The 115,343-nt window shown below is 30.2% G+C and carries 109 protein-coding genes and 2 tRNA genes (1 of these 111 running past the window's edge); 60 read left to right on the top strand and 51 right to left on the bottom strand.

Annotated features, from left to right (window positions below):
- The 9 genes from ACH5TW_RS03865 to ACH5TW_RS03825 all read left to right on the top strand — a co-directional run.
- On the top strand, nucleotides 1-665 hold the 3' end of the coding sequence (locus ACH5TW_RS03865) for a hypothetical protein (protein WP_439335165.1). It extends 826 nt beyond the left edge of the window; only the last 665 of its 1,491 coding nucleotides appear in the window; its start codon lies beyond the left edge, outside the window; its stop codon occupies nucleotides 663-665.
- Between the two features lie 21 nt (nucleotides 666-686).
- On the top strand, nucleotides 687-1,604 hold the full coding sequence (locus tag ACH5TW_RS03860) for a polysaccharide lyase family 7 protein (protein WP_439335164.1): 918 nt from the start codon (nucleotides 687-689) through the stop codon (nucleotides 1,602-1,604).
- 15 nt (nucleotides 1,605-1,619) lie between these two features.
- Entirely contained in the window at nucleotides 1,620-2,555 is a 936-nt protein-coding gene (locus tag ACH5TW_RS03855; protein WP_439335163.1) for a polysaccharide lyase family 7 protein, read from the top strand.
- Nucleotides 2,556-2,656: 101 nt separating this feature from the next.
- On the top strand, nucleotides 2,657-3,358 hold the full coding sequence (locus ACH5TW_RS03850; protein ID WP_439335162.1) for a FadR/GntR family transcriptional regulator: 702 nt from the start codon (nucleotides 2,657-2,659) through the stop codon (nucleotides 3,356-3,358).
- Nucleotides 3,359-3,648: 290 nt separating this feature from the next.
- Nucleotides 3,649-4,929: an MFS transporter gene (locus ACH5TW_RS03845; protein ID WP_439335161.1), complete on the top strand. Its 1,281-nt coding sequence runs from the start codon at nucleotides 3,649-3,651 to the stop codon at nucleotides 4,927-4,929.
- Nucleotides 4,930-4,960: 31 nt separating this feature from the next.
- A complete protein-coding gene (locus tag ACH5TW_RS03840; protein ID WP_439335160.1) occupies nucleotides 4,961-5,725 on the top strand; it encodes an SDR family NAD(P)-dependent oxidoreductase in 765 nt (254 codons plus the stop codon).
- A 178-nt stretch (nucleotides 5,726-5,903) separates the two neighbouring features.
- Complete coding sequence (locus tag ACH5TW_RS03835) at nucleotides 5,904-6,374, top strand: hypothetical protein (protein WP_439335159.1); 471 nt, start codon at nucleotides 5,904-5,906, stop codon at nucleotides 6,372-6,374.
- 6 nt (nucleotides 6,375-6,380) lie between these two features.
- Nucleotides 6,381-6,674, top strand: a complete 294-nt coding sequence (gene trxA, locus ACH5TW_RS03830) for a thioredoxin (RefSeq protein WP_439335158.1) — start codon at nucleotides 6,381-6,383, stop codon at nucleotides 6,672-6,674.
- 225 nt (nucleotides 6,675-6,899) lie between these two features.
- Complete coding sequence (locus tag ACH5TW_RS03825) at nucleotides 6,900-7,088, top strand: YgaP family membrane protein (RefSeq protein WP_415862925.1); 189 nt, start codon at nucleotides 6,900-6,902, stop codon at nucleotides 7,086-7,088.
- Here the strand turns inward: ACH5TW_RS03825 and ACH5TW_RS03820 are convergent.
- The 3 genes from ACH5TW_RS03820 to ACH5TW_RS03810 form a co-directional block, all read right to left on the bottom strand.
- Nucleotides 7,085-7,237, bottom strand: coding sequence for an SsrA-binding protein (locus tag ACH5TW_RS03820; protein WP_439335157.1), 153 nt, complete (start codon nucleotides 7,235-7,237; stop codon nucleotides 7,085-7,087). The genes ACH5TW_RS03825 and ACH5TW_RS03820 overlap by 4 nt on opposite strands.
- A 508-nt stretch (nucleotides 7,238-7,745) precedes the next feature.
- The gene (locus tag ACH5TW_RS03815) at nucleotides 7,746-9,995 is read right to left on the bottom strand and encodes a M56 family metallopeptidase (RefSeq protein WP_439335156.1); all 2,250 of its coding nucleotides are present in this window, start codon (nucleotides 9,993-9,995) and stop codon (nucleotides 7,746-7,748) included.
- Nucleotides 9,996-9,997: 2 nt separating this feature from the next.
- Nucleotides 9,998-10,357, bottom strand: coding sequence for a BlaI/MecI/CopY family transcriptional regulator (locus ACH5TW_RS03810; protein WP_439335155.1), 360 nt, complete (start codon nucleotides 10,355-10,357; stop codon nucleotides 9,998-10,000).
- Nucleotides 10,358-10,545: 188 nt separating this feature from the next.
- Here ACH5TW_RS03810 and ACH5TW_RS03805 point away from each other — a divergent pair, with 188 nt between their 5' ends.
- Nucleotides 10,546-11,496, top strand: a complete 951-nt coding sequence (locus tag ACH5TW_RS03805; RefSeq protein ID WP_439335154.1) for a calcium/sodium antiporter — start codon at nucleotides 10,546-10,548, stop codon at nucleotides 11,494-11,496.
- 393 nt (nucleotides 11,497-11,889) lie between these two features.
- Here the strand turns inward: ACH5TW_RS03805 and ACH5TW_RS03800 are convergent, their stop codons facing one another.
- Nucleotides 11,890-12,912 (bottom strand): glutamine synthetase beta-grasp domain-containing protein, encoded by a 1,023-nt coding sequence (locus tag ACH5TW_RS03800; RefSeq protein ID WP_439335153.1) that lies wholly within the window; start codon nucleotides 12,910-12,912, stop codon nucleotides 11,890-11,892.
- A 280-nt stretch (nucleotides 12,913-13,192) separates the two neighbouring features.
- Between ACH5TW_RS03800 and ACH5TW_RS03795 the strand changes: the two genes are divergently transcribed.
- Nucleotides 13,193-15,379 carry a glutamine synthetase III family protein gene (locus ACH5TW_RS03795; protein ID WP_439335152.1) on the top strand — a complete coding sequence of 729 codons (2,187 nt, stop codon included), beginning with the start codon at nucleotides 13,193-13,195 and terminating at the stop codon, nucleotides 15,377-15,379.
- Between the two features lie 391 nt (nucleotides 15,380-15,770).
- Here ACH5TW_RS03795 and ACH5TW_RS03790 read toward each other — a convergent pair whose 3' ends face one another.
- Nucleotides 15,771-17,792: a WD40/YVTN/BNR-like repeat-containing protein gene (locus ACH5TW_RS03790; protein WP_439335151.1), complete on the bottom strand. Its 2,022-nt coding sequence runs from the start codon at nucleotides 17,790-17,792 to the stop codon at nucleotides 15,771-15,773.
- Nucleotides 17,793-18,106: 314 nt separating this feature from the next.
- On the opposite strand from ACH5TW_RS03790, the gene ACH5TW_RS03785 reads away from it, so the two are divergent.
- The 3 genes from ACH5TW_RS03785 to ACH5TW_RS03775 all read left to right on the top strand — a co-directional run bounded on the left by ACH5TW_RS03785 (nucleotide 18,107) and on the right by ACH5TW_RS03775 (nucleotide 23,063).
- A complete protein-coding gene (locus ACH5TW_RS03785) occupies nucleotides 18,107-19,285 on the top strand; it encodes an AIR synthase related protein (RefSeq protein WP_439335150.1) in 1,179 nt (392 codons plus the stop codon).
- An 80-nt stretch (nucleotides 19,286-19,365) separates the two neighbouring features.
- Nucleotides 19,366-20,331 carry a DUF3078 domain-containing protein gene (locus tag ACH5TW_RS03780; RefSeq protein WP_439335149.1) on the top strand — a complete coding sequence of 322 codons (966 nt, stop codon included), beginning with the start codon at nucleotides 19,366-19,368 and terminating at the stop codon, nucleotides 20,329-20,331.
- A 179-nt stretch (nucleotides 20,332-20,510) separates the two neighbouring features.
- Nucleotides 20,511-23,063, top strand: a complete 2,553-nt coding sequence (locus ACH5TW_RS03775) for an adenosylcobalamin-dependent ribonucleoside-diphosphate reductase (protein ID WP_439335148.1) — start codon at nucleotides 20,511-20,513, stop codon at nucleotides 23,061-23,063.
- A gap of 50 nt (nucleotides 23,064-23,113) precedes the next feature.
- Here ACH5TW_RS03775 and ACH5TW_RS03770 read toward each other — a convergent pair whose 3' ends face one another.
- The gene (locus tag ACH5TW_RS03770) at nucleotides 23,114-23,776 is read right to left on the bottom strand and encodes an ATP-binding cassette domain-containing protein (protein ID WP_439335147.1); all 663 of its coding nucleotides are present in this window, start codon (nucleotides 23,774-23,776) and stop codon (nucleotides 23,114-23,116) included.
- Between the two features lie 403 nt (nucleotides 23,777-24,179).
- On the opposite strand from ACH5TW_RS03770, the gene prfA reads away from it, so the two are divergent.
- The 3 genes from prfA (at nucleotide 24,180) to ACH5TW_RS03755 (ending at nucleotide 27,001) form a co-directional block, all read left to right on the top strand.
- Complete coding sequence (gene prfA, locus ACH5TW_RS03765) at nucleotides 24,180-25,256, top strand: peptide chain release factor 1 (RefSeq protein ID WP_439335146.1); 1,077 nt, start codon at nucleotides 24,180-24,182, stop codon at nucleotides 25,254-25,256.
- An 88-nt stretch (nucleotides 25,257-25,344) separates the two neighbouring features.
- Nucleotides 25,345-26,160: an orotidine-5'-phosphate decarboxylase gene (gene pyrF / locus ACH5TW_RS03760; RefSeq protein ID WP_439335145.1), complete on the top strand. Its 816-nt coding sequence runs from the start codon at nucleotides 25,345-25,347 to the stop codon at nucleotides 26,158-26,160.
- A gap of 31 nt (nucleotides 26,161-26,191) precedes the next feature.
- Nucleotides 26,192-27,001: an ABC transporter substrate-binding protein gene (locus ACH5TW_RS03755; RefSeq protein WP_439335144.1), complete on the top strand. Its 810-nt coding sequence runs from the start codon at nucleotides 26,192-26,194 to the stop codon at nucleotides 26,999-27,001.
- A 180-nt stretch (nucleotides 27,002-27,181) separates the two neighbouring features.
- Here ACH5TW_RS03755 and ACH5TW_RS03750 read toward each other — a convergent pair whose 3' ends face one another.
- Complete coding sequence (locus tag ACH5TW_RS03750) at nucleotides 27,182-27,379, bottom strand: Lacal_2735 family protein (protein ID WP_439335143.1); 198 nt, start codon at nucleotides 27,377-27,379, stop codon at nucleotides 27,182-27,184.
- A 106-nt stretch (nucleotides 27,380-27,485) separates the two neighbouring features.
- Nucleotides 27,486-28,193, bottom strand: a complete 708-nt coding sequence (locus ACH5TW_RS03745) for a DUF4197 domain-containing protein (protein WP_439335142.1) — start codon at nucleotides 28,191-28,193, stop codon at nucleotides 27,486-27,488.
- 336 nt (nucleotides 28,194-28,529) lie between these two features.
- Between ACH5TW_RS03745 and ACH5TW_RS03740 the strand changes: the two genes are divergently transcribed.
- A complete protein-coding gene (locus tag ACH5TW_RS03740) occupies nucleotides 28,530-29,639 on the top strand; it encodes a TlpA family protein disulfide reductase (protein ID WP_439335141.1) in 1,110 nt (369 codons plus the stop codon).
- A gap of 56 nt (nucleotides 29,640-29,695) precedes the next feature.
- Here ACH5TW_RS03740 and ACH5TW_RS03735 read toward each other — a convergent pair whose 3' ends face one another.
- Nucleotides 29,696-30,793, bottom strand: a complete 1,098-nt coding sequence (locus ACH5TW_RS03735; RefSeq protein ID WP_439335140.1) for an OmpA family protein — start codon at nucleotides 30,791-30,793, stop codon at nucleotides 29,696-29,698.
- A gap of 158 nt (nucleotides 30,794-30,951) precedes the next feature.
- Complete coding sequence (gene purU / locus ACH5TW_RS03730) at nucleotides 30,952-31,806, bottom strand: formyltetrahydrofolate deformylase (RefSeq protein WP_439335139.1); 855 nt, start codon at nucleotides 31,804-31,806, stop codon at nucleotides 30,952-30,954.
- 147 nt (nucleotides 31,807-31,953) lie between these two features.
- On the opposite strand from purU, the gene ACH5TW_RS03725 reads away from it, so the two are divergent.
- Both ACH5TW_RS03725 and ACH5TW_RS03720 read left to right on the top strand, forming a co-directional pair.
- Nucleotides 31,954-35,391: a methylmalonyl-CoA mutase family protein gene (locus ACH5TW_RS03725; protein WP_439335138.1), complete on the top strand. Its 3,438-nt coding sequence runs from the start codon at nucleotides 31,954-31,956 to the stop codon at nucleotides 35,389-35,391.
- A 113-nt stretch (nucleotides 35,392-35,504) separates the two neighbouring features.
- Nucleotides 35,505-35,996 (top strand): hypothetical protein, encoded by a 492-nt coding sequence (locus ACH5TW_RS03720; RefSeq protein WP_439335137.1) that lies wholly within the window; start codon nucleotides 35,505-35,507, stop codon nucleotides 35,994-35,996.
- Here ACH5TW_RS03720 and ACH5TW_RS03715 read toward each other — a convergent pair.
- A complete protein-coding gene (locus tag ACH5TW_RS03715) occupies nucleotides 35,993-36,283 on the bottom strand; it encodes a hypothetical protein (RefSeq protein ID WP_439335136.1) in 291 nt (96 codons plus the stop codon). The genes ACH5TW_RS03720 and ACH5TW_RS03715 overlap by 4 nt on opposite strands.
- A gap of 228 nt (nucleotides 36,284-36,511) precedes the next feature.
- Here ACH5TW_RS03715 and ACH5TW_RS03710 point away from each other — a divergent pair, with 228 nt between their 5' ends.
- Entirely contained in the window at nucleotides 36,512-36,955 is a 444-nt protein-coding gene (locus tag ACH5TW_RS03710; protein WP_439335135.1) for an Lrp/AsnC family transcriptional regulator, read from the top strand.
- A 15-nt stretch (nucleotides 36,956-36,970) separates the two neighbouring features.
- Here ACH5TW_RS03710 and ACH5TW_RS03705 read toward each other — a convergent pair whose 3' ends face one another.
- Nucleotides 36,971-37,345 carry a VOC family protein gene (locus tag ACH5TW_RS03705; protein ID WP_439335134.1) on the bottom strand — a complete coding sequence of 125 codons (375 nt, stop codon included), beginning with the start codon at nucleotides 37,343-37,345 and terminating at the stop codon, nucleotides 36,971-36,973.
- On the bottom strand, nucleotides 37,336-38,577 hold the full coding sequence (locus ACH5TW_RS03700; RefSeq protein WP_439335133.1) for an MDR family MFS transporter: 1,242 nt from the start codon (nucleotides 38,575-38,577) through the stop codon (nucleotides 37,336-37,338). The genes ACH5TW_RS03705 and ACH5TW_RS03700 overlap by 10 nt, the downstream gene beginning before the upstream one ends.
- A gap of 283 nt (nucleotides 38,578-38,860) precedes the next feature.
- Between ACH5TW_RS03700 and ACH5TW_RS03695 the strand changes: the two genes are divergently transcribed.
- From ACH5TW_RS03695 to ACH5TW_RS03680, 4 genes are all read left to right on the top strand, one after another.
- Nucleotides 38,861-39,388, top strand: a complete 528-nt coding sequence (locus ACH5TW_RS03695; RefSeq protein ID WP_439335132.1) for a DUF4252 domain-containing protein — start codon at nucleotides 38,861-38,863, stop codon at nucleotides 39,386-39,388.
- Entirely contained in the window at nucleotides 39,388-39,993 is a 606-nt protein-coding gene (locus tag ACH5TW_RS03690) for a DUF1684 domain-containing protein (protein ID WP_439335131.1), read from the top strand. Before ACH5TW_RS03695 ends, ACH5TW_RS03690 begins: the two co-directional genes overlap by 1 nt.
- Before the next feature lie 102 nt (nucleotides 39,994-40,095).
- A complete protein-coding gene (locus ACH5TW_RS03685) occupies nucleotides 40,096-40,275 on the top strand; it encodes a hypothetical protein (RefSeq protein WP_439335130.1) in 180 nt (59 codons plus the stop codon).
- A 28-nt stretch (nucleotides 40,276-40,303) separates the two neighbouring features.
- Nucleotides 40,304-41,254, top strand: a complete 951-nt coding sequence (locus ACH5TW_RS03680; protein ID WP_439335129.1) for a T9SS type A sorting domain-containing protein — start codon at nucleotides 40,304-40,306, stop codon at nucleotides 41,252-41,254.
- 129 nt (nucleotides 41,255-41,383) lie between these two features.
- Here the strand turns inward: ACH5TW_RS03680 and crcB are convergent, their stop codons facing one another.
- Complete coding sequence (gene crcB, locus ACH5TW_RS03675) at nucleotides 41,384-41,749, bottom strand: fluoride efflux transporter CrcB (protein WP_439335128.1); 366 nt, start codon at nucleotides 41,747-41,749, stop codon at nucleotides 41,384-41,386.
- 8 nt (nucleotides 41,750-41,757) lie between these two features.
- Nucleotides 41,758-42,789, bottom strand: coding sequence for an SRPBCC family protein (locus ACH5TW_RS03670; protein ID WP_439335127.1), 1,032 nt, complete (start codon nucleotides 42,787-42,789; stop codon nucleotides 41,758-41,760).
- 186 nt (nucleotides 42,790-42,975) lie between these two features.
- Between ACH5TW_RS03670 and ACH5TW_RS03665 the strand changes: the two genes are divergently transcribed.
- Nucleotides 42,976-45,015: a dipeptidyl-peptidase 3 family protein gene (locus ACH5TW_RS03665; protein ID WP_439335126.1), complete on the top strand. Its 2,040-nt coding sequence runs from the start codon at nucleotides 42,976-42,978 to the stop codon at nucleotides 45,013-45,015.
- Nucleotides 45,016-45,537: 522 nt separating this feature from the next.
- The gene (locus tag ACH5TW_RS03660; protein WP_439335345.1) at nucleotides 45,538-45,924 is read left to right on the top strand and encodes a pyrophosphohydrolase domain-containing protein; all 387 of its coding nucleotides are present in this window, start codon (nucleotides 45,538-45,540) and stop codon (nucleotides 45,922-45,924) included.
- A 50-nt stretch (nucleotides 45,925-45,974) separates the two neighbouring features.
- On the opposite strand, the gene ACH5TW_RS03655 is transcribed toward ACH5TW_RS03660, so the two are convergent.
- Nucleotides 45,975-47,042 (bottom strand): branched-chain amino acid aminotransferase, encoded by a 1,068-nt coding sequence (locus ACH5TW_RS03655; RefSeq protein WP_439335125.1) that lies wholly within the window; start codon nucleotides 47,040-47,042, stop codon nucleotides 45,975-45,977.
- 92 nt (nucleotides 47,043-47,134) lie between these two features.
- On the opposite strand from ACH5TW_RS03655, the gene ACH5TW_RS03650 reads away from it, so the two are divergent.
- The 3 genes from ACH5TW_RS03650 to ACH5TW_RS03640 all read left to right on the top strand — a co-directional run bounded on the left by ACH5TW_RS03650 (nucleotide 47,135) and on the right by ACH5TW_RS03640 (nucleotide 49,344).
- Nucleotides 47,135-47,638 carry a DUF4920 domain-containing protein gene (locus ACH5TW_RS03650; protein ID WP_439335124.1) on the top strand — a complete coding sequence of 168 codons (504 nt, stop codon included), beginning with the start codon at nucleotides 47,135-47,137 and terminating at the stop codon, nucleotides 47,636-47,638.
- 1 nt (nucleotide 47,639) lies between these two features.
- Nucleotides 47,640-48,332 (top strand): tRNA (5-methylaminomethyl-2-thiouridine)(34)-methyltransferase MnmC2, encoded by a 693-nt coding sequence (gene mnmC2 / locus ACH5TW_RS03645; protein WP_439335123.1) that lies wholly within the window; start codon nucleotides 47,640-47,642, stop codon nucleotides 48,330-48,332.
- A gap of 106 nt (nucleotides 48,333-48,438) precedes the next feature.
- On the top strand, nucleotides 48,439-49,344 hold the full coding sequence (locus ACH5TW_RS03640; protein WP_439335122.1) for a TIGR01777 family oxidoreductase: 906 nt from the start codon (nucleotides 48,439-48,441) through the stop codon (nucleotides 49,342-49,344).
- On the opposite strand, the gene ACH5TW_RS03635 is transcribed toward ACH5TW_RS03640, so the two are convergent.
- From ACH5TW_RS03635 to ACH5TW_RS03625, 3 genes are all read right to left on the bottom strand, one after another.
- On the bottom strand, nucleotides 49,336-50,538 hold the full coding sequence (locus tag ACH5TW_RS03635; protein ID WP_439335121.1) for a porin family protein: 1,203 nt from the start codon (nucleotides 50,536-50,538) through the stop codon (nucleotides 49,336-49,338). The two genes, ACH5TW_RS03640 and ACH5TW_RS03635, sit on opposite strands and share 9 nt — an antisense overlap.
- A 189-nt stretch (nucleotides 50,539-50,727) precedes the next feature.
- A complete protein-coding gene (locus ACH5TW_RS03630) occupies nucleotides 50,728-51,855 on the bottom strand; it encodes a Gfo/Idh/MocA family protein (protein ID WP_439335120.1) in 1,128 nt (375 codons plus the stop codon).
- Nucleotides 51,856-52,041: 186 nt separating this feature from the next.
- Nucleotides 52,042-52,701, bottom strand: a complete 660-nt coding sequence (locus ACH5TW_RS03625; RefSeq protein ID WP_439335119.1) for a TonB-dependent receptor plug domain-containing protein — start codon at nucleotides 52,699-52,701, stop codon at nucleotides 52,042-52,044.
- A gap of 165 nt (nucleotides 52,702-52,866) precedes the next feature.
- Between ACH5TW_RS03625 and ACH5TW_RS03620 the strand changes: the two genes are divergently transcribed.
- The 9 genes from ACH5TW_RS03620 to ACH5TW_RS03580 all read left to right on the top strand — a co-directional run bounded on the left by ACH5TW_RS03620 (nucleotide 52,867) and on the right by ACH5TW_RS03580 (nucleotide 61,918).
- Complete coding sequence (locus ACH5TW_RS03620; protein WP_439335118.1) at nucleotides 52,867-53,415, top strand: nucleotide exchange factor GrpE; 549 nt, start codon at nucleotides 52,867-52,869, stop codon at nucleotides 53,413-53,415.
- A 9-nt stretch (nucleotides 53,416-53,424) separates the two neighbouring features.
- Nucleotides 53,425-54,546, top strand: coding sequence for a molecular chaperone DnaJ (dnaJ, locus tag ACH5TW_RS03615; RefSeq protein WP_439335117.1), 1,122 nt, complete (start codon nucleotides 53,425-53,427; stop codon nucleotides 54,544-54,546).
- Between the two features lie 308 nt (nucleotides 54,547-54,854).
- Nucleotides 54,855-55,781: an ABC transporter ATP-binding protein gene (locus tag ACH5TW_RS03610; protein ID WP_439335116.1), complete on the top strand. Its 927-nt coding sequence runs from the start codon at nucleotides 54,855-54,857 to the stop codon at nucleotides 55,779-55,781.
- Nucleotides 55,782-55,787: 6 nt separating this feature from the next.
- Nucleotides 55,788-57,101, top strand: a complete 1,314-nt coding sequence (locus tag ACH5TW_RS03605) for an ABC transporter permease (RefSeq protein ID WP_439335115.1) — start codon at nucleotides 55,788-55,790, stop codon at nucleotides 57,099-57,101.
- Nucleotide 57,102: 1 nt separating this feature from the next.
- Complete coding sequence (locus ACH5TW_RS03600) at nucleotides 57,103-58,026, top strand: mechanosensitive ion channel family protein (RefSeq protein ID WP_439335114.1); 924 nt, start codon at nucleotides 57,103-57,105, stop codon at nucleotides 58,024-58,026.
- A gap of 4 nt (nucleotides 58,027-58,030) precedes the next feature.
- Nucleotides 58,031-59,194 carry a sigma-54-dependent transcriptional regulator gene (locus tag ACH5TW_RS03595; protein WP_439335113.1) on the top strand — a complete coding sequence of 388 codons (1,164 nt, stop codon included), beginning with the start codon at nucleotides 58,031-58,033 and terminating at the stop codon, nucleotides 59,192-59,194.
- 43 nt (nucleotides 59,195-59,237) lie between these two features.
- Nucleotides 59,238-60,089 (top strand): PPK2 family polyphosphate kinase, encoded by an 852-nt coding sequence (locus ACH5TW_RS03590; protein WP_439335112.1) that lies wholly within the window; start codon nucleotides 59,238-59,240, stop codon nucleotides 60,087-60,089.
- A 29-nt stretch (nucleotides 60,090-60,118) separates the two neighbouring features.
- Nucleotides 60,119-60,682, top strand: coding sequence for a hypothetical protein (locus ACH5TW_RS03585; RefSeq protein WP_439335111.1), 564 nt, complete (start codon nucleotides 60,119-60,121; stop codon nucleotides 60,680-60,682).
- Nucleotides 60,683-60,700: 18 nt separating this feature from the next.
- The gene (locus ACH5TW_RS03580; protein ID WP_439335110.1) at nucleotides 60,701-61,918 is read left to right on the top strand and encodes an acyloxyacyl hydrolase; all 1,218 of its coding nucleotides are present in this window, start codon (nucleotides 60,701-60,703) and stop codon (nucleotides 61,916-61,918) included.
- A 49-nt stretch (nucleotides 61,919-61,967) separates the two neighbouring features.
- Here the strand turns inward: ACH5TW_RS03580 and ACH5TW_RS03575 are convergent, their stop codons facing one another.
- The 4 genes from ACH5TW_RS03575 to lysA all read right to left on the bottom strand — a co-directional run bounded on the left by ACH5TW_RS03575 (nucleotide 61,968) and on the right by lysA (nucleotide 66,545).
- Entirely contained in the window at nucleotides 61,968-63,149 is a 1,182-nt protein-coding gene (locus tag ACH5TW_RS03575; protein WP_439335109.1) for an acetyltransferase domain-containing protein, read from the bottom strand.
- An 89-nt stretch (nucleotides 63,150-63,238) separates the two neighbouring features.
- On the bottom strand, nucleotides 63,239-64,165 hold the full coding sequence (locus tag ACH5TW_RS03570; protein WP_439335108.1) for a sterol desaturase family protein: 927 nt from the start codon (nucleotides 64,163-64,165) through the stop codon (nucleotides 63,239-63,241).
- A gap of 141 nt (nucleotides 64,166-64,306) precedes the next feature.
- Nucleotides 64,307-65,251, bottom strand: coding sequence for a TolB-like translocation protein (locus ACH5TW_RS03565; RefSeq protein WP_439335107.1), 945 nt, complete (start codon nucleotides 65,249-65,251; stop codon nucleotides 64,307-64,309).
- A gap of 58 nt (nucleotides 65,252-65,309) precedes the next feature.
- Nucleotides 65,310-66,545 (bottom strand): diaminopimelate decarboxylase, encoded by a 1,236-nt coding sequence (gene lysA / locus ACH5TW_RS03560; protein WP_439335106.1) that lies wholly within the window; start codon nucleotides 66,543-66,545, stop codon nucleotides 65,310-65,312.
- A 199-nt stretch (nucleotides 66,546-66,744) separates the two neighbouring features.
- On the opposite strand from lysA, the gene sucC reads away from it, so the two are divergent.
- Complete coding sequence (gene sucC, locus ACH5TW_RS03555) at nucleotides 66,745-67,935, top strand: ADP-forming succinate--CoA ligase subunit beta (RefSeq protein ID WP_439335105.1); 1,191 nt, start codon at nucleotides 66,745-66,747, stop codon at nucleotides 67,933-67,935.
- Nucleotides 67,936-67,966: 31 nt separating this feature from the next.
- Here sucC and ACH5TW_RS03550 read toward each other — a convergent pair whose 3' ends face one another.
- The gene (locus ACH5TW_RS03550) at nucleotides 67,967-68,227 is read right to left on the bottom strand and encodes a DUF1456 family protein (RefSeq protein WP_439335104.1); all 261 of its coding nucleotides are present in this window, start codon (nucleotides 68,225-68,227) and stop codon (nucleotides 67,967-67,969) included.
- Between the two features lie 370 nt (nucleotides 68,228-68,597).
- Here ACH5TW_RS03550 and ACH5TW_RS03545 point away from each other — a divergent pair, with 370 nt between their 5' ends.
- Nucleotides 68,598-69,011, top strand: coding sequence for a TerB family tellurite resistance protein (locus tag ACH5TW_RS03545; protein ID WP_439335103.1), 414 nt, complete (start codon nucleotides 68,598-68,600; stop codon nucleotides 69,009-69,011).
- A gap of 66 nt (nucleotides 69,012-69,077) precedes the next feature.
- Here ACH5TW_RS03545 and uvrB read toward each other — a convergent pair whose 3' ends face one another.
- From uvrB to ACH5TW_RS03520, 5 genes are all read right to left on the bottom strand, one after another.
- Complete coding sequence (gene uvrB, locus ACH5TW_RS03540) at nucleotides 69,078-71,081, bottom strand: excinuclease ABC subunit UvrB (RefSeq protein WP_439335102.1); 2,004 nt, start codon at nucleotides 71,079-71,081, stop codon at nucleotides 69,078-69,080.
- Nucleotides 71,082-71,108: 27 nt separating this feature from the next.
- On the bottom strand, nucleotides 71,109-75,953 hold the full coding sequence (locus ACH5TW_RS03535) for an FIDD domain-containing protein (protein WP_439335101.1): 4,845 nt from the start codon (nucleotides 75,951-75,953) through the stop codon (nucleotides 71,109-71,111).
- Nucleotides 75,954-76,144: 191 nt separating this feature from the next.
- A complete protein-coding gene (locus tag ACH5TW_RS03530; protein ID WP_439335100.1) occupies nucleotides 76,145-78,877 on the bottom strand; it encodes a T9SS type B sorting domain-containing protein in 2,733 nt (910 codons plus the stop codon).
- Between the two features lie 24 nt (nucleotides 78,878-78,901).
- Nucleotides 78,902-79,738: an ABC transporter permease gene (locus tag ACH5TW_RS03525; protein WP_439335099.1), complete on the bottom strand. Its 837-nt coding sequence runs from the start codon at nucleotides 79,736-79,738 to the stop codon at nucleotides 78,902-78,904.
- Nucleotides 79,739-79,757: 19 nt separating this feature from the next.
- The gene (locus ACH5TW_RS03520; protein WP_439335098.1) at nucleotides 79,758-80,654 is read right to left on the bottom strand and encodes an ABC transporter ATP-binding protein; all 897 of its coding nucleotides are present in this window, start codon (nucleotides 80,652-80,654) and stop codon (nucleotides 79,758-79,760) included.
- Nucleotides 80,655-80,778: 124 nt separating this feature from the next.
- Between ACH5TW_RS03520 and ACH5TW_RS03515 the strand changes: the two genes are divergently transcribed.
- Entirely contained in the window at nucleotides 80,779-81,840 is a 1,062-nt protein-coding gene (locus tag ACH5TW_RS03515; protein WP_439335344.1) for a hypothetical protein, read from the top strand.
- Here the strand turns inward: ACH5TW_RS03515 and ACH5TW_RS03510 are convergent.
- Genes ACH5TW_RS03510 through ACH5TW_RS03495 form a run of 4 tightly spaced genes read right to left on the bottom strand, consistent with a single transcriptional unit; the run spans nucleotide 81,837 to nucleotide 85,391 of the window.
- Nucleotides 81,837-82,352, bottom strand: a complete 516-nt coding sequence (locus tag ACH5TW_RS03510) for an IS1096 element passenger TnpR family protein (RefSeq protein WP_439335097.1) — start codon at nucleotides 82,350-82,352, stop codon at nucleotides 81,837-81,839. The genes ACH5TW_RS03515 and ACH5TW_RS03510 overlap by 4 nt on opposite strands.
- A 36-nt stretch (nucleotides 82,353-82,388) precedes the next feature.
- Nucleotides 82,389-83,405, bottom strand: coding sequence for a COX15/CtaA family protein (locus ACH5TW_RS03505; protein WP_439335096.1), 1,017 nt, complete (start codon nucleotides 83,403-83,405; stop codon nucleotides 82,389-82,391).
- Nucleotides 83,392-84,813 (bottom strand): CCA tRNA nucleotidyltransferase, encoded by a 1,422-nt coding sequence (locus ACH5TW_RS03500; RefSeq protein ID WP_439335095.1) that lies wholly within the window; start codon nucleotides 84,811-84,813, stop codon nucleotides 83,392-83,394. The genes ACH5TW_RS03505 and ACH5TW_RS03500 overlap by 14 nt, the downstream gene beginning before the upstream one ends.
- A 17-nt stretch (nucleotides 84,814-84,830) precedes the next feature.
- Nucleotides 84,831-85,391 carry an L-threonylcarbamoyladenylate synthase gene (locus tag ACH5TW_RS03495; RefSeq protein WP_439335094.1) on the bottom strand — a complete coding sequence of 187 codons (561 nt, stop codon included), beginning with the start codon at nucleotides 85,389-85,391 and terminating at the stop codon, nucleotides 84,831-84,833.
- A gap of 114 nt (nucleotides 85,392-85,505) precedes the next feature.
- Here ACH5TW_RS03495 and ACH5TW_RS03490 point away from each other — a divergent pair, with 114 nt between their 5' ends.
- The gene (locus tag ACH5TW_RS03490) at nucleotides 85,506-86,267 is read left to right on the top strand and encodes a Kdo domain containing protein (protein WP_439335093.1); all 762 of its coding nucleotides are present in this window, start codon (nucleotides 85,506-85,508) and stop codon (nucleotides 86,265-86,267) included.
- On the opposite strand, the gene ACH5TW_RS03485 is transcribed toward ACH5TW_RS03490, so the two are convergent.
- The 4 genes from ACH5TW_RS03485 to ACH5TW_RS03470 form a co-directional block, all read right to left on the bottom strand.
- Nucleotides 86,264-87,028 (bottom strand): glycosyltransferase family 2 protein, encoded by a 765-nt coding sequence (locus ACH5TW_RS03485; RefSeq protein WP_439335092.1) that lies wholly within the window; start codon nucleotides 87,026-87,028, stop codon nucleotides 86,264-86,266. The genes ACH5TW_RS03490 and ACH5TW_RS03485 overlap by 4 nt on opposite strands.
- Nucleotides 87,029-87,048: 20 nt before the next feature.
- A complete protein-coding gene (locus ACH5TW_RS03480; RefSeq protein WP_439335091.1) occupies nucleotides 87,049-88,095 on the bottom strand; it encodes a CDP-glycerol glycerophosphotransferase family protein in 1,047 nt (348 codons plus the stop codon).
- Nucleotides 88,095-88,775 (bottom strand): phosphocholine cytidylyltransferase family protein, encoded by a 681-nt coding sequence (locus ACH5TW_RS03475; protein ID WP_439335090.1) that lies wholly within the window; start codon nucleotides 88,773-88,775, stop codon nucleotides 88,095-88,097. The genes ACH5TW_RS03480 and ACH5TW_RS03475 overlap by 1 nt, the downstream gene beginning before the upstream one ends.
- A gap of 115 nt (nucleotides 88,776-88,890) precedes the next feature.
- Nucleotides 88,891-89,706, bottom strand: coding sequence for a 2,3,4,5-tetrahydropyridine-2,6-dicarboxylate N-succinyltransferase (locus ACH5TW_RS03470; protein ID WP_439335089.1), 816 nt, complete (start codon nucleotides 89,704-89,706; stop codon nucleotides 88,891-88,893).
- A 329-nt stretch (nucleotides 89,707-90,035) separates the two neighbouring features.
- Here ACH5TW_RS03470 and ACH5TW_RS03465 point away from each other — a divergent pair, with 329 nt between their 5' ends.
- The 8 genes from ACH5TW_RS03465 to ACH5TW_RS03430 all read left to right on the top strand — a co-directional run bounded on the left by ACH5TW_RS03465 (nucleotide 90,036) and on the right by ACH5TW_RS03430 (nucleotide 95,419).
- Nucleotides 90,036-90,353, top strand: coding sequence for a hypothetical protein (locus ACH5TW_RS03465; RefSeq protein ID WP_439335088.1), 318 nt, complete (start codon nucleotides 90,036-90,038; stop codon nucleotides 90,351-90,353).
- A gap of 111 nt (nucleotides 90,354-90,464) precedes the next feature.
- Nucleotides 90,465-90,875, top strand: a complete 411-nt coding sequence (gene ruvX / locus ACH5TW_RS03460; RefSeq protein ID WP_439335087.1) for a Holliday junction resolvase RuvX — start codon at nucleotides 90,465-90,467, stop codon at nucleotides 90,873-90,875.
- A gap of 84 nt (nucleotides 90,876-90,959) precedes the next feature.
- Complete coding sequence (gene def / locus ACH5TW_RS03455) at nucleotides 90,960-91,550, top strand: peptide deformylase (RefSeq protein WP_439335086.1); 591 nt, start codon at nucleotides 90,960-90,962, stop codon at nucleotides 91,548-91,550.
- Nucleotides 91,551-91,607: 57 nt separating this feature from the next.
- The gene (locus ACH5TW_RS03450; protein ID WP_439335085.1) at nucleotides 91,608-92,033 is read left to right on the top strand and encodes a DUF5606 family protein; all 426 of its coding nucleotides are present in this window, start codon (nucleotides 91,608-91,610) and stop codon (nucleotides 92,031-92,033) included.
- A gap of 117 nt (nucleotides 92,034-92,150) precedes the next feature.
- The gene (locus tag ACH5TW_RS03445; protein ID WP_439335084.1) at nucleotides 92,151-92,822 is read left to right on the top strand and encodes a Crp/Fnr family transcriptional regulator; all 672 of its coding nucleotides are present in this window, start codon (nucleotides 92,151-92,153) and stop codon (nucleotides 92,820-92,822) included.
- Nucleotides 92,823-92,908: 86 nt separating this feature from the next.
- Nucleotides 92,909-93,769 (top strand): anti-sigma factor, encoded by an 861-nt coding sequence (locus tag ACH5TW_RS03440; RefSeq protein WP_439335083.1) that lies wholly within the window; start codon nucleotides 92,909-92,911, stop codon nucleotides 93,767-93,769.
- 75 nt (nucleotides 93,770-93,844) lie between these two features.
- Complete coding sequence (locus ACH5TW_RS03435; RefSeq protein ID WP_439335082.1) at nucleotides 93,845-94,405, top strand: TlpA family protein disulfide reductase; 561 nt, start codon at nucleotides 93,845-93,847, stop codon at nucleotides 94,403-94,405.
- 48 nt (nucleotides 94,406-94,453) lie between these two features.
- Nucleotides 94,454-95,419, top strand: coding sequence for a D-2-hydroxyacid dehydrogenase (locus ACH5TW_RS03430; protein ID WP_439335081.1), 966 nt, complete (start codon nucleotides 94,454-94,456; stop codon nucleotides 95,417-95,419).
- Here the strand turns inward: ACH5TW_RS03430 and ACH5TW_RS03425 are convergent.
- From ACH5TW_RS03425 to ACH5TW_RS03395, 7 genes are all read right to left on the bottom strand, one after another.
- Complete coding sequence (locus ACH5TW_RS03425; protein WP_439335080.1) at nucleotides 95,416-96,108, bottom strand: lycopene cyclase domain-containing protein; 693 nt, start codon at nucleotides 96,106-96,108, stop codon at nucleotides 95,416-95,418. The genes ACH5TW_RS03430 and ACH5TW_RS03425 overlap by 4 nt on opposite strands.
- Nucleotides 96,109-96,111: 3 nt before the next feature.
- On the bottom strand, nucleotides 96,112-96,561 hold the full coding sequence (locus ACH5TW_RS03420; RefSeq protein ID WP_439335079.1) for a sterol desaturase family protein: 450 nt from the start codon (nucleotides 96,559-96,561) through the stop codon (nucleotides 96,112-96,114).
- 9 nt (nucleotides 96,562-96,570) lie between these two features.
- The gene (locus tag ACH5TW_RS03415; RefSeq protein WP_439335078.1) at nucleotides 96,571-97,410 is read right to left on the bottom strand and encodes a phytoene/squalene synthase family protein; all 840 of its coding nucleotides are present in this window, start codon (nucleotides 97,408-97,410) and stop codon (nucleotides 96,571-96,573) included.
- Nucleotide 97,411: 1 nt separating this feature from the next.
- Nucleotides 97,412-98,875 carry a bifunctional phytoene desaturase/3,4-desaturase gene (gene crtID, locus ACH5TW_RS03410; RefSeq protein WP_439335077.1) on the bottom strand — a complete coding sequence of 488 codons (1,464 nt, stop codon included), beginning with the start codon at nucleotides 98,873-98,875 and terminating at the stop codon, nucleotides 97,412-97,414.
- Between the two features lie 45 nt (nucleotides 98,876-98,920).
- Nucleotides 98,921-99,820 carry a MerR family transcriptional regulator gene (locus tag ACH5TW_RS03405; RefSeq protein WP_439335076.1) on the bottom strand — a complete coding sequence of 300 codons (900 nt, stop codon included), beginning with the start codon at nucleotides 99,818-99,820 and terminating at the stop codon, nucleotides 98,921-98,923.
- A 125-nt stretch (nucleotides 99,821-99,945) separates the two neighbouring features.
- Nucleotides 99,946-100,030, bottom strand: a tRNA-Leu gene (locus ACH5TW_RS03400).
- Nucleotides 100,031-100,087: 57 nt separating this feature from the next.
- Nucleotides 100,088-100,160, bottom strand: a tRNA-Lys gene (locus tag ACH5TW_RS03395).
- A 141-nt stretch (nucleotides 100,161-100,301) separates the two neighbouring features.
- On the opposite strand from ACH5TW_RS03395, the gene ACH5TW_RS03390 reads away from it, so the two are divergent.
- The gene (locus tag ACH5TW_RS03390; protein WP_439335075.1) at nucleotides 100,302-100,823 is read left to right on the top strand and encodes a shikimate kinase; all 522 of its coding nucleotides are present in this window, start codon (nucleotides 100,302-100,304) and stop codon (nucleotides 100,821-100,823) included.
- On the opposite strand, the gene ACH5TW_RS03385 is transcribed toward ACH5TW_RS03390, so the two are convergent.
- Nucleotides 100,815-101,309, bottom strand: a complete 495-nt coding sequence (locus tag ACH5TW_RS03385) for a phosphoribosyltransferase family protein (protein WP_439335074.1) — start codon at nucleotides 101,307-101,309, stop codon at nucleotides 100,815-100,817. The genes ACH5TW_RS03390 and ACH5TW_RS03385 overlap by 9 nt on opposite strands.
- Nucleotides 101,310-101,347: 38 nt before the next feature.
- A complete protein-coding gene (locus tag ACH5TW_RS03380) occupies nucleotides 101,348-101,719 on the bottom strand; it encodes an RNA-binding S4 domain-containing protein (RefSeq protein WP_439335073.1) in 372 nt (123 codons plus the stop codon).
- 177 nt (nucleotides 101,720-101,896) lie between these two features.
- Here ACH5TW_RS03380 and ACH5TW_RS03375 point away from each other — a divergent pair, with 177 nt between their 5' ends.
- The gene (locus ACH5TW_RS03375) at nucleotides 101,897-102,826 is read left to right on the top strand and encodes an FKBP-type peptidyl-prolyl cis-trans isomerase (RefSeq protein WP_439335072.1); all 930 of its coding nucleotides are present in this window, start codon (nucleotides 101,897-101,899) and stop codon (nucleotides 102,824-102,826) included.
- A gap of 74 nt (nucleotides 102,827-102,900) precedes the next feature.
- Here ACH5TW_RS03375 and ACH5TW_RS03370 read toward each other — a convergent pair whose 3' ends face one another.
- A complete protein-coding gene (locus ACH5TW_RS03370) occupies nucleotides 102,901-103,461 on the bottom strand; it encodes an outer membrane beta-barrel protein (RefSeq protein ID WP_439335343.1) in 561 nt (186 codons plus the stop codon).
- Between the two features lie 200 nt (nucleotides 103,462-103,661).
- Here ACH5TW_RS03370 and tgt point away from each other — a divergent pair, with 200 nt between their 5' ends.
- The 7 genes from tgt (at nucleotide 103,662) to ACH5TW_RS03335 (ending at nucleotide 111,303) form a co-directional block, all read left to right on the top strand.
- Nucleotides 103,662-104,792: a tRNA guanosine(34) transglycosylase Tgt gene (gene tgt, locus ACH5TW_RS03365; RefSeq protein WP_439335071.1), complete on the top strand. Its 1,131-nt coding sequence runs from the start codon at nucleotides 103,662-103,664 to the stop codon at nucleotides 104,790-104,792.
- Complete coding sequence (locus tag ACH5TW_RS03360; RefSeq protein ID WP_439335070.1) at nucleotides 104,793-105,869, top strand: LptF/LptG family permease; 1,077 nt, start codon at nucleotides 104,793-104,795, stop codon at nucleotides 105,867-105,869. It abuts the gene before it with no gap.
- Nucleotides 105,856-106,752, top strand: a complete 897-nt coding sequence (locus ACH5TW_RS03355) for a DMT family transporter (RefSeq protein ID WP_439335069.1) — start codon at nucleotides 105,856-105,858, stop codon at nucleotides 106,750-106,752. The genes ACH5TW_RS03360 and ACH5TW_RS03355 overlap by 14 nt, the downstream gene beginning before the upstream one ends.
- A 71-nt stretch (nucleotides 106,753-106,823) precedes the next feature.
- Entirely contained in the window at nucleotides 106,824-107,777 is a 954-nt protein-coding gene (locus ACH5TW_RS03350) for an acetyl-CoA carboxylase carboxyltransferase subunit alpha (RefSeq protein WP_439335068.1), read from the top strand.
- A 169-nt stretch (nucleotides 107,778-107,946) separates the two neighbouring features.
- Nucleotides 107,947-109,488, top strand: coding sequence for a replicative DNA helicase (gene dnaB, locus ACH5TW_RS03345; protein WP_439335067.1), 1,542 nt, complete (start codon nucleotides 107,947-107,949; stop codon nucleotides 109,486-109,488).
- 202 nt (nucleotides 109,489-109,690) lie between these two features.
- A complete protein-coding gene (locus ACH5TW_RS03340; protein ID WP_439335342.1) occupies nucleotides 109,691-110,878 on the top strand; it encodes an asparagine synthetase B in 1,188 nt (395 codons plus the stop codon).
- A gap of 2 nt (nucleotides 110,879-110,880) precedes the next feature.
- On the top strand, nucleotides 110,881-111,303 hold the full coding sequence (locus ACH5TW_RS03335) for a secondary thiamine-phosphate synthase enzyme YjbQ (RefSeq protein WP_439335341.1): 423 nt from the start codon (nucleotides 110,881-110,883) through the stop codon (nucleotides 111,301-111,303).
- Nucleotides 111,304-111,549: 246 nt separating this feature from the next.
- On the opposite strand, the gene rplT is transcribed toward ACH5TW_RS03335, so the two are convergent.
- From rplT to thrS, 4 genes are all read right to left on the bottom strand, one after another.
- Nucleotides 111,550-111,894: a 50S ribosomal protein L20 gene (gene rplT, locus ACH5TW_RS03330; RefSeq protein WP_439335066.1), complete on the bottom strand. Its 345-nt coding sequence runs from the start codon at nucleotides 111,892-111,894 to the stop codon at nucleotides 111,550-111,552.
- A gap of 107 nt (nucleotides 111,895-112,001) precedes the next feature.
- Nucleotides 112,002-112,199 (bottom strand): 50S ribosomal protein L35, encoded by a 198-nt coding sequence (gene rpmI / locus ACH5TW_RS03325; protein WP_415862833.1) that lies wholly within the window; start codon nucleotides 112,197-112,199, stop codon nucleotides 112,002-112,004.
- 85 nt (nucleotides 112,200-112,284) lie between these two features.
- A complete protein-coding gene (infC, locus tag ACH5TW_RS03320) occupies nucleotides 112,285-112,794 on the bottom strand; it encodes a translation initiation factor IF-3 (RefSeq protein WP_439335340.1) in 510 nt (169 codons plus the stop codon).
- A 69-nt stretch (nucleotides 112,795-112,863) separates the two neighbouring features.
- A complete protein-coding gene (gene thrS / locus ACH5TW_RS03315) occupies nucleotides 112,864-114,798 on the bottom strand; it encodes a threonine--tRNA ligase (RefSeq protein ID WP_439335065.1) in 1,935 nt (644 codons plus the stop codon).
- Between the last annotated feature and the right edge of the window lie 545 nt (nucleotides 114,799-115,343).

The raw sequence follows: 115,343 nt of genomic DNA, 5'->3' as shown, positions 1-115,343 counted from the left end.
ACTTTTCATCTCCTGTTATTAAATTTGATGAAATTAAATTAGAGCTAGGAGCAGGCGGTAAAGCAAATGATGCTGCTACACTTAACGTTGATAATGTTTATTTACATAAGCCAATAACATCAATAATTTTAAATGGTGATTTTAATAACAAAACAGATCATTGGAGGTTTACAACTTTTACAGATGGGACTACAACACCATTCGGATCAAGTTCTGATGGTTCTTGGACAAATTATGACGGGACAGATAATGGTAAAAAAACAGCAGGAGCTAAGTGGACCTCAAGTCAATCTGGGGGATATCTTCAGAATTCTGGATCTAGATATGCTTATCAAGCTCTTAAATTAGAACCTAATACTGATTATGTTTTAGAGTATCAATATGCTATAAAAGATGATGTTGCAGACGATCCTATTGGAGGTAGGAGAATTGTTGGACTTGTTTTAGATGGACACTATATTGATGGAGCAGATGCTGTAGATAATATCAATTCTAATTTAGGGAATCATGTTGGAACAATTGCTGAGGGGAAATTCTCAGATTCAAGACGCGAAACAGTATCCATTCCTTTTACTAGTAATGATAATGGAGAAGTAGCGGTCATGTTTTATGCAGTTACAATAAAAGATGCATGGATTGATAATGTTAAGGTCTATTTAGATTAGTTTTATAATTATTCAGTTTAAATGAAAAACTTCCGAAAAGAAATATTGAGTATTTTATTAATAGCATTTCTATCTGCTAGCGCTACTTCTCAAAACAAGAAAAGTAGCGTTACAGAATCGGATATAAAAATTGAAAAAAAACAAAAAAAGAAAAAGAAGAAAAAAGTAAAACTTCCAAATATAGATCTAAGCCATTGGAAAGTAACGCTTCCTGTAGTAAATGAAGAAGGTAAACCAATTGAAATTACCCCGCCAGAGATATTAGATTTTGCAAATATTGAAGTAGCAAAACCTTATATGTACATAGATTCGTTAAAAGGGGCTATAGTATTTCATGCTATGCCAACTAATTCTAAAACCAGAAATACAAAGTATACAAGGTCTGAGTTAAGAGAGCAAATGGTATCTGGTGATAATAATACTAATTGGACTTTTAAGCAAGGTGCTTATATGAAAGGGAAGTTAGCAATGGATGAAACTACCAGAGATTCTGATGGTAAATACCATAGAACTATTATTATGCAAATTCATGGGCGTTTAACTAACGAACAACGTGATTTGATTGGTGAAGATGATAATAATGCACCTCCTATTTTAAAGATATATTGGGATAAAGGAAAAATTAGAGTAAAAACTAAAGTGCTTAAAAATTTAAATGCTTCAGAAACTGAAATACTTCATGAAGATGCTTGGGATGATGATGTAGGCTTTAATTTTGAACAAGAGGTAGGATTCAAAAAATTTATTTTAGAAGTAAAAGTGTCTGAGGGAAAAATGGTAGTTATTTTGAACGGAAATGAATATAAAGTTTATGAAAATATACACATGAGAAGATGGGGTGTTTTTGAAAATTATTTTAAAGCTGGAAATTATTTTCAGTCTAGGGATGAGGGATCGTTTTCTAAAATAAGGTATTACGAATTAGAGGTTAAACACTAAATACAGTTTTAATTAATGATCATAAATAGATACATATTACAATCAGTAAAGAAACTATTAGTAATGGTTGTTTTTATTCTAACGTGTTTTAACTGTCAAAGTAATGAAGATGTTCTAGAGCTTGAAGTTGAAATTGAAGAGGAAGAAGTAATTGATGAGATTGAAGAAGTTGAAAAGGAAGAAGCGGTAACTTATAATTTACCAAATATTGATTTAAATAATTGGAAAGTAACATTGCCAATAGGAAATCCAACAGAAGTGAAGCCACCAGAAATTTTAAGTTATGCAACCAATGAAACGTTAAAGCCATTTTTTTATAATGATTCAATAAATGGCGCCTTAGTATTTTATACGTATCCAGGAGCTTCAACAGCAAATTCGTCGTATTCTAGAACTGAGTTGAGAGAGCAGATGGATCCTGGAAGTAATAATACTAATTGGACTTTTTTACAAGGTGGTAATATGAAAGGAACCTTATCAATGGATGAAATTTCTAAGGATTCTGGAGGTAAATATCATAGAACTATTATCATGCAAATTCATGGTAGGTTAACTAATGAGCAGCGCGATTTAATTGGAGAGGATGATAACAATGCACCTCCAATGTTGAAGATTTATTGGAATTATGGTTATGTGCGGGTCAAGACTAAAGTGTTAAAAGATTTAAATGCTTCTGATATAGATATTTTAAAAACAGATTCTTGGACGGATGATGAGGGATATAATTTCTCAAAATATGTTGGGTTTGATCCTTTTACATTGGAGGTAAAAGTATCAGATGGTAAAATGGAAGTTATTTTAAATGATGAAGAGAAAGTAGTTTATAATAGCGCTCACATAAAAAAATGGAATGTTTTTGAAAATTATTTTAAAGCAGGAAATTATTTAGTGTCAACAGATAAAGATGCATTTGCTAGAGTTAAGTATTACGAATTGAATGTATCTCATTAATAAGTTATTATTAAAAAATAATTTTAAATAAATAGGGTTCGTTATATTTTTTTAAATTTAACAATATTATTTGGTTAACCAATTTTATAAATAGTTAGAAAATGAAATTAGAAGCAGCAACAATAAGTGATAATCAAGAGGTTCAAAATAACATTATAAGTAAGATTAGAGATTTAATAAATTTTAAAAATTTAGAGCCAGGAGATAAGTTACCATCTGAACGTATGCTATCCGAGAAGTTTGAAGTAAGCAGAAGTAATGTTCGTGATGCAATTCAAAGGTTAGAATTTTATGGATTATTAAAATCCATTCCACAAAGTGGAACATTTGTAGCAAACATAGGAGTTATTGCTATGAATGGTATGATTGAAGATATCTTGCGTTTAAAAAAACCAGATTTTAAATCATTAGTTGAAACTAGAATTTTATTAGAATTAAAAACGGTAAAATTAGCAGCATTAAGACGAACAGATGAAGATTTAAAGCATATGGAACAAACGTTGAATGCTTATTCTAAAAAAGTAATAAATAATGAAAATGCAGTTCAAGAAGATTTATTGTTTCATTTAGCCATAGCTAAAGCTAGTGGGAATAGTACAATGAATACATTTATGCTAACTATTACACCCGAGATAATAACCAATTTTGCAAAGTATCATGTATGTGATGATAATCAGGCCTATATTGGGATAAAAGAGCATGAAGATATTTATGAAGCTATTAAGTTGAAAAACCCAAAATTAGCAAAAGAAAAAATGAAAGTTCATTTTAAAGCTCTTTATCAATACTGTTATAATGTATAAAGTTTAATTGAAGTTATGTTGCACGCTATACTTCATTAAAATATAAATAAAAATAGGAGGGAAGTGACTACTTTAAAGTTAAAGTATTTCTTCACAAAAAAAAGTTTAAAATAAAACTTTTAATACTTGCAATCTGCAAGGTTAAAGATATAAGTTGAATTGTTAAGATATTTAATTACAACACTTTGTGTTGTGGTATTAGGTAAGTTGTATTTAATACCAAAAATATTTAAGTCTTTGTTTGAAACAAAATCGAGACGATTAAACTAGAATTAATAAAATTTAAATAGATGAAAATTAAAGGCTTACGTTGGTGGATTATCACATTAATTTTTATAGCTACGGTTATAAATTATATAGATAGAACAGCTTTTGCATTACTATGGCCTGAAATGGGAAAAGACCTCGGTATGGACAATTCCGATTATGCAATAATGTTAAATATTTTTATGGCAACCTACGCAGCAGGTAAATTTTTATCGGGCAAACTATATGATAAAATTGGAACACGCTTAGGTTTTGTAATTTCTATTGTAATCTGGTCTTTAGCATCAGTTTTCCATGCATTTGCGAGAGGTTTAATATCAATGTCGGTAGTACGAGCTCTTTTAGGTTTAGGGGAAGCAGGAAATTGGCCAGGAGCTGTAAAAAGTAACGGTGAATGGTTCCCTATTAGAGAGCGAGCTATAGCTCAAGGTATTTTCAATGCAGGAGCTTCCATAGGAAATGTAATTGCACCAGTGATAATTATATTTTTATATGCTCAGTTCGGATGGAAAACTACATATATAATCTTAGGGTCAGTAGGTATATTATGGGTTATTCCTTGGTTGTTTTTAAATAAATCTACACCAGAAAAACATCCTTGGGTTACAGAAGAGGAGAGAAATTTAATAGTCTCTGATAGAATAGAAAAAGAAGAGCTATTAAGTAATAAAAAGGTAAAAAGTTTAAGCATTGGTAAAATATTAAGCTATAAACAATCCTGGGGCTTACTGTTATGTAGATTCTTTATAGAGCCAATTTGGTGGTTTTTTGTAGGATGGATGCCAATATATTTAAATTCAAAATTCGGATTAAGTATAGAACAAATAGGAGAAACTATTTGGATATCTTATTTAGGTGGTGCAGCAGGAAGTATTGTTGGGGGATGGTTTTCTGGTAAATTAATGGAGACAATGTCTGTAAATAAATCAAGAAAAATTACTATAACATTGGGTAGTATTATGATATTCTTTGGATTGATAGGAATTATATTCTTTGTAAATGAAAATAATTTCATGACTTTCATTTATATCGCCACCTTGGTCTTATTTGGTTTTCAGTTTGCAATAGGTAACATACAAACTATTTCTAGTGATTTATTTAAAGGGCCTTCAGTAGGAACATTAGCAGGATTAGCAGGAACTGTAGCTGCTTTATCTGTAATGATAATGAACTGGTTTATTGGCCAAATAACAACAAACTCTTATACACCAGCATTTATTGTAATAGCTATAACAATACCAATGTCTTTGTTATTTCTATATGTTTTAATAAAAGAGATTGGACCAGTAAAGGAAACAAATTAATAAATAATAATAAAAAATAAAATTTAAAGATATGAGTAATTTAAAGGGAAGAGTTGCTGTAATTACCGGAGCTACTGGAGGTATTGGATTCGAGGTGGCAAAAAGATTGGGTAAAGACGGATATACAATAATATTAAATGGTATTGAAGATGCATCAGGAGCTAAAAGAGTTGAAGAACTTACTGAAGCCGGAATCAATTCAGAGTATTACGGTTTTGATGTTACAAACGAAGAAGCTGTTACTTCAAACATTAATGAAATTGGAGAAAAGTATGGTAGAATAGATGTTCTTATAAACAATGCAGGTGGTTTAGGAGGTAGATCTAGATTTGAAGGAATGACCACAGAGTTTTACAGATTTGTAATGGCATTAAATCTTGATTCGGCATTTTTTGCTTCAAGAGCTGCTATTCCATTTCTTAAAAAGGGTGAAAATCCTTCAATTATTAATTACACATCAATAGCAGGATGGAATGCTGGTGGACCTGGAGCTGGTATTTATGGAACATCTAAAGCTGCAGTTCATGCTTTAACAAGAGCATTAGCAAAGGATCTTGCTGAGTACGGAATTAGAGTGAATGCTGTATCTCCAGGTACTATTGATACACCATTCCATAAAGAAATTAAATCTTCTAAACCAGAAGTGTTTGCCTCTTGGAAGAATAATATTCTATTAGGAAGATTAGGTCAGCCACAAGAAGTTGCTTCTGTAATTTCATTCTTAGTAAGTGATGATGCAGCTTTTTTAACAGCAGAAACAATACAAGTTGGTGGAGGGCAAGGTTTAGGGATTTAGGATTTTTCTAGAATAATAAGATAGTTTAGTTGGTTTGTAAAAGCCTTAATATACTTTGAAATAAAGTTGTTAAGGCTTTTTTGTTTTAAAAAACATCTCAAAATATTTTTTAAAAGTAACATATGTTACCTTTTACCAATTAAAATTCAAGTATTTTTATGCTATAAATTTATAGAGTATGAAATATTTTTTTGTAGGAATACTTTGTTTTTTTACATTATTAAGTTGTAATAATTCAAAAAAAGAAATTAAAAAAGTGACAATTTCTGAGTCTAAATCAGATGAAGTACATCCAGGAAAAAAGTTAATGGAAATTTATTGTTATGCATGTCATAGCCCTTCTGCTAGTCATGATGCCAGATTAGCACCACCAATGATTGCTATTAAAAAAATGTATATTAACAATAATACGTCTAAAGAAGATTTTGTTAATTCTATGCAAGAGTGGATTAAAAATCCAACCAAAGAAAACGCAAAAATGTTTGGAGCTGTTAATCGCTTTGGTGTGATGCCAAAAACACCATATCCAGAACAAACTATTGAAAAAATAGCAGATTATATGTTTGAAAATGATATAGCACAACCAGACTGGTTTGAAGCTCATTTTAAAGAACAAAAAGGAAAAATGAATATTGGTAAAGAACAATAATCAGCAATGAGTAAATTTTCTGAAATATTAAATCAAAACAAACCTGTTTTAGTTGACTTTTTTGCAGAATGGTGTGGGCCATGTAAAATGATGAGTCCTATTTTAAAACAAGTTAAAGATGCTTTAGGTGAACGTGTTTCAATTATTAAAATTGATGTTGATAAAAATCAAGCATTAGCTTCACGTTATCAAGTTAGAGGCGTACCTACATTAATAATTTTTAATGATGGTAAACAAATATGGCGACTGTCTGGAGTAGTAAAAAAAGATGACATTATAAGTGTAATTAAAAACGTTTAATATAGTGTTTGTGGTTTCGTTTTTTCATATATATAATTGCTTTTATTTATATAAAGTAATAATAATAAGTTACAATTAGAAAGAGTGACTAACTCAATTAGTTGTATTTGGTTGATTCATTTGAATTTAAAAGCATTCATTATTTGGGTGCTTTTTTTCTTAGTAACTATTGTTACACTCTTTCGTGTCATCCGAGTATATCTTTACATTAATTAAATAAAACAGATGAAAAATAGAATTGTTAGAGGTATTGCAGGAACATTTATTTTAATAAGTTTACTATTAGCTATCTATGTAAATATAAATTGGCTATGGTTTACAGCATTTGTTGGTGCTAACTTATTACAATCGTCCATTACAAAATGGTGTTTAATGGATACTATTTTAGAGAAAGTTTTTAAGGTAAAAAATTAATCTAAAGCATTTTTAGTAACAAACCACCTCCAGCCAATAATAGCTATTTGTAGTTTGGTTGCTTTTGCTAAATCTAATTGCTTTTTAGAGTAACTAGGTAGTAGTGTTTTATTAACTTTTGCTAAAAATTTGAAGACTTGCTTTTTCATTTTTATAATCCTTGTTATAAAACAAAAATAGTAAAACTTATTCTAGACTAAGTTCTACCATTTGTAAGGATTAAATAATCGATAATATGAAGGTGATTAAATCGACTACAAATTTGGCAAGTGTTATCATATTTTTTTTGGTTTTAAAAGGTTAATATTAGACTCCGTTTATTGATTGTTTTTTCAATATATATAATTGGGAATCTTCCTTCCAAGTGTTTTTAATGAAATCGATGAAATTGAATACGAAAGTGTAAGTAATAAAATCAAATTGGTTTCGATATTCATGTGACTCTCCTTGTGTACGTTTTTAATTGAAACTATTTGTAGTTATTATAGTTTCATATGTAAACTATTCAAGGGGTTTTTGGAAGGGGGTTTTAAAAACCAAGGGGGTTTTTATTAAAAAATGTACTGTTTTTAATGGTTTTATCTTTTTTCAAAATTGAATATATAAAAAAAGACACTCATTTCTGAGTGTCTTTTTTTATGAAGAGTAGTGTGGAGTTTACTTTTTAGTAGTAATTTCTACAACACCGTTTTTACCTTTTTTACCGTATTTCTCTATAGCCTTTTCGTCTTTTAAGACGTCAATTGATTTAATGTTGTCAGGCTTTATCTTTTCTAGTTTTTCATAAGGTAATTCTTTCCCATCAACAATAACTAAAGGCTGTTTACCATTTGCCGTAGATGTAGCTCTTATTCTTATACTCTGGCTATCGTTGATAGAGTCAGATGATTTGCCATATCCAGTTACTAATACTTCAGAAGCTTTTCCTTTTGTGGTAATTACAATAACCCCATTTTCACCTTTTTTACCGTATTTCTCTATAGCTTCTTCGTTTCTAAATATGTTAACAGACTCTACATCAGTATCGTGAATATCTTCTAGTTCTTTTTTTTCTATTTCTTTACCATCAAGAATAATTAAAGTAGATCTGCAATCTATTCCTGTTAAAATTCCTGTATTCTTATTAGAATCAGATGGTTTGCCATATCCAATTACTGTTACCCCAGTAGTTTTTTCTTTTGTGGTAATAATAAGGACACCATTTTTACCTTTTTCACCATATATTTTTTCAGCTTTTTCGTCTTTTAAGACATCAATTGATTTAATGCTTTTAGGGTCTATTTTTTCAAATTCTTCATTAGAAATTTCTTTCCCATCTAATAAAATTAAAGGTACTTTATTGTTTTCTTCGTTAGCATTCACTCCAAATCTAACTTTCCAAGTAGATGTTTTACTTTTTTTATTTTCTGGTTGTAACTGAATATTAAGCTGTGTTTTATTTTCTACTTTAATTTTTTGTGTAGCCATGCCTTCAAAAGTAAAAATTAGCTCATCACCTTTTTGGGACTTAATTTTATATTCCCCCTTGTTATTTGTCATAACTCCAGAATTAGTTCCGTTTATAATCATAACCTTTTCAATAGGGTTTCCTTTAATATCGGTTACAATACCAGATACAATAGATTGACTTTTATTATTATTATTATTATTTGACTTTTTTGTAAAAGCTGTTTTCATAATACTATCAGATATTCTATTATAAACTTTTTTAGAAACCTTTTTTCCGTGTATATAATAAATAGGCTTTTTTGGATTCATAGCATCTATGATTAATCCGCTAACTGTACCAAGTATAATATTTAAATAATCTTTGTTTTTTATTGTAATTTCTTTAGAATGTAAGCCTTTTTTAGAAATGATAATTTTATCGCCAATAGCGGATTTAATTTTAAATTCGCCATTTGAATTTGTTAGAACACCTCTTTGTTTTTTTTCAATTGAGAGGTATACTCCCTTTAATTTAGAGCCTATTCCTTCTAATGAAACCGAGCCTGAGATAATGAATTCTTCAGTCTCAGTCTGTGAATTAGCTATGGTTGGATTGGTTTTAGATTCAGAATTAACATAAACTTCTTCAGTATTAAAACTCATTAAAAACACGGCTAACAGAGGGATAACTAAAGCATACTTAATTTGATTGATTTTCTTTGATTTTGATTTGTGTAACATAATGATTCGTTTTTTGATTAATGAGTTATAAAAATTATTGGTTAAAGCCAGTTGATGAGTTGGCATACTTGTTTTTAATAAGGTGTATTGGTAGCTTTTTTTACAATCGGTTTTTTGTTGTGCATTTTGGTCGGCAATAAATTCTAAGTTTTGTTTTAAATCTTTATTGTATAGCCATATAAAAGGGTTAAACCAAAGTACAATACAAGCGAGTTGTGTTACTATATTATCTATAGAATGGTATTGTTTAACATGCACCATTTCATGCGCTATAATTTGCTTTAATTCTTCTTTGTTAAATAGAGCAGGGTTAAACACAATCCATTTAAAGTAAGAGAAAGGTAAAATATTATTAGTAGTTGTAATAATGGTAAAATGGCTTTGCTTGTCACGCTTGTTTTTTAGGATAACACGAGACAAGGATACTAATTGAATTATAAAACGAATAGAAAATCCAATAACACCCATTATATATATAATAGGAATGAGATCTACTAAATTAAAATGTTCTTCAATGGTTTCAGTTAGTGTGTAAGTATTAGTCGTAAAATTAGATAGGTCTATTGGCGAGTATTCAACGTAAATAGGAATGACAACAAACGGAATAAGAAATCCTGTAATAATACCTAATAATAGAAACACCCTATTAAATTCAAAAAACGTATCACGCTGTAAAAACAGTTTGTAGCACAAATAAAAAATAGTAATAACAGCACTAGCTTTTAAAAGATATTCCATAACTATTTGTTTTTTTCAATTAAAGCAATAATTTCTTTAAGTTCTTCAACGCTTATTTTTTCTTCTTTAGCAAAAAACGATACCATGTTTTTATAGGAACTGTTAAAGTAGTTGTTAATGGCAACATTCATATACCCTTTTCTATACTCTTCCTTACTAACAATAGGGAAGTAGTGGTGTGTTTTACCATAGGCATTATAACTAACATAACCTTTCTCTTCTAAATTTCTAATAATGGTAGAGAGCGTGTTGTAATGTGGTTTGTCCTCTTTTATTTCTGCTAATACATCTTTTACAAAAGCCTTTTCTAACTTCCATAATATGTGCATGATCTCTTCTTCTTTGTTTGTTAGTTTTTCCATTGTGAATTATTGTTTTCATTTCCTCGAAGGAAGAAATATTTATTTCTTGTAAACAAATATACAACTATTTTTATAGTTATACAACTACTTAAATAGTTGTTTAACTATATTTTAAGTTTTAATAAAAAACTTTTCGCTTTTTGCTTTTCACTTTTTACTTTCATTTATCTTCGCAAAAAATATATTTTATGAGTTTGCTTTGGGTTATTCTTGGTTTTATTCTTTTGGTAATAGGAGGCGAGTATTTAGTACGCTCGTCTGTTGCCTTATCTTTTAAGTTTAATATCTCTAAAATGGTTATTGGAATGACGGTGGTATCTTTTGCAACCTCGGCTCCAGAACTATTGGTTAGCTTGCAAGCAGCTCTGTCAGGTTCTCCAGCCATTGCAATTAATAATGTAGTAGGATCAAATATTGCGAATATAGGATTGGTTTTAGGAGTTACGGCTATAGTAGGAGCCATTGCGGTAGATAAATCATTTTACAAGGTTAATTGGCCTGTAATGATGGTGTTTTCTATAGCACTTTACTATTTTCTTAAAAATGATAGTGTACTAAAAGCAATAGAAGGTGGTATTTTATTTGCTGGACTAATAATCTTTTTAATATATCTTATAAGAACAGCCAGAAAAGATACGGTAATTGAAGAGGTTGATGATACCTTAGCTGTGGTTTCTAATTTTAAAATAGGTTTGTGGTTATTAATAGGTGCGGCTGCACTGTATTTTGGGAGTGAATGGTTGGTGAAAGGCGCTAAAGATATAGCGGTTTCTATAGGTGTAAGCGAAGCGGTAATAGGTGTGTCTTTAATTGCTATAGGTACGAGTGTGCCAGAATTAGCGGCATCGGTTATTGCGGTGGCTAAACAAGAAAAAGCTATTTCGTTAGGGAATTTAATAGGCTCTAATATTTTTAATATCGGATCGGTTTTAGGTTTAACGGCTATAGTGAAACCAATTACTGTTTCAGAACCTCAAATATTATCAAGCGATATTTTCTGGATGCTTGGGTTTTCGGCAGTTTTAATTCCTCTTATTTTTATTCCAAAACAAATGCAAATAAGTAGAGTTAAAGGTTTCTTTTTAGTTGTTGGTTATGGACTTTTTATGTTTTTAGTGTTTACGAAAGGAAAGTTTTAGTATAAAACATTATAACCTTTATATAAAGGGTTTGCGTGAAGTGAACCTTTTTTTATTGAATTTATTTAAATTATAGTTTAGCACATTGTGATATGACGTAAGATTGAGATAAGTTATACGTGATTTTGAGTATGTGTTTCCTTCTAGAGCAAAAATGACAAGTATTTACTTTGTATAGTCTATGCGTTTGCTGATACTTGCGGAAGCGATAGTAGTGGTTAGCTTTTGTGAAACTTCCATTTAAGTTTTTACAAAACTAGTAACGGATCGCGGTTTTTATTTTTCTTAAAAACCCGCCAAAAAAATTAAAAAGGTTAATATAATGCAAATAAAAAAGGGTCTACAAAATGTAAACCCTTTTTTATTATGAACAAATCTGTTAATCTAAAATAATTATATTTTAGCAGATTTAACAGTTTTAACAATTACAGCAGCAATCTTATATGGATCACCGTTTGAAGCTGGACGTCTATCTTCTAACCATCCTTTGTAGCCTTTTTCTACAGCAATAATAGGAATACGTATTGAAGCCCCTCTATCTGAAACTCCCCAAGAGAAATCTGTAATAGCAGCAGTTTCGTGTAAACCTGTTAAACGTTGGTCGTTAAACTCACCGTAAACAGCAATGTGCTCGTCTACAACTGGACGGAAAGCTTCACATATTGCAGCGTAAGTTTCTTTAGAACCACAAGTTCTTAATGTTGTATTAGAGAAGTTGGCGTGCATACCAGAACCATTCCAATCCATATCTTTACCTAATGGTTTTGGGTGGTAATCAATGTAGTAACCATACTTTTCAGTTAATCTATCTAATAAATATCTAGCAATCCACATTTCATCACCAGCTAATTTTGCGCTTTTTGCAAATAATTGGAATTCCCATTGTCCACAAGCAACCTCTTGGTTAATACCTTCGAAATTTAAACCTGCATCAATACATAAATCTGCATGCTCTTCAACTAAATCTCTACCGTGAGTGTTTTTTCCACCAACTGAACAGTAGTACATTCCTTGAGGAGCAGGATATCCACCAACAGGGAAACCTAATGGTAATTGCGTTTTAGTATCCATTATAAAATACTCTTGCTCGAAACCAAACCAGAAATCATTATCATCATCATCAATAGTAGCTCTACCGTTAGAAGGGTGAGGAGTTCCATCAGCATTCATAACTTCAGTCATTACTAAATAACCGTTGATTCTGTCAGGATCTGGGTAAATAGCAACAGGAACTAATAAACAATCTGAAGATCCACCTTCAGCTTGTCTAGTTGAAGATCCGTCAAAAGACCAATTTCCTAATTCTTCTAAAGTCCCTTTGAAGTCTTCATGTTCTTCTACTTTAGTTTTACTTCTCAAGTTTTGAGTTGGAAAATAACCGTCCAACCAAAGGTATTCTAATTTAATTTTTGCCATAATAAAAATTTTATAAATAAGATACTAAATGTTAATTACACAAATATATATTATTCTATAGATACTTTAAATTTATAGGGGTGCTTTTAATATAAAGCATGGTTGTTTTTGTTTATACCCCATTTTTTTAAGGATTATTTTAAAAAAAGCATATTATTTTATATAAATACTGAAATATTGTTAACAATAAATTTTCCAGTTTATAGCTGTATTTTGTTTTAGGTACTTATTTTTGTAAAAGGATATAAGAAATTTAAACAAGCCTTAATTTATTATAAAGATGTCGATATTAAGATTCCATGCGATAAAAGAGTCGTTAGCATACAAGCCTGTTCATGTAGAAGAAAATGAGCGTCGTTCAGAAATATTTGGTAAAAATGTGTTTAATGAAAACACCATGCGTCAATATTTAACTAAAGATGCTTTTAAAGGCGTAATGAATGCGGTAAGCCATGGGAAAAAAATAGACAGAAGCATAGCAGACCAAGTATCTTCATCTATGAGAGATTGGGCGTTGTCTAAAGGCGTAACACATTATACACATTGGTTTCAACCATTAACAGGAACCACTGCCGAAAAGCACGATGCTTTTTTTGAAACTATCGAGGGAGGTATGTCTATTGAACGTTTTGGAGGCGACCAATTAGTACAGCAAGAACCAGATGCGTCTAGTTTTCCTAGTGGTGGTATTAGAAACACTTTTGAAGCCAGAGGCTATACAGCTTGGGATCCTACATCGCCCGCATTTATTTACGGAACCACTTTGTGTATTCCAACCATATTTGTGGCTTATACCGGTGATGCTTTAGATTATAAAACACCGCTACTTAGAGCACTTCATGCTGTAGATCATGCAGCTACAGCAGTGTGTAAGTATTTCGATAAAAATGTAAAAAAGGTAAATTCTTCTTTAGGCTGGGAACAAGAATATTTTTTAGTAGATAAAATGTTAGCAGCGAGTCGTCCAGATATTATATTAACAGGAAGAACGTTACTTGGGCACTCATCTGCAAAGGGACAACAATTAGACGATCATTATTTTGGAGCCATTCCTACACGAGCCTTTAATTTTATGCGCGAGTTAGAAACAGAATGTATGCTTTTAGGAATTCCTGTAAAGACACGTCATAACGAAGTAGCACCCAATCAGTTTGAATTAGCACCTATATTTGAAGAAGCAAACTTAGCTGTCGATCACAACTCCTTATTAATGGATATTATGGGGCGTGTGGCTTCGCGTCATAATTTTAAAGTATTATTTCACGAAAAACCATTTGCAGGTATGAATGGTTCTGGTAAGCATAACAATTGGTCGTTATCTACAGATACTGGCGTTAATTTATTAGCACCAGGAAAAACACCTATGAGTAACTTGCAGTTTCTTACCTTTTTTATAAATACGATAAAAGCGGTTAGAGAAAACGAAGCATTGCTTCGAGCAGCAATAGCATCAGCAAGTAACGATCACAGATTAGGAGCTAACGAAGCGCCTCCTGCTATTATTTCTGTATTTATAGGCGAACAATTAACCAAAGTTTTAGAAGAGTTAGAAGGTGTTACCAAAGGAAAACTATCACCTCAAGAAAAAACCGAATTGAAATTAAACGTGGTTGGTAAAATACCAGATGTTTTATTAGATAATACGGATAGAAACAGAACATCGCCTTTCGCTTTTACAGGTAATAAATTCGAATTTAGAGCCGTGGGTTCTAAAGCTAATTGTGGTAACCCGATGACGGTTTTAAATACCATTGTAGCAAAACAATTGAAAGATTTCAAAGTTGAGGTCGATGCATTAATTGACAAAAAAGATTTAAAGAAAGACGAAGCCGTTTTTAATGTATTAAGAGAATATATAAAATCGTCTAGAGATATTCTGTTCGAAGGCAATGGCTATGGAGATGCCTGGGAAGCTGAAGCTAAGAAACGCGGTTTAAGTAATAATAAAACGACACCAGAAGCTTTAAAAGCAAAAATTTCTGAAAAATCCATTGCATTATTCGAAGAAATGCAAGTTATGAGTAAAATAGAATCTGAAGCCCGTTACGAAATAGAAATGGAAGCTTACTGCAAGCATATTCAAATTGAAGGTAGAGTATTAGGCGACATTGCTAGAAACCATATTGTACCTACAGCTGTTAAATATCAAAATATTTTAATTGAAAATGTAAAAGGTTTAAAAGAGATTTTCGAAGAAAAATATAATAGCGTCGCTAAAGAGCAAATTAGTTTAATTGAGGAAATTTCTAGTCATATAGAAGGTATAAATGCTAACGTAACTAAATTAATTAATGCTCGTAAAAAGGCAAATGCTATAGCCGATATTGAAAAGAAAGCTTTATCGTATTGCAATAAAGTAAAACCTTTATTTACCGATATTCGTTACCATTGCGATAAGTTAGAACTTCTAGTTGATGACGAAATTTGGCCACTTACAAAGTACCGTGAATTGTTGTTTACCAGATAGTTTTTTTATTTGGGCGTTATCTTTTATCCTGAATTAATTTCAGGAACAGGTCGGGCTTTCCACTGTATCTTTTGCTTTTGTCATTCCTGCGAAGGCAGAAATCTACTAATTAAATTTATAGATGCCACCAATATTCTATTAATTTTATAAAAAGCAAAAGGATGCCGTTTCAAATGCAACGCATTCATGATTTCATTAATTTAATGTATTAGCCAATGAATAATCCCTAACGCGCTTGTTTGCTAACTTCTGTTTCTGAAGTTAGCAAAGTGATTTTTTGTAGAGGTTCGTTTAACGGTTTTGTGTATGATTAGTGGCGTGTTTAAGCACCTAATTTAGCAAATAAAAACCAGATAGAAAATCCGCGAGGATTTTCGTAAGTAGGCTTGAACTAGTCATTAATTATACACGTTGTTGGCCACAGTTGTTTTTCGTTCAGTTTTTGTTTGTAGAGAAAATCAGCAACCTTGTAAATAGCATATTTTTTTTCTTTTGAAAAATCAGAATACAAATCGCCTTCAGTTAGTTCATTAATCTTTTGTCCTAATGCGAGAGAGTTACTTTTTATAATTAATCCGTTAAAATTAATTATCCAAGGTGTATATAAATAGTTTGGTTTGTCGTCTGAATTTTCTATAGTTAAAACATCACCATTATTAAAATCAATGGTTATTTTTCTCCAAACAGTTGTCGTACTCCAATTTCCATATCCTTTATTAAATACTTCGTTAACTACAGAATTTGGAATTGACTCAAATCGGTCAGCCACATTTTTATAAAAACTGAAATCTGTGTTTTCACCTGGGAACGTGTAGTAATTATTGTAGTCTAAATGGTCGTAACCTTTTTTCTTTATTTTCTGTGCCTCATTATCTATGAAGTCTTTAAAGTTATCCAAGTCTTTTTTTGAAACTTTTAAATCATTTACTGTTAGTTCCTTGAAACGAGAATTATCAATTTCATTAACTATATCATTTAATATTTCAGGACTTATTTCTTTGTCCATTTTGGACAAAAATTGTTTTCCTTTTTTGATTAATTTAAAAGTGTTATTTTTTAGTTGATACTCTTTGTATTGCTTATCATTATGAAAACAACCTTGACTACCAATTTCAATCGAAAACTTTTCTATTTTATTCGCTGATAAATTGAAAAGCGATTTTGGAAGTTCATATTTAGTGGTTTTTTGTTCATCAATGTCTACAACCAACCTTTGGTCTAAATAATTGTCAGCAACTACAATTTGGTTTTTGAAAATAACTGCATTCGAAACATTGATAGGTAATTCCATAAATCGATACCATTCTGTTCTTTTTTTATTAAATCTTAAAACAGTATTTCCATCGAAGCCAATTTCTTCACCTTTGTAATTTACCTTTAAATAAGGCTCACTAATTGGCACTTCATTTGTCATAAGTTTTGAAACAATAAAATCGTTTCTGTTGATTTTATAAATTTCACCGTAAGTAAAAGCGAAAAGACTATTGTTTTTAGTATTAATAGCTATTGGTAGACTTCTCAATTGTTTATTGGATTGCCAAATAGAAACGAAACTTGAATCCCTTAAGTCGATTTTTAAATCTTTGTCAATTAAATAAATAGACTCATCTGATGTAGTTTCAAAGTCAGCTATATTTGGTAATTCTATCCAGTCTATCTTATCACTTTTTGTATAGAAAATGTTTCCTTGTTGATTGATAATGTAATAGTCCCCAAAAATCCTTATCTTTTTTATGTCAGGTCTATGTTCTTTAGAAAGCCTCTTATATTTTTTTAGGTCTAAAGGCGTTGGTAACCTTTCCCAAGTTAAACAGTTGTCAGTCGTTTTGTAAAGTACATTCCAAAAAGAGCCAAACAAGCCTGTTTTTTCATCTTTAGCAAAGTGAATTGTTGCAAATCTTAATGCATTTTCATTTCCTGCCTTATCAAAGCTTTTCCAAGTTTCACCATAATCTTGGGTATAGTAAATAAGTTGAGAATTTCCACTCATCCAAGCTTTTCCCTTATCGTTAATGTAAGCAGCATCAATCCAACTACTTTTACCAAATTTTACTTTATTCCAATTTAATCCACCATCTTCTGACCTATAGACAAAATCTGTATTAGAATTTTCTCCGTGTATGTAGCCAGAAATCATCATTATTTTTTCTGAAAAGAAGTTAACACGCTCAAAAGTTCCTCCGAAGTCCATTGATAAAGGGTCTTTTGTTCCTAAAGGACCAAAACTCCATAATTCGCCAATTTTATCTGTATAGTAGGTATTCCCAGCTTTTGTAGCGAGCCATATTTTTTCGGAAGGTGAAACACCTATTTCTGAAATTCCACCACTAACAGGTAGATTCGCTAAATAGTTATCTTGACTAAATATTGTTAGCGGTAAAATAAATATTAGTAATAAAAGTAATTTTCTCATTGTTTCATTCGTTTCCACGAAGTTAATTCAGGTTTATGAATTTAAAAATTCAGATTGAGTGAACTATATTTTTCAGTTAGTTAACTAGTCGGTTTCTTGTTTTTTAAGGGTTTCGTCTAATTGTGGGCAATGACGTTGATATGAAATCGTTTTAATGATTTATATCATACGTTAAACGAAGTTAGCTATTTTTTTCTGACAAAGTTAAGAGCGTTTTGCCATATAAATTAAACTTAATAACTTTAAAAAATCTCATTATTAAAAAGCATGATTTTTTAATTCAAAAAATTACCTTTGCACCACAATACAATATTATGAGTCAAGAAGTTTCAAAACGTTACGCGCAACGCGGTGTTTCAGCATCAAAAGAAGATGTACACAATGCTATTAAGAATATAGATAAAGGTCTGTTTCCTAAAGCATTTTGTAAAATAGTTCCAGATTATTTAACAAATGATGAAGATTATTGCTTAATCATGCATGCCGATGGAGCAGGAACAAAATCGTCTTTAGCGTATATGTATTGGAAAGAAACTGGCGATATTTCGGTTTGGAAAGGCATTGCTCAAGATGCTTTAATCATGAATATAGACGATTTATTATGTGTTGGTGCAACCGATAATATTATGTTGTCTTCAACTATTGGAAGAAATAAAAATTTAATTTCAGGAGACGTTTTATCTGCTATTATTAACGGAACCGAAGAATTACTTGAAGATTTAAAATCCTTTGGAGTAACTATTCACTCCACAGGAGGCGAAACCGCCGATGTTGGAGATTTAGTAAGAACCATTATTGTAGATTCTACAGTAACAGCACGTATGAACCGTAAAGATGTTATTGATAATGCTAATATTAAAGCAGGCGATGTTATAGTTGGTTTAGAAAGTTTCGGGCAAGCTACTTACGAAAAAGAATATAATGGTGGTATGGGAAGTAACGGACTTACTTCGGCACGTCACGATGTGTTTAGTAAATACTTAGCTGAGAAATATCCTGAAAGTTTTGATGCTTCAGTTCCAGAAGAATTAGTGTATTCTGGAGGTGTTAAATTAACCGATGCTGTTAAAGATGCACCTATTGATGCTGGTAAATTAGTATTGTCGCCAACACGTACCTATGCACCAATTATAAAGAAGATTTTATCAGAGTTTAATAGTGATACTATTCACGGTATGGTACATTGTTCTGGTGGTGCGCAAACTAAAATCCTTCATTTTGTTGATGAGTTTCATATTGTAAAAGATAATATGTTTCCAATTCCGCCTTTATTCAAATTAATACAAGAACAGAGTAAAACCGATTGGAAAGAAATGTATCAAGTATTTAATTGCGGACATAGAATGGAGCTTTATGTAACGCCAGAAATAGCCGAAGATATTATTGCAATATCTAAATCATTTAATGTAGATGCTAAAATTATTGGTCGTGTGGAAGCTTCAAAAACTAAGAAGCTTACAATAAAAAGTGAGTTTGGAGAGTTTAATTATTAATTTTCATCTTTTTTTCATTGAAATGGAACAATTGTTGATGGAAATATAGTTTGTCAAAATCAACCTAACATACCCTTAAAATGAAAAGTGTTTTATTAATAATTTTTTGTTTCTTCTTTCAGTTTATTATTGCCCAACCAGATTCTTTATTCATAAAAAAGCCTAAAGCTGAAAAATATGACGGTCCACAATGGATTCAAAAAAATAAAGCTACTTTAGATTTAAATGAAGTTGCTTTTTCTAATTGGAATTCTGGAGGTACTAATTCTATTTCTGGACTTTTAGGAGTTAAAACTTCTGCAGATTATACTGATAAATTCTTTTCTTGGAAAAATGATGCTATACTCCGATTTGGTATTAATAAGCAAGAAAGTAAAAAATTAAGAAAGACTGATGATTTGTTTGAAATTAATTCAAATATTGGGTATAGACCTGATGGTGTATCAAATTGGTTTTATTCTGCAAAACTTAATTTTAGAACTCAAATGACTAATGGTTATAAATATCCAGATACAGATAATCCTATTTCTAGGTTTTTAGCTCCAGGATATTTGTTTTTTGGAGGCGGTATGGAATATGGAAAAGATATAGATGAATTGTCTTTTTATTTTTCGCCACTAACATTAAAACAAACTTATGTTTTAGATGAAGACTTAGCCAATGCTGGTTCATTTGGAGTAACTCCTGCGGTTTATGATGATGAAGGCAATATTATTAAGGAAGGAGAGCGTACAAGAAAAGAAGTTGGTATTTTAATGACTAATAGTTATGAAATGGAAGTGGCTGAAAATGTTAATATGAAACATAAGGTAAGTTTATATACCGATTACATAAACAATTTTGGTAATGTAGATTTAGATTGGAGTATCGATTTCGATTTTAAAGTGAATAGTTTTATTAGAGCAACTTTAGGATCACATATTAGATATGATGATGATGTAAAAACAACAAAACCATCATTAATAGAAGAAGGAGAACTAGATGAAGCAGGTGCTAAAATACAATGGAAGCAGTTTTTAGGTGTTGGTTTTGCTGTCGATTTTTAAAAAAAGCCTTTTTTTTAAAATAAAAAAATGTTAACTATTCAATGTTGATAAATTCATAATAAATTGATTTTTAGTTGTTTGTAGTTTTTGTGTTGAGCCGGCATGACTTTTATCATGTTTTAAACTTGTAAGGTTTTGTTACTTTATGGTTATAACTATAACCTAAAAATTTAAACTAAATGAGTACAGGTGTTTCCAACAAACCTCCCAAAACATTTACACAAGAAGAGGCTTTTAATGCTTCATTAAAGTATTTTGATAACGACGACTTAGCTGCTCGTGTATGGATAAATAAATATGCTTTAAAAGATTCTCAAGGAAATATTTATGAGAAAACTCCAAATGATATGCATCAACGAATTGCTAAAGAATTAGCAAGAGTTGAACAAAAATATGCAAATCCCTTATCTGCAGAAGATATTTTTAATCTAATAAAAGATTTTAAATATATAGTGCCTCAAGGAAGTCCTATGGCAGGTATTGGTAATCCGTATCAAATAGCATCGCTTTCAAATTGTTTTGTTATTGGTAATTCTGGTGAGTCAGATTCTTACGGAGGCATAATGAAAATAGATCAAGAGCAAGTACAATTAATGAAACGTCGTGGTGGTGTTGGTCACGATTTATCTCATATTCGACCAAAAGGATCAGCAGTGCAAAATTCAGCTTTAACATCTACAGGTATTGTGCCTTTTATGGAGCGTTATTCAAATTCTACTAGAGAGGTTGCACAAGATGGAAGACGTGGCGCATTAATGCTTTCAGTATCTGTTAATCATCCAGATTCAGAAGATTTTATTAACGCTAAGTTGGAGCAGGGAAAAGTTACGGGGGCAAATATATCAGTGAAAATGGATGATGAGTTTATGAAAGCTGTTAAAAATAGCAGTAATTATACTCAGAAATATCCCATTTTTAGTGAGAATCCAAAGGTTTCTAAAACCATTGAAGCAAATGATTTATGGAAGAAAATCGTTCACAATGCATGGAAATCTGCCGAACCAGGTATGTTGTTTTGGGATACTATCATTAATGAGTCTGTACCCGATTGTTATGCCGATTTAGGTTATAAAACAGTATCTACAAATCCTTGTGGAGAAATTCCTTTATGTCCTTATGATTCTTGTAGATTGTTGGCTATTAACTTATTTTCTTATGTAGATAAACCTTTTACAAAAGAAGCAAGTTTTAATTTTAAATTATTTAAAAAACATATTGCAGCTGCTCAGCGTATTATGGATGATATTATTGATTTAGAATTAGAAAAAATTGATAATATTTTACGTAAAATAGATGAAGATCCTGAGTTAGATACTGTAAAAGCATTAGAACGTAATTTATGGATTAATATAAAAACCAAAGCCGAAGAGGGGCGTAGAACAGGTATTGGTATAACAGCTGAAGGTGATATGTTAGCAGCATTAGGTATTCAGTATGGTAGTGAAGCTGGTAATGCGTTTTCTTTAGAAGTACATAAAACTATTGCAATTGAAGCTTATAGAGGTTCTGTACATTTAGCAAAAGAACGTGGTGCATTTGGAATTTTTGATGCCGAACGCGAAAAAAAGAATCCGTTTATAAATCGCTTAAAAGAATCCGATAGTAAGTTGTATTATGAAATGTTAGAATATGGTAGACGAAACATTGCTTTGTTAACTATTGCACCTACAGGAACAACAAGCTTAATGACGCAAACATCGTCTGGAATTGAACCTGTATTTATGCCTGTTTATAAGCGTAGAAGAAAGGTAAACCCTAACGATAAAGAAGCGCGTATAGATTTTGTTGATGATGTTGGTGATTCTTGGGAAGAATATGTTGTGTTTCATCACAGATTCAAACAATGGATGGAAGTAAATGGTATTGATACCACTAAAAACTTCTCACAGACTGAAATTGACGATTTAATTAAAAAATCTCCTTATTATAAAGCAACTTCTAATGATGTAGATTGGTTAAGTAAAGTAAGTATGCAAGGAGCTATTCAAAAATGGGTAGATCATTCTATAAGTGTTACAATTAATTTGCCAAATGATGCTACAGAAGAGTTAGTAGGACAATTATATATAAAAGCTTGGGAAGTTGGTTGTAAAGGTGTTACGGTTTATAGAGATGGGTCGAGATCTGGAGTTTTAATAGCTAATGATGAAAAGGAAGATAAGGATAAAGATTTGCTAACAGCATTTCCAATAAAGCGTCCAGAAGTTTTAGAGGCTGATGTGGTTCGTTTTCAGAATAGTAAAGAGAAATGGATTGCTTTTATAGGTTTGATAGAAGGTAAGCCTTATGAAATTTTTACAGGACTTACAGATGATGAAGTTGGTATTTTACTACCACGATGGGTAAATAAAGGTGTTATTATAAAAAGTAGGGAAGAGAACGGTAGTTCGCGTTACGATTTTCAGTATAAAAATAAAAGAGGTTATAAAACAACTATTGAAGGGTTGTCATATAAATTTAATCCTGAGTTTTGGAATTATGCAAAGTTAATATCTAGTACTTTAAGACATGGGATGCCAATTGATAAAATTGTCGATTTAATTAATAGTTTACAATTAGATAGTGAGTCAATTAATACTTGGAAAAATGGTGTAGGACGAGCATTAAAACATTATGTGGCCGATGGAACAAAAGCTAAAGGACAGGTGTGTGATAGTTGTAAATCTAAAAATTTAATTTACCAAGAAGGTTGTTTAACTTGTAAAGATTGTGGTTCTTCTAAATGTGGTTAATAGCATTATCATTTTAGAGAAAAAGAGGCTGTTTTTTAACAGCCTTTTTTTTATTCTATAGTTCCAAAGCTTAAATAATTATAATCTTCAAGTTCTTTTAAGTCTTTAATAAGTTTCGTGCAACCTTCTTTTATAAGATAAATGGCATCAGAAACATCAACAATATGTTTATACATATGATCCGTAATAATGATAGCTTTGTGTTGTTTTTCTTCAGAAATTAATGCTTTTATTTTTTCAATATGTAAAGGTGCTAAATGCGAAAAAGGCTCGTCTAAAAATATAATTGGTTTATTACTCTTTAAAAGGATATATGTTTCTATCAATCGGCGTTCGCCACCAGATAGTTTATTGAATTTTAAGTTTTTGTATTTGCTAAAACCTTCAAAAGGCACTAAAAAATCTTCCCAAGATACTTTAAAAAGATTAAAAGCTTTATTGATATTTAGAGTATTTGGAATAAAATTAAACTGAGGTAAATAACCAGCTAGTTTTGTTTTATATAATGGTTTTAGTATAGGCTTTTTGTCAATCCTAATAAGTTTATATTTAGGTTTTAAATTACCAAACGCAATATTTAATAAACAGCTTTTTCCACATCCGTTACTTCCTAAAACGCCTGTAACTTTACCTGTTTCAGCTTTTAAATAAACACCATTTAAAATACGTTTTTCTTTAAAATAAAGTTCGACATTATCTATTTCAAAAATCATATAAATTCTTTAAGAATTAAAAGAAATGGAATGTTTAAAAATAAATCGATGATATAAATTGAGGAAAATAATTTGAATGAAGAAACTCCTAAATTTTTATAGAAAACTAATTTTCTTCTAGCATTAGTTTCTTTCGTTATATACCATAAAAAGATGGTTAATAATAATTTGGCAATAAGAATAGGGATTATGCTATTGCTAAATGGAAAAAGAAATATATTAATGCCAAAAGACCATAAAATAAATGGTCTATAAAAAAGAAAAATAGATGATAATTGTTGCATGATACCTTTTATAACGATAAATAATGAATAATATTTTTAGTATTCAATTATTACAGTCTTATATAGATGTTGAGAATTCATAAATTATCGTATTTTTGGTCTTCAATTAAAAAAGGCAGATGTTAGAGAAATTACAAATTATAAAACAACGTTTTGATGAGGTTAGTGATTTAATCATTCAACCAGATATTATTAGCGATCAAAAACGTTATGTTCAGTTAAATAAAGAGTATAAAGACTTGAGACTTCTCATGGATAAAAGAGAAGAATATTTAGAGTTTTCTAATAATTTAGCTGAAGCTGAAGAAATAATTTCTGATGGTAGTGATGCAGAAATGGTTGAAATGGCTAAAATGCAATATGACGAAGCCAAAGCAGGAATTCCAAAACTTGAAGAAGAAATAAAAGTATTATTAATACCAAAAGATCCTGAAGATTCTAAGAATGCCGTGGTAGAGCTACGTGCGGGAACTGGTGGTGATGAAGCAAGTATTTTTGCAGGCGATTTGTTTAGAATGTACTCTAAATATTGTGAAAGTAGAGGTTGGAAAGTTGATACAGTAGATTTTAGTGAAGGTACCAATGGTGGTTTTAAAGAAATTCAGTTTGAAGTTACAGGCGAAGATGTTTACGGAACACTAAAGTTTGAAGCTGGTGTGCACCGTGTACAGCGTGTACCACAAACAGAAACACAAGGACGTGTACATACCAGTGCAGCAACAGTGATGGTATTTCCTGAAGCCGAAGAGTTTGATGTTGAAATTAACCCAAAAGAGGTGCGTATAGATTTTTTCTGTTCTTCTGGACCTGGTGGGCAATCTGTAAATACTACTTATTCTGCGGTGCGTTTAACACACATTCCAACTGGTTTGGTAGCACAATGTCAAGATCAAAAGTCACAACATAAAAATAAAGAAAAAGCATTTAAAGTATTACGTTCGCGTTTATACGAATTAGAATTAGCTAAGAAAAACGAAGCAGATGCTGCTAAACGTGGTAGTATGGTGAGTTCTGGTGATAGAAGTGCTAAAATTAGAACTTATAATTACTCTCAAGGTCGTGTAACCGATCATAGAATAGGGTTAACCCTTTACGATTTGAGTAATATTGTAAATGGCGATATTCAAAAAATATTAGATGAATTGCAATTAGCTGAAAATACTGAGAAGTTGAAAGCTAATGATGATGTGATTTAATTCTCATTCCTGCGAAGGCAGGAATCTCATAAATTGAATTATATTAAAAATTTATTCCTGCTTTCACAGGAATGACAAAACATACATTGTGACAACAAACCAATTAATAGAGCAAATCAACAAAAAGAAATCATTCTTATGTATAGGATTAGATGTTGATTTAAATAAAATACCACAGCACCTTTTAAAAGAAGAAGATCCTATTTTTGCTTTTAACAAAGCCATTATAGATGCCACACACCATTTATGTGTGTCTTATAAACCAAATACAGCATTTTATGAAGCTTATGGTTTAAAAGGTTGGAAAGCATTAGAAAAAACTATTAATTATTTAAACGAAAAGCATCCAGAAATATATACAATTGCTGATGCAAAACGTGGCGATATAGGTAATACAAGTACCATGTATGCGAAAGCCTTTTTTGAAGATTTAGCGTTCGATTCTGTTACCGTAGCACCATATATGGGAAAAGATTCTGTTGAACCTTTTTTAGCTTTTAAAGATAAGCATACCATTATGTTGGCACTAACCTCTAATGCAGGTGCTTTCGATTTTCAAACAAAAACAGTTGAGGGTAAAGAGCTTTACAAACAGGTTTTAGAAACATCAAAAACTTGGGAGAACTCCGAAAACTTAATGTATGTAGTTGGAGCTACTAAAGCAGAGTATTTTGCTGATATACGTAAAATTATTCCTGAAAGTTTTTTATTAGTTCCTGGTGTTGGAGCTCAAGGCGGCAACTTGCAAGAGGTTTGTAAATATGGAATGAATAATAGTGTAGGCTTGCTTATAAATTCTTCAAGAGGTATTATTTATGCTTCTAATGAAACCGATTTTGCACAAGCTGCTGCAAATAAAGCAGAAGAACTTCAAAAAGAAATGGCGCTAATTTTAAATAAATAATTGTCATTGCTAGGTAGTTTCCGATAATTAAATGAAAGTACAAGATCAACTCAATAGAACTATTCATTTAAAAGAAACTCCTAAACGCATTATATCTTTAGTGCCGAGTCAAACAGAATTGCTTTGCGATTTAGGTTTAAAATCAACTTTGGTTGGTGTTACTAAGTTTTGTGTGCATCCACAGGATATAAAAACAGATGTTACTGTTGTAGGAGGGACAAAGCAAATTGATTTAGAAAAGATCAAGTCTTTATCTCCAGATATTATTCTTTGTAATAAAGAAGAAAATACCAAAGCAATTGTTGAAGCTTGTGAATTAGTTTGTCAGGTACATGTATCTGATATTTTTACCATTGAAGATAGTTCGGAATTAATAAAACAATACGGAGATATTTTTGATAGGCTAAAAGAAGCAGAAGAAATTATAGCTAGAATAAATAAAGAAATTGATGATTTTAAGTGTTTTATTAAAGATCAACCAATATTAAAAACGGCTTACTTTATTTGGAAGGAACCTTTTATGGTGGCAGGTAGCAATACCTTTATAGACTATTTACTTAAGCTTAATCATTTAGAAAATGCTTATGAAGATACCGAGCGATATCCTGAAATTAATATAGAGGAGCTTTCTATTAATAAAACGGTGCAAGTTGTTCTATTATCTAGCGAGCCTTTTCCGTTTAAAGAAAAGCATAAAAAAGTCTTTCAAGAAAATTTTCCTAATGCCCAAATTGTTTTAGCAGATGGCGAAATGTTTTCTTGGTATGGTTCTAGGTTGTTAAAAGCATTTAAGTATTTTAAACAGTTGCGTTTAAATCTTCTGAAAAATCAACCTTGTTAACATATTCAACAAAGTTTGCAATTTTTTGTTTAAATTCTTTTAAGCTAATTAATTTGTTTTCGTTTGGTTTAATTTTTCCAACTTTACAATAATGTGTACTCATATCTTCTTTTTTATATAAAGTACGAGATTTTATAATTTTTGGATGTAAGAAAAAAGTTAAAAAAATGCTAATAAACCTTAAATAGCTATTTTTTGTTGTTCTCTGTAAAGGTATTTTAATCTATTAAGTTTATTGAGAAGTTTAATGGCTTTGTATTCTGAAATATCACTTAGAGCAGAATCTGTTTGTCGGAAATTATAAGCTTGCTCAACGAGTTCTTTATAACGAGCGTTAAGTTTTTCTTGATGGGTTTTTATAATCTCATTTTTATTCATTGTCGACTGAATAACAGGTATTTAATATACGAAATTTATTCAGAAATAAAAAAAAATCCGATAATTAAAAAATTATCGGATTCATTATAATAAAATATTGTAGTCTTTAATCTTGTAAAGCAAATACTTTTTTAAGTAAATCGGTAGTTCTAGAAGACACTTTAGTTCTAATATCTTTTTCTTCAACAGCAATCATTGTATACACACCTTTTAATGCTTCTCCAGTAACATAATCTGTTAAATCTGGGTTTACATTATTAGTAAATGGTATGGCGTTGTATTTGTTTATTAGATTACTCCAAATTTCATCGGCACCAACTTTACCAAAAGAATTTTTAATAACAGGATTAAATTTGTCGTATAAAGCTGTTTGAGTTTTAGATGTTAAGTATTGAGTAGCTGCATCATCATTGCCAAGTAAAATATTCTTAGCATCGGCAAACGTAATACCTTTAACAGCATCAACAAATATAGGTGTAGCTTCTTTTACAGCATCTTCAGCGGCTCTATTAAGTACTTTTAAGCCTTCATCTGCTAATTTGTTTAATCCAATATCTCTTAGTGCTTTATCAACTTTTTGTAATTCTTCTGGTAATAAAATTTTAACTAAATCGTTTTTAAAAAAACCATCGGTTTGAGTAAGTTTACTTACTTGTTTGTCTATCCCTAAATCTAAAGCTTGTCTTAAACCAGAAGCAATATCAGCATTACCAATAGTGCCAGTGCCTTGAGGTAATTGATTTATTACTTGTTGAAGTTCTGCACAAGCAGTAAGATTAAAAATTAAAAAAATTGCTAAAAATTTACGAATCATAATGTATTGTGTTTATGTATTAAGCAAAGATATATTCTTATGCGTAAAATAAAGTTAAATATGGGCTAAAGTTTTGCTTAAAATAAAGGCACCCAACCAAAGGTGCCTTATAACCAAACCAACCAAAATGAATGTCTCTTCAATTTTACATTTTAGAGTTATTCTTTCTTTAATGTTTAGACTCATGAAAAATAAAAAAGTCACACTCATAATTAAATAAAAGGCATAAAAAACAGATTTCGATATTCTTTTTTAATTAAATACTATTTTAGCATAATAATTGTTATCTAGCTATATGTTAGCACGTATTGTGTTTTTATACTAAAAAAAATATACATGTATTTAAAAAAACTAGTTGTTTATTCGTTATGTTTTTTATGTCCTACTTTTTTCTTTGGACAAATAAAAATTTCTGAGAATATCCAGTCTTCACAAATAGCAAATCAAACGAATAATAAACTTTATTTTGTCGATTTTTGGGCAACTTGGTGCGTGCCTTGTGTACATGTGTCTAAATATTTAGAATCTTTACAAGCTCAATATCCAGACGATTTTTACATTGTTTCATTAAGTCAAGAGAGTCCTAGAGTGGTAAAAAAGTTTATGACAAAGCATGATATTAAACTAGCAGTAGCTATAGATTTTGATGGGCAAACATTCAAAAAAAATAACATTGTTAGTTTGCCGTATGGTATTTTGTATAATGCTGCTGGTGATAAATTATGGGAAGGACATCCGGCTGAGCTTAAGTCTTATCAAATAGCTAATTTTTTAAGAAGTAATAATAAAAAGAAACATGTAGACCATATGTTTGAAATTGAAACTTATGAGGCTGCAACTATAGAAGAAGCTTATGTGCCAACTAAGAATATAGAGTGTATTGAATTACAGGAAGGTGGTTTTGAAGAGTTAGTAGTAAATAATAAAACATCGTTTACGGAGTTAAAAGGATCGTTACAAGATATTTTAGCGTATTCACTTAAGGTTTATAAGAATCAGGTGAAGATTCCTCATACTCTAAACAAAACATATCAGATTTACTTAAAGAATAACATTGATACGATTGATATTTTAAAAGCTTTAAATTTAGAACAAATTGAAAATGAAATAAAGGGAGACGTTTTGGTTTTTGATGTAAAAGCACCAACCTTTTGGGATGATAAACAGATTGATTGGGGAATTGATTCGCCACATTATTTGATTGGAGATTCTGAAATTATGGGGGATAACGTTACTTTTAATCAGATGCAATATAAGTTGTCAAACGTATTAGAAATGCCTGTTATTGTTAAAAATAAACCTTTAGATACTATACTTCACGATTGGCAAATACATTATAAATATTTTGATTTGATGGCATCAATGTTAAGTGATACTTATGGTGTAGATGTAAAAAAAGAAACTACATATTATCCTCAATATGTTATAACAAAAAAGACACCTTAAAAAAGGTGTCTTTTAAACAATTTACTTGCTGTAATTAATTTCAGTTAGTCACTTAATTAATTGTTTATTACTCTAAATTCAGTACGTCTATTTTTTTGGTGTTCAGCTTCAGAACATTCAACACCATTATCACAACGGTTTACTAATCTAGTTTCTCCGTATCCTTTAGCAGATAAACGGTTTCTAGAAATTCCTTTAGATACTAAATAGTTAACAACAGAGTTTGCACGTTGTTGAGATAAAGACATGTTAAAATCATCATTACCTCTAGAATCTGTATGAGACATTAATTCAATGCTTACAGGTTTACTTTTTAATAATGGTAATAAAGTTTCATCAATAATCTTTTTAGAAGCTGGAGTAATTCTAGCACTTCCTAACTCATAAAATATTGGTAAAACATTAGCATTTAATAAACCACAGTCAACTTCTTCCCAAGTAGTAATACCACCTTTTTTAGCTAACACAGTTCTTGTAACAGTTTTGTGTTTTGCAGGAACAGTAACGCTTTTAGTAGTAGCAGGAGTTTCAAGTACACGTTTAGTTATAGTAGCGTATTCAGCAGGAATAGCAACTTCTTTTGTGTGAGCAGGCGTTTTAACAACTCTTTTTGTGTAAACAGTTGGTATTTCGGCAACAGGAATGTTATTAGTGTTAGCGTCTTTTGCTAAAGTTGTAAAGTTAACATCTTTAAATGTAGCAGGGTATTCAACAAAACAAGCAGATACACAATCTTCTTTGTTAGGAGAATCACATTCAGCTTCTTTATATTCCCATCCAGAAGTTTTTGGATACATTTCAAAAGTTTTTGAGTCTTTTCCAAAAGTAGCAGGATTGATGCTTAAATCTGTTCTACCTTCTTTTTTGATATAAGATACCTCTACAGTTTCATAAACAGCAGGAACATAAATAAATTTCTTTGTAGCTTCTTTTATTAAAACGCGTTCTTCAACAGTTCTGTATGTAGCAGGAACAACTGTTAATTTTGTGTATGCAGGGTATACTTCAATAGTTTCATCTACATCTTTAAATTCATCTTTAGTAATACATTTTACATAACATTTTCCTGGTTCAGGATTGCTAGGTAAATCTTGTGCTTGAGAAAATCCTAGGCCTAATAAAAACGTTAGGCATAATAATAGTTTTGTTTTCATAAAAAATTTAAATTAAGTTATATGGTTGTTTTTTTTCCACTGGTTTTGTGACACTCAGAAAAACAATAAGTCACTATTTAATTTATGAAAGCAATTAAAATAAATAAGGGTTTCGTCTTGAAACCCTTATTTATACTAAGAAAATGATAATTCTTTTATTATGAAAAAATAACTGTTTTATTATTGAAAACCATTACTTTTCTATTTGCATGAAGTTTAACAGCATTGGCTAAAACAATTTTTTCTAGGTCACGTCCTTTAGCAATTAAAGCATCAATTGTGTAGGTGTGAGATACGTGTGCTACATCTTGTTCAATTATTGGGCCAGCATCTAATTCTTCTGTAACATAATGACTTGTTGCTCCAATAATTTTTACACCTCTTTTATAAGCTGAATGATAAGGTTTAGCACCTACAAAGGCAGGTAAAAAGGAGTGATGTATATTAATAATTTTGTTAGGATATTTATTTATTAATTTACCTGATACTATTTGCATATAGCGTGCTAAAACTATAAAATCTATATTATGAGATTCTAATAATTCTAATTGTTTGTCTTCAGCTTCAGCTTTTTTGTCTTTTGTAACAGGAATATGATAAAAAGGAATTTTAAAATTATCAGCAATTGGTTTTAAATCTAAATGATTACTAATAATAAAAGGAATTTCTAAATTTAACTCACCTGAGTTGTAACGTCCTAATAAATCGTATAAACAATGGTCGTATTTAGAAACAAATAAAGCCATTTTGGGTTTCTTTTCAGAAGAATAAATACGCCATTTCATTTCAAATTTATCTGCTAATGTTTCTTTAAAAGTTTCTTTAAAACCTTCTGTTGAAAAATTTGTGTCTATAAATTCACTTTCAAGACGCATGAAGAAAATATTTTGTTCTCTATCAACATGCTGATCTAAGTATATGATGTTTCCTTTTTTTTCTGAAATAAAATTAGTTACAGATGCTACAATACCAGATAAATCGTTGCAGTGAATTAAAATGGTGATTTTGTTCATTACTTTAAATTCGAATTAGAGGTTAAAAATACTTTAAAAATTTACAGAAAACAGATTAAGCTAATAATTTTAGATAATCTATTGGAAATGGTTTAATTTTTTGAATAATCCGTAAATTAGCAACGAAATAAATAAGTTTCTTTAAGAATGATACAGGTAACACCATATAAGCCAATTAATAAAGTACGCATTGTAACAGCAGCATCTCTTTTTGATGGACATGATGCATCTATAAATATTATGCGTCGAATTATTCAAGCAACAGGTGTAGAGGTAATTCATTTAGGACATGATAGAAGTGTTGAAGAGGTTGTAAATACAGCGATTCAAGAAGATGTAAATGCTATTTGTTTAACATCATATCAGGGTGGACACAATGAGTATTTTAAATACATGTATGATTTATTAAAGGAAAAAGGAGCTGACCATATCAAGATTTTTGGTGGTGGAGGTGGTGTTATTTTACCTTCTGAAATTAAAACATTGATGGATTATGGTATTACCCGTATTTATTCGCCAGATGATGGACGTGAAATGGGGCTTCAAGGGATGATTAATGATTTGGTAAAACAATCTGATTTTGCTATTGGAGATGTATTAAAAGTTGATTTAAAAGAGCTTAAAAATAAAAATCCAAAAGCGATTGCACGAGTTGTTTCTTCTGCTGAAAATTTTCCAGAAGTAGCAAAAGTGGTTTTAGATAAAATTCATACTAAAAATAGTAATTCTAAAACACCAGTTCTAGGAATTACAGGAACAGGAGGAGCAGGTAAATCGAGTTTAGTTGATGAACTAGTACGCCGTTTTTTAATTGATTTCCCAGAAAAAACAGTTGGTATTGTTTCTGTCGATCCTTCAAAACGTAAAACAGGCGGTGCACTTTTAGGCGATCGTATACGTATGAATTCTATTAATAATTCACGTGTTTATATGCGTAGTTTAGCAACCCGACAGTCTAATTTAGCATTATCAAAGCATGTTAATGAAGCGGTTGAGGTATTAAAAGCAGCCGAATATGATTTAATTATTTTAGAAACTTCAGGAATTGGGCAATCTGATACCGAAATTATAGAACACAGCGATGTATCACTTTATGTTATGACTCCAGAATTTGGAGCAGCTACGCAGTTGGAAAAAATTGATATGCTTGATTTTGCCGACTTGGTTGCCATTAACAAGTTTGATAAACGCGGATCGCTCGATGCTTTGCGAGATGTAAAGAAACAATACATGCGTAACAATAATCTTTGGGATACACCTCAAGATGATTTACCAGTTTTTGGCACCATTGCTTCTCAATTTAACGATCCGGGAATGAATACGCTTTATAAAGCGATTATGAATAAGTTGGTTGAGAAAACGTATGCCGATTTAAAATCTACTTTTCATATTTCAGATGAAATGAGCGAGAAGATTTTCGTTATTCCACCATCTCGAACACGATATTTATCTGAAATTGCTGAAAGTAATCGAGCATATGATAATAAAGCCAAAGCGCAAGTTGAAGTAGCTCAAAAACTATATGGCATTTATAAAACTATTTGTTCTGTTCTTAATATTAACTCTACTGAAGTCGAAAGGTCTTTTCTTGATAAATACGGATTAAATAATGATGAAATATTTAGGCAAGTTAAAGATGATAACCAAGATTTTATAAAACTCCTTATTTTAGAATTCGATCGTGTTAAGCTAAATTTAGATCCTTATAATTGGGGATTTATCACTGGTTGGCAAGACAAAGTAAATAAATATAAGCAACCTGTTTACACTTTTAAAGTCCGTGATAAAGAAATAAAAATAGACACACACACAGAGTCGTTATCGCATACTCAAATACCAAAAGTAGCTTTACCAAAATACCAAGCTTGGGGCGATATTTTAAATTGGTGTTTACAAGAAAATGTACCAGGTGAGTTTCCGTACACGTCAGGTTTGTATCCGTTTAAACGAATAGGCGAAGATCCTGCAAGAATGTTTGCAGGTGAAGGCGGACCCGAGCGAACCAATAAACGATTTCATTATGTAAGTGCAGGGTTACCAGCAAAGCGATTATCTACAGCTTTTGATAGCGTAACGTTATATGGAAGCGATCCTGATTTAAGGCCAGATATTTATGGTAAAATTGGAAATGCTGGCGTTTCTATTTGTTGTTTAGACGATGCTAAGAAACTATATTCTGGTTTTAATTTAGCCCATGTTATGACCTCGGTAAGTATGACTATAAATGGTCCTGCTCCTATGTTATTAGGCTTTTTTATGAATGCAGCCATCGATCAGCAATGTGAAATTTATATTAAAGAACTTGGTTTAGAAGCAGAAGTGGAAGCAAAAATTGCTGAAATTTATAAAGGTAAAGAGCGTCCGAAATACAATGGCGAATTACCAGAAGGAAATAATGGTTTAGGTTTGATGCTTCTTGGAGTAACGGGCGATCAAGTTTTAGCAAAAGCTATTTACGAAGACATTAAAATTAAAACAATCACACAGGTTCGAGGTACTGTTCAAGCCGATATTTTAAAAGAAGATCAAGCACAAAATACTTGTATTTTTTCAACGGAATTTGCGTTGCGATTAATGGGCGATGTTCAGGAGTATTTCATTGAAAATAATGTACGTAATTTTTATTCGGTGTCTATTTCTGGATATCATATTGCTGAAGCAGGCGCAAATCCTATTACACAATTGGCGTTAACATTATCTAACGGATTTACTTATGTTGAGTATTATTTAAGTCGAGGGATGGATATAAATAAGTTTGGTCCAAATTTGTCTTTTTTCTTTTCAAACGGTATCGATCCTGAATATGCTGTTATTGGTCGTGTGGCTCGAAAAATTTGGGCAAAAGCTATGAAGCATAAATATGGTGCAAATGCCAGAGCACAAATGCTTAAATATCATATTCAAACGTCTGGACGTAGTTTACACGCACAAGAAATTGATTTTAATGATATTCGTACTTCGCTTCAAGCTTTATATGCGATATACGATAATTGCAATTCGTTACATACCAATGCCTACGACGAAGCGATAACAACACCAACAGAAGAATCTGTGCGTCGTGCCATGGCTATTCAACTGATTATTAATAAAGAATTAGGTTTAGCTAAAAACGAAAACCCAATACAAGGTTCGTTTATTATTGAAGAGTTAACCGATTTGGTAGAAGAAGCGGTTCTATTAGAATTTGATAGAATTACCGAACGAGGTGGCGTTCTTGGTGCTATGGAAACCATGTATCAACGTTCTAAAATACAAGAAGAGAGTTTGTATTATGAAACTTTAAAACATAATGGTAAGTTTCCAATAATTGGAGTTAACACCTTTTTAAGTAGTAAAGGCTCACCTACAGTGATTCCTGCAGAAGTAATTAGAGCGACAGAAGAAGAGAAGCAATTTCAAATTAAGACTTTAGATAATCTTCATAAAGCAAATGACACGGATTTATTGTTAAAAGAACTTCAGCATAAAGCCATTAATAATGAAAATATTTTTGAAGCTTTAATGGAAGTTTGTAAAGTATGTTCTTTAGGTGAAATAACTTCTGCATTATTTGAAGTAGGTGGGCAGTATCGTAGGAATATGTAAGTTTTTTGATCTAGTTTTATTATAGTTTGTAATAATGAATAAATTTATTTTCTTTTTAATACGCAACCATTTTTAAATTCCCCATCTTATAATTAGAATTTATTTTTAAAAGGATGAAGAAATATTTACTACTATTATTTTTATTCATGGTTTTGTTTTCATGTACAGATAATTTAAATAAAGAAGTTTATAGATATGAATTTTATGAGAATAGTGATTTATCTGTTTCTCAAGTTGAGGGTTCTTATTTGAAATACGGAATTATATCTGAAGGTGATAAAGTGGTTTTTAAATACAATTACGTAGCAGAAGATGAAGAGCAAATTGCAGATGATGAATATTCAGAGTCTATATTTTTTTATATAGATTCGAATATAGATAGTTTTAATTTTGTAGGTGAAGATTTATTAAATTCTAAAACAACTTTAACTAAATATTGCTTTTGTTATTTTCCAAGTAGTAATGAGAAATCGGTAGATCCAACAGGGGCTATTTCTGGTAAAAAAATAGATAATAATAGGTGGAGCATAGATTTTGACATTACATTTTATGGAGAAGAGAACAGAAAATTTAAAAAAGTATTTATTTTAAATCAAATAAACTAAAGTGTCATCATCCAACTGCGTTGTAGCTGTTTAAACTTTTTTAATTCACTACGAAGAATTGGTAAAAAATCTTTGCCATTACTATTGGAACGTTCTAATCTATATGAATTTTTATATAGCATATTTGTAAGACGTTTTAGAGATGCAACATGCTTGTGTTTTCTTTCTGAAAAACGTTCTAATTCTGCATTTTCAATCTCTGGCGCTAATGATACAGATTGTTGTACAATATCTCCTGAAAAATAAATATTAGTATCTTCTGAACCATCTTCTTTTAGCTCAGACAAATCATGATTTAGGTACAAAGAAATATTTTGCGATAGTGCAAAAATTTCTTGAGCTTTCCTATAAATCGGTAATTCCGATAGGTTTAGTGGGGTATTAGATAACATTTGTATATTTTCTTAGCATTTTTATCAAAATTAGGCACTAGATTTGATATTCGTCTTTAGAATTTGAAGTAAAATTGTATATTTACTTTAATTATTAATTTTTTATAGTTAAATTTCTTTTAAATGAATTTAGATGCACTTAATTGGAAGATTTTGAGGTGTTTACAGCAAAATGCAAGACAATCTAATGCCGAAATTGGCCGACAAGTAGGAATTAGTTCACCTGCAGTGTCAGAACGTATAAAAAAGTTGGAAGATGCTGGTATCATATTAGGATATAAAACTATTGTGTCTCCATTAGATATGGGATATCAATTAAAGGCCATTATTACATTACGTGCTTTTATAGGAAAGTTAAAACCCTTTTTAGATAAAGTTAAAACCTATGATGAGGTGTTAAATTGCTATAGAATAACAGGAAACGAAAATATTGTTATGGAGGTAGTTTTAAAAAACCAAAAACACTTAGAATCGTTTATAGATCAACTTATTATTTATGGTGAAACTAAAACACAAATTGTATTATCTCATGTAATACGCTACAAAGAATTAAAGCCTTCAAAATAAATGAGTGTTTACTAATTAAATTCTCCAAGGCGGATTTTTTCTATCTTTCCCAGCATAATATAAAATAATATGATTACCATCTAAATCTTCTAAACGGGCTTCTCTCCAAAGCCATGTGGTGTCTTCTGGTAATTGTTTAAAAACGATACCTTTTTTTTGAATATTTGAGACTAATGTATCTAAATTATCATCTTCAAAATATATAGAAATACCATTTCCTTCTGGTAATTTATCTACTTTATGAATTGAAAAAGTACTATTTCCGTTAGGACATTCAAACCTTACATATCTTGGGATTGCATCTACAATAAGATGCAATCCCAAAATTTTGTAAAACTCAGTAGCTTTTTTAACATCTAGCGAAGGTATAGTTATTTGATTTAAATCCATAAAATTTCTTTTTCTTCTTCTACTTGTATCTTCTTTTTTCTATTCAAATAAAGCCTTAAGATAAACAATAAAAAAATACAAAACGCAGCAAGAAATGTTACAATGTGCCAAGTGTTATTAAAACCAAATTTATCTGTCATCTGTAACCCTGCATTGTGCCCAAAAATATGAGCAAATGAAAATGCAATAGAATAGAGCGCCATATATTCTCCTTGATTACCTTTTTTAGCACGATCCATGGCAAATGCGTTTGAAAACGGAAAAGCTATCATTTCTCCAAAAGTCATTAACAGCATACCTATAATTATAATACCTGTCCACGATGTGAAATTTAAAACAATAAAACTCAATCCTGTAAGTATCGCACCAAAAAGCATTAAGCCCGATTTGGTAAAAGTGGTATTTTCAAGCCATTTTATTAGAGGCATTTCTAGAGCAAAAATGATAAACCCATTCATCCCTAAAAGAATACCAATATTTAATTCTGTTAAATGATGAACATCTTTGTAATAGAGCGGCATAGTTGAAAAATATTGCAAGAATACTATCCCAAAAAGTACCATGGCAAATAGAAATATTATAAAGGCTTTATCATGATAAGCCGATTTTGGATTTTTATTTATAACATCATCTAACGTTTTTGTTTTTTTCGGATTCAAAACATTAATTAAAACAAAGGTTGCTAAAATACAGGTAATGCCGTCTACCCAAAACAATCCGCCATAGCTTAGTGAGGTAATAATAATACCGCCAATTGCAGGTCCTGCCGAAAACCCAAGGTTTATAGCAAGCCTAATTAAGGTAACAGATCGTGTTTTGTTTTCGGGTTTACTATAAGCACTTAATGCCACAAACATAGCAGGTCTAAACATATCTGCTACCAGCATCACTAAAAATATACCTGAACAAAAGGCAACAAAAGTTGTTAAGAATTGTAAACCAATAAATAAGAGCCCTGAAGTAATTAAACTAAAAGTCATAACTTTATAAAAACCAATTTTATCAGTTAACCTTCCGCCTAACCATGAACCAATTACAGAACCTACACCAAAGGCACTCATAATCCAACCAACATCGCTTAATGTAAATTGTAAGCTCTTTGTTAAATAAAGCGATAGAAATGGAATGACCATGGTACCGGCTCTATTAATAAGTGTTATTAATGCTAGCCACCAAACTTCTTGTGATAAGCCTTTAAAAGTGTTTAAGTAATTGTTGTAAAGTGTTTTCATTAGTTCTGATTGTTCAAGTTTCTTTTATCAATTTTTGAATTTTAATTATTAGCTGATTTTAGTGCAAAAAAAAAGTCCGACTGTGAAGTCGGACTTTTTAAAATACTGTAATATTATATAAACATATCACCACAATATAGAACAAGCCCGACCTTCTCTCATTAAATAAGAGGTCCATTGTTTTCTACAAATTGTGACGTTATGACGCATTTTTATATTTTTATTAGACTACAAACTTATATAAAATTATTGGAAGTTGTATTTTTGATGTAAACTTTTTTAAATGAAGAATGTATTTTTAGCAATAAGTGTCTGTTTTTTAATAGTTTCTTGTAGCAGTAGCTTTCAAGGGTTCTATAATAATCATAAAGCAGATATGGGAACAACGTCTTTTCAGGTGCCTAATTTTTTTAAAGCGGTACTAAGTAATATTTCTCCTGAAGTAAAAAGTGCCATAGGGAATATTACAGATTTTAAATTTATAAAATTCGAAACTATAAATGATTTAAAAAGGCAAACTCTTATTAAAGAGATGAACGATGTTACAAACAGTGGGTATACGGATGTTTTTAGAAAAAATGAATTGAATCAAACGAGAATTATATCGTTTAAAGAAGTTGGGGCTATCGTTACAGATGCTATTATTTTTAATAGTACAGAAACAGAGACAACAGCTTATTATTTTCAAGGCAATTTAAATCCAGATAAAATTAAATCCTTTGAAGATGAATCGATTTTTAATACATTTTCAAATAATTTAATGCAGTCTTATAAAACCAATGTTAATCCATTCTTTAATCCTGGAAACTAATGAAGCACATTGTTTTTTTATTTGTTATTTTAATTTCATTCTTTAATTGTGCACAAAAAAAGCATCCTTTAAAAGGAGAAACAATATTTCAAAAAGAACTAAATGCCGAATATAAAGATGTCACAACATCACCATTAAAAGATAAGGATAGAAAAGTTTTTGAAGGGTTAGATTTTTTTAAATTCGATTCTACTTATGTTGTAAAAGCCAAATTAAAAAGAACACCAAACTCTAAATGGTTTAGTATGAAAACTACAACCAGTAGAGTCTCTAAAGAGCGTGTTTATGGTATTTTATATTTTGAATTAAAAGGAGAACAATTTCAATTAAATATATATCAAGGGAAAGATTTAATGCAAAAAGAAGGTTATGAAGATTATTTGTTTTTACCATTTATTGATGAAACTAACGGGTTAGAAAGTTATGGTGGTGGCCGCTATATTGATGCTAGAATTCCTGAAGGAGATACTTTGATAATTGATTTTAATAAAGCATACAACCCATATTGTGCATATAACGATAAATATTCTTGCCCAATAGTGCCTAGAGTTAATTATTTAAAAACTAGGGTAGAAGCAGGAGTGAAAACTTTTGGGAAGTATTAGAGTTCTTTTTTTGTAATGATCTTTATTATTAATGCATGATGAATATCAGTTTTTAAATGAAAAATAAAAAATAGATTTGTTTTAGTTTAAAAAGTAAATTTTATGAGTCTTTCTAGAGCATGTATTGTTTGTAAAAAAACGTCATTTGAAACAGCAGTAACCAAATTTTATCATAAAGAAAGTGAGTTTTATATCTGTTCCCAGCACATTCCTATTTTAATTCATAAACCAGAAGAATTAGTTGGGTTATTGGATGGAGCTGATGAACTATTGGGAGCTTAAAACTATTTCACATTTAAAACTTAAACCAATGAAAAAAATATACTTATTTCTCATGATTGTTCTTACTTTATCATTTGTGGGGAGTGCACAAATTTATGAAGATGATTTTGAATCCTATATTTCAGGCAACTTAGGACTTCAAAACCCTACTTTGTGGTCTACATGGCTAGGTATACCAGATAATAATCAAAGCATTATAGTTGTTAATGATATTGCAATAGGAGATCAGTCTGGATATATCGGACCTGGAGATATTACAGATGCTATGCTTTTATTGGGTAATCGAACTTCTGGGGATTACCATTTAGTTTTTGATATGTATATCTCAAGTGGTAGTACTGCCTATTTTAATGTGCAAGGTGAAACAGAAGACCCTGGAACTGGTTGTCAAGGAGCAGGTTTTACCAATGGAGTCATTGGAATATTTAACGCAGGTGAAATTTTCTTTAACCAAGATGGAGTAGCTCCTGGTATTGTAATTAATAGTGATGTAGATGGTGGTGTGCTAGGGACGTCTACTTATCCTGAGGATAACTGGTTTCCCGTTGTATTCTATTTTGATCTAGATGCTTTGACATATGTTTTGACTATTAATGGTACAGATTTAAATAGTACACCTATTCCATTTCAATTTGACGCTACTTTAGGTGCTATAGACTTTTTCTCTGTTGGTGATAATAATAGTTATTGGATAGACAATATTGTTTTTGACTCAGGACCATTATTAAGTGCAGATGAACTAACTACTAACAATTTCAGCGTATTTCCTAATCCAGTTAGCGATGTATTGAATATTCGCTCAGCTACTTCTGTAGATAAAATAGAAGTATATAACTTATTAGGGAAATTAGTTTTTTCTACTACTCCTAAAAATATTTCTCCAAATATTGACATGAGTTCTTTGTACTCAGGTATGTACTTGGTTAAGATAATAATTGGTGATACTTCTAAAACTGTTAAAGTAATCAAGTCATTATAAAATCTTACTATATATTGTAGGTGGAGAAGTTTTTCGATATTGTGCATAACAACTTAATTTGAAATCGTTTTAACATTTTATATCTAATAACAAGCTAAGTTGGTTAATATTTTTTATAAATAGAAGACTTTACTTCGCTAAATACATCCCTAAAAATACCGTTAAAAAACCAATAATAAAACTAGCAATTGTGTAAATAGCAAAACTTGTAAAATCACCCGATTTTAAAAACACATGGTTTTCATATGCGAAAGAAGAAAACGTAGTGAAGCCACCACAAAAACCTGTTGCTAAAAATAAGGTTTGACTCTCTGAAAGCGTATTGTTTTTTGCAGCATAGCCTAGTATAAAACCAATAAATAAACTACCTAATATATTGGCAGCAAATGTACCATAAGGAATACCGTTTTCTGGGTTATTTAAAATTTTTTCGGTTAGGTATCTAAGTACACTACCAAATCCACCTCCTAAAAAAACGAGTAATAGTTGTTTCATTTAAATTTTTAGTCTTTTAAAGGAATATAAATTTCGGTTAACCAATTAGCTGGATTTGGAAAGTTTCCAGGGTCGTTTGTATAAATTTCAAAAGGTTTTAAGTTAGATTGTATTAAACTATCTTTAGCAATATGAAGCATTGTAGTTTTCCATGCTTCAGGTAGGTTTGAGTAATTTCCTTTTAAAGATGTTTTAAGTACTCTTGTTTTAGGTATGTATCCGCATAGTATATCATTGTTTTCGGTAAGGTTTGTGAAGTTAATTTTATTCATTACAGGAATGGCATTACTCATAATTATATTTCCGTTTGCAGGATTCATTTCATTATAAATAGTGAAAGGCATACCGTTGGCAACAATATTATTTTGTGTCATATAGCTCATTAATTCGCCATATTGTTTCGCCATAATTTCACTAATGTTTAAACTTGATACAGATGTTGTTTTATAGATATAAAATCCACCGCCATATTCAGTAATACCATCTATTTTTATACTATAGACTTTCATACTATTAACAACAATACTATCTAATTTTTCTAAACCACGATCAAAATCAGGGCCAACTTGGTCTTCCATGCTTCCCATAAATGCTGTATAGGCTTTAAAACCAAACGGTAAATTTTCTCCACTTAACCTCCATGTAACAGTCGTTGTTTCATCTGTATTGGGAGCGAAATCCCATGCTATTTCAGAGACAGGGAATTCTCCAAATTGCATGCTTTGTTTTATAGCTTTATTAGTAGTTGCTTCAGTAATAATCATAGTGCCAGCGCCGTCTTTATCGGTCCAGCTATAAGTGCCGTTTTTGCCTTTTGTTTGTTCGCCAAGTGTAACAACAGTACTGGGTTCTTTTTCGACCCAAGGAGACCATGCTTCCCAATTTTTTAAATCGATAACATTATTGTAAATAACAGAAACAGGAGCTTTTATGGTATGAGTTCTTGAAACCATAAACGAATTAGGTTGGACGGCAACATATATAGCAGCACCTATAAATACTATCAGTAAAAGAAAAAACACATATTTAAAAGCTTTCATTTATTTTATTTTCAGAGAATTATAATAACCAAATATAGCGATTTTTAAGATTGGTTATTAGTTGATTATGGTTGATAGATTGAAAATAATGATTTTATATTAAAAAGTTTAATTTGTCTTTAAATAATAATAAAAATATTCTAATTGTTTGTATTTTTACGAAATAATCAAGAATGTTATTTCATTATGAAACTAAAAAAAGTATTAAGTGTCGCATTATTAGTATCCGTTTTGTTATCCTGTGTAAATGATAACAAAGAAAAGAGTGTTAAAGCAGAAATTTCTAAAGAAAAATCAGTCTTTAACTATAATGTTGAACAATTTTCAGATATTAAAATATTAAGATATCAAATTCCAGGTTGGGAAAAACTAAGCTTAAAAGAACAGAAACTCGTTTATTATTTAACTCAAGCAGGTTTGTCTGGTAGAGATATCATGTGGGATCAGAATTACCGTCATAATCTTAAAATAAGAAAAGCACTTGAGTCTATTTATACTAATTATGGTGGAGATAAAACGTCAAAAGATTGGAATGCATTTGAAACTTATTTAAAACGTTTGTGGTTTAGCAATGGTATACATCATCATTATTCTAATGATAAAATTAAACCTGAGTTTTCTTCAGATTATTTAAAGGAGATATTGGAAGCAACTAATACTGTTTTAGAAGGAGAAGCTTTTGATGTTATTTTTAATGATGAAGATTCTAAAAAAGTAAATAAAGCAAAAGGTGTTGATAATGTGGCGCTTTCTGCTGTAAATTTTTATGGACCGAATGTTACGAATGATGATGTTGCAAGTTTTTATAAAACAAAAATATCTCCAAATCCAGAAAAGCCTTTTTCATTTGGATTAAATTCTCAATTGGTAAAAGAAAATGGTGTTTTAAAAGAACGCGTTTATAAATCGGGAGGACTTTATGGTACTGCAATTGATGAGATAATTAAATGGTTAGAACTTGCTAAAGGTGTAGCCGAAAATGAGGCACAAGGAAATGCTCTAGCACTTTTAATAGATTATTATAAAACAGGAGATTTACAAACTTGGGATGATTATAATGTGGCTTGGACAACTGCAACAGCTGGTAATATAGATTATATAAATAGTTTTATTGAGGTTTATAACGACCCACTTGGTTATAGAGGGTCTTACGAGACAATTGTTCAAATAAATGATTTTGATATGTCTAAAAAAATGAAAGTAGTATCAGATAACGCACAATGGTTTGAAGATAACTCTACTTTAATGGAAGAACACAAAAAGAAAAATGTAGTAGGCGTTTCTTATAAAGTGGTTAATGTCGCAGGAGAAGCTGGCGATTCCTCTCCAAGTACTCCAATTGGTGTTAATTTACCAAATGCAAATTGGATTCGTTCTACAGTTGGAAGTAAATCGGTATCATTAGGAAATATTACCAATGCTTACAGTAATGCTGGAAGTTCTGGGCGTTTAAAAGAATTTGTTAATGATGATGAAGAATTTCAACTAGAAGAAAAATATGGTCGTCTAGCTGATAAGTTACATACTGCATTACATGAGGTTATTGGTCATGCATCTGGTCAAATAAATCCAGGAGTTGGAACTGTAAAGGAAACTCTTAAAAATTACAGATCAACTTTAGAAGAAGGACGAGCAGATTTGGTTGCATTATATTATTTATACGATTCTAAGCTTCAAGATTTAGGTTTAGTAGACGATTGGAAAGCTTTAGGAAAAACTGCTTATGATGGTTATATAAGAAATGGACTAATGGCACAATTAATCAGATTAAATTTAGGAGATGATGTTGAAGAAGCTCACATGAGAAACAGGCAATGGATTTCTGCTTGGGTTTTTGAAAAAGGGCAAAAAGATAATGTCATTGAAAAAATTACAAGAAATGGAAAAACATATTATAATATTAATGATTATGAAAAACTTCATGAACTTTTTGGGCAATTATTACGAGAAACACAGCGTATAAAATCTGAAGGTGATTATGTCGCAGTAGAAGCTTTAGTAGAAGGTTACGGTGTAAAAGTAGATCAAAAACTTCATGCTGAAATTTTAGAACGGAATAAACAATTTACATCGGCACCGTATAGTGGGTTTGTGAATCCAGTATTAGTTGCACATAAAAATGAATCGGGTGAAATTATAAGTGTAAAAGTTACGCAGCCAGAAACATTTTCAGGACAAATGTTAGACTATAGTAAGCGCTATAATTTTCTACCAGAAGTAAATTAAAGAAAGTTTATAGTATTAATTTATAAGAGCAGAATCTTAATCAAGGTTCTGTTTTTTTATTTACACTAAAAACTAATAACAAAATATTAATAACTAAGAGAACGGATATAATTAAGAGAGCATTCATAAATATTTAGCTTGGTTTAGTTATAAACTAGATGCGCTAAAGTTTAATTGGTTGCGTGAAATTTTATATTTATTTATAAAATTATTGTTAATCAACTTGTAAATAGGATGTTAAGTTTTGTTTTTTTTAAGAAAATAATTATTTAAACAAAAACTTAATAGCCACTATAAGTCCAATAAAAGCAATAAAGGCTAAAAGCACCCAATAACTACCTTTGTAAAACTTTTTGTGTAGTTTTAAATCTTTTCGGTAAGTGAAGCCAATTATAATAGCGAAGACAATAAAAAATAAAACACCGAAAATGATTTGACCTTTACTAAACATATAGTTATTTTTATGCAAAAATAATGAAAACAGATTTCCTTCTTCAAGGAAATGATAAAATTATATTATTGATGAAGAATAAAATAGAAGCAGTAAAAGCATTCCACACGGCATTTAAAATTGGACATAAAGAAACACCTATAGCAGATCTTGGTATAGATAAAAATATGTTGCGTTTTAATTTAATGAAAGAAGAAAACGAAGAGTATTTAGAAGCAGCAAATAATAATGATTTAGTTGAAGTTGCTGATGCCTTAGGCGATATGCTTTATATTTTATGTGGAACCATTATAGAACATGGTATGCAACATAAAATTGAAGAAATTTTTGAAGAAATACAAAGAAGTAATATGAGTAAATTAGGGGATGACGGACAGCCAATTTACAGAGAAGATGGAAAAGTATTAAAAGGGCCTAATTATTTTAAGCCAAATATCGATGCTATATTAAAGAAATAAAAAAGAGAAGCTAATTACTTCTCTTTTTTATTTCTAAATATGTTGGTGACTTAATCTAATTTAACGCGCCATCCGTATACATCTTCACTTTTGTTAGTTTGTATATCTGTAATAGTCTTCTTTAAAAAACTAGCATATGTTTTATCCAATTCAGGCAAATCATAATCGATGTCTTTATATCCAAAACCAGCAATTGGAGAAATAACAGCAGCAGTACCTGCTCCAAACATTTCTTTCAAACTACCGTCTTTAGCCGCTTCTACCACTTCACTAACAGTTATTTTCCTAACTTCAACAGGAATACCTTCGTTTTTAGCTATTTCAATAATACTTTTACGTGTAATACCATCTAAAATTCTATCGCTTGTTGGTCCTGTAATAAGTGTGTCGTTTATGCGAACAAAAATATTCATGGCTCCAGCTTCTTCAATATATTCATGGTTGTTGTCATCTGTCCAAATAACTTGTTGGTATCCTTTAGCAACAGCTAATTGTGTTGGGTAAAATTGGCCTGCATAGTTACCTCCAGCTTTAGCAAAACCAACACCGCCATTTGCCGAACGCGAATAGGTTTGTTCAATTAAAACTTTTACTTTTCCAGAAAAATAAGATCCAGAAGGTGCCGTACAAATTATAAATTTATATTCATCTGCAGGCGAAGCATGAAAGCCGTTTCCTGAAGCAAAAATAAATGGCCTTATATATAAAGAACTTCCTTCGTTTTTAGGTATCCAATCTTTATCAACTTCCAATAAGGTTTTTAAGCCATCCATAAAATAGCTTTCTGGCAATTCAGGAATTGCTAATCTTTTTGATGATATATTTAAACGCTTAAAATTGTCTACCGGACGGAATAAAAAGACATTCTCATCAGCATCTTTATAAGCCTTCATACCTTCAAAAACAGATTGTCCATAGTGGAAAATCTTAGCTGAAGGGTCTAAAGTGATTGGTTGGTAAGGGACCACTTTGGGTGCATGCCATTTTCCATCTTTAAAATCACATACTAACATGTGATCTGAAAACGTATTTCCAAATTTTAAATCATTAAAATCAACCTCGTTAATTTTAGTAGTTTTAGATTTTATAATCTCGATGTCCTTGATTATTGCACTCATGTCTTGTTCTTTTATGAGACAAATTTAAGTAAAAAACGTTTTTAAAAAATGGTATATTTACACAAATACTTTAAAATTAAAATATTTATACAATGAAGACAGTTTTCTTAGTGATTCTTTGTGTTTTAATGTTAAATGCTTGTAAAAATAAAAAAGAAGAAATTTCAAAAACAACTCATGAAGTTGAAGTAGTAAATTATAAATCATTTGGCAATAAAATTATTTCTAACGATGCCATAGCAGTTTCGTCTATGGCATATCATTATAAAACCATGGTTGCTGGGGATAGTATAAATTCTAAGATGATAGCAAAAGTAAATAGTGTTTGTCAAGCAAAAGGCTGTTGGATGCGATTAGATTTAGAAGATGGAACCGAAGTTATGGTTAAGTTTAAAGATTACGGATTCTTTATGCCAAAAGACATTACTGGTAAGGAGGTTATTATTAATGGAAAAGCTTTTGTAGAAGAAGTTTCTGTTGATGAACAACGTCATTATGCAGAAGATATAGGAAAAACAAAAGAAGAAATAGCCTTAATTACAAAACCCAAACGAACCTATTCCTTTGAAGCGGATGGTGTTTTATTAAAACAATAATTTGGAAAGAGAAATAGTAGTAACAGGAGATGGTTCGTCAACTATTCATTTACCAGAATGGGACGAACAATACCATTCTAAACATGGTGCTATTCAAGAAGCGTATCATGTGTTTATAAAACATGGTTTACAACATTTTTATAATTTTGAATCTGATAAATCAATATCTATACTAGAAATAGGGTTTGGTACAGGTTTAAATACGTTTATAACGTTATTAGAAGCTGAAAAGTTGAAACTTAATATTCATTATTGCGGTGTTGAAGGTTACCCTGTTTTAATGGAAGAAATTAATCAGCTTAATTATTCAAAAGAATTACAGGTACCAGAAAATGACCCTTTGTTTAAACACCTTCATGAAATTTCTTGGAATGAAAAGAATATAGTAACGCCTAATTTTTCATTAATTAAGCAACATAAATTTTTCAATGAAATTGAAGATATTGACGCGTACAATATTATTTATTTTGATGCTTTTGGAGCACGAGTACAACCAGAATTATGGACAGAAGCTATTTTTAAAAAAATGTATGATGCCTTAAAAAATAGCGGTGTTTTAGTAACCTATTCAGCCAAAGGAAGTGTACGTCGAGCAATGCAAGCAGTAGGTTTTGAAGTAGAACGATTGCCTGGACCACCAGGAAAACGCGAAATGCTTCGTGCAACTAAGCATTCAGTAATTTCAAAGGAATAATTTTTAGTAATGTTGTGACTTCTTAAAAAGAATCTTTTTTTGTTAAAGCTAATACAAATAGTTAGTAAACTACATTTTCATTTTGTAACTTTAAAATAAAAAGACAATGCGTGTTTTAATAACTGGAGCAACGGGACTTATAGGGCAGGAAATTGTAAAACTCTGTCATGAGCAAGATATTGCTGTTAATTATTTAACTACCAGTAAATCTAAAATTCAAATAAAAGAAAACTACCAAGGTTTTTATTGGAATCCTAAATTACAAGAGATAGATGATGTTTGTTTTAAACAAGTGGACGCTATTATTCATTTAGCCGGTGCTACTGTTTCAAAGCGTTGGACACCCATTTATAAAAAGAAAATTTTAAACAGTAGAAAAGAAACCACACAATTGTTAGTAAATGCCTTAAAGGGGGAATCACATTCTATAAAACATGTTGTTTCTGCAAGTGCCATTGGAGCTTATCCAGATTCTTTGATTAATTATTATGATGAATCTTTTAAAATAGAAGACACTTCTTTTTTAAGTAGTGTTGTTGAAGTTTGGGAGCAAGAAGTTGATGCTTTTTCTAAATTAAATATCATGGTTTCTAAAATCAGAATAGGTTTAGTATTGTCAAATAAAGGAGGGGCTTTGCAAGAAATGGTTAAACCAATTAAGTTTGGTTTAGGTGCTGCTTTTGGAAGTGGTAAACAGTGGCAATCATGGATTCATATACACGATTTAGCTCATATGTTTTTATTTGTTTTACAAAATAAATTAAGTGGTGTTTATAATGGCGTAGCTCCAAATCCTGTTAGTAATAAGGAGTTAACTAAAACCTTAGCAAAAGTTTTAAGTAAACCTTTGCTTTTACCTAATATTCCTAAATTTTTAATGCGATTTATTTTAGGTGAAATGCATCTGCTATTATTTGAAAGCCAACGTGTCAGTTCTAAGAAAATAGAGGATAAAGGGTTTTATTTTAAACACCATCATTTAGAGCCTGCTTTGGTAAATTTACTAAAATAAAGCATAGCCTAAAACTATAGATAATGTTTGGTATTTTGAACTCCAACCTTGGTAGCGCCATAATAAATTTCTATTTGTTAAATATCTAGCTTCTAAACTATATTTGTCATTAAATTTAAATCCTGCTCCCAAAGCAAAGTTGAATGTTGTTTGAGCATCTAAATATCCAGGGCTAAAATTAAAATCTATTGATGGATTTAATGGTAAATCTAGTAGTATGGCACCATTAATAAAAATTTTAGATTCGTCATTTAATGAAAAATAATGTCTTATACCTATTGGAATTTCTATAGAAGTATAAGATACATCAATAAAATACTTTTGAGTACTACCTTGCCATTCTAATTTTGATTTGTATGATTGATATGTAGGTTCTATGAAAACAGACCATTTATTATCTTTGATTGAATTAATAATAAATTCTGCTTCTATACCAAATCTAAAACCAGAATCATTTCCAATATCAGTTCTATTTCTTGTTATGGCTTCATAAATTGAAAGAGATGAGCTATTGAAACCAGGTCTCAAGGTAATATTAAATAAGTCTTTTTTTTCAGTATTTTCAAACCTAATATATTTAGATTTTTTACATTCATTATACTTTATAAAAAAATTAATCAGTTCTGTTTTTTTATAATCTAGTTTGTTTACATCATTTATTGAAATACTTTCACATTTTAAGTTATTCCATAATTGTCTTTTGTATTCCTGATTTTTACTAATTATTTCTTCATTTTCTTTTTTATAGCGTTTGTATATAAGTTGTAAGATTTCAGAATTACCTTTATTATAAAAATATCTAATTAAAGATTTAGTTTCAAATAAATATAAATTAGCATTTCCTTCTATTAATACTTTTAAAAAAAGTTCTTCTTTATTTAATGTGGGGTTTTTGTCATTGCTTATCTTACTTAATATATCACTTGAAATATCTATATTAACTGTTTTTCTGATGTATTTTGATGTATTGTAGATACCAAATTCCTTAACAGATTTAATGGTTTGTATTTGTTGTTCAGCATCATTTGAGTTTTTGTAGGTGAATTTGTCAGGATTAAGTCTTGAATTTATTTTAATTAAACAATCATTTTTTTCATTATCATTATTAATAAAATATCCTTTTTTGAAAACTTCTTGTGAAAAAATATTTTGTGCAAAAAGTAAAAGAATTATAAATGTTACTTTTTTTAACATGCTTGATTAAGTTGGTTAATAAATATTATACTACAACAATTATATAAAAAAAAGATTACAAATCATGTGTTTTTGTATAAAAAAATCACTCAATTCTCATAAAGTGATTTTGATATAATTAGTATCCTTTTATTTTCTATAAAGAATAGAAAATACTTGTTTTTATAATTATTGGATAAGGAACTTCTGTTAATTTCTTCTAATATCTAAAACATTAGGGATGTTATCTAATTGTATGACTTTGCTATTATTTGCTGCAGATTCATATATTTTTTCAATAAGGTAATTATCTCGTAATCCCATTTCTCCAGGAACTAAACTTTGCGTGTTTTGTATAATGTTTAGTGCAAAAGCATCCATTTGTACAGCTTGTTGATTCATGGGTTTAAATTTCAAGTCTCCATCAGGGGTTGTTGCTTCAATTCCTCCATAGAAAAATGCCTTATCAAAATTCACATCACCTTTTTGAGTAGTATGCTTTAATTTTGCAACAATAGGTTTCTCATAACTAGTTTTGCAATATGCTTTCCCAGAAGGAAAGGTTAATTCCCATTCTATAGATCCTTCAATATCTTTAAAAAAGTTATTATCTATTGTCGTGTTTTTTGCCCATAGAGAAATTGGTAGTTCGCCAAACGAATATATTGAAGCTTGAAGCGAATAAATACCTAAATCCATTAAAGGTCCGCCGCCAGCTAACGCCTTTTGAGTTCGCCATCTTTTTGGGTCTTTTAATTCAAACGAGAATTCTGAATCTACATCAAAATCTCCATAAATTTTATTTTGACCTATGCGCATTATTTCATTATGATAAGGGTCAAAATGTAAACGGTATCCAATAGAAAGCATTTTATTGTTTTCTTTACAAGCAGCTATCATTTTTTCACAATCTTTAACCGATGTAGCCATAGGTTTTTCGCATATAACATGTTTGCCAGCTTTAGCTGCTCTAATAGTAAATTCTGCATGCATACTGTTTGGCAATACAACATAGACTATGTCAATGTCATCATTTGTTGCAATGGTATCAAAATTGTCATAATTATAGATGTTTTCCTTTTTTATATTGTATGTATCAGCCCAAATAGATTCTTTCTCTTTAGTACCAGTTACTATACCTGCTAAATAACAATGTTCTGTTTCAAGTAAAGCAGGACCTAATTGCCCTTTGGAGTAATTACCTAAGCCAACTAGTGCTATACCTAATTTTTTATTTTTTATTGTAGTATTACAACCATAAAGTAAAGAGGATTGAGATGCTAAATAAAGACCTCCAGTAGTTTGAATTAATTTTTTTATAAATGGTCGTCTTTTCATTTTTAGTTTGTTAGAAAATTTTTTCTAAGTTACTTATATTATATTATAAAATCAAAAAACCGCGCTGTTCTCACAAAGAGACTTAGTTATTTAAATTTTTTTTTCTTTATTAATTTAGATAGACTTATGTTAAAGGGTTAAAATAATTAGTTCTTTAGTATTTATTCATTCTAGTTGTTTATATTATTACTTAGTTTTAATTAAAATAACACCATTAGCTCCTCTAGAGCCGTATACAACTGTAGCAGAAGCATCTTTTAATACATCTATAGATTTTATATCTCTTGGGTTTATATTGTTTAATGGTGCATTGTATTGTGAGCCATTAAGTATTATTAGAGGAGAATCATCTACTGATAAACTTCGGTTTCCTCTTATTCGAATTTGATTGTTTACAATACTAAGACCAGGGATGGTCTGTAAATAAGCGAAAATATCTAGATTGTTTTCTTGTTCAATTAGTTTTTCATCTACAGAACTTGTCGAAATGGTACTTTCAGATTGTTTGATTTTACCATACCCGGTATTGACATATTTTTCTTTATTTGCTTTAATATCATATTTTAGAAAAACATTGATAATATCTTTACCTTTTACAGATGCTTTTTGTTTTTTAAAACCTTGATGTGAAAAAATCAATTTGCTTTTAGGAGTAACAGTAATGCTATAAAATCCATTAGAATCCGTTAATACTTCAATGTCACTTTTAGTTGTTTTGACGCTTACGTTACTTAGTACAGTATTAAGTTCATCTTTAACAATACCTCTTATAGTAACATTTTGACTATTTAGGTAAGAATTTGATATTAAGATTATAAATAAAAATATTATGGATTTAAGATTCATAGCTAATATATTATGTATAATTTAAGTAAAATTAAAAGTATGTCTTTTTTTTTAAAAGAATGATTTTTTTATTTGAAAAATATTTAATGACATTATGGCATTTTAACAAGAATGGCAGTACTTTTGCCAATTAATTTTAGAATTGCACAAAATTTAAATTTTACAATGTCCAAAAAAGATAAAAAAGATATAGAGCAGGAAGCTGTTGAAAATGCACAAACAGAAACTGTAGATGTTGAAGAACAGGTTGTTGAAGAGCAAACTTTAGAAGAGAAATTACAAGCAGAAGTACAGCAAGAAAAGGATAAATTTTTACGTTTATTTGCTGAATTTGAAAATTACAAAAAACGTACTTCTAGAGAGCGTATTGAATTGTTTTCAACAGCTAGTGAAGATGTCATGAAAACATTATTGCCAATTCTTGATGATTTTGAGCGTGCTTTAAGTCATATTGATGAAGACAAAGAAGCTGAAGCTTTACGTCAAGGTGTGTTGTTAATTTATAATAAATTGGTAAGCACTTTAGAGCAAAAAGGACTTAAAGTAATTACTGTAGAAAAAGGTGAAGCTTTTAACGCAGACGATCATGAGGCAATAACTCAAATCCCTGCGCCAACTGATGATATGAAAGGAAAGATTATTGATGTTATTGAAAAAGGATATAAACTAGGTGAAAAAGTAATTCGTTTCCCTAAAGTTGTTATTGGGCAATAAAACAAGAATATGGCTAAAAGAGATTATTACGAAATATTAGGAGTAAGCAAAGGTGCAACGGCAGCCGAAATTAAAAAAGCATACCGTAAAAAGGCGATAGAATTCCATCCTGATAAAAATCCAGATGATAAAAGTGCCGAGGCTAAATTTAAAGAAGCAGCTGAAGCATACGAAATTTTAAGCGACGATAATAAAAAAGCACGTTACGACCAGTATGGACATCAAGCATTCGAAAACGGCGGCGGAGGCGGCGGTTTTGGTGGCGGTGGTATGAATATGGACGACATATTTAGCCAGTTTGGTGATATATTTGGCGGCGGAGGCGGCGGATTTTCTGGTTTTGGCGGAGGCGGAGGTCAACGTCGTGTTAAAGGAAGTAATCTTCGTATTCGTGTAAAATTAACATTAGAAGAAATTGCTAATGGTGTTGAGAAGAAAATAAAAGTTAAACGTAAAGTTCAAGCGCCAGGAACTACTTATAAAACATGTTCTACATGTGGAGGTAGCGGTCAAGTAACGCGTATAGCAAATACTATTTTAGGTAGAATGCAAACATCGGCACCATGTAATGCGTGTGGTGGAGCAGGACAAACTATTGATAAAAAACCTTCCGATGCTGATGCTCAAGGGTTAAAAGTAGCAGAAGAAACGGTTTCTATAAAAATACCTGCAGGTGTTGTAGATGGAATGCAACTTAAAGTTTCTGGTAAAGGAAACGAAGCGCCAGGAAATGGTATTTCAGGAGATTTATTAGTGGCTATTGAAGAGGTCGAGCATAATAAATTACAACGTGAGGGCGATAATTTACATTACGATTTATATGTAAGTTACCCAGATGCTGTTTTAGGAACTTCTAAAGAAATAGATACCGTAACAGGAAAAGTGCGAATAAAAGTAGAAGCAGGAGTACAATCTGGTAAAATTTTACGCTTACGCGGAAAAGGAATACCAAGTATTAATGGGTATGGTAAAGGAGATCTTTTAGTGCATGTTAATGTTTGGACGCCTAAAACGTTAAATAAAGAACAAAAAGCATTTTTTGAAACAATGAAAGATGACGAACATTTTGATCCTAAACCAGAAAGTTCAGATAAATCTTTCTTTGAGAAAGTAAAAGACATGTTTTCTTAATGGAGAGCTATTTAATCGAAAAAAAAGAATCCGCATTATAGCGGATTTTTTTTGTCTATATGAAAGATATTCTCTCTTTATTTTATGAATAATTACGAAAAAAAAACTATATTTGAGCTATCACTAATTTATTTTAGTGATAATTTTTCTTTTTCATAGCAATTTTTTTCCCATCCTTAATTTTTTTAAGGGTGGGTTTTGTTTTTATAATAAGACTGTATTTTTTTATTAATAATTTATGAAAAAAGCATTAAATACCTCGGTTAACATTTAATATATTTACCGATAACAAGTCAATAATAAAATTAATGAGTAACTTATTAGAAGTTAAAGACGTTTCTAAAAACTTTGGCAATTTTAGAGCGCTTAATAACGTGTCAATTTCTGTTCCTAAAGGCAGTATATTTGGGTTGTTAGGGCCTAATGGTGCAGGAAAAACAACATTAATACGTATTGTTAATCAAATAACAATGCCAGATTCTGGAACTGTTCATTTAGATGGCGATTTACTTAATAATTCACATATAAAAGATATAGGTTATTTACCAGAAGAACGTGGTTTGTATAAATCTATGAAGGTTGGCGAGCAAGCTTTATATTTGGCGCAATTAAAAGGATTAAGTAAAGCAGAAGCAAGAACGCGTTTAAAATATTGGTTCGAACGTTTGGATATTGGAGATTGGTGGAACAAAAAAATTCAAGAGCTTTCAAAAGGAATGGCTCAAAAAATACAGTTTATTGTTACCGTTTTACATCAACCTAAATTATTAATTTTTGATGAACCCTTTTCTGGTTTCGATCCAATAAATGCTAATTTAATTAAAGATGAAATTTTACGTTTACGAGATAATGGAGCCACTATTATTTTTTCAACACATAGAATGGAATCTGTAGAAGAGTTGTGTGATGATATTGCGTTAATCAATAAATCAAACAAACTTATTGAAGGTAAATTAATAGATATAAAGCGTCAGTATAAAATCAATACGTTTGAGGTTGGTATTAAAACTAATGATAACGATATTTTAAAGCATGAATTATCGGAGAAATTTGAAGTGTCTCCAGCTAATTTTAAAACTATAGAAGAAGAATTGAAGCTAAATATTAAGTTGTCAAATGGAAATACACCAAACGATTTACTAAATTATTTAACTTCTAAAGGAGAAGTTTCTCATTTTATAGAACTCATACCAAGTGTTAACGATATTTTTATTCAAACTGTAAAGAATAATTAATTTTTCATGAATCATTTACCACTAATTATAAAGCGTGAATATTTTACTAAGGTTAAAAATAAAGCCTTTATTATAATGACTTTTTTAAGTCCAATTATTGTGATTGCTCTTATATCTGTTGTAGCTTATTTATCACAATTGAATAATGATAAAATTAGAACTATTACTATTCTAGATGAGTCAGGTTTATTGCATGATGTTTTTAAAAGTTCAGATAATATAACCTACAATGTTTTAGAAGGCTTGTCTATAGAAGATGCTAAAATGTTAACAAAAGAAACATCAGCTTATGGTTTATTACATATTGATAAATTAGAGGATATTGATGCTGTTTCAAGTCATGTTAAATTTTATTCTGAAGAGTCACCATCAATTTCAATAATTTCAAGTATAGAGGGCAAGCTTGAAACTAAACTAACTAATATTAAGTTACAAGATAAAGGAATTGATGTAGAAGTTATTAATGCTTCGAAAGTACATGTTAATATTACACAAGAAAGTTATGAAGGAGAAGAAACATCTAAAGTTGATAGTTTTGCAAAATTAGCTTTTGGAATAGCGGCAGGTTATTTACTCTTCATGTTTATTATTATTTATGGTAATATGATAATGCGCAGTGTTATAGAAGAGAAAACTAGCCGAATTATTGAGGTTCTAATATCTTCAGTAAAGCCAGTTCAATTAATGCTTGGTAAAATTATTGGTACCTCTTTAGCAGGTCTTACACAGTTTGTTATATGGTTAATTTTTGGAAGTGTTTTAATGACGATTATATCACTGTTTTTTGGAATAGATATGTCTCAAATGCAAACGCCTCAGCAAGAAATGATGAAGCAAGCCATGGAAAACCCTGAGTTAAGTATGGAATTACAAAATATAGTATTAGCCTTTTATAATTTACCACTTGCTAATCTTATTTTTGCTTTCATATTATTTTTTATTGGAGGGTATCTTTTATATAGTTCGTTATACGCCGCTATAGGAGCCGCAGTAGATAATGAAACAGACACACAGCAATTTATGCTGCCTATTATAATGCCACTTGTTTTGGCAGTTTATATTGGTATATTTACAGTTATTGAAGATCCTCATGGTATGGTTTCTACAGTGTTTTCGTTTGTGCCATTAACATCGCCAGTAGTCATGCTTATGCGTATTCCGTTTGGAGTACCATTGTGGCAACAGTTGGTATCATTGTTGATATTAATTGGTACATTTATGTTTACTGTTTGGTTTGCAGCAAAAATTTATCGAGTAGGTATTTTAATGTATGGTAAAAAACCGAGTTATAAAGAAATTATAAAATGGATAAAGTATTAACATGCAAAGTAAAGTAGCAAATAAAATAGAACATGAGGTAGAACAAGTTGGTGAGGTAGTTACTAATAGTTCTTTTTGGGAAAAAGTTAAAGAGTTTCTTGAGTTTAAGCTTCTAGATTTTCCTTATGGTACAGGAGAAGAGGCGCATAATATTGTACTTAAAGTAAAATATGTTTTATTAGTTTTTGCTGTAATAATAGTAACAACATATCTTTTAAGATGGGTAAAAAAGATTGTTACCAGAAAAATGCCAGTAGCCGATAAGGCTAAATTTAATACGGTCTTTTCTTTTGCTAGATGGTTTATATATATAATTGTTGTACTTATTGTTTTTGACTCAATAGGTATTAATGTAACTGCTATTTTTGCAGCATCTGCAGCGTTGTTAATTGGTATTGGTTTGGCGCTTCAAACACTATTTCAAGATATTATTTCTGGTATTTTTATATTAGTTGATCAGTCTGTTCATGTTGGAGATATTATTGAATTAGAAGGAAAAGTAGGTAGAGTAGAAGAAATTAAACTTAGAACAACCAGAGCAACAACGATTGATAATAAAGTATTAATAATACCTAATCATTTATACTTGACTAATAGTCTTTATAACTGGACTCAAAATGGAATAACCACTCGAGAAAGTGTTGATGTAGGAGTTGCTTACGGTAGCGATGTACAATTGGTAAAAGAGTTATTGCTTGAAGCAGCAACTAATCAAAAAGATGTTTTAAAAAATCCAGAGCCAACAGTATTGTTTACAGATTTTGGAGAAAGTTCATTAAATTTCAAATTAGCATTTACAATAAATGATAGTTTTAATGTGCGCTTTCCTAAAAGTGAAATTCGTTTTGAAATAGATAGATTATTTAGAGAAAACAACATAAGTATTCCGTTTCCGCAACGCGATATTCATATTATAAAAAAATAGAATTATGCAAAAGATATTAGTTATAGAAGATGAAGCTGCTATTAGAAGAGTATTAGTTAAAATTCTTTCTGAAGAAAATGATAAATACCAAGTAGATGAAGCAGAAGATGGATTATCTGGTATTGAAAAAATAAAAAATGATGATTTCGATTTAATACTTTGTGATATAAAAATGCCAAAAATGGATGGTGTTGAAGTATTAGAAGCAACAAAAAAAATAAAACCAGAAATACCAATTGTTATGATTTCTGGACACGGCGATTTAGATACTGCAGTAAATACTATGCGTTTAGGAGCTTTTGATTATATATCTAAACCGCCAGATTTAAATCGTTTGTTAAACACCGTTCGTAATGCTTTAGATAGAAAAGAATTAGTTGTAGAAAATAAGATTCTTAAGAAAAAAGTAAGTAAGAAATACGAAATGATTGGCGAAAGTGATGCTATATCGCAAATAAAAGATATTATAGATAAGGTAGCTCCAACCGATGCCCGTGTTTTAATTACTGGACCAAATGGAACCGGAAAAGAGCTTGTAGCACATTGGTTACATGAAAAAAGTGCCAGAGCAAAGGCTAATATGATTGAGGTTAATTGTGCTGCTATTCCGTCTGAATTAATTGAAAGTGAATTATTCGGTCATGTAAAAGGAGCCTTTACAAGTGCAGCTAAAGACAGAGCAGGAAAATTTGAAGCAGCCAACGGGGGAACTATTTTTTTAGATGAAATAGGCGATATGAGTTTGTCTGCTCAAGCAAAAGTATTACGTGCATTGCAAGAAAGTAAAATACAACGCGTGGGTAGTGATAAAGATATTAAAGTAAATGTTCGTGTTGTTGCTGCAACCAATAAGAATTTGAAACAAGAAATTGAAGCAGGAAGATTTAGAGAGGATTTGTATCATAGACTTGCAGTTATTTTAGTTAAAGTGCCTGCTTTAAATGATAGACGAGAAGATATACCTTTATTAGTGAATCATTTTTCTGAGAAAATAGCAACAGAACAAGGAACCGCAAAAAAGGCCTTTTCAGAAAAAGCTATAAAACTGCTTCAAGAGTATGATTGGACAGGTAATATAAGAGAACTTCGTAATGTTATAGAACGATTAATAATATTAGGCGGAACCGAAGTTAGTGAGCAAGATGTTAAATTGTTTGCTTCAAAATAAAATCGATTACATTTTATATATTTAGTCCAATAAAGTTTTAAAGATGAACGATTATAAAGTAACTTCAAAAATATCTCTGAAAGATTCAAAAACAAAAGTAGTTATAGAAGATGCCGAAAAAGCACTTAAAAAGGTTAGAAAAAAATTAGGACAATTTCAAGACACCATGTATGCGCATAATAAATATGCCGTTTTAATTTGTTTGCAAGGCATGGATACTTCTGGTAAAGATAGTTTAATACGAGAAGTGTTTAAAGAGTTTAATGCTAGAGGAGTTGAGGTACATAGTTTTAAAGTTCCAACAGAATTAGAGTTGAAGCATGACTATTTGTGGAGGCATTATATTGTGCTACCTGTTCGTGGTAAAGTAGCTGTTTTTAATAGAACTCACTACGAAAACGTCTTGGTAACTCGCGTACACCCAGAGTATATAATGAGCGAAAATATACCAACAGTAAATTCTGTTGACGATATAAATGAAAGTTTTTGGGATAAACGTTTTGAACAAATAAATAATTTTGAAAAGCATATAGCCGAAAGCGGTACTATTATTTTAAAATTCTTTTTAAACCTATCAAAAGAAGAGCAAAAATATAGATTACTTCGTCGTTTAGAGAAGCAAGAAAAGAATTGGAAATTTTCACCAGGCGATTTAAAAGAACGTAAACTTTGGGATAAATATCAAGAATGTTATGAAGATGCTATAAATAGAACTTCAAAACCACATGCGCCTTGGTATACTATTCCTGCCGATGATAAACCTACAGCTCGTTATTTAGTAGCCAAAACCATTTACGATACATTAAAAAAGTACAATGATATACAAGAGCCAGAATTGGATGACGATATAAAAGCTAATATAGAATTGTACAAACAGCAACTTAATAACGAATAGTTTCCTTTTTTATATTTTAAATTAGTTAAATGAGAAGTTATATTAATTTTCTAATATTTTTTTTAGTTTTAAGTTTAAATGCTCAAAATGTTATGGTTGAAAAATTACCATATTATCAAATTCCAGATTATTCTGAAATGTATACAGCAAATACTGTAGCTGCAAGAATGATTGATGGATTAGGTTTCAGATATTATTGGGCAACAGAAGGATTACTTGATAAAGATCTTAAATACAAACCAAGTGAAACAGGAAGATCATCTTCTGAAATAATTGAACATATTTACGGGTTATCAAAGTTTATTAGAAATAGTGTATTAAGCGATAACAAGGATACAAATACTTCTGAACTTAATTTTGAAGCCATGAGGAAGCAAACACTTCTCAATTTAAAAGCAGTGTCAGATATTTTAAGAAACATTAAAGATCCTTTTAAACTTGATGAAACCGAAGTGCCTTTTTGGAACATTATAAACGGTCCCATTTCTGATGCTTTATGGCATTGTGGACAAGTTGTAATGCTACGTCGGGCTTCTGGAAACCCTTTTAATTCTAAAGTGAGTGTTTTTCAAGGAAAGTTTAAAGAAAAATAGTTTTTTAAAAAAGTATAAATGAAGAATTTATTATTATTTTTCTTATTAATTACATTAAATTTTTACGGTCAAAAAGAAAGGAAATCTACTGCTCAACTTTCAAATTTTTTATCTAAATCCTATTTTAGTGTAAACTTAGGGGGTGTTTTTTATCCTTTTTCTAATGCTAATTTAAAAGAGGGTTTTGCTACCGAGAGTTTTACTAAAAATGTGTTTTCAGGTAGGTTTTTATTGGGATATAAAATTAAACCAGATTTAGCTATTCAATTTGGTGTTATGCGTCCAGCATCATGGTTTATATATAATAATGTTAATAATATTGGCTATGAAAGGAGTGTTTGGATAAATGTTTGGTCTTTATCTTTAAAGAAAAGTTTTAATTTAAATAATAAACTTTCTCTCTTTGCAGAAGCAGGTATTGCAAATGCTACTCGTATTGGTTTTTCTATAAACGATGAAGTTATTTATGATGACGCTCATTTTGGAAGTTTAATTTATGGGTTAGGAGCAAATTATAAATTAAATGATAAATGGAGACTTTCTTTAAATGGTACTTTTTTACCAAAAACAAAAAAATATAATCAGCCTTCTATTTCACAAGCTTCTGTTGGATTTGAATATCATTTACAACAAGTGCCAAAAGAGAAAGCTTTAGGGTATGAAGAAAATAAAACATACTTCTTTCCTAAAAATATAATTCAAGTAAGTTATGGTACAAGTGCTATTGGTTTTGGAGTAAATCAATTTTTTGGAATGAGTCTTAAGGTTGGAAATTTTGATAGTTTTGGAATTCCTGTTTTTTGGGTAGGAGATGTAAAAGCATCTGATGCATATTCAATAACCTATCAAAAAACAGCATTTAGGTCTAAAAAAACATTTTCTTTAGACTGGGGAGTTAGTGCCACATATTTTCAATCTCAATTAAATAAAGAAAAAGTATATGCTTTTTCTGTTTTTCCTGTTTTACGCTTTTATCTTTTAAGAAGAAAAGGCTTTGATATGTATACTAATTATTCGGTAATTGGCCCCACTTTTATAACAAAAAAGCAGATAGATGGTTTAGATTCTGGCCCTCTAATAACCTATCAAGATACTATGGGCTTAGGAGTCTTTTTTGGTGAAAATAGAACCTATAATTTTGAACTTAGAATTATGCATTATTCTAATGGTAATATTTTTACTAAAAATGTTGGAGTCGCTATTCCGCTTCAATTTACATTAGGAAAAACATTCTGATACATTTTTGCTAATAAATCAATAAAATCGATTGGTTTAAGAATGTTTTTTATAAATAACTCAGCCACCATTTGTCTTTATTATTTGCTTTGTAAGTCATATATTTTTTACTTGGAAAATATAAAAGAGCTATAATACTTATCCAAACTAAGTAAACTATAGATAACGGATAACCATAATCTATAAGCTTAGCATTAGCAAATACATCTTTGGTTAAAATCATATGTTGCCAATTACCTCCAAAAATTAATATGCCTATAATAGCAAATACATGAATAACTAAAACATGTAAAAAGTAATAGAATAAGGGGACCCTCCCAAAAACTAAAAAGAAATCTGTGATTTTATTTTTAACAGATTCAATACCATATAAAAACAATAATGCAGGACCCATTGTTATTAATGTGTACGCTAACGAAGGTGGGTATTTTGTAACTTTAAAGAACGACATAATTGTTTTGCTTGTAGTATCTTGAGTAGACCATGGCATTAAATCTCCATAAATATTAAAACTTCTAAGAATAAAGAATACAGCAATAGCTGTAAATCCAATAATTAGTAACCATTTTTTTCTAATTTTTGCATCAAATTCTTTAGTGTAAAGTTGTCCTAAGCAGTAACCTAAAACCATAAGTCCTATCCAAGGTAATACAGGGTAAAATACCCCAATATCGTTACTCTCACCAAAAGGGATAAAATTAGGTTGATGTAATATATACCAAATATTATCTATGAAGTTATTACCATTTCTAACAATTCCATCTAAAGTATTATGTCCAAAAACAATTAATACACCTATAAATAATAATACTTTTTTATGTAAATAAATTAAAAAGGATAGAATGATCATACTAAATCCAATCGCCCAAATTACTTGAAGAATAATGCGACTATAGCTTAAATCGAATTTCCAAATAAGATTGTTTACCACAATTTCTAATAGAATTAGCCAAATACCTCGGGTTAGCAAAAATTTAAAAAGCTCATTTATCGTTTTTTTATTACCATATAAAAAAGCTGAAGTACCTGCTAAAAACACAAATACTGGCGCACAATAATGCGTGATAAATCTTGTGAAGAACAAAAAAGGTGTTGTGGTTTCTAAATTAGTTGGATCATTGAAAAAAGCTCCATAATGAAAGTAATCTCTAACATGGTCTAGTGCCATTATTACCATTACAAGACCTCTTAAAATGTCTATAGATTCAATACGATTAGTTTTGATTAGCATAAGTTTTAATTCTAAAATTAACAACTTGAGGCGAATCTAAAAATAGTCAAATAACTTCTTGAAAAAACAAAATAGTTTGTAAAATTTTATTATTTGTTTTGAGATCTTGTTAGCTTTTGTTGTTGTTTTATAGTCAGTGTGCTACCATCGTGACTCCAACCAGGAGCTGCAAAAGCATACATGAATTTATGATACCAATTTTTAGATTTTTTCATATCGTTCCAAATGTCTACATATTCATGAGTTAAAATCACTAAAGGGTTATATGAATTTGGGGCATGTGTTACACCATATTTAATTTCAATAGTTTCATCAAGTTCTTTCCAAGTTCCAAATATTTTATCAAATATGTTTAAGAATCCGCCATGGTTTTTGTCCATATATTCAATATTTTGAGCATGATGTACTTGGTGCATGGTATGTGTATTCATGAATTTTTCAATAATTCCCATTTTAGGAATATAAACAGAATGTAATTGAAATTGCCACAAGGCTTCTATACCTAAACAAACAACTAACATTTCTGGAGGAAAACCAACTGCTGGAATCCACATATAGAAAAAAGGTTTGTAAAAAATGGTAAACCAACCGTTTCTTACTGCAGTACCTAAATTAAAGTTATCTGATGAATGATGAACAATGTGTGCAGCCCATAAAAAGCGAATGTTATGGTTTTGTCTATGAAACCAGTAGTAACTAAAATCGTCTGCTAACTGACATAAAATCCATATATACCATGCATAACCAAATGATTGATAACCCATTATGTTTGTTCGAATACCATCAATCTCAGGGTTAAAAAGTTCGTATGTCATAGTAAAAACCAATATAAATGCGATTGTTTTTGCTATTGGAGCTAATATAGCAGAGCCAATACCCATGGTTAGACTTGCAGCTAAATCTTTCCAATTGTATAAATCTTTTTCTTTTTTGTGTTTTTTGCTATAAGTTAATTCAACCAAAATTAAAGCAAGAAAACAAGGTGTACCGTACACTAGGGGGTTCGTAAAATCCATTAAAATTGTAGTTGTTTTTCAAATGTAAAAGGATTATATTTCTAAACCTCAGTAATTTTGAATTATTATTTAAATAAAAAAATAATATTTTAAATACTGATGATAAGAAGTTTATTAAAATAGCTTTTTTTGTTACAAATACTATTCTAAAGGTTTTTGATTTGGGTTTAAAGGCTCTTTTAGGAGTATCTTACAAATTTGATAATTACCATTTCTAAAACCTGTTATAAGTAAATTTACGTTATTTGGAGACCAGTTTGGAAGAGTGTCTTCTAAATTATTATATGTTATTCGTGTTTTGTGTGTACCATCATTATGCATTATAAATATTTCAGAGTGAAGAATATCATCAACTTTAGCAGAGTAAACAATTCTTCTAGAGTTTTTATTAGACCATCTTGGAAATGTACTTTCGTTTTTAAAATAACTTAGCCTCTTTTTATCTTTATTATAAAGGTTGTAAGTATAAATAATATTAGTTTCTCCTTGAGTATTTTTATTTGAAAAATAAATAATGGCGTCTCCTCTAGGAGATAAGTTAGGGTATTTGTTTTTGTAATTATTACTAATAACTTTTTTTAGACGTTTACCCTTAGTAGAACAAGTATATATATTAGAAACGTCTTTGTTTTCTGGATGTGAAAAGATTAACTGCACACCATTAGGAGCAAAATCTGCATTATATTTATTTCCATTTAAATTAATTGAATACTGTTTAATTGTATTAGAGTCTAAATTAAAAGAATATATTTCATTTATACCTGTTCTGTCTGATTCAAATAAAATGAGGTTTTTAGTCGGGTGCCATTTAGGTCGCCTATCGTTCGAGTCACTTGAAATTAATTGTTTTTGTGAGCTCCCATCAATGTTCATAGTGTAAATTTGCCAATGCCCATCTCGGTTAGACTCAAAAACAATTTTAGTTCCTTTTTTGTTATAACTAGCATATCTATTATCTGCATTTGTGCTAGTTAATATTACTTCTTTAAAACCGTTTTCTTGTTCTTTTTGCGCAAGGGTGCAATAGGTGCATAATAATGAGATAAATAATGGCAAGAATTTTATCAAAGTATGGAAGGTATTCATATCAGCTAAGTTAAAAAAAAAGTCTCAACTATAAGTTGAGACTTTTTACTGAAATTATTTATTTAACTAATACTTTTTCTTTTTTAGTTGAAAAATCTACTTCTACTTGATTATTTATAATGTCTTCAAAAGTTTCTCTTTTTCTAATTAAATGTGCTTTTTCATTATACCATAATACTTCGGCTGGACGAAAACGTGAGTTGTAATTGCTAGCCATTGAAAAACAATAAGCGCCAGCATTTTTAAAACATAAAACATCACCTTCATTAATTTCATTGATACGACGGTTGTTACCAAAAGTATCCGTTTCACAAATATATCCAACAACAGTATAAAAACGTTCGCGTCCTTTTGTGTTAGAAATATTTGAAATTTCATGGTGAGAGCCATAAAACATAGGGCGGATTAAATGATTGAAACCAGAATCTACTTGAGCAAATACTGTTGATGTTGTTTGTTTTACAGCATTTACTTTTGTTAAAAAATTACCAGATTCACTAACTAAAAATTTTCCAGGTTCAAAAGCAAGTGTAAGCTCTTTACCATAATCTTTACAGAAATCGTTAAATCTTTTTGATAGTTTTTTTCCTAATTCTTCAATATTAGTTTCAATATCACCAGGTTTATAAGGTACTTTAAAACCAGAACCAAAATCGATAAAGTCTAAGTTTTTAAATTGTTTAGCTGTTTCAAATAAAATTTCACTAGCATATAAAAACACTTCAATATCTAAAATATCACTACCAGTATGCATATGGATACCGTTAATTGTCATTTTAGTGTTTTCAACAATACGAAGGATATGCGGTATTTGATGGATTGAAATCCCGAATTTAGAATCAATATGTCCAACAGAAATATTTGCATTTCCACCTGCCATAACATGTGGGTTAATACGAATGCATACAGGAACTGTAGGGTGTTTTGCACCAAATTGCTCTAGTATAGCTAAATTGTCAATATTAATTTTCACACCTAATTTTGCAGCTTCTTCAATTTCAGATAAAGAAACACCATTTGGAGTAAAAATTATTTGTTCTGGTAAAAAACCAGCAGCTAATCCAAGTTGTACTTCTTGAATAGAAACGGTATCTATTCCAGAACCTAAAGATTTAAAAAGCTTTAATATAGATATATTTGATAATGCCTTAACAGCATAATTAAGTTTAAGTTTTTTTACATTTTTAAAAGCACTAGTCAATCTATTATACTGTGCTTCTATTTTATTAGCATCGTATACATAAACAGGACTTCCAAAATCTTCGGCAATTTTAAGCAATTGACTTTCTAACATAGTTTCCAAATTTTCGACAAAGATATTTCTTTACTTCATATAAAAAATAAATAAATAAAAAATTATACAAATTAAACATTGTGTTAATTATTTAACAATTGAGTTGGTTTTACATAGTTGTTAATATTCTTAATAAAAATAAATTAGATTAATTAAGAGCTATTATTTACATTTGCTCTACTTAAATATTAAGCAAATTATGAATTTACACGAATATCAAGGAAAACAAATATTAAGCAGTTTTGGTGTACGTATCCAGCGTGGTATTGTTGCTCAAAATGCTCAAGAGGCTGTAGCAGCTGCAAAACAACTAACATCTGAAACAGGTACAAGCTGGCACGTTATTAAAGCGCAAGTACATGCAGGTGGACGTGGTAAAGGTGGCGGTGTAAAGCTTGCTAAAAACTTACAAGAAGTAGAAGAGATTGCAGGACAGATAATTGGAATGGACTTAGTAACGCCTCAAACTTCAGCAGAAGGTAAGCGTGTACATCAAGTTTTAGTAGCCGAGGATGTTTATTATCCAGGAGAAAGTGAAACAAGTGAATTTTATGTTTCTGTTTTATTAAATAGAGGAACAGGACGTAATATGATTATGTATTCTACAGAAGGTGGAATGGATATTGAAACAGTTGCTGAAGAAACACCTCATTTAATATTTACTGAAGAAGTAGATCCTGCTGTTGGTTTAATGCCATTTCAAGCAAGACGTGTAGCTTTTAATTTAGGATTATCAGGATTAGCTTTTAAAGAAATGACAAAGTTTGTTACTAATCTTTATACAGCTTATGTAAAATCTGATTCATCTTTATTTGAAATTAATCCTGTTTTAAAAACAAGTGATAATAAAATAATGGCTGTTGATGCTAAAGTGACTATTGATGACAATGCACTTTACAGACATAAAGATTATGTAGATTTACGTGATATACGTGAAGAAAGTGCTATTGAAGTTGAAGCCGGAGAATTAGGTTTAAATTATGTAGACTTAGATGGTAATGTTGGGTGTATGGTTAATGGTGCTGGTTTAGCAATGGCAACTATGGATTTAATTAAACAAGCAGGTGGTGAACCAGCTAACTTTTTAGATGTTGGTGGTACTGCTGATGCAGCTCGTGTTGAAGCAGCATTTCAAATTATATTAAAAGACCCAGCAGTTAAGGCTATTTTAATAAATATATTTGGAGGTATTGTACGTTGCGATCGTGTAGCTCAAGGTGTTATTGATGCATATAAAAATATGGGAACTATAAATGTGCCAATTATTGTACGTTTACAAGGAACTAATGCTGATATTGCAAAAGAGTTAATTGATAACTCAGGTTTAGATGTTATGAGTGCTACAGAGTTTCAAGAAGCTGCTGATAAAGTACAGCAAGTATTAGCGTAAAAAGCTATTTAATTTATAAAAAAGAGCAATGTTAATCGTTGCTCTTTTTTTGTGCTTTCTTTTCTCCCTTTTTTGGCATTGGTCCTCTTAAATGAATGACTAAGCCATTTAAAAAATTTCTTAAAATCTGATCTCCACATTCCATATATTTAGGATGATCTTCTTTCCTAAAAAAAGCACCTAACTCACTTTTAGAAATTCTAAAATCTACAAGCGTCAAAATTTTTACAATATCATCATCCCTAAGTTTTAGAGCTACCCGTAATTTTTTTAAAATATCGTTGTTTGTCATATCTGTATGTTTTAGCTTTTTTATCGACTACATTTCATCGATATTATTATTATACCTATGTGTTTCTAGCGTTTTAGAAACTTTTGCAAATATACCTTAATTATTAGTTTTAAATTATTAGGTAATAAATTCGTTTTTATTTTTTAAATCGCTGGTTTGCAGTTGTTTAAATTGTTTTAGAGGTTTGCTTTTTTTGGGGTTTATAATGATGAAATGCAGTTTTGTTAGTTGAAAAAAATAGTGATATTGATAAAGTAAATAAAAATAACGATAAAATACTATCCTTTTTTCGATAAGTTGTATTATATCTACGATTATTAAAAGACTCTTGTGTGTAACTTTATATTGTAAATAAATAATCCCTCACGAAATGATTAATAGAGTAGAAAAATTAAGTCTTTTGTCTGAAATGATAGCCTTTGCGAAGTACGATAAAGATATAAAGAACATAGAATATAATTTTTTGTTAGGTGTTGCTAAGCAATTAGAAATTACGCGAGAAGATTTTGAATATTTAATAGAAAATCCTGTTACTTATACACATTTAAAATCTCATAGCGAACGTATTGTTCAGTTTCATAGATTAGTACTTTTAATGAATATAGAGCAAGAATTTGGAGAAGAAAATAATTCTAAAGGTGTTATAAAGTTATATAACTTTGGTTTGCGTATGGGGCTAAGTCACGAATCTATTACTAAAGTTTTATACTTAATGGAAAGTTTTCCAAATAAAATTGTACCACCAGATGTATTGATAGATATATTTAAAACTCAATATAATTAAAAAACACCGCTATTATCAATTTTAAATATTGTTTGCCCTTTTGGGGTAAAATTAAAAGCTAAAAGTTTATACTTTTAGCTTTTCTATTTTTTGCTGGTAACTTTTAATTTCGTCTCTCAATTTTGCGGCAATAATAAAATCTAATGCTTTTGCGGCTTCTTCCATGAGTTTACGTTTTTCTTTAATTTTCCTTTCTAACTCAGGTTTGCTTAAGTATTCACTTTCAGGTTCAGCAGCTTTTAAAGCTTCTAATTCATAACTGTATGTACTAACTGAGTTTTTTGTTAAAGCATTATCTAAACTTTTATTTAATGCTTTGGGCTTTAAGTTGTGTTTGGTATTATAGGCAATCTGTTTTTCTCTTCTGTATTCAGTTTCGTCAATTGTTTTTTGCATGCTTTTAGTTATTTTATCTGCATACATGATGGCCTTTCCGTTTAGGTTTCTAGCAGCTCTACCAACAGTTTGTGTTAATGAACGTGCTGAACGTAAAAAACCTTCTTTATCAGCATCTAAAATAGCAACTAATGATACTTCTGGTAAATCTAATCCTTCACGTAATAAATTAACGCCTACTAGAACGTCAAACAAGCCTTTACGTAAATCTTGCATGATTTCAACACGTTCTAAAGTGTCAACATCACTGTGAATATATCGACAACGAATTTGAATTCTGTCTAAATATTTTGTCAATTCTTCAGCCATACGTTTGGTAAGTGTAGTTACAAGTGTTCTTTCATCTTTTTCAACACGTTGCTGAATTTCTTCAATTAAATCATCAATTTGATTTAAACTTGGGCGTACTTCAATAATAGGGTCTAAAAGACCAGTAGGACGAATAACTTGTTCTACGTAAACACCATCAGTTTTTTGTAATTCGTAATCTGCTGGTGTTGCGCTTACATAAATAACTTGGTTTTGAATGGCTTCAAATTCTTCAAACTTTAACGGCCTGTTATCCATGGCTGCAGGAAGTCTAAAACCGTATTCAACTAGGTTTTCTTTTCTACTTCTATCGCCACCATACATAGCATGTACTTGTGAAACTGTAACGTGACTTTCATCAACTACCATTAAATAATCATCAGGAAAGTAATCTAATAAACAAAACGGACGTGTTCCAGGTTGTCTTCTATCTAAATAGCGTGAATAGTTTTCAATACCCGAACAATAGCCTAATTCACGAATCATTTCTAAATCGAATTCGGTTCTCTCTTTAAGTCGTTTTGCTTCTAAATGTTTTCCTATTTCTTTAAAATAATCATGTTGTTTTACTAAATCATCTTGAATTTCTTTGATAGCTCCTTGTAATACATCAGGTGAAGTTACAAACATATTTGCAGGATAGATTGTTATTTGATCGTATTTTTCAATGACTTGGTTGGTTTGAATATTAAAGGATTCTATTTCTTCTATTTCATCTCCAAAAAAATGAATACGAAAAGCGTCATCAGCATAACTAGGAAAAATATCTACAGTATCTCCTTTTATTCTGAAGTTTCCATGTTTAAAATCAGCTTCGGTTCTAGAATATAAACTTTGTACAAGTTGATGTAATAATTTAGTTCTCGAAATTTCTTGATCGCGTTTTAGGGAAACAACATTTTTTTGAAATTCTATAGGATTACCAATACCATAAATACAAGAAACAGAAGCAATAACTAACACATCTCTACGACCAGAAAGAAGTGCAGAAGTGGCACTTAAACGCATTTTTTCTATTTCTTCATTTATAGATAAATCTTTTTCTATATAGACACCAGAAACAGGGATGTAAGCTTCTGGTTGATAATAATCGTAATAAGAAACGAAATATTCAACCGCGTTATTAGGGAAAAACTGTTTGAATTCTGAATATAACTGAGCAGCTAGAGTTTTGTTGTGTGCTAAAACCAAAGTTGGTTTTTGTACTTCTTCTATAACATTGGCAACAGTAAATGTTTTTCCAGAACCTGTAACACCTAATAGGGTTTGGTAGGTTTCATTTGAATTAATACCAGCAACAAGCTTTTTAATAGCTTGTGGTTGATCGCCAGTAGGACTAAACTCGGATTCAATTTTGAATTGCATGTTGCAAAATTACACAAAATATATGGGTTATCTTTTTAAAGCGAAGTGTCCTTTTATTGTAAAAGCTTGTCCCTGTTGGATTATGTTTGCCACAAACCAATAGTCATCTGCAGGCATATTATACCCATTATATGTTCCATTCCAACCTATGGATGAATGTGGTAAGGTTTTTATAAGCTTACCATATCTATCATAAATATACACAATAGTTCCAGGTAATTGATAATGGTCTACAACATGCCAAGTGTCAAAATATCCATCGTTATTAGGTGTTACAAATTTTGGGATGTCGAAAACAGTAACTTCTTGCGAAATATCTTCACAACCATTTAAATCTCTTACCGTAACGGTATGTGGACCAAGTGTTACATTTTCAAAAACATTAGAAACTTGAGGTTCACCATTATCTAAAATATAAACATAATCGCCAATTCCGCTTGCATCAATAGTTATTTTATTTGGGTCTGCAAAATCAACTGTTGTTGTAAAGTTTATGTCTGCAACAGCAGATTCGATTACTGAAAACGATTTTGTATACTCACAACTAGGAGCGTTGGTATAAGCTCTTCTTACAGTTACCCAATAATTTCCAATATCTCCAAGCCCCAATTCAATTTGAGGTGTGGTTTCTCCAGTAGACCATAAATATGTATCAGAAGAGTTTTGTGTTTCGGCATCTATCATTAAGGGCAAATCGTTTACACATAATGGGATGACATCTTCTACAGAAACTACAGGTAATGGATTTATATATACTGTAAATTGAGTTGTTTCATAACACGTAGTCATTATATTTTCTATTCTTGCATAAATGATATCGCCATTAGTCGCGGTATGTAAATTGTTAACAGCATTTGTTCCTATTTCAGCATCACCTATATTAGTGTAATAAGTAATACTATGTGCTGTTAGACTTTGTGTTCCTAATATAATATTATCGTTCTGTGATAGATCAAATTCAAAATAGCCATCATAATCATCGTCACAGCTTATTAAATCAGAAGCATTATTAGCAATAGGAGGCTGGTTAATTTGCAAATTAAAAGATGTGGTTAAAACACAAATTTCATTAGAATTAGAAATTCTAGCAAAAATAGTATGATTGTTTAATGAATAATTAAATGTATTGCCAATAGGTGTTGAATTGTTATCTGCATCATCCTGTGTACTATGATATGAGATGCTTAAATTATTAGGGTTATTGACTAGCAAAGCAGCAACTGATGATAAATCAAAAGTATTGGTATTATTATCACATATTTGTATTGTTCCAATGTTATTTACCACTGGAGGTGTATCAACTATTAATTCTAAAGGTATAACACTAAAACACCCAGTTAAGGTATTGGTTACTTTAATAAAAACTGTTTTAGAATCTGAAATAAAGTTTGTTGGATTAGCAATTGCAAGACTATTATCTAAGACGTCATTCTGATTTATATCATCGAAAGTATTGAAATAATGTACTTGCATACCCATTTGAAATCTATCTAAATTCTGATAATCTGCATCTTCAAGATTAAATATTGTTATCCCATCAAAAGGATCCGTATAGGTGTCACAAAGTATTAAAGGGGTAGCTTCAGTAAGATTTGGAGCTGGTATGATATTAATACCTAATTCCTCAATGATTAAGCATTGTGTATCCGTACTTTGAATTCTTACATATAGAGTTTGTGGGTTAGTATCATTTGTGTATTGTAAAGGGAGAATACCAGTATCGTTCTCAGCTTCATTTGGTGTTAAATGGAATGAAATATCTAAATTGTTTGGATTTGGAGCACCCTGCCTAATCTCAGTAATTTTTTCATTTAAATCAAATAGGTGTTTTTCATCATTACTTTCATCGTCACATTGAAAATAATCTTCAAAAGTAGTATTGTATATTGGGTTTGATGATACTCTAATGGTGAACGAATCTGTTGCATAACAATCAGGATCTGTTACATTTTCAACACGTACATATATTGTTTGCGTGGGTGAGATATTAAAATAGTCATTGTTTTTTTGTATGGCATTAGCTATATTTCCTGTTAAGGCATCACTTTCATTTTCAAAGTAATACACTTCTTTTCCAGTTTGAGCATTTAAAATTTCAGTGTCTTTTTCAGCTAATATAAAAGCTTCTCTTTGGTCATTGTCGTCTTCACAAATTTGAATCGGATCAATAATTGGAAAAACAGGTATATTATTAATTATAACTTCTAAAGGTGTGATTTTATAACAACTAGCGTTTTCAACTCTAATATAAATAATTTGCGTGTTAGAATTATAAGCGGCTGTTTCTGAAAGAGGAATAGCATTATTACCAGCATTAGCCTCATCTAAAGACGTATAGAAATTTATATTAAACTGTGTTGGATCTGTAACAACTTCTACAATAACATCATTTAAATTGATTACTGAAAAACCATCCTGATCATTATCACAAATAATAATAGGATTTGGATTTGTTGTTTCTGGCGCTTGAATGATTTCAATATCAAAATTAGATACAGTTGCACAACCTGTGTTAACATTTTCAATACGAACATGTATGGTTTCTATTCCAGTAATTGTATGGAAAGGAGGGAGGTCGTTAAAACTTGTTTCAGCGTCAAATTGCGTTGGAAAGTATCTTACAGTAAAGTCTGTGTTTCCACTTGTTACTATGTCATCAAAATAGGATAAATCTACGCTTACGCTGCCATCTGTAACATCATTATCATTATCACAATAAGAAATTGGTAATGTTGGTTTAAATAATAAAATAGGGTTTACAATAAGTCGAATTTCAGCTACTTCTTCACAAATACCATTATCTATTCTTAAATATAGAGTTTTTGGGCTTGTAACACTCACTTCAAAAAGGACATTCTTGGGTATAGGGTTATTACTATTATCTCTGTCATTTTCAGAATCATAAAACGTAACCGTAATGTTAGGTAAACTATTTGCTATAAATGATTGTACTGTGTTTAGATTAAAACCTATAATACCACCACTGCCTTCCGCATCGCACAATGCATAATCTTCAACTGATGTTCCTGTAAGTAATAAATTTGTATGAATTTCTATAGGGACAATTCTATAACATCCTGTATTATCATCTTCAATTCTAACATAAACCTCTTGGAGATTTTGTTGAATGTTATTATAATTAGTAGCATCTGCAATTGGATTACTTCCAGATTCAGCATCCAAATAAGTTTCGTAAAAAGAAGGTGTAACTCCTGATAAATTGCCTACAATATCTGCTAAAACTTCTGTTAAATTAAATGAGTCAAAGCCATCCAAATCACGGTCACATGCATCAATATATTGAGTGTCTGTGTTAACCATAGGGCTTATGTCCATGTTAATATCTAAAGTTGTTGTATTGTGGCATCCTGTTTGAGTATCATAAACTCTAACATATACCATATCTGATGGAGTTGTACTATTTATATAGGTGCTTATTTGATTAATACCATCGTTAGCATCAGCAGGATTGTAATGATAAGTTACTATCAAATTGCTTTGCCCACCAGTTATTTCATCATCTTTTTCTGTTAAATCTATAATTGAACGACCATCTGGTTGGTCGTCGCTATCACAAGCATTAAGTGTTGTTGGTGTGGTTATATTAGGAATTGGGTTAACTATTAAATTAAAACTTGTAAAACCTAAACACCCCGTATCTGTATCTTCAATACGGACATAAATAGGTTGTGGAGTTGTTGTGTTTTGTGTTGTAGTAATATTATTTATACCATTATTTCTAGCATCAGCATCAGATAAGTGGTAGGAGAAAGTATAATTAGTAAAAGGTATGTTATTTATGATTTCTGAATCTTTAATAGAAAGGTCAAAGCTTTCTACACCAACACCATTTGTGATATCATCACAAATTTCATAATTTGATATAGAATTGATGTTTTCTTCGGTATTTAGTATAACTATTATTTCATCTTCTTCTACGCATGCACTATTATTAAGAGGTACAGTAACTTCAACTCTGTAAGTGCCACTTTGTATCGCATTAAGTGTTGGGTTTGTTTCGTTATTAATTTCACTATTATTTAAAAACCATCTGTAATCAGCTGAAGGATTTTGAACATCAGCATTTAATAATGCTGTACCAGAACATGTAGATATATCGTCACCTAAATCTAAAATCTTAAAACTATCGGCTTCAATAAATACTGCAGAATCAAAAGTTTGATCGGATTGATCGGCTATAACCAATTTTATATGGTACTGTACATAAGGAGCGATAGTTGTAGATGCTGTTAATACGGTTGTTCTTCCTTCATAATTTGTGTCACCAAGATTATACCCATCAAAATATTGTTCATTTATAGCTGGGCAATTAGGACCAATTTGAGGATGTATATTTCCAGTGTTTACAGATGTTGTTGTATTTGGAATTACTGCTATATTTTGATATGGGGTTGCACTTCCGGTTGGTTTAATTAATAAAGCAAAACCATCAGAAAACTGACAAGAATTTACGCCTTCATACTCTTCTGAAGCTAATAAATAATTAAATTGTAATTGATTAGAGGTTGAAACAAAATCAAACTCAATAGAGGTTGCATTAAGGGTATTACTAACACCTAATGCAGTTTCTAGATCAGTATCTGAACCCCAATTTGTTGGACCATCACTGAGTGTTGTTGTAATTGTAGAACCTCCTGCAGATAAAGCATTACCAGTGGTTAACATTATACCACTTTCAAACGGAAAGTTGGAATTCTCTCTATTGAATTGTGCATAACTTGGAAAACCATAAGTACTTCCATTTATAGATGAAGTTATATTTGTAATTGAAACACAACCTTTTTCAAGGTTACCTTGAATAAGTTGTTGCAAACTAGTTGTATTGTCAACAGTTATTTGTTGAGAAAACATGTTTGTATAACCACAAGATAGTAGGATTGTGAAAATTAAAATATGTAGGTTTTTTTTCAATTTTTTTTATTTGGGTAAAAAAGATGAATGATTACTTTAAATATTTGCGAAAAATAGAGAATATTTAGATGAAATGCAAAAAAAATAGGATGAAATGCTTATTAATTGATTTTGATATTATCTTTTTATATTCAATGTTTTAAAGTAAAATGATTTTTAAATATTCGCCCATCTTGTAAAGTAACATAAAACCAATAGTCATCAGATGGTAAAACTTCGCCATTAAATAAGCCATTCCAACCTTCTCCTAAGGGATCTAATTCTTTAATTAATTTACCAAATCTATTAAAAATGAGTATTTTAGATTTAGGTTGAAACATGCCAGAAACGCCTTGTACTTGCCAAGTATCATTAAACCCATCTCCATTAGGAGTAAATACTTTTGGAAAACCTATAACAGAAACTTTTTGTGGTACCGAGCCACAATTGTTTTTTATATCGTTTACAATAACTGTATAAATACCTGGTGAAACATTTTCAAAAATGTTACTTTCTTGATAAGTTCTTAATAAAATATTATTTTCATTAAGTAACCCGAACTCATATGTTCCTTCTCCAGAAACAAATACGGTAATAGTGTTGTTAATTGATACATCAACAATATTTATGTTATTATAGGTTGCAGTGTTAGAAGGTTCAACTGTAATAGTTCTATATTTTGAGCATCCAGTAAATTTATTAGTTATAGTTACATTATATGTTCCTGTTTTATTTATTTCAATATTATAAGAGACTTCTCCAGTAGACCAATTGTATGAATAATTACTAGGAGAATCATTTATTAATCCAGCATTTATGGTAATAGTTTTAGGATATTTGTTCAAGCAATAATAGGAAAAGTCTTCAATTTCTATTTCTGGTAATTTATTTATAGTTAAATATACTTCACTAATACCAAAACAATTATTTTCATTTTCAATACGTGCGTAAATGGTTTGAGTATAAGGATTAGTATTAATAAAAGAAGTTCCTAAACCATTTTTTTCTAATAAAGCATCATCATAAGTTTCATAATAGATGATTGGGAAGGTTATATTGTTAAGAGATTGTATTTCAGAAGTAATATCGTTAAGATTAAATGTGTTTATGCCATCTTCCGAATTAATTTCATCACATAAAGGTGATGCAGTAAAACTGTTAAATTGAGTAATGTTAAGATTAAGTGTTAATTCAGATGTATCAAAACAATTTGTTAAATCATCAATGACTTTTATATATATAGCTTTTGGGTTATCGGCATTATAATTATAAGAATTGGTGTTGATTATTTCATTTGTTCTTGCGGTATCTGTATAGAATTTAACAGAAAGCCCTTCAATATTACCTGTTAAATGAGTAGTAGCTTCATTTAAATTAAATCTTGTAAATCCACCCGAAATACCATCTTCATCGCATTGTATTAGAGTATAATTATAAGCAACAGGATTTGTGTTAAATGTTACTTTTGCTTGTCCTTCTAGGTTTTTGTCACATTCACCAGTATTGGGGGCAATAAAAACTTCGTATAATCCATCTTGAGAAACAATTAAATCGAAATCATTTTCAGGTAAAATAACGTTATTACGCTTCCAAATATATGTTGCCCCAGAAATATTTGGTGATGTTAAAGTATAGGTGTCTTCATCACATAGTGATAAAGATGTTGAAAATATATTACTATTAGAATCTATAATATCAATTTTTTCAGAAAAAAAAGACGTTATGAATGGTGGTAACCCTTGAGATGAAGTATTAGGAGCTAGATTAATAGCATTATGAATGTAATTGCACGCCAAACCTAAATTATTTGGATCTTTGATTACTCCAAGGTGAGAAGTTCCAGAATTATAGGTTGCACTCAATGCTCTGTATATTTTTCCATCTGGGCCTAGTTGTAAACCTCCTCTGTATAATTGTCTATCATCAATAATAATAGCAGATGCATCAATATTTGATGAAAGTATATTATATTGAATTAACGATGAGCTATGATTAGATGGGATATTGTTATTAGAAGGGTTGTCAAAATCAAAAAAATCGTTAGAAGCATGAACATATAGTAATTGACTGTTAGGCGAAAAATCTACACCATATGGGTTTCTGTTTCTTCCAATTATATTCAATTTAGATTCGCTACTTACAATTCCAGTTGAAGCATCAAAGTCAAATAGATATAAGCCATTTCTAGGATTTGCACAAGCCATTTTAGTGCCATCAGGCGATAGTTTTAAATAGCCCCTTTGATCATCAATATTTAAATCAGGAAATGAAGAAGATACAGGTTTGGTATTAATACCTGTAGTACTTATCTCGAAGGCATGAAAAGTATTATATATATTTGTAGGAGCTCCAGTTGGATCAGCTAAAGTAATTACCCAAATAGATTGAGATATGCAGTCTTTTACTACTGCTGAAATTTTTTCAGAGCTATCTTCAAGGAGGTTACTATTTTTTAAAGTGACTTCTCCTAAGCCACTATTTAAAGTCATATCTACTATAGAATAGTTAAAACCAAAATCAGTGTCATTAACCCTAACTGTAGTATCAATAGTAAAAATATAATAAATGTTGGGGTCGCCAGGTTTTGGAACAATAATAGCAGATTGAGTACTTGAAGGATCTCCAAATAAGCCTCTTTCCATTACTGTGTGATTTCTATTGTAAACGGTTATACCATCTGTATAAAATAATAAGTTTCCGTTTTTGTCTGATATAGTAGCACAACCTTCAATGGTGCTTAATTTTCCATCTGATAGAGTTGTAACGCTTCCATCATTATTAAAAGTTATGCCAGCATTGTTTCCAAAATACCAGTTTGAAGCTTCTTTTTGAGCGAAACAAAATATACTATTAATAAAAAGAAAAACTACAATTAATTTTTTCATCAATAGCAAAGCTATTAAAAGAAATTATAAATCTCGTTTTTTTAACAATCTGTACGACAAAAAGATAAATAGAGCAGTCCAACCAAGTACAATAACTATTTCATACCAGTGTACTGCATAATCGTATGATATGTCTTCTCCTAACTGAGCCGCTAATTCTTTAGCTGCTGATAATCTAGAACCAGGTTCATCAATTAAATTCCACATGGCTTTAAATGGTGTAAATTGAAAAATGCTATCAGCGAAGTGTTTATCTCCACTATGAGAAACACTCACAGCTACATAGGCAAAGAATTCTATTAAAAACAAAACTGCCATTGCAGCAACAGCAAACGCTGATCGTTTAATTAAAACACCTAAAAACAATCCAAATGAGAAAAAACACATTAACTTAATAAAGAAAGCTAATAAATATTCTAAATCGGTGAATATGATTGTAGCTTCAGTGAAGCTAGAGTAAATGAGGCCTAAAATAAGAGAAACAATAAAAACGAAAATTGTAGAAATTGCCGCAAAAGTGAGAACCATATAGAATTTGGATAAAACAAATTCTTTTTTACTTAAACCATCAATAAGATTTTGTTTTAGTGTTTTGTTGCTGTATTCATTAGCTGTCATTGAGACAATAACTAATAATAGAAAAATTTTAAAAAAAGCAGCAACAAAGGTGTTGAAATGCCAGATGTAAGGGAAGTTAAAAATCCCCATTTCTGCTAAATGAAATTTTATAGGACCAATATCAAATTTTATTAAAGAAATAAGTGTTATTAAACTTAGTAGAACAAAATATATTATTATTAAGACTTTGCTAGCTCTGTTGTGTTTTAATTTTTGAAATTCTATATTTAAAAGTCGTAACATGTGTTATGCTTAGTTTATTTTAGTTATTATCTGTTAATTGTAAAAATTGCTCTTCTAAACTTTCTTTACGTTGTACTAAATGCGTTAAAATAATACCTGCTTCAAAAAGCTGTTTGTTGAAATCTTCAGATTTTAATGGTTCATTTAAAAAAGCAGTAATTAAATTATCTTCAATTTTAACTTTTCCAAAAGCATTATTTTTTTCTATAAAAGCAATTAAGCTATCTTGTTTGTTACTTTTTAATTCAAAAAAACCATGACTAGAAATCATTTCATCTACACGTCCAGAATATAATTTTTCGCCTTTTCGAAGTACCAAAACATGAGTACATACTTTTTCAACTTCATCTAATAAATGCGATGCTAATAATATAGTAGTGCCTTTTACTGCTATTTGTTTTATTATTTCTCGTATTTGATGAATGCCTTGAGGGTCTAAACCATTGGTAGGTTCGTCAAGAATTAAAATTTCGGGATCGTTTAATAGGGCAGAAGCTATGGCTAAGCGTTGTTTCATTCCTAAAGAATAGGTTTTGAACTTATGATCTTTTCTGTCTAAAAGACCAACAACCTCTAGTTTTTCATCAATTTTATTTAGGTTAACTCCTTTAATTTTACAAACTAACTTTAAGTTTTGGTAAGCTGTCATGTAAGGATAAAAGTTTGGGCGCTCAATAATGGCACCTACTTTTTTTAAAGCATTATGTGTTGAGGTGCTACCGTCAAACCAATGAAAATTTCCTTCGGTTTTATTTACAACATTTAAAACCATGCCAAGTGTTGTAGATTTTCCACTACCGTTTGGACCTAAAATACCATATACATTACCTTTTTTTATTGTAAACGATAAGTTTTTTACAGCTGTTAAATACCCGAATTTTTTTGTAAGATTATTAATGGTAAGAATAGAATCCAATGTTGTATTTTTTTATGTCGAGTGAAATCGACATTGGTTAGTTATTAAAATAAGACGATACTCTTTGGTTTTTGTTACAAGCTTAAGGATAAAAATGTTAAATTTGAATAACTTAGAAACTGCTATGCAAGATTTAAAAATATCAAAAAAAAAACCGTCTTATCCTGTGACACTTAAGTTACAGAATTATTTAGCAAGATATAATAGAAATATTACCCTTCCTCTTTTTTATGATGATTTATTACGTTTTCAAGGATCGATTGTTGTTTATGATAAAGATGACAATGATACATTGTGGATCCGTGTTTATTACAACGAGTTTGAAAGAGAAGAAATAGAATTAGCATTAAAAAAAATATATACAATTCTGCATTCTGATGGAAATGAGACATCCTTTTCTTTTTTAAGTGTAGATGCTATTGATTATTGCACGTTCGGAAATTCTAAACCTTTTAGGATAAAAGTTAGAAACGTATTAAATGATAACTTCACTTATTTCTATATAAAAAAAGCAGATGCTTCTCGTGTTTATGGTTTGGAGTTAGAACATATGTTGTCTCCTTATAATTTAAATTTTTTGGTTCATAAGGATACTTTAATAGAAGAACATATTGCAGGTATTCCTGGAGATGAGTTTATTAAAAAATTTCTTCCAAAGTGCGATAGGTCTGAAAAAGCTCAAATAGCTAAAGAGTTTGTTAAATTTAATGAACGCTGTATGATTAGGCTGTTAGGAGATATGCGTTCGTATAACTATGTTATTGTACCTACACACGATTTTGATCATGTAGTTTATAAAATACGAGCTATAGATTTTGATCAACAATCTTATGAAGGAAAGTTTAATATTTATAGACCTCAATTTTTTAAGGAAAACGTACAAATGGTTACATTGGTTTCTGAAATGTTCCAAAAATTATCTATTGATCAATATAAAATAGAAGAGCGTTCTATTTTAGTAAAACGTTTAAAAAGCTATCATGGAAGGATAGATAGATTGATAGATTGTATGATAGAAGATACTATTTCTAAGCCAGAAAACATTGATTTATTGAAATCTAAAATTTATCAATATACTTTGGATAATGAGTTTTTGGAATGTAAATCTATGGGAAAAATACTAAAAAAATCTTTAGAGTATTTAACTGATAATTATGAGAATTTTAGACCTGGCAAAATAAGTTAATTCCAGTTTTCATCAAAATCTAGGTTATCATAGTCATCTACGTCAATACCATCTTCAAACTCATCAAATTCATCGTGCTCATCATCGGCTTCAAAAACTTTATTTGGTGCAGAATCTGGAACTTGACCTTGAACAAACATTAAATTAGGATAATCTATTTCGTTACTTTCTTCAACAATTTCAGCTAATTCAACGTAAAAAGTCCATAAGCTTAAAAAATCGTAAACATAAATAAGCTTGGTTTGCATTTCATGAACAACACTGTCAATAGATGTTTCGTTCATTAAGCGAGCCGAATTATCTTCACTTAAATCGAACAATGAAATTTCTTCACCTTGATTCCATTGGTCATCACTTATGTAAAAAGAAGCCATTTCAGTACCATCAAAACCAAACGATTGTGTTATGATGTTATGCAAATCTTCCAATGTATCACTTTCACGAATTTCTAAATCGCGAAAAATATCATCTTCTGTATCATTATCAAGTATAACTCTAAATCTATAAATCATGGTGGGAAATTAAAGTGCAAAGGTATGTTTTTTTAATTATTTACTAAAACGATGTAACGTAAATGTCATGGCACTTAACAAGAAAAAAGCACCTACTTGATGAGCAACTCCTAACCAAACAGGAACATGTAATAAAATGGTAAAAACACCAAGAGCAAATTGAATACTTATAAGAATTAACAAACTTTTTATTGCTTTAAATTGTGTTTTGGTAATTTCTTTTGATTTAGATTTTTTCCAAATTAAGAAAATGAATATTACCACAATGAATGCTAATATTCTATGAACGAATTGAACACCACTTTTACCTTCTATAAAGTTTTTGTATAAAGGACTTTGTTCAATATATACGGTAGGATGTATAAATTTACCTTCGCTCATAATTGGCCAGTGATTATGAATAAAACCAGCATCTAGACCTGCAACAAAAGCACCGTATATAATTTGCAATAATAAAACGGCAAGTGATATTCTTATAAAGTTTCTAAACTTAATATCAATTTCTCTTTTATTAGGAAACATTAAATCTAAAACTACCCAAAAAGTATAGGCAAATGTTACAAAAGCAGTTGTTAAATGAGCTGCTAACCTATAGTGACTTACATCTGGATTATCAACCAAGCCACTTTTAACCATATACCAACCCATAAAACCTTGAAAAGCTCCCATTCCTAGAAGAATAATTGCTTTCTTAATAGTAGGTTTGGTTAACTGTTTGGTTATTAAAAAGTATAAAAAGGGTAGTAAAAATACTAATCCAATGAAACGGCCAATAACGCGGTGTAGCCATTCCCAGAAGTAAATATCTTTAAAATCCTGTAGTGAAAAATGATTGTTTAGCTTTTGGTATTCTGGATATTGTTGATATAACTCAAAAGCTTCTTGCCATTCAACATCATTCATAGGAGGAATGGTACCAGAAATAAGTTTATAATTTGATATTGAAAGTCCGGAATGTGTAAGTCTGGTAATTCCACCTACAACAACCATAATAAAAATTAGTAAGCACCCTGTTAATAGCCAGTAGATGACTTTTTTGTTATCCTTTTTCATATGTTAAACCAAGTTGTTTACCTTTTTTTAGCATTAATGAATAAGCAGCTTCATGTTCATTAGGAATTTCTCCTTCTAAAATGGCTTCTTTTATAGCTTCTTTAATGATGCCAATTTCTCGCGATGGCTTTAAATTAAAAGCAGCAATTATTTCTTCACCAGAAATTGGTGGTTGAAAATTTCTTACTTGATCACGTGCTTCTACTTCAATAATTTTTTCACGTACAATTTTAAAATTATTATGATACTTATTAAATTTTTTAGCGTTTTTGGTAGTGATGTCTGCTTCACACAGTGTCATTAAGTCTTCAACATAATCGCCAGCATCAAAAATTAAACGACGAACAGCAGAATCAGTCACCATATCTTGAGCAAGTACAATAGGACGTGAGCTCATAAATACCATTTTCTGGACAAACTTCATTTTATCATTCAAAGGCATTTTTAACCTTTTAAATAAATGGTAAACCATTTTTGAACCTTCAAATTCATGTGTATGAAATGTCCAACCTACTTTTTTACTAAATCTTTTAGTTGGCGCTTTTCCAATATCATGTAATAAAGCAGCCCAACGTAACCATAGGTTGTCAGTATGCTTAGAAATGTTGTCTACCACTTCTAAAGTGTGATAAAAATTGTCTTTATGGCGTTGGCCTTCAACTTCATCAATGCCTTTTAAAGCTGTTAGTTCTGGTAAAATATATTTTAGTAATCCAGTTTGTTCTAAAAGTAAAAATCCAATGGAAGGTGTTTTACTTTCTAAAATTTTATGTAGTTCTACAACAATACGTTCGTTAGTAATAATTTTTATCCGATTAGAATTTCTACTTATTGCATCTAAACTTTCTTCTTCAATTTTAAAGTTAAGTTGCGTTGCAAACCGAATAGCACGCATCATACGTAACGGGTCGTCACTATATGTAATATCAGGATTTAAAGGAGTTTTTATTGTCTTATTTTCTAAATCTTGTATGCCATTAAACGGATCTAGTATATCGCCAAAATTAGCCTCGTTTAAATTTAAAGCCAATGCGTTAATAGTGAAATCTCTTCGGTTTTGGTCGTCTTCTAAAGTGCCATTTTCTACAGCAGGGTTTCTGCTCTTTTCATCATAAGATTCTTTACGTGCTCCGACAAATTCAATTTCAATATCGTTATAAATAAGCATGGCAGTGCCATAAGTTTTAAATACTTGTACTTTTGGTTTGTTAGTTAAGTTTTTAGCAACTTGTTTTGCTAGTTTTATGCCATCACCAATTGCAACAACATCTATATCTTTTGCATTACCTCGTTTTAAAATAAAATCACGAACAAAACCACCGATCACATAACTGTCTAATTCTAATTCTTTAGCAGATTGAGAAATGATTTTAAAAATGGGGTTTTGTAAAGCTTCTTTGTAGTTCATTAGTGATATTTGAGGTTTTACTCTCTAATAATCTTAACAATACCATTATTACTCAATTTAATAATTGATGATGGTTTATTACAGATTTTTTCGCGTTGCAAATTTACAACATAGTCTACACCTTTTAAAACCTCTGGAGCTATTTCTTTAAACGATTTTGGTATAGGTTTACCACCTAGATTTGCAGAGGTTAATACAATGGCGCTGTTAAGTTTTCTAGAAAGTTGATAGCAAAATTCATCATCAGGAATTCTAATGGCTATAGTACCATCTTCTGCTAATAAATTTGATGCTAAATTTTGTGCATCATCATATATTATAGTTGTTGGTTTTTCAGAGATGTTAATAATACTAATAGCTGCTTCAGGTATGTTTTTTACATACTTTTTAAGCATTCTGTCATCTGTAACCAAGCATATAAGAGCTTTGTTGTCTTTGCGTTGTTTTAGCTCATATATTTTTTTAACTGCTTCAGCATTAGTGGCATCACATCCTATACTCCAAACAGTATCTGTTGGGTAGAGTATGAGTCCACCATCTTTTAGAACTTCTATAGCTTTGTTTATTTCTTTATTCATTTTATGAATCATATATTTGCACTGGTGTAAATTTACAACAGAAATTTATATTGTATTTACTTTAAGCTAGAGTAGAATGCGTTTTAATAATTATTTGATATTGTTTTATTATAAATGAAAGAAGTAAAAGTTTTTAGTAATGATCTTGATAATGTTTTTAATAAAGAGCTAACTAAAATAATTCATAATTTTGATAATTTAGAAGGAGGAGAGGGTAAACGTAATATTATAAAAACAGTAAATTTTGATAATATTAATGTAAACATAAAAGCATTTAAAATTCCTAATATTGTTAATCAAATAGTTTATATTTTTTTTAGAAAGAGTAAAGCACAGCGCTCTTATGAATATGCTGAAAAATTATTACAAATGAAGGTGGGAACTCCAAAGCCTTTAGCTTTTTTTGAATTTAAAACATCTTTTCTTTTCAAAAAGAGTTTTTATATAAGTGAGCAATTAGATTGTGATTTAACCTACAGAGAACTTACAACTGATTTTAACATTCCCGATTACGATAATATACTACGTGCTTTTACAAGATTTACTTTTAGTTTACACGAAAAAGGTATAAACTTTTTAGATCATTCACCAGGAAATACTTTGATTAAAAAGAATGGTAATAGATATGATTTTTATTTAGTTGATTTGAATAGAATGAATTTTGGACCATTAACTTTTGAAACTAGAATTAAAAACTTCACTAGATTAACAATACATAAATCTATGGTAGAAGTTATGAGTGATGAATATGCAAAATGTTCTGGTGAAGATTATAATAAAATTTTCAATTTAATGTGGAATGGTACTGAAGCTTTTCAGGAAAAATATTATAGAAAAAAGCGATTGAAAAAGAAACTAAAATTCTGGAAGTCTTAACTATTAAGTTTTTTTAATTCAACATAGCGGTAATAAACACCATAAGCACTTAAATAGCATAGTGTAAATCCTTCTTTTCCGTCTAATACTCCTAGTCTAATAAAATAATTGTAAATAAACTTATAGAAAGGTTTAAAATAGAAATGAAAGAAATTTGGTTTTACTCCTTTTTTGTGAACCTCTAATGCTTTAAGTGTAGCATAATGTTCCATTTTAGATTTGTAATGTGCTGCATTGTCAATAAAATAGTGTAACATTTTACTTTTTAAAATTTTACTTTTCCCTTTAATTAATGGCATTTCATGAACAATTTTTGCTTCATTGTATTTTATAAATTCCTTTTGAAATAATCTATAAGTAGTATCCGTTTGAAAGCCACTAAACCGTATTCGTTTTTGATTAAAATAGAACTCACGTCTAAACATAAAACCAACAATATCGTTATGCGGTTTAGTAATTTCAGCAGTAATCTCTTTTTTTAAACTAGGTGTTATACGTTCATCAGCATCTATAAATAAAACCCAATCATTAGAGGCTTGTTGTAGTGCAAAATTTCTTTGATCTGTGAAATTTTTAAATTCACGACAAATAGTTTTTACATTATTATGACTTTTTAATTTTTCAATGGTCCCATCTGTACTAAATGAATCAATTACAATGATTTCATCTGTAAAACTTATGTTTTCTATAACTTCATCAATATGATTAACTTCATTATAAGTTATCATTAGAGCTGAAATTTTTGGGGTGGTATTTTTCAAATTATTTTTAGATTTGGGTTCTAATTTTTATGAGGCCTTCCAAACTTGGAATGTATTTTTAATCTTCTTAAAAATGAAAGCTCCCTTTTTGCAGGAATTCCATTTGTGCTAATATAGGATTTTACAGCTTCCACCATGCGTTCTGCAGATTTGCCATCGTTATATGGATGAAACTGTTTAACAATTATATCTCTAGATTTTGCAAAAGGGTCTTTAGTTAAATTTGTGTCTACTAATTCTATTAATTTATTATAATTATTAGAGTCTTCCCATTTGATGTTTTCAGAAATACTATTAAATGTTATCACGGGTTTGTCTAATAAAATGAATTCATAAATTACTGATGACGTATCACTAATTAATATATCTGATATTAATAAAAACTTAATAATATTTTTTTCGTTTTGGAAAATGATATTTGGAACTTCATTGGCTAATTCTTTATAACGATTAATCCATTCTTGATCCATTAAAGGATGAAATTTTAATAGAATGATATAATCTAAATTTTTAGCAAGACTTTTAATTTGATTAATTAAAAATGGAGCAGAAGTTAGTTTTGGTGAAAACGTAGGAGCATAAAGAATAACTTTTTTAGCTTTATACTTGTCAAGTAATTCAGTTTTGTATGAATTGTACAAACTTTTATCTTGACCATAGACATCAAGCTTTGGCCAACCAGTTTCAATAACCTCAAAGTTTTTATGAATACTTTTTAAATCATTAAATCTATTTGTAAAATAAGGACCTTGTGTAAGATATAAATCGAAATAGTGGCGTATTCTAAAATGACCTTTTTTTTCGCCAGCTAACCCATGAAAAACTTGAGTTTTTAACCCTCTTAAAAAATAAGGAACTTCATTGCCGGGAACAAAAATAGCATCACTATTATAATTTTCTAAATCTGATATTTTAGTGGTGTAATTATCTTTCTTATAAGGGAAATCGTTTAAAATCTTTTCTTTAATAAACCAGATGTAATTATCGTTTTTAGCTTCTAAAACTTTTTTTATAGGCTCTAGAATTGCAAAAGCATAATTATTCTGGCAGAAAAGAATAACCTTCATTATAACAAGTTATTAACGTTTTCAAGATCTTCAATAAAATCTATTTCCATACAGTTGTATTTAGAAATATCTACGGCTTTTATTTTTAGGTTATCTTTTTCAATAGCTAATTCTAATCCTCTTTCAAAATAGTCATTAGCGTCACATTCTTCTAATCTTTCAATAAAATTTTGAATATCATTAGATGAAATAAAGTTAATTCCAACAGCTTCTCCAAGTCCGTTTTCTACTGTTTTTGATAATTCATCTATAAAACCTTCTTTTAAAGTATATTTTACTTCTTCATCTGCAACCTTACTGGTATTTACTGCCACAAATGATTGATTATTTTTTATAAAAGGATTTAATATATCTAATATTTTTTCGTCAAAAACAACGTCGCCATTAAACCAAAGTACAGATTTATCTCTATTTTTTTTTAATACTTGTAATAGACTTTTAGACGTATTAGTTCTATCAAAAAAAGGATTGTAAACATAAGAAAGCTCAGGAAAGCGTTCCATAATTAAGTCTTTTTTAAACCCAACCACGACACTTATGTCGTCAATATTATATCTTGAAGCTATATTATCGGTTTGCATTTTCATTATGCTTTTTCCGTTTTTTAAAGGTGTTAAAGGTTTAGGAAAAGGATTACCTAGCCTAGAACCCATACCCGCAGCAAGAATGACAATTTTCATATTCTAAATGTATTACTTTATTTATAAAAAAAATAAAAAGAGAATTACTAGTTTCATTTCCTATCGACTTAAAATAATGAAACTAGTAATAGTTATTAAGCTATTTAAAAAAAAATTAAACAGCTACATCGTTTTCACGAAGCGCATCGTTAAGCGATGTTTTTTTATTGGTACTTTCTTTACGTTTGCCAATAATTAAGGCACAAGGCACTTGAAACTCTCCAGCAGCAAACTTTTTAGTATAACTTCCAGGAATAACTACAGATCGTGCAGGAACGCGACCTTTCATTTCTATAGGTTTGTCTCCAGTTACATCAATTATTTTGGTACTCATTGTTAAAACAACGTTAGCACCTAAAACAGCTTCAGTTTCTACATGTACACCTTCTACAACGATACAACGAGAGCCAACAAATACATTATCTTCTATAATTACTGGAGCAGCTTGTAATGGTTCTAAAACGCCACCAATACCAACACCACCAGATAAGTGTACATTTTTACCAATTTGAGCACAACTACCAACAGTAGCCCATGTATCAACCATAGTACCTTCATCTACATATGCACCAATATTTACATAACTTGGCATTAATATAGTACCAGGAGATATATATGCACCATGTCTAGCTACTGCATGTGGCACCACTCTAATACCTTTTTCTTTATAACCTGTTTTTAATGGAATTTTATCGTGGAATTCAAAAGGACCAACCTCTATGGTTTCCATAGTTTGAATTGGGAAATATAATACAACACCTTTTTTTACCCATTCATTTACTTGCCAACCATCATTAGTTGGTTCAGCAACTCTTAGTTCTCCTTTATCTAATAAATCTACCACTTTACGTATGGCAGCAGTAGTTTTTTCTTCTTTTAAAAGTTCTCGGTTCTCCCAAGCTTGTTCTATAATATCTCTTAATTCAGTCATTTGTAATTTAATTTTTGACAAATATAATAGGTATCATTTAAAAACGAGAATGAATTAGATATAATAATCATATAGATTATGTGTATAGAAAGCTTAATTTTTGGCTGTTTTTTAGAGTATGAAAAATGCTTTTTATCTTTTTATCTATTGAGGTGAAGGACGAAATGCAAATAAATGAGTTTTTTATCGAATAAATAAGTGTTTAATCTGTTTGTCGATAAAAATTTGTCAGTCCACTACTAAACGAAAATTAAAAGTGTTACAACTAATTTTTTGTGTGCAACTCTAAGTCTAGATATATATTTGAACCATCAAACAATGATAAACAGATGAAAACAAATTTATACATATTATTAATTTTATTACTTTCTTTTTCTTTTGGAAATGCACAAAGCACTTTAGAAGTTGTTAAAGTTGATACTAATGATACTGTATCTGTTTCTAATAATGATAACAAAGTTATTGTAGCTGTTGAAGAATCAACTGATGTGGTAAATGAAAACGAAGTATTATTAATTGATGCTTCTCAATTAAAAGAGTCTATTGCACGTAGTAGTAGTGATATTAGAATTTACTTAAACAGAGAAAGAAAAGTTGATAACTTAAAATTGGTATTTCCAAAAATAAATAAAGCTATAAAGGCTTAGTTAAAAAATCATATTCAAATATTAATATTCAAGGTTAAACTATTGAATAAAGGCTGTCTTAAAAGACGGTCTTTTTTATTTTAATACATTATTTTTGCATAAATTTTATATATGGCTCGCATATTAGCAATAGATTATGGTTTAAAAAGAACAGGAATAGCTGTAACAGATGAGTTCCAAATTATAGCTTCAGGTCTTACAACTGTTAACACTAAAGAATTACTAGTTTTTTTAAAAGACTATACGAGTAAAGAGCAAGTAGAATTGTTTTTGGTAGGTGAACCTAAACAAATGGATAATACAGCTTCAGAGAGTGAAGCTTTAATTTTATCTTTTCTGGTTAAGTTAGAAAAACAATTTCCTAATATACCTATGCAAAGAGTTGATGAGCGTTTTACTTCTAAAATGGCCTTTCAAACAATGATTGATAGTGGTTTGAAAAAAAAACAACGTAAAAACAAAGCACTTGTAGATGAGATTAGTGCAACGCTTATTCTTCAAAGTTATTTATATTCAAAATAACTAAAAACTTAAAAAGTATATTTTAGTCATAAATACAGTTTCTAAATATTGTATTTTTGCAACTAATAATAGAAAGACTAATTAATGATTTTACCAATAGTAGCATACGGAGATGCTGTTTTAAAAAAGAAAGCAGAAGATATTACTAAAGATTATCCTAAACTCGATGATCTTTTAGTTAATATGTTCGAAACCATGTACAATGCTTTTGGTGTTGGTTTGGCAGCACCTCAAATAGGCTTGCCAATACGTTTGTTTTTAGTTGATACAAATCCTTTTTCTGAAGATGAAGATTTATCTGAAGAAGAACAAAATAACTTAAAAGACTTTAAACGTGTTTTTATAAATGCAAAAATAATCAAAGAAGAAGGTGATGAATGGGCTTTTAATGAAGGTTGCTTAAGTATTCCTGATGTTAGAGAAGATGTATTTAGACAACCAAAAATTACCATTGAATATCTTGATGAAAATTTTAAGCAACATACTGAAACTTTTGATGGTTTAATAGCAAGAGTCATTCAACATGAGTACGATCATATAGAAGGTGTTTTATTTACAGATAAACTTTCTACTTTAAAAAAGCGTTTAATAAAAGGTAGGTTGACTAATATTTCAAAAGGGAAAATAAATGTAGATTACAGAATGCGTTTTCCTGCTCAAAAAAAGAGAAGATAATATTTGCAAGACATTAATAAACAGATGATATTTGCGCCTTTCAATAAAAAATAATTTATGAGTTTAGATAAAATATTAGCAATAGGAGGAAAACCTGGATTATACAAATTAGTAACTCAAACTCGAGGTGGTTTTGTAGCTGAATCATTAATAGATAAAAAACGTATATCTATAAGCGTAAGACAAAACGTTAGTGTTTTAAGTGAAATTGCTATTTATACCTTAACAGAAGAAGTGCCATTAAAACAAGTTCTTGAAACTATTAAAGAAAAAGAGAACGGACAACCAACATCTGTTAAGCCTAAAGATAGTAAAGACAAATTAGAAGAGTATTTCTTTGGTGTTTTACCAGAATATGATGAAGATAGAGTTTATGCAAGTGATATTAAAAAGGTTATACAATGGTATAATTTACTGCAACAACATAATTTGTTAGATGGAATTCAAGAGGAGCAAGAAGTTGTTTCAGATGAAGAAGAATAAAATAGAATGATTTTATATTGAAGAGCCTCCTATAATAAGGAGGTTTTTTTATGCTTTTTTGTAAGCTTTAGGTCTTCTTTTCGACTTTTAAAAAGCTAATTAAACAATAGTAAACATATGAAATCAATTTGGTTTTTTGATGATGTGAATCTTTTTAGAATACTATGCCCACATAAATTTAAGGCTTATAAAACAGATCATAGTTTTGATGCCTATAAAAAGAAAGACTACATATATTTTGAAGAAGATAGCTCTAATAAGGTCTATTTAATAGAACGAGGTAAGGTAAAGATTGGTTATTATAGTGAAGATGGAGAGGAAATTGTTAAAGCTATTTTAACCAAAGGTGAACTTTTTGGTGAAAAAGCTATTCTTGGTGAAACTAAACGTGAAGAATTTGCACAATCTATTGATAATGGTACTAATATTTGTCCTATTGGTATAGAGACAATGCATGGTTTAATGAGGGATAACCAAACATTTAGCTTTAAAATATATAAAATAATTGGTTTTAAATTAAAAAAGCTAGAGAGGCGTTTACAGTTACTATTATTTAAAGATACAAAAACTCGTCTTCTTGAATTTTTAAGTGAGTTATGTGAAGATTATGGCTATGATTGTGAAAAAACTGGAGACAAAGTAATTCTACACCCTTACACTCAAAAAGATATTGCTTCATTAATAGGTACTTCAAGACCCACATTAAATATTCTATTAAATGAACTAAAAGAGGAAAAAGTTATTGAATTCTCTAGAAAAGAAATAAGAATTTATAAAAACATTGCTTAGTGTTAGATAGCTAACATTTTATTAAAGTATCTAACTATACTTTTGAAGTATAAATAACTTTAAAAATAATAGTGATGATAAAAAAAATGTTTTTTACGATTTTAGCAACTGGAATTTTAGTGACATCTTGTGATAAGAATAACGAAGGTATGGCTAGTACATCTGAATTAACCTTGAATTTAGCCGGTTTAGATGAATTAGGTGATGATTTTGTTTACGAAGGATGGATTATTGTAAATGGAGCACCAGTTTCTACAGGTACTTTTTCTTCAGTAACATTTCCGCAATCTTTTACAGTTGATGCTGATGAATTAACTAATGCTACAAAATTTGTGCTTTCTATTGAACCTGCTGTAGATTCAGATCCTGCTCCTGCAGCTACTAAAATTTTAGCTGGTGATTTTTCTGGAGACCAAGCAATTGTTAATTCTAACGGAATTGTGGCAGACTTTGGTGCTAGTTCTGGTAAGTATATTTTAGCAACTCCAACTAATGGATCTGATAATGATGAACGAAGTGGTGTATGGTTTTTAGATCTTTCAAGTGGATCACCAACAGTTGGTTTAGATTTACCAGTTTTACCAAACGGATGGAAATATGAGGGATGGTCTGTAATTAATGGTATGCCTGTAAGTTCTGGTACATTTACAGATGTTAATGATTTTGATGATAATGCAGCAACAACATTATTTAAAGGAGACATGGGAGATGGGCCTGCATTTCCAGGAGAAGATTATCTTCAAAATGCACCATCAGGATTAACTTTTCCAACAGATTTAAGAGGAGCAACTATTGTTGTTTCAGTAGAGCCATATCCAGATAATAGTCCAGCACCATTTACATTAAAACCCTTAGCGCATGTTGTACCATCTGATGCTGTAGATCATGTTACTCTAACAATGGGTACAGGGCCAGTTGTAAGTTTATCTGGAAATGTTATGAGATAAAATAATTAGATAATTTGTTTTGTTAGATAAAAAGCATAGTTTCGACATAGATACTATGCTTTTTTAATTCATAAAATGAAAATCACAAAACAAAAAAGGAATAATATTATTTTCTTAATAGTTATTGCCTTGTTCTTCATTCCGCAAACGCGTCAACCTATTCAAGTCTTTTTACAAAAAGGATTAGCTTTAATAAAATCTGTAACTGTTAAAAACGAAAAATTAACTAAACTTGATAGTTATAATTGGAATTTAATAGATGAAAATAATAACATTTATAATTTTGAAGAAGCAAAAAGAAAAGTGGTTTTTATGAATTTTTGGGCAACTTGGTGCCCCCCATGTATTGCTGAAATGCCAAGTATTCAGAAATTATATGAAGATTATAATACCAAAGTAGAATTTATTTTTGTAACTAATGATTATTATAGCAAGATTAATCCGTTTTTAAAGAAAAATAATTACACTTTTAAAGTGTTTAGGCCACATGAGGCATATCCAGAATTTTTTAATATTTCTTCTATTCCTAGAACATTTTTAATAGATAAAGAAGGTAATGTGGTTATAGATGAAGTTGGTGCTGCAAATTGGAATAGTGAAAAAGTAAGAAAGGCTATTGATAGTTTGTTGAATTAGCCAATGACTGTAATTATTTTTGTCTTAAATAGAAAAAAAAGAATAGGTATGAAAATAGTAGTTTTAGATGGTTATACTTTAAACCCAGGAGATCTTAGTTGGGACACTTTAAAACAGCAGGGTAATTTGTTGGTTTATGACAGAACTCCATTTGATTTAGAAGAGATTATAACAAGAATTGGTGATGCCGATATTGTTTATACCAACAAAACGCTTCTTCCAAAAGAAGTGATAACAAGGACTTCAAATTTAAAATATATTGGTGTTTTAGCTACAGGTTATAATGTTGTAGATGTTGTAGCTGCAAAAGAAAAAGGAATTATAGTTACTAATGTTCCTGCATACAGTACCATTTCTGTTGCTCAGTTTACAATGGCTTTGTTGTTAGAAATGTGTCATCATGTAGGAGATCATAATAATGCCGTGAAAAGCGGTAAATGGACAAAATCTTTAGATTTTTCTTTTTGGGATTCACCTTTGGTTGAACTTCAAGGAAAAACAATGGGTATTATTGGCTTTGGTAGTATTGGGCAAGCTACAGCTAAAGTGGCTCAAGCTTTTGGTTTAAATATTTTATTTAATAATAGAAGTAAGAAACCTGAATTAGAGTCTGATACCTGTACACAGGTTGAGTTAGATGAATTGTTTTCTAAATCAGATATTATAAGTTTACACTGCCCACTTTTTAAGAGTACTGAAGGTATCATTAATTCTAATAATATTATGAAAATGAAAGATGGTGTAATGATTATTAATACAGCGAGAGGCGGTTTAGTGGTCGAGCAAGATTTAGCAGAAGCTTTAAATTCAGGAAAAGTTTCTGCAGCGGCTGTCGATGTTGTTTCAGAAGAACCTATTAAAGCTGAGAATCCATTATTAAACGCCAAAAACTGTATTATAACACCGCATGTAGCATGGGCGCCTAAAGAAGCACGAACAAGATTAATGAATATTACAGCTAAAAATTTGGAGGCTTATTTAAACGGAAGCCCTGTAAATGTCGTAAATACTTAAGATTTCTTTTTTGAATTCTGTATTAAATTAATAATAAATAGATTTAGAAGAATAAGTGTAAACGCATAAACGGTATCTTCAATTGGAATGGTAAATAATCTGATGTTTAAATTTTCAGAATTGTTATACCAAACAACTTCATTTTCTATAAAGCTTCCCGTTAATATACCATTAACTATAAAAAAAGGGATAAGCATTATTAAAAAGGTAAGAAAAAAAGACCTTAAAAGTTCTGGGTTTTTAGTAATAACTATAGCTATTAGTAGGGCTGCTAAAATAAAATTCACAAAAGTGTACCATTTTTCATAATGGTAGATTGAAATTATTAAAAATGCCAGAAACAATAAATAAGAAATTGTTTTAGAAGTTGTTCTAGGTAATTTTAAATTAGGAAAATAATATAGAAGCGAATAATGTGTAAACACGCACGCATAAGGAATGCAAATAAAAAATAACCATTCTTCTAGAGGTAAGTTTAAAATTTTTATATCTAAAAAGTAGGTTGAATTAAAGCCCCAAATCCCTTTAATTGTAAAAAAGACATCCCATGGAATAAAAATAAGCATGCTTATAACAATGCTTATAAATAATGGTTTCCAATAATTGTAGAATTTTAATTTAGGGTGAAAACTAAAAAGAAACGGGATAGATAATGAACCTAAATTTAATAGAAGGTATAAATAATCCATCTATTATTTTTTAAAATATTTAAAAGGAACAAATAACATTCCAAAACACTCGCCATCTTTCTTTCCTAAATGTTTATGGTGCATTTTATGTGCGCGTCTTACGCCTTTTGCATACCAATTATTAGCATTTCTAAATAATTTGAAACGTTGGTGTATAAAAATATCGTGTACCATAAAATAAGAGAAGCCATAAGCGAAAATACCAATACCTATAGGCAAGCCAATCCATAAATCGTTATATTTCCATAGTAGAAAAAAAGTAATACTTACAACTGCATAAAAAATAAAAAAAGCGTCATTGCGTTCAAACCAACTATCGTGGTCTTTTTTATGATGGTCTTTGTGTAAACTCCATAAAAAACCATGCATAACATATTTATGTGTAAACCATGCCATAAATTCCATGAAGCAATAGGTAGCAAAAAAAACTAATATCCAAAGTAAAGTTTCCATGATTTAAATTTACATTAAATTTAGCTGATATTTTACATAACTACGCATTAAGAGTTCTATTTTTTTAGGATTTGAAACTCGTATTCTCGTGTTTTTAATTTTTAAAGCTGGTGTCTTTTTTAGTTTTTTTAAAAGTTGCCTGTAATAGCGGTATGCCATAAAAACACCAAATTTAGCTTCAATAGGTAGTTTCTTTATACCGCTAAGGCCTTTTTCAAAATCAGCTTCAATATCATCAATAATTTGTTGTTTTGAAGTTTCATCTAAATTATTTAAATCGGTATTAGGAAAGTAAGTTCTATTTAAACCTTCAAAATCTGCTTTTAAATCTCTTAAAAAATTAACTTTTTGAAATGCAGAACCTAAAGCCATTGCTGTACTTTTTAGTTCATCATATTTTGCATGATCACCTTTTACAAATACTTTTAAGCACATGAGTCCAACTACATCTGCAGAACCATAGATGTAATCTTTATATTCTTCATCGGTTAGATAATCTGTTTTATGTAAATCTAACCGCATACTTTTCATAAAAGCACCTACCAAACTCTTGTCAATATTATTTTTATGGAATGTATATTGAAACGAGTTTAAAATGGGGTTTAAACTTATTTTGTCATTTAAGGCGCTTTCTAAATCATCAGAAAACTTATTAAATAGCATTTCTTTGTCATAATCGTGAAATGAATCAACTATTTCATCAGCAAAACGTACAAAACCATAAATATTATATATATCTGCTCTTATGGTTTTATAAAGCATTTTTGTAGCAAGTGAAAATGAGGTACTATATGTTTTAGTAACAAGTTTACTACAATTATAAGAAACGGTATCAAAGATTGCTTTCATTTTAGTTATGATATTTAGTTACTAAATCTGCAACAAGTTTTCCAGATATTAATGATGGTGGAACACCTGGCCCTGGAACAGTTAGCTGCCCTGTAAAAAATAAGTTTTTTACTTTCTTACTTTTCAACTTTGGTCTTAAAAAAGCAGTTTGCATTAAGGTATTTGCCATACCATAAGCATTTCCTTTATATGAATTATAGTCTTTTATGAAATCGTTTATACAAAAGCTTTCTTTAAATATAATACTTTCTTTTACATTTTGTGATGTTAAATTTTCAAAACGATTAATAATTTTATTAAAAGACGTTTCTCTTAATTCTGGTGTGTCTTCCAAACCTGGTGCTAGGGGAATTAAAAATATGCCAGCTTCTTTTCCTTCTGGAGCAACAAAATCGTCAGTTTTACTTGGGAAGCTTGCATAAAACAAAGGGTTTTCTGGCCATTTCGGATTGTCATAAATAGCTTCTGCATGAACATCAAAATCTACATCAAAAAATAAGGTGTGATGATTTACATTTTTTAGTTTTTTGTTAAACCCAACATAAAATAGTAATGAAGAAGGTGCAAATGTTTTTTTATTCCAATATCTTTCTGAATATTGTCTGGATGAATCTTCTAGTAATGTTTCTGTATGATGGTAATCGGCACCACTAACTACTACATCAGATTTATATGTTTTCCCATTAGATACAATACCTTTTGAAACACCATTCTCAACAATTATTTTTTCAATAGTTTCTTCTGTTCTTATTTTTACACCTAATTCTTTTGATAAATTTTCCATAGCAAGAATAACTTGGTACATGCCTTTTTTAGGATGAAATGTTCCAAGTCCGAAATCTGCATAATTCATAAAACTATAGAAAGATGGTGTATCGCTAGGTTTGGCGCCTAGAAATAGTACTGGGAATTCAAGAATTTTTACAAGTCTAGGGTTTTTAAACTCTTTTCTAACATCTCTTTTTATAGTGCTAAAAAATTGATTTATCTTTTTAATTGTAGCTGGTGTAATAAGTTCTGTTGGAGAAATTCCAGGATTGTAAACTAAATCCTTAATGGCAACATCATAATTACTTCTAGCTTCTTTTATAAATTTCTTTAATTTGATTGAACTTCCAGGTTCTTCTTTTTCGAAAGCAGCACTTATTTTACTTAAAGTGTCTTCAATTGTTATAAAATCATCTTTATCAAAATATACACTGTATGCAGGGTTTAATTTTTCTAAAGAGTAATAGTCTGAAGGTTTTTTATTGAAGTCATTAAAAAAGCGTTCAAAAACATCAGGCATCCAATACCAGGTTGGACCAATATCAAAGGTGAAACCTTCTTTCTTTAACTGTCTTGCACGGCCACCAATAGTCTTGTTTTTTTCAAATATAGTTACGTCATATCCATATTTAGCTAAGTAGCAAGAAGCGGCTAATGAAGAGAATCCTGATCCAATTATGTTTATTGTTTTTTTCATATTGTTTAACAAATATAGTTAAAAGTTAAACAATAAAAAATATATTTATAACTCTTTTACTAAATTTTCTATTGAAGTGAATGTCTTAATCTTTTTTGGGAAATTAGACATTTCTACATCAGCTAGTTTTGGCCCTAAAAGTATTAAGTTACTGTTTTCTTTTTTAAGTAATAAATCGTTGAATTTATTTATGTAATCAGGAATGTTTTCTACTTCAGGGTATACTGTAAAATAAGAAATAAAAGTAATTTCTTCAAAAAAATCAAGCAAATCTGTCAAGCTTTCCATTGGTACACTTTCTCCAAGAAATATAGTATGGTAGCCTTTGCTCCTTAGTTGGTAGTTTACAAATAACAAACCAATATCATGAATCTCACTATCTGGTAAGAAAAGTACATAGGATTTAGAAACTGGTTTTGGTTCTAAACTTTGAAGCTTTTCAATATTCAAAAGAATTTTTTGTTTAATGTGAACAGATAAAAAATGCTCATGCGCTGGTGTTATTGTATTTGTTTGCCATAAAAGTCCTATTTCATTAAGAAGCGGAAGGAAAACAGTGTAAAATATATCGCTAAATGTTTTATTTTCAATTAAGTTGTTGTAAGTATTGTAAAATAAAACTTGATCAAAATTAATCATTGCCATTTTTAAAGCATTAATAGCATGATCTTCAACTTTAGCCCTAGATGCTATTTCTCTAACTTTAGCAGGTATTTCGTCTTCTTTAAGACTCGCAATTTTAGATATTTTAATACCGTTATTATTTAAATAAGATATATTTAAAAGTTTTTGAAAACTTGTTATACTATAATTCCTTATGTTGGTTTCAGATCTATTTGGGCTAAGTAAATTATAGCGTTTTTCCCATATTCTGATGGTGTGAGCCTTTATTCCGGTAAGGTTCTCTAAATCTTTTATGCTAAAATTAGTCTGAATATTGTTCACTATTTTGGTTTTTTCTTTAAACAAAATTAACATAATTAATTTAATATACTACAAAAAGCTATTAATTATTTTATTTTTTGTGAAAAAAAATATAGGAAAAATAGGTGAAATATAAATTTTTATAGTGCGCACGAGAAGATTCGAACTTCCACATCCTAAACGGATACTGGCCCCTCAAGCCAGCGCGTCTACCAATTCCGCCACGTGCGCATTATATGAAGTGATTAAAAATAAAAAAAGTTAAGCAATAAAGCTTAACTTTTTTTGTGACCGGGCTGGGGCTCGAACCCAGGACCCTCTCCTTAAAAGGGAGATGCTCTACCAACTGAGCTACCAGGTCATTTCAGTACTAACATACATCCCTGTTAGCGGGTGCAAATATAAAACCTATTTTCAATTAAACAAGGCTTTTTTTAAATAATTTTTTGTTTTTTTGCACTACTTAAACGTATGTTTTTAATAATCAATTTGTAACATAAAAATGATAGTAGTTTTAATTGGATATATGGCTTCTGGAAAGTCAACTTTAGGAAAGATGTTGGCTAAAAAGTTAAACTATAAGTTTGTTGATTTAGATGATTATATTGAAGAAATAGAAAAAATGACTGTTTCAGATGTATTTAAAAATAAAGGGGAAATATATTTTAGAAAGCAAGAATCATTTTATTTGCAAGAAATTTTAAATACTAAAAATGATATAATATTATCTGTAGGCGGAGGTACACCTTGTTTTGGTAATAATATGGAAACCATATTAAATGCTAAAAATTTGAAGAGTGTTTATTTAAAAGCGTCTATACCTAAATTAGTAAAAAAGCTAATAAAAAAGAAAGCAAAGCGCCCTTTAATAGCTCATATAGAAACAGAAGAAGCTTTAGCCGAATTTATTGGTAAGCATTTATTTGAGCGGTCACCGTATTATAGTCAAGCAGAATTAACTATAAGTATAGATGGTAAATCGAAAAATAAAATTGTTGAAGAATTGAAGTTGCAATTATTCTAAAATTACTTCATAAACTTTTCCTACAAGAACAACTTCTACATGTTCATGTAAAGAAGTAGATAATGAAATGCCTTTAAAATCTGCTTTAACAGGGTATTTTTTATGATTTCTATTTACTAAAACAGCTGTTTTAAATTGTTTAAGTGGTACATCTAAAAAGTGTTTTACACCATATATTAAAGTGGTGCCCGAGTTTAAAACATCATCAACTAAAACTAAAGATTTATTTTTATATTCTTCAGCCTTTATTGATGTTTTAATTGTTTGTGAGGGGTTTTTTTTATCGATTACAACTTTACAAAGTATGGGTTTAATGTCTGATATTTTTTGTAAAACTGTTTTTAGTTTTTTTGCAAGTATGTAACCATTACTATCTATACCTGCTAAAATTATTTCTTCTTCATATACATTACTTTCATATATCTGAAAAGCTATGCGTCGAATTTTATGGTTTATTTCACTATGGTTTAATATCACATTATTCATAACATATACTAGCTTATGATTTTATTTAAAGCATAAAATTACTCATTTTCATCAGTAAAATCATCAATATCTCTTCTATCTTTTTTTGTTGGTCTACCAACGCCCTTTTTTCGGTAATAATCTTTAGAGTATTTTAAAAGCTCTTGAGCATCAAACTGTTCTTTAGGTGTAGTATCTGTTCTGTAAAGGTCAACTAATTTGGCACCAATTCTACTTTCTGGAATATCATTAACCGTTAAACTATAGTTTATCTGGTTTTTCCTTAATCCAATAATGTCTTGGGCAAAAACTTCTCTACTAGGTTTTACAATGTCGTTATTTACTCTAACCTGTCCTTTTTTACAGGCAGTTGTAGCAAGTGTTCTAGTTTTGTAATATCTAACACACCATAAATACTTATCTATACGCATATAATTATTGTGAAAACTACGTTAATGTTGTTGTGCAAGATTACATTAAAATTGTATCTTGCGCCTCAAAAATAAGGATTAAAGTAAAATTATCATTAATACAAATGTAATTACTTATAAGAGAGTAGTTATTTAACAGTGTTATTTTAAATAAAATAAAAAGTTAAGAAGAAGTATATGGAAATTAAAAAAATAACTTTGTTAGTTTTAATGCTACTAGTTGGTTTTGTCTCATGTAATAAAGATGATGATAGTACAGATGTTATAGTTATTGAAGTGCGAGATAGAGCAGAGCAGCAAATAACTGATGATGCTACTTTAATTGAATATTTAGAAACACATTATTATAATTCTAGTGAATTTGAATCTAATGAAAATCCTAGTATTGAAGATATAGTTATTACTGAATTTGGTGCAGGAGCTGTGCCGGATGGTAATACTGTTTTAAAAGATGCAGTTGAAACAAAAATTGTAAATTTTGCTGATACAGATTATAAAATTTATATTTTAAGATTGAATCAAGGTGGTGGAACAGAATCTCCTAACTTTGCTGATTTAGTTCGAGTTAGATATGAGGGTTTTTTATTAGATCATTCAGTTTTTGATAGTGCAGTTACACCAGTAGATTTCGATTTAACGTCTTTAATTCCTGCATGGAGAAAAGTTTTAACTGAGTTTAATACTACAGAATCATTTGAGGATGGTACAGGTGGAATTGTAAATTATATGAATTATGGTATAGGTGTTATGTTTGTGCCTTCTGGATTGGCTTATTTCTCTAATGCAACAACAGGAATTCCAGCATATTCTCCAATAAATTTTAAGTTTGAATTGTTACAGATGGCAGAAAATGATCATGACGGCGATGGAGTTCCATCATATTTAGAAGATTTAAATGGAAATGGAGAACTTATTAATTTAGATCAATTAGCCGATGACGACACAGATGGTGATAGTACACCAAATTATGCCGATTCAGATGATGATGGAGATGGTGTACTTACAATAAATGAAGATATTAATAATGATGGAGATCCTACAAATGATGATACAGATGGAGATGGTACTCCTAACTTTTTAGATACTGATGATGCAGTATCTAAGTAGTATAACTATAAAATTCACAAAACAAAAAACCTCGCAATTGCGAGGTTTTTTGTTTTGTGAATTTTAGATTTTGTTTATAAAATCAAAGATAAACTTACTATTAATTGATCAGGGCGTGTATCAAGTCTACTAGTATTAATATTATTATTGTTTAAAAAAGAAGCTTCGTTTTTGCTAAAACCTCTCTCATACCTTAGATCAATACCAATTTTATTCAGATTTAATCCAATTCCGAAGTTTAAACCTACTGAAAAATCATTTTCAATATCATTAATAGCAACACCGTCAAATTCAGAATCTAGTATGTATTGAAATGATGGCCCACCAAAAACACTAATAGGACCTAAAACTTTTATTCCTACTAATAAAGGCGCATCTACTTTTTGCATTTTAAAACTATCATCTTCATAATCACTTTTAGTACTTGTGTAGACAAGCTCTGGTTTAAAGTATATTTCTTTACCTATTTTTCCAAATAAACCAAAATGGTAGCCAACATTCCTATCAGGGTTTTGGGCATTTGTACTAATAGATTGAAAATAATCACCGTTAGCATTGTAATTTAATCCAGCTTTAAATCCAATACCATTAGCAGTTTGAGCCATTGTAGCAGTAGGGATACATATGGCAATCATTAAAATAAAAAATAGATTCTTGCCTAAAGCACTTTTGATTCTAAAGTGACTTTGGAATTTTTTTAAATTGTTCATAAATGTTCGTTTTAAGATTTTATTAACTATATCAAAAACGTTGCCAAACAAAAATTATTTCCTTTTTATTAATATTGATATCGGTTTTTAGTTATTTATCTTTGCCAACTTATACGTTGATACAGATGAAATTCGAATTAAAAGCTAAAGATCCTCAAAGTAAAGCAAGAGCCGGAAAAATAACTACAGACCATGGTATTATAGAAACCCCAATATTTATGCCTGTTGGTACAGTAGCTACTGTAAAAGGAGTGCATCAGCGTGAGTTGAAAGATGATATAAATCCAGATATAATTTTAGGAAACACCTATCATTTATATCTAAGACCACAAACTAAGGTTCTTGAAAAAGCAGGTGGCTTGCATAAATTCATGAATTGGGATAGAAATATTCTAACAGATTCTGGAGGTTATCAAGTATATTCACTTTCAGATAATAGAAAAATAAAAGAAGAAGGCGTTCGTTTTAAATCGCATATAGATGGTAGTTACCATACGTTTACACCAGAAAATGTAATGGAAATTCAAAGAACTATAGGTGCCGATATTATTATGGCTTTTGATGAATGTACACCATACCCATGTGATTATAATTATGCAAAACGATCGATGCATATGACGCATCGTTGGTTAGATAGATGCATCAATCATTTAGAGAAAACACCTTTAAAATATGATTATAATCAAGCTTTTTTCCCAATAGTACAGGGTAGTACTTATAAAGACTTGAGAAAGCAATCTGCAGAATATATTGCAAATGCTGGAGCTGTAGGGAATGCTATTGGTGGATTATCGGTTGGAGAACCTGCAGAAGAAATGTATGCTATGACAGATGTAGTTTGTAGTATTTTACCAGAAGATAAACCAAGATATTTAATGGGAGTTGGAACACCAATCAATATTTTAGAAAATATTGCGTTAGGTGTAGATATGTTTGATTGTGTTATGCCAACTCGTAATGCAAGAAACGGCATGTTGTTTACGGCTTATGGTTCTATAAATATTAAAAATTTAAAATGGGCCGAAGATTTTTCACCTATAGATGAAATGGGTATTACATTTGTAGATACCGAGTATAGTAAAGCTTATTTAAGACATTTGTTTACCGTTAATGAATTGTTAGGTAAACAAATAGCAACTATACATAATTTAGGTTTTTATTTATGGTTGGTTAGAGAAGCAAGAAAACATATATTAGCAGGAGATTTTTATGTTTGGAAAGAGAAAATGGTAAAACAAATGAATAACAGATTATAGGTGAAGATACTAGATTGGTACATATTAAAGCGTTATTTATTCACATTTGCTATGATGCTTTTGCTATTTATTCCTATTGGGATAACAGTACATTTAGCAGAAAAAATTGGTAAAATTCTTGAGCAAGATGTACCATTAAATGAAGTGCTTTGGTATCTTTTGGATTTTACAATCTACTTTGCACACTTATTATTTCCATTGTTTTTATTTTTATCTGTAATTTGGTTCACTTCAAAATTAGCTAATAATACTGAAATTATTGCTTTTTTAAGTTCTGGAGTATCTTTTACTCGGTTTTTAAGACCTTATTTAATAGGGGCTTTAATTGTAGCCATATTAGCTATTTTTCTTGGTTTATTTTTGGCACCACAAGCTAGTCAGGGCTTTAACGATTTTAGTTTTAAATATTTTAAAAAAGGCAGAAGTCCTGTGGTTAAGAACAATGTTTTTAAGCAAATAAATGATAACGAAATTGTATATGTTAGCAGTTTTGATGATAAAAATAATATTGGATATAATTTTACATTAGAGCATTTTGATGGTAACGAGTTAAAATATAAAATTTCAGCAAGTACAATTAAGTATGTTGAAGCAGATACAACTTATAAGTTAACCAATTATTTTAAAAGAAATATTGGAGAAAGAGAAGACAAATTAGAAATTATTAGATCAAAAGATACACTTTTCGCTTTTCAGGTTAATGATTTGATACCCGAAGAATATGCTGCTGAAACCAAAACTTATGGCGATTTAAAGCGATTTATTGAAAAAGAAAAAGCGAGTGGTTCGCCTAATGTTGGTCGTTTTCAATTAGTTTTATATAGAAAGTGGAGTTTACCTGCATCCGTATTTATTTTGACTATTATAGCAGTTGCTGTTTCTTCTATGAAAAGGCGAGGAGGTATGGGGGTTAATTTGGCTGTTGGTATTTGTATAGCTATGGTTTTTGTGTTTTTCGATAAGATTTTTGGAGTTATGGCAGAACAGTCTGATTTTTCTCCTTTGGTGGCAGTCTGGTTTCCTAATGTTCTTTTTGGTATTTTAGCTGCATACCTTCTATATAATGCAAAACGCTAAACTTAAAAATTATTTCCATTTACATTTTCTAGTTTTCATCGCTGGGTTTACAGCTATTTTAGGAGATCTTATTACTATTGAAGCTATCCCTTTAGTTTGGTTTAGAATGGTTATAGCTGCTATTTTAATGTTCGTTTACATTAAAATAGCAAAGATTAAATTAAAGATAAATTTAAAATCACTTCTTAGGCTATCTATTGCAGGAATAATTATTGCTTTGCATTGGATTACCTTTTTTGCATCAATAAAAGAAGCCAATATATCTATAGCTTTGGCTATGTTTTCTACAGGAGCTTTTTTTGCATCTTTAATAGAGCCTATTATTTTTAAACGATCTATTATTAAGTATGAAATTGTTTTCGGAATTATAGTCGTTATTGGCGTATTTATAATAACCCAAAGTGAAATTAAATATCTAACAGGTATTATTTTAGGAATATCATCAGCTTTTTTTTCATCATTATTTGCAGTGTTAAACGGTAAGTTTTTAAAACAGCATACAGCAACTATTATTTCGTTTTATGAGTTCTTAAGTGGTGTCTTTTTTATCTCCTTATATATTATTTTTTTTGGTGAAGGTTTTTCAGTAGAATTCTTCAATTTAATCCAATTAGATTTTGTTTATCTTTTTATTTTAGCATCTGTTTGTACAGCTTACGCTTTTATTGCTTCCGTATATGTTATGAAGTTAATTAGTCCATACACAGTAGTTTTAACATATAATTTGGAGCCTATATATGGCATTATCATGGCACTTATTTTATTTCCCGAAAAAGAAAAAATGAGTACATATTTTTACTACGGTGCAACTATAATTATTGCTACTGTTTTATTAAATGGTTTGATAAAAAATAGTAGTATTAGAAAAAGAAAAGAATCTTAGCTGTGTATCAAAATTAAAGTTTTTATATTTGTAGACTAACCAAATGATTTAAATAGCAAAACGAGATTCTTATGGAATACTTAGAATTTGAACTCCCTATAAAAGAACTTGAAGATCAACTTCAAAAATGTAGAATTATAGGGGAAGAGAGTGAAGTAGATGTAACAGAAACATGTACTCAAATAGCTAAAAAGCTTAAAGAAGCTCAAAAAGATATTTATAAAAATCTAACACCTTGGCAGCGAGTACAAATGTCTCGCCATCCAGAAAGACCATATACTTTAGATTATATTAAAGCAATTTGTGGAGATTCGTTTTTAGAATTGCACGGTGATAGAAGCTTTAAAGACGACAAAGCCATGATTGGTGGTTTAGGTAAAATAGGAGACCAAAGCTACATGTTTATTGGTCAGCAAAAAGGTTATAATACAAAAACTCGCCAATACAGAAATTTTGGAATGGCTAACCCAGAAGGCTACCGTAAAGCATTACGATTAATGAAGTCGGCCGAAAAATTTGGAATTCCTGTTATAACATTTTTAGATACTCCAGGAGCTTATCCAGGATTAGAGGCTGAAGAACGCGGACAAGGAGAAGCTATTGCTAGAAATATTTTAGAGATGGCTCGATTAAAAGTGCCTATTATTACTATAGTTGTTGGTGAAGGAGCTTCAGGTGGGGCTTTAGGAATAGGTGTTGGAGATAAAGTATTAATGTTAGAGAATACTTGGTATTCTGTTATTTCTCCAGAATCATGTTCGTCAATATTATGGCGTAGTTGGGAATATAAAGAACAAGCTGCTGAAGCTTTAAAATTAACTGCTCCAGATATGAAGAAGCTTAAACTAGTTGATGAAATTATAAAAGAACCTCTAGGAGGAGCACATAGAGATAGAGAAAAAACATTTTTATCTGTAAGTAATGCCATAACTAAATATTTTGATGAACTTAAAAACTTATCACCAAAAGATTTAGTATCTCAGCGTATGGAAAAATACACACAAATGGGAGTCTATAAAGGATAACCCTTTTAAAACTATATCATGGTAAAATCTGAAGTTAGTAGCTTCAGATTTTTTTTATGGATATTCACAATATTTTTAAGTTATTAACAGTTAAATTGTTAACGAGTGGTTAACAATCAAAAACCTATTAATCTTTAAAAAAGATTTCATTTTTATTAACTTCGTAGTTATGAAACAACCCAACCCCGTTCAAGGATATAAAGTAGATAAAAGCACCATAATTAGTCTTGAAAAAGGTAAAATACCACCTCAAGCCATTGATTTAGAAGAGGTTGTGCTTGGAGCAATGATGATTGATAAAAAAGGGGTTGATGAAGTTATTGATATTTTAAGTCCAGATGCTTTTTATAAAGAAGCACATCAGCATATATTTGATGCTATTTTTCAGTTGTTTGAAAATAGTGAACCTATCGACTTATTAACTGTTTCTACACAGTTAAAAAAGAATGCAAAGTTAGAGCAATCAGGAGGCGATTTTTACCTTATTTCTTTAACTCAAAAAGTGTCTTCTTCTGCGCATATAGAGTTTCATGCACGTATTATTCTACAAAAATTTATTCAACGTAGTTTAATTAAAATTTCTAATGAAATTATTGAAGCATCTTATGATGAAACTAAAGATGTTTTTGATTTATTAGATCAAGCAGAATCTAAATTATATGAAGTTACTCAAGGAAATATTAAAAAATCTAGTGAAACGGCTCAAGATTTAGTAATTCAAGCTAAAAAGAAAATTGAAGAAATTTCAAATAAAGAAGGTTTAAGTGGTATTCCAACAGGATTTACAAAATTAGATAAGCTAACCTCAGGTTGGCAGCCATCAGATTTAATTATTGTTGCTGCGCGTCCTGGTATGGGTAAAACGGCATTAACATTATCTATGGCAAGAAACATTGCTGTAGATCAAAATATACCTGTTGCTTTTTTCTCTTTAGAAATGGCGTCAGTACAGTTAATAACACGTTTAATTTCTAGTGAAACAGGTTTGTCTTCAGAAAAATTGCGTACAGGTAAATTAGAAAAACATGAGTGGGAACAGCTTAATGTAAAAGTAAAGGGCTTAGAAAAAGCACCTTTGTTTATTGATGATACACCATCGCTTTCTATTTTTGATTTACGTGCAAAAGCTCGTCGTTTATCGTCACAGCATGGTATTAAATTAATTATGATTGATTACTTGCAATTAATGACAGGTGGTAGTAATCATGGCGGTAACCGTGAGCAAGAAATCTCGATGATTTCTAGAAACTTAAAAGCCTTGGCAAAAGAGTTGATGGTGCCTGTAATTGCTCTATCACAATTATCTCGTGCTGTAGAAACTCGTGGAGGAAGTAAAAGACCTTTATTATCCGATTTACGTGAATCTGGAGCAATTGAACAAGATGCCGATATTGTAAGTTTCATTTATAGACCCGAGTATTATAAAATTGATGAATGGGATGATGACGAGCGTTCTCCAACTGAAGGCCAAGGTGAGTTTATTGTTGCAAAACACCGTAATGGTGGTTTAGAAAATATACGTTTGAAATTCATCGGGCATTTAGGTAAGTTTGATAATTTAGATGATTTTGATGCACCTGCTGAATTTCACTCTAAAATGAATGCTGCTGCAAACGACGATACATTTAGTGTTGATAATTATAAAGCAAGCCCAGATCAAGCTTTTGGTAGTTCGTTTAATGATGATGACGATAATGATGTGCCTTTTTAGCAATTAATCTTCTGTTAAACACATGAGATAAAACTTAAATTTTAAGTATCTTTCAACTTGTAAAAACAAAATTTTGAGTTGTTTCAAATGAGGAACAACATAGGAACCTCATAAAGTTTAGTCTCTATTGAAAAAGATATTTATCACCTTATTATTTATATGTTTAGGTTTTAAAACTTATGCATCCTACGTACTTATTCCAATGGATGTAGAAAGCCAAAAAAATCATTTAAAAGCCTACGGTATAACGTACTGGACACTCAATAAGAATTTAAAAGTTAAGTGGTTACTCAATTATAAAGGAGGCTCCTTTTTATTACCAGACACAGAGGCTATACAACGTGAATGTCAAATTAGAGGGGTTTCTTTTGAAGTTATTTCTAATACTAAAGCAGAAAGTATTTTAGAAGAAATAAGCAGTCCAAGTAAAAATATGGAAGCTGTAATTTTAGAAAAAGCACCTAAAATTGCTGTATATACGCCTTCAGGAAAACAACCATGGGATGATGCGGTAACTATGGTTTTAAAGTATGCTGAAATTCCTTATGAAACAGTTTATGATGAAGAAGTTTTAAACGATGGCTTATTATTATTTGATTGGTTACACCTGCATCATGAAGATTTTACCGGGCAATACGGGAAATTTTATGGCGCATATAAAGCTGCATCTTGGTACATTAAAGAAAAACAACAAGCAGAAGCTTTAGCTACAAAATTAGGTTATAATAAAGTATCTGAAGAAAAATTAGAGGTGGCTTTAAAAATTAGAGACTATGTTGTTGGTGGAGGTTTTATGTTTGCAATGTGTAGTGCTACCGATAGTTTTGATATAGCTTTATCTGCAGAAGGTATTGATATTTGTGAACCTATGTTTGATGGCGATGGAAGCGACCCGAGTTATCAAAATAAAATAGATTATAGAAAAACTTTCGCATTTACTAATTATACTTTAGAAAGAAGCCCTGCTGTTTATGAGTTTTCATCAATTGATATGACTCGAAAACGGAGGATGATATCTAAAACAGTAGATTATTTTTCGCTTATGGAATTTTCTGCAAAATGGGATCCCATTCCAACTATGTTATGTCAAAATCATACAGCTTTGGTTAAAGGTTTTATGGGACAAACTACTTCGTTTACCCGAGATGAAATAAAATCAAATGTATTAGTACTAGGAGAAACAAAATCTAACGGAGAAGCAAAATACATTCATGGTATTAAAGGGAAAGGTTTTTTTACGTTTTATGGTGGTCATGATCCTGAAGATTATCAGCATAGAGTAGGAGATGCAAAAACCGAATTAGACTTGCACCCAACATCACCAGGGTATAGACTTATTTTAAATAATGTATTATTTCCTGCGGCTAAGAAAAAGAAACAAAAGACTTAATGATGAAGTTTTTTCAAAAACAAATAAAATTAAAAGCATATCCTAGAGGTTTTCATTTAATTACAGATGAAATTCTGAGTGCTATACCAGAAATTAGTCAAATAAATATAGGTCAATTACAAGTATTTATTAAGCATACATCAGCTAGTTTAACTATCAATGAAAATGCAGATTATACAGTGAGAACCGATTTTGAAAGCCACTTCAATAAAATGGTTCCAGAAAATGCGCCATATTATAAACATACCTATGAAGGACCAGATGACATGCCTGCTCATATTAAAGCATCTTTGCTTGGAGCATCTGTTCAAATACCAATTACTAATGGAAAACCAAATTTAGGCATTTGGCAAGGTATTTATTTATGTGAGCATAGAGATTATGGTGGTAGCCGAAATATTGTTATTACTGCTTTTGGGAATTAATTATTTTATAAAAGCCAGTGTCTTTAGCATGTAAGTTGCGTTAAGGATTGCAGTGAAAAGCCCACAGCGAGGTACGAGCGAGGACTTGTAATGGAAAGCCTGACCAGAGCGATTCCTTCAAGGTTTTTTTCAACCTTGTAGGTTTGAGCGGAGGGAACGCCCAAAATAGAGCATAAAAAAATCCGATTCGAAAGAATCGGATTTTTTAATTAAGCGAATAATATGTTTAACAATAGGCGAAACGCCTTATTTTACTTTGTTTACTACAGCTTTAAAAGCCTCTGGGTTGTTCATAGCTAAATCTGCTAAAACCTTACGGTTTAATTCAATATCATTAGCTTTTAATTTTCCCATAAATTGAGAGTACGATAATCCATGTAATCTGGCTCCAGCGTTAATACGCGTTATCCATAATGCACGGAATGTTCTCTTTTTGTTTCTACGGTCTCTGTACGAGTATTGCATCGCTTTGTCAACCGCATTTTTTGCTACTGTCCAAACGTTTTTACGACGTCCAAAGTAACCTTTTGCTTGTTTAAGAACCTTTTTTCTTCTGGCTCTTTTTGCTACAGAATTTACTGATCTTGGCATAATTTTAATTGTTTTTTTGTAGTAGGCGGTTTATATAAATAAACACTTTTTATTTTTTTGCCTAACTCCAGGGTTTATAATTTAATTTAACCGATTAAAACAAACGTTTATTTTAAACGCATCATTGTTTTAATGTTATTCTCATCTGCTTTGTGGACTAAACCATCATGCGTTAGAGCAAGCTTACGCTTTTTCGATTTCTTTGTTAAGATGTGACTCTTAAAAGCGTGCTTTCTTTTAATCTTACCAGTACCTGTTAACTTGAAACGTTTTTTGGCACTAGATTTTGTTTTCATTTTAGGCATTTTCTTCTCCTAGTTTTAATTATTTCGCTTAATTACCTTGTGCTGAATATATTTCAGCATCTTATTTATATAAGATATATTTTAATTATTTTCTTGGAGTAATAAACATAGTCATACGTTTACCCTCTAATCTTGGCATTTGCTCTACTTTTCCTAATTCCTCAAGGTCTTGCGCTAAACGCAATAATAAAATTTGTCCTTGTTCTTTAAAAATTATAGAACGTCCTTTAAAGAATACAAAAGCTTTTAACTTGGCACCTTCTTTTAAGAACTTTTCTGCATGTTTTCTTTTAAATTCGTAATCATGATCATCAGTTTGAGGACCAAAACGAATTTCTTTAACAATAACCTTGGTCGCTTTAGACTTAATGGCTTTGTCTCGTTTCTTTTGCTCGTAAAGAAACTTTTTATAGTCCATAACTTTACAAACAGGAGGATCAGCATTTGGAGAAATCTCAACAAGATCCAATCCTTGCTCATCTGCTATTTTTAAAGCATCACGAGTATCATATACACCAATTTCAACATTATCTCCAACTAGACGTACTTTTGGTGATGAAATTTTAGAGTTAATCTTGTGTTTATCTTCTTGTATTACCCTTCTATTGGGTTGTCTTCTTCTACGTATTGCTATGACCTTATATTTTTAAGTTAGACTTATTTTTTAAAACGACTTTAGCGTTTTCTTTATTTCTGTTTTTATAATTTCAGAGAATGTTTCTACCGAAATCATTCCTAAATCTTCTCCACCATGCTGACGCACAGTTATTTTGTTTTCTTTCTCTTCTTGTTCCCCTATAATAATCATATAAGGATGTTTCTGCATTTCTGCTTCACGAATTTTCTTTCCTATAGTTTCATTTCTATGGTCTACAAGGGCGCGAATTTCGTCATTTTCTAGCAAATTTAAAACTTTTTCAGAGTATTTTTCATATTTCTCGCTAATTGACAAAATAATTGTCTGTACAGGCATAAGCCAAAGTGGGAAATTACCGCCTGTATGTTCTAGTAATAATGCTACAAAACGTTCCATACTTCCAAACGGTGCACGGTGAATCATAACAGGTCTATGTAGCTCATTATCACTACCTTTATACGTTAAGTCAAAACGCTCTGGTAAGTTGTAATCTACCTGAATAGTTCCTAGTTGCCAACGTCTTCCTAAAGCATCTTTTACCATAAAGTCTAGCTTAGGTCCATAAAACGCTGCTTCACCAGTTTCTACAACATAATCTAAGCCTTTATCCTTTGCAGCATTAATAATAGCTTGTTCAGCTTTTTCCCAATTAGCAACATCTCCAATATATTTGTCTGGGTTTTCAGGATCTCTTACAGAAACTTGTGCCGTAAAGTTTTCAAAGCCTAACGATCCAAATACATAAAGTACTAAATCAATAACATCTTTAAATTCTTTATCTAATTGTTCTGGCATACAAAAAAGGTGTGCATCATCTTGAGTAAAACCTCTTACACGAGTTAAACCATGTAATTCGCCACTTTGTTCATATCTATATACTGTACCAAATTCAGCATAACGCTTTGGTAAATCTTTGTAACTCCATTGCGCACTATTATATATTTCACAGTGATGCGGACAATTCATTGGTTTTAATAAAAACTCCTCATCTTCTTTGGGTGTTTTTATAGGCTGAAAACTATCTTCTCCATATTTAGCATAATGTCCAGAAGTAACATATAATTCTTTTTGTCCAATATGAGGTGTCACCACCATTTCGTAACCTGCTTTTTTCTGTGCAACTTTTAAAAAGTTTTCTAAACGCTCACGTAAAGCAGCTCCTTTTGGTAACCAAAGCGGTAAGCCTTGTCCTACTTTTTTAGAAAACGTAAAAAGCTCTAGCTCTTTACCTAGTTTTCTATGGTCACGTTTTTTAGCTTCTTCAAGCATGGCTAAATATTCGGTAAGCTCCTTTTGTTTAGGAAACGAAATACCATAAACACGAGTAAGTTGAGGATTGTTTTCATTTCCTCTCCAATAAGCACCAGCAACACTTAATATTTTTACAGCTTTAATAATACCCGTATTAGGTATATGGCCACCACGACATAAATCTGTAAAAGTAGAATGATCACAAAAAGTAATCGTACCATCTTCTAAATTTTCAATTAGCTCCGTTTTAAACTCGTTACTTTTATATAAGGACAAAGCTTCAGCTTTACTAGCAGCTCGCATTTTAAACTCATGTTTTCCACGAGCAATTTCAATCATTTTGTTTTCAATAACCTTGAAGTCCTTTTCAGAAACCGTATGCTCACCAAAATCTACATCATAATAAAACCCATTTTCAATAGCAGGACCAATAGTAAGTTTCGCACCAGCATACAACTCTTCAATAGCCTGCGCTAATACGTGAGCCGAACTATGCCAAAAAGCAGTCTTACCCTCATCATTCTTCCAGGTGTATAAAACTAAAGAGCCATCTGTGGTTAAAGGCGTAACGGTTTCAATCGTTGTACCATTAAAATTAGCCGAAATTACATTTCTAGCAAATCCTTCGCTTATGCTCTTAGCAACATCCATGGGAGTAACGTTTTCTTCAAACGATTTTACACTGCCATCAGGTAAAGTTATATGTATCATTAAAATAAATTAAAATCAGAGTGCAAAGATAATAGTATAAACAAACACATACAATATATATAGCTATAATTATAAGTAATAGGGCGTTCCCCTATGGGGAGGACTTTCACTACTCACTTTACTAACAACAACAGGTTGTTAGTAAGAGTTCAAACAGGTCGTTCTATCCCTAACACTGGTATAGCTTCATGGTTTGGTTTACAAAAACAAGCTATATGGACTTTCTAAAGTTATATAAATGTGTCATATCATAATATGTAGATTTAGTATCTAAATGTATAACCTTATATATAGAGATACACTTAGAATTTTTATAGTAGCATATCTATTATATGGATAACAAAAACAGTATCCTTATATAAAGGTATATTATATAGATTTGGGAATAGTTCTTTCCATGGTTGTATACAAAGGCATTCCTATTAAATAGTGTTGAAGTATTATTATTAGCTGAATATATAAATGCCAAAAACATGTATTCATATTATATAGTTATATCAAATCACCTATATTAAGGAGTATATAATGAATAAAACAGCATACAT

The sequence above is a fragment of the Thalassobellus sediminis genome (genome assembly GCF_044386045.1).
Lineage (GTDB): Bacteria > Bacteroidota > Bacteroidia > Flavobacteriales > Flavobacteriaceae > Thalassobellus > Thalassobellus sediminis.
This window is presented reverse-complemented; position numbering and strand designations above follow the sequence as displayed.

Coding starts and splice junctions, on each gene's coding strand:
- ACH5TW_RS03835 (WP_439335159.1), top strand. CDS start 5,904: ATGAAATATTTTTTTGTAGGAATACTTTGTTTTTTTACATTATTAAGT.
- lysA (WP_439335106.1), bottom strand. CDS start 66,545: ATGTTAGAAAGTCAATTGCTTAAAATTGCCGAAGATTTTGGAAGTCCT.
- ACH5TW_RS03735 (WP_439335140.1), bottom strand. CDS start 30,793: ATGAAAACAAAACTATTATTATGCCTAACGTTTTTATTAGGCCTAGGA.
- ACH5TW_RS03780 (WP_439335149.1), top strand. CDS start 19,366: ATGAAAAGTGTTTTATTAATAATTTTTTGTTTCTTCTTTCAGTTTATT.
- ACH5TW_RS03495 (WP_439335094.1), bottom strand. CDS start 85,391: ATGAATAAAGAAATAAACAAAGCTATAGAAGTTCTAAAAGATGGTGGA.
- ACH5TW_RS03375 (WP_439335072.1), top strand. CDS start 101,897: ATGGAAATTAAAAAAATAACTTTGTTAGTTTTAATGCTACTAGTTGGT.
- ACH5TW_RS03355 (WP_439335069.1), top strand. CDS start 105,856: ATGCAAAACGCTAAACTTAAAAATTATTTCCATTTACATTTTCTAGTT.
- ACH5TW_RS03720 (WP_439335137.1), top strand. CDS start 35,505: ATGAAGAAATATTTACTACTATTATTTTTATTCATGGTTTTGTTTTCA.
- dnaJ (WP_439335117.1), top strand. CDS start 53,425: ATGGCTAAAAGAGATTATTACGAAATATTAGGAGTAAGCAAAGGTGCA.
- ACH5TW_RS03815 (WP_439335156.1), bottom strand. CDS start 9,995: ATGGAATATCTTTTAAAAGCTAGTGCTGTTATTACTATTTTTTATTTG.
- ACH5TW_RS03590 (WP_439335112.1), top strand. CDS start 59,238: ATGAACGATTATAAAGTAACTTCAAAAATATCTCTGAAAGATTCAAAA.
- ACH5TW_RS03790 (WP_439335151.1), bottom strand. CDS start 17,792: ATGAGAAAATTACTTTTATTACTAATATTTATTTTACCGCTAACAATA.
- ACH5TW_RS03415 (WP_439335078.1), bottom strand. CDS start 97,410: ATGAAAGCAATCTTTGATACCGTTTCTTATAATTGTAGTAAACTTGTT.
- ACH5TW_RS03855 (WP_439335163.1), top strand. CDS start 1,620: ATGATCATAAATAGATACATATTACAATCAGTAAAGAAACTATTAGTA.
- ACH5TW_RS03785 (WP_439335150.1), top strand. CDS start 18,107: ATGAGTCAAGAAGTTTCAAAACGTTACGCGCAACGCGGTGTTTCAGCA.
- ACH5TW_RS03680 (WP_439335129.1), top strand. CDS start 40,304: ATGAAAAAAATATACTTATTTCTCATGATTGTTCTTACTTTATCATTT.
- ACH5TW_RS03745 (WP_439335142.1), bottom strand. CDS start 28,193: ATGATTCGTAAATTTTTAGCAATTTTTTTAATTTTTAATCTTACTGCT.
- ACH5TW_RS03380 (WP_439335073.1), bottom strand. CDS start 101,719: ATGCGTATAGATAAGTATTTATGGTGTGTTAGATATTACAAAACTAGA.
- ACH5TW_RS03845 (WP_439335161.1), top strand. CDS start 3,649: ATGAAAATTAAAGGCTTACGTTGGTGGATTATCACATTAATTTTTATA.
- ACH5TW_RS03655 (WP_439335125.1), bottom strand. CDS start 47,042: ATGAGTGCAATAATCAAGGACATCGAGATTATAAAATCTAAAACTACT.
- rpmI (WP_415862833.1), bottom strand. CDS start 112,199: ATGCCTAAAATGAAAACAAAATCTAGTGCCAAAAAACGTTTCAAGTTA.
- ACH5TW_RS03420 (WP_439335079.1), bottom strand. CDS start 96,561: ATGGAAACTTTACTTTGGATATTAGTTTTTTTTGCTACCTATTGCTTC.
- ACH5TW_RS03425 (WP_439335080.1), bottom strand. CDS start 96,108: ATGGATTATTTATACCTTCTATTAAATTTAGGTTCATTATCTATCCCG.
- ACH5TW_RS03860 (WP_439335164.1), top strand. CDS start 687: ATGAAAAACTTCCGAAAAGAAATATTGAGTATTTTATTAATAGCATTT.
- ACH5TW_RS03635 (WP_439335121.1), bottom strand. CDS start 50,538: ATGTTAAAAAAAGTAACATTTATAATTCTTTTACTTTTTGCACAAAAT.
- ACH5TW_RS03465 (WP_439335088.1), top strand. CDS start 90,036: ATGAAAACAAATTTATACATATTATTAATTTTATTACTTTCTTTTTCT.
- ACH5TW_RS03575 (WP_439335109.1), bottom strand. CDS start 63,149: ATGCTAATCAAAACTAATCGTATTGAATCTATAGACATTTTAAGAGGT.
- ACH5TW_RS03450 (WP_439335085.1), top strand. CDS start 91,608: ATGAGTTTAGATAAAATATTAGCAATAGGAGGAAAACCTGGATTATAC.
- ACH5TW_RS03710 (WP_439335135.1), top strand. CDS start 36,512: ATGAATTTAGATGCACTTAATTGGAAGATTTTGAGGTGTTTACAGCAA.
- ACH5TW_RS03605 (WP_439335115.1), top strand. CDS start 55,788: ATGAATCATTTACCACTAATTATAAAGCGTGAATATTTTACTAAGGTT.
- ACH5TW_RS03820 (WP_439335157.1), bottom strand. CDS start 7,237: ATGAAAAAGCAAGTCTTCAAATTTTTAGCAAAAGTTAATAAAACACTA.
- uvrB (WP_439335102.1), bottom strand. CDS start 71,081: ATGCAATTCAAAATTGAATCCGAGTTTAGTCCTACTGGCGATCAACCA.
- ACH5TW_RS03805 (WP_439335154.1), top strand. CDS start 10,546: ATGAGTTTGCTTTGGGTTATTCTTGGTTTTATTCTTTTGGTAATAGGA.
- ruvX (WP_439335087.1), top strand. CDS start 90,465: ATGGCTCGCATATTAGCAATAGATTATGGTTTAAAAAGAACAGGAATA.
- trxA (WP_439335158.1), top strand. CDS start 6,381: ATGAGTAAATTTTCTGAAATATTAAATCAAAACAAACCTGTTTTAGTT.
- ACH5TW_RS03510 (WP_439335097.1), bottom strand. CDS start 82,352: ATGATTTATAGATTTAGAGTTATACTTGATAATGATACAGAAGATGAT.
- ACH5TW_RS03775 (WP_439335148.1), top strand. CDS start 20,511: ATGAGTACAGGTGTTTCCAACAAACCTCCCAAAACATTTACACAAGAA.
- ACH5TW_RS03840 (WP_439335160.1), top strand. CDS start 4,961: ATGAGTAATTTAAAGGGAAGAGTTGCTGTAATTACCGGAGCTACTGGA.
- ACH5TW_RS03505 (WP_439335096.1), bottom strand. CDS start 83,405: ATGAAAAAGGATAACAAAAAAGTCATCTACTGGCTATTAACAGGGTGC.
- ACH5TW_RS03600 (WP_439335114.1), top strand. CDS start 57,103: ATGCAAAGTAAAGTAGCAAATAAAATAGAACATGAGGTAGAACAAGTT.
- ACH5TW_RS03490 (WP_439335093.1), top strand. CDS start 85,506: ATGAAAGAAGTAAAAGTTTTTAGTAATGATCTTGATAATGTTTTTAAT.
- ACH5TW_RS03570 (WP_439335108.1), bottom strand. CDS start 64,165: ATGGATTTTACGAACCCCCTAGTGTACGGTACACCTTGTTTTCTTGCT.
- rplT (WP_439335066.1), bottom strand. CDS start 111,894: ATGCCAAGATCAGTAAATTCTGTAGCAAAAAGAGCCAGAAGAAAAAAG.
- def (WP_439335086.1), top strand. CDS start 90,960: ATGATTTTACCAATAGTAGCATACGGAGATGCTGTTTTAAAAAAGAAA.
- ACH5TW_RS03630 (WP_439335120.1), bottom strand. CDS start 51,855: ATGAAAAGACGACCATTTATAAAAAAATTAATTCAAACTACTGGAGGT.
- ACH5TW_RS03390 (WP_439335075.1), top strand. CDS start 100,302: ATGATAGTAGTTTTAATTGGATATATGGCTTCTGGAAAGTCAACTTTA.
- ACH5TW_RS03670 (WP_439335127.1), bottom strand. CDS start 42,789: ATGAAAGCTTTTAAATATGTGTTTTTTCTTTTACTGATAGTATTTATA.
- ACH5TW_RS03685 (WP_439335130.1), top strand. CDS start 40,096: ATGAGTCTTTCTAGAGCATGTATTGTTTGTAAAAAAACGTCATTTGAA.
- ACH5TW_RS03350 (WP_439335068.1), top strand. CDS start 106,824: ATGGAATACTTAGAATTTGAACTCCCTATAAAAGAACTTGAAGATCAA.
- ACH5TW_RS03740 (WP_439335141.1), top strand. CDS start 28,530: ATGTATTTAAAAAAACTAGTTGTTTATTCGTTATGTTTTTTATGTCCT.
- ACH5TW_RS03445 (WP_439335084.1), top strand. CDS start 92,151: ATGAAATCAATTTGGTTTTTTGATGATGTGAATCTTTTTAGAATACTA.
- ACH5TW_RS03435 (WP_439335082.1), top strand. CDS start 93,845: ATGAAAATCACAAAACAAAAAAGGAATAATATTATTTTCTTAATAGTT.
- ACH5TW_RS03585 (WP_439335111.1), top strand. CDS start 60,119: ATGAGAAGTTATATTAATTTTCTAATATTTTTTTTAGTTTTAAGTTTA.
- crtID (WP_439335077.1), bottom strand. CDS start 98,875: ATGAAAAAAACAATAAACATAATTGGATCAGGATTCTCTTCATTAGCC.
- ACH5TW_RS03665 (WP_439335126.1), top strand. CDS start 42,976: ATGAAACTAAAAAAAGTATTAAGTGTCGCATTATTAGTATCCGTTTTG.
- ACH5TW_RS03565 (WP_439335107.1), bottom strand. CDS start 65,251: ATGAATACCTTCCATACTTTGATAAAATTCTTGCCATTATTTATCTCA.
- thrS (WP_439335065.1), bottom strand. CDS start 114,798: ATGATACATATAACTTTACCTGATGGCAGTGTAAAATCGTTTGAAGAA.
- ACH5TW_RS03795 (WP_439335152.1), top strand. CDS start 13,193: ATGTCGATATTAAGATTCCATGCGATAAAAGAGTCGTTAGCATACAAG.
- ACH5TW_RS03335 (WP_439335341.1), top strand. CDS start 110,881: ATGAAGTTTTTTCAAAAACAAATAAAATTAAAAGCATATCCTAGAGGT.
- ACH5TW_RS03640 (WP_439335122.1), top strand. CDS start 48,439: ATGCGTGTTTTAATAACTGGAGCAACGGGACTTATAGGGCAGGAAATT.
- ACH5TW_RS03620 (WP_439335118.1), top strand. CDS start 52,867: ATGTCCAAAAAAGATAAAAAAGATATAGAGCAGGAAGCTGTTGAAAAT.
- ACH5TW_RS03700 (WP_439335133.1), bottom strand. CDS start 38,577: ATGAAAACACTTTACAACAATTACTTAAACACTTTTAAAGGCTTATCA.
- ACH5TW_RS03750 (WP_439335143.1), bottom strand. CDS start 27,379: ATGAATAAAAATGAGATTATAAAAACCCATCAAGAAAAACTTAACGCT.
- ACH5TW_RS03480 (WP_439335091.1), bottom strand. CDS start 88,095: ATGAAGGTTATTCTTTTCTGCCAGAATAATTATGCTTTTGCAATTCTA.
- ACH5TW_RS03625 (WP_439335119.1), bottom strand. CDS start 52,701: ATGAATCTTAAATCCATAATATTTTTATTTATAATCTTAATATCAAAT.
- ACH5TW_RS03610 (WP_439335116.1), top strand. CDS start 54,855: ATGAGTAACTTATTAGAAGTTAAAGACGTTTCTAAAAACTTTGGCAAT.
- ACH5TW_RS03515 (WP_439335344.1), top strand. CDS start 80,779: ATGCAAGATTTAAAAATATCAAAAAAAAAACCGTCTTATCCTGTGACA.
- crcB (WP_439335128.1), bottom strand. CDS start 41,749: ATGAAACAACTATTACTCGTTTTTTTAGGAGGTGGATTTGGTAGTGTA.
- ACH5TW_RS03530 (WP_439335100.1), bottom strand. CDS start 78,877: ATGAAAAAATTAATTGTAGTTTTTCTTTTTATTAATAGTATATTTTGT.
- ACH5TW_RS03695 (WP_439335132.1), top strand. CDS start 38,861: ATGAAGAATGTATTTTTAGCAATAAGTGTCTGTTTTTTAATAGTTTCT.
- sucC (WP_439335105.1), top strand. CDS start 66,745: ATGAATTTACACGAATATCAAGGAAAACAAATATTAAGCAGTTTTGGT.
- ACH5TW_RS03545 (WP_439335103.1), top strand. CDS start 68,598: ATGATTAATAGAGTAGAAAAATTAAGTCTTTTGTCTGAAATGATAGCC.
- ACH5TW_RS03525 (WP_439335099.1), bottom strand. CDS start 79,738: ATGTTACGACTTTTAAATATAGAATTTCAAAAATTAAAACACAACAGA.
- ACH5TW_RS03580 (WP_439335110.1), top strand. CDS start 60,701: ATGAAGAATTTATTATTATTTTTCTTATTAATTACATTAAATTTTTAC.
- tgt (WP_439335071.1), top strand. CDS start 103,662: ATGAAATTCGAATTAAAAGCTAAAGATCCTCAAAGTAAAGCAAGAGCC.
- ACH5TW_RS03535 (WP_439335101.1), bottom strand. CDS start 75,953: ATGTTTTCTCAACAAATAACTGTTGACAATACAACTAGTTTGCAACAA.
- ACH5TW_RS03660 (WP_439335345.1), top strand. CDS start 45,538: ATGAAGAATAAAATAGAAGCAGTAAAAGCATTCCACACGGCATTTAAA.
- ACH5TW_RS03370 (WP_439335343.1), bottom strand. CDS start 103,461: ATGATTGCCATATGTATCCCTACTGCTACAATGGCTCAAACTGCTAAT.
- purU (WP_439335139.1), bottom strand. CDS start 31,806: ATGAACAAAATCACCATTTTAATTCACTGCAACGATTTATCTGGTATT.
- ACH5TW_RS03475 (WP_439335090.1), bottom strand. CDS start 88,775: ATGAAAATTGTCATTCTTGCTGCGGGTATGGGTTCTAGGCTAGGTAAT.
- ACH5TW_RS03850 (WP_439335162.1), top strand. CDS start 2,657: ATGAAATTAGAAGCAGCAACAATAAGTGATAATCAAGAGGTTCAAAAT.
- ACH5TW_RS03595 (WP_439335113.1), top strand. CDS start 58,031: ATGCAAAAGATATTAGTTATAGAAGATGAAGCTGCTATTAGAAGAGTA.
- ACH5TW_RS03550 (WP_439335104.1), bottom strand. CDS start 68,227: ATGACAAACAACGATATTTTAAAAAAATTACGGGTAGCTCTAAAACTT.
- ACH5TW_RS03770 (WP_439335147.1), bottom strand. CDS start 23,776: ATGATTTTTGAAATAGATAATGTCGAACTTTATTTTAAAGAAAAACGT.
- ACH5TW_RS03385 (WP_439335074.1), bottom strand. CDS start 101,309: ATGAATAATGTGATATTAAACCATAGTGAAATAAACCATAAAATTCGA.
- ACH5TW_RS03800 (WP_439335153.1), bottom strand. CDS start 12,912: ATGGCAAAAATTAAATTAGAATACCTTTGGTTGGACGGTTATTTTCCA.
- ACH5TW_RS03755 (WP_439335144.1), top strand. CDS start 26,192: ATGAAAGTACAAGATCAACTCAATAGAACTATTCATTTAAAAGAAACT.
- ACH5TW_RS03690 (WP_439335131.1), top strand. CDS start 39,388: ATGAAGCACATTGTTTTTTTATTTGTTATTTTAATTTCATTCTTTAAT.
- ACH5TW_RS03705 (WP_439335134.1), bottom strand. CDS start 37,345: ATGGATTTAAATCAAATAACTATACCTTCGCTAGATGTTAAAAAAGCT.
- ACH5TW_RS03430 (WP_439335081.1), top strand. CDS start 94,454: ATGAAAATAGTAGTTTTAGATGGTTATACTTTAAACCCAGGAGATCTT.
- ACH5TW_RS03810 (WP_439335155.1), bottom strand. CDS start 10,357: ATGGAAAAACTAACAAACAAAGAAGAAGAGATCATGCACATATTATGG.
- ACH5TW_RS03340 (WP_439335342.1), top strand. CDS start 109,691: ATGGATGTAGAAAGCCAAAAAAATCATTTAAAAGCCTACGGTATAACG.
- ACH5TW_RS03825 (WP_415862925.1), top strand. CDS start 6,900: ATGAAAAATAGAATTGTTAGAGGTATTGCAGGAACATTTATTTTAATA.
- ACH5TW_RS03470 (WP_439335089.1), bottom strand. CDS start 89,706: ATGACTGAATTAAGAGATATTATAGAACAAGCTTGGGAGAACCGAGAA.
- ACH5TW_RS03650 (WP_439335124.1), top strand. CDS start 47,135: ATGAAGACAGTTTTCTTAGTGATTCTTTGTGTTTTAATGTTAAATGCT.
- ACH5TW_RS03725 (WP_439335138.1), top strand. CDS start 31,954: ATGATACAGGTAACACCATATAAGCCAATTAATAAAGTACGCATTGTA.
- ACH5TW_RS03440 (WP_439335083.1), top strand. CDS start 92,909: ATGTTTTTTACGATTTTAGCAACTGGAATTTTAGTGACATCTTGTGAT.
- prfA (WP_439335146.1), top strand. CDS start 24,180: ATGTTAGAGAAATTACAAATTATAAAACAACGTTTTGATGAGGTTAGT.
- ACH5TW_RS03500 (WP_439335095.1), bottom strand. CDS start 84,813: ATGAACTACAAAGAAGCTTTACAAAACCCCATTTTTAAAATCATTTCT.
- dnaB (WP_439335067.1), top strand. CDS start 107,947: ATGAAACAACCCAACCCCGTTCAAGGATATAAAGTAGATAAAAGCACC.